The 111395-nt window shown below is 68.3% G+C and carries 114 protein-coding genes (2 of these 114 running past the window's edge); 66 read left to right on the forward strand and 48 right to left on the reverse strand.

Translation table 11 applies throughout. The annotated features are described in order from the left end of the window. Window positions 1-2552, forward strand: the 3' portion of a protein-coding gene (gene gyrA / locus L8H00_RS03330) for a DNA gyrase subunit A (protein ID WP_242095788.1). The gene continues 217 nt to the left of window position 1, outside the view; 2552 of the gene's 2769 nt are visible here — the last part of the coding sequence; its start codon lies off the left edge, out of view; its stop codon occupies window positions 2550-2552. Then, entirely contained in the window at window positions 2549-2905 is a 357-nt protein-coding gene (locus L8H00_RS03335; RefSeq protein WP_242095789.1) for a DUF952 domain-containing protein, read from the forward strand. Before gyrA ends, L8H00_RS03335 begins: the two co-directional genes overlap by 4 nt. A 10-nt stretch (window positions 2906-2915) precedes the next feature. On the opposite strand, the gene L8H00_RS03340 is transcribed toward L8H00_RS03335, so the two are convergent. Continuing rightward, window positions 2916-3347 carry a DUF488 domain-containing protein gene (locus L8H00_RS03340; RefSeq protein WP_242095790.1) on the reverse strand — a complete coding sequence of 144 codons (432 nt, stop codon included), beginning with the start codon at window positions 3345-3347 and terminating at the stop codon, window positions 2916-2918. A gap of 59 nt (window positions 3348-3406) precedes the next feature. On the opposite strand from L8H00_RS03340, the gene trmFO reads away from it, so the two are divergent. After that, entirely contained in the window at window positions 3407-4720 is a 1314-nt protein-coding gene (trmFO, locus tag L8H00_RS03345) for a methylenetetrahydrofolate--tRNA-(uracil(54)-C(5))-methyltransferase (FADH(2)-oxidizing) TrmFO (protein ID WP_242095791.1), read from the forward strand. 135 nt (window positions 4721-4855) lie between these two features. Here trmFO and L8H00_RS03350 read toward each other — a convergent pair whose 3' ends face one another. The 4 genes from L8H00_RS03350 to pdhA form a co-directional block, all read right to left on the reverse strand. Then, window positions 4856-5335, reverse strand: coding sequence for an EF-hand domain-containing protein (locus L8H00_RS03350; protein WP_242095792.1), 480 nt, complete (start codon window positions 5333-5335; stop codon window positions 4856-4858). A gap of 75 nt (window positions 5336-5410) precedes the next feature. Continuing rightward, entirely contained in the window at window positions 5411-6073 is a 663-nt protein-coding gene (locus L8H00_RS03355) for a squalene/phytoene synthase family protein (protein ID WP_242095793.1), read from the reverse strand. An 8-nt stretch (window positions 6074-6081) separates the two neighbouring features. Further along, on the reverse strand, window positions 6082-7503 hold the full coding sequence (locus tag L8H00_RS03360; protein WP_242095794.1) for a pyruvate dehydrogenase complex E1 component subunit beta: 1422 nt from the start codon (window positions 7501-7503) through the stop codon (window positions 6082-6084). Next, on the reverse strand, window positions 7503-8549 hold the full coding sequence (gene pdhA / locus L8H00_RS03365) for a pyruvate dehydrogenase (acetyl-transferring) E1 component subunit alpha (RefSeq protein ID WP_242095795.1): 1047 nt from the start codon (window positions 8547-8549) through the stop codon (window positions 7503-7505). Before pdhA ends, L8H00_RS03360 begins: the two co-directional genes overlap by 1 nt. Before the next feature lie 148 nt (window positions 8550-8697). Between pdhA and L8H00_RS03370 the strand changes: the two genes are divergently transcribed. Genes L8H00_RS03370 through L8H00_RS03380 form a run of 3 tightly spaced genes read left to right on the forward strand, consistent with a single transcriptional unit; the run spans window position 8698 to window position 12124 of the window. Further along, window positions 8698-9990, forward strand: coding sequence for an MFS transporter (locus L8H00_RS03370; RefSeq protein ID WP_242095932.1), 1293 nt, complete (start codon window positions 8698-8700; stop codon window positions 9988-9990). Next, a complete protein-coding gene (gene cysK / locus L8H00_RS03375; RefSeq protein WP_242095796.1) occupies window positions 9987-10907 on the forward strand; it encodes a cysteine synthase A in 921 nt (306 codons plus the stop codon). The genes L8H00_RS03370 and cysK overlap by 4 nt, the downstream gene beginning before the upstream one ends. After that, the gene (locus tag L8H00_RS03380) at window positions 10907-12124 is read left to right on the forward strand and encodes a cell wall hydrolase (RefSeq protein WP_242095797.1); all 1218 of its coding nucleotides are present in this window, start codon (window positions 10907-10909) and stop codon (window positions 12122-12124) included. Before cysK ends, L8H00_RS03380 begins: the two co-directional genes overlap by 1 nt. A gap of 124 nt (window positions 12125-12248) precedes the next feature. Here L8H00_RS03380 and L8H00_RS03385 read toward each other — a convergent pair whose 3' ends face one another. The 4 genes from L8H00_RS03385 to hisI are packed head-to-tail and all read right to left on the reverse strand — an operon-like array spanning window position 12249 to window position 15358. Further along, window positions 12249-14051, reverse strand: a complete 1803-nt coding sequence (locus tag L8H00_RS03385) for an acyl-CoA dehydrogenase C-terminal domain-containing protein (RefSeq protein ID WP_242095798.1) — start codon at window positions 14049-14051, stop codon at window positions 12249-12251. Window positions 14052-14055: 4 nt separating this feature from the next. Next, window positions 14056-14484 (reverse strand): MerR family DNA-binding transcriptional regulator, encoded by a 429-nt coding sequence (locus tag L8H00_RS03390; RefSeq protein ID WP_242095799.1) that lies wholly within the window; start codon window positions 14482-14484, stop codon window positions 14056-14058. A gap of 32 nt (window positions 14485-14516) precedes the next feature. After that, complete coding sequence (locus L8H00_RS03395; RefSeq protein ID WP_242095800.1) at window positions 14517-15005, reverse strand: hypothetical protein; 489 nt, start codon at window positions 15003-15005, stop codon at window positions 14517-14519. Continuing rightward, window positions 15002-15358, reverse strand: a complete 357-nt coding sequence (gene hisI, locus L8H00_RS03400; RefSeq protein ID WP_242095801.1) for a phosphoribosyl-AMP cyclohydrolase — start codon at window positions 15356-15358, stop codon at window positions 15002-15004. The genes L8H00_RS03395 and hisI overlap by 4 nt, the downstream gene beginning before the upstream one ends. A 104-nt stretch (window positions 15359-15462) precedes the next feature. On the opposite strand from hisI, the gene purF reads away from it, so the two are divergent. Together purF and L8H00_RS03410 are read left to right on the forward strand one after the other, a co-directional pair. Next, window positions 15463-16920 carry an amidophosphoribosyltransferase gene (gene purF / locus L8H00_RS03405; RefSeq protein ID WP_242095802.1) on the forward strand — a complete coding sequence of 486 codons (1458 nt, stop codon included), beginning with the start codon at window positions 15463-15465 and terminating at the stop codon, window positions 16918-16920. A 16-nt stretch (window positions 16921-16936) separates the two neighbouring features. Beyond that, window positions 16937-17647: an SDR family NAD(P)-dependent oxidoreductase gene (locus tag L8H00_RS03410; RefSeq protein ID WP_242095803.1), complete on the forward strand. Its 711-nt coding sequence runs from the start codon at window positions 16937-16939 to the stop codon at window positions 17645-17647. On the opposite strand, the gene L8H00_RS03415 is transcribed toward L8H00_RS03410, so the two are convergent. Genes L8H00_RS03415 through L8H00_RS03425 form a run of 3 tightly spaced genes read right to left on the reverse strand, consistent with a single transcriptional unit; the run spans window position 17644 to window position 21207 of the window. Further along, window positions 17644-18858 (reverse strand): cyclopropane-fatty-acyl-phospholipid synthase family protein, encoded by a 1215-nt coding sequence (locus tag L8H00_RS03415; RefSeq protein ID WP_242095804.1) that lies wholly within the window; start codon window positions 18856-18858, stop codon window positions 17644-17646. The two genes, L8H00_RS03410 and L8H00_RS03415, sit on opposite strands and share 4 nt — an antisense overlap. A 41-nt stretch (window positions 18859-18899) precedes the next feature. Next, window positions 18900-20264: a deoxyribodipyrimidine photo-lyase gene (locus L8H00_RS03420; protein ID WP_242095805.1), complete on the reverse strand. Its 1365-nt coding sequence runs from the start codon at window positions 20262-20264 to the stop codon at window positions 18900-18902. A gap of 43 nt (window positions 20265-20307) precedes the next feature. Next, complete coding sequence (locus tag L8H00_RS03425; RefSeq protein ID WP_242095806.1) at window positions 20308-21207, reverse strand: histone deacetylase; 900 nt, start codon at window positions 21205-21207, stop codon at window positions 20308-20310. A 68-nt stretch (window positions 21208-21275) separates the two neighbouring features. Here L8H00_RS03425 and L8H00_RS03430 point away from each other — a divergent pair, with 68 nt between their 5' ends. From L8H00_RS03430 to L8H00_RS03475, 10 genes are all read left to right on the forward strand, one after another. Continuing rightward, window positions 21276-22253, forward strand: coding sequence for an alpha/beta hydrolase (locus tag L8H00_RS03430; protein ID WP_242095807.1), 978 nt, complete (start codon window positions 21276-21278; stop codon window positions 22251-22253). A 22-nt stretch (window positions 22254-22275) separates the two neighbouring features. After that, on the forward strand, window positions 22276-22773 hold the full coding sequence (locus L8H00_RS03435; protein ID WP_242095808.1) for an RNA pyrophosphohydrolase: 498 nt from the start codon (window positions 22276-22278) through the stop codon (window positions 22771-22773). Between the two features lie 49 nt (window positions 22774-22822). Next, window positions 22823-23725 (forward strand): DUF481 domain-containing protein, encoded by a 903-nt coding sequence (locus L8H00_RS03440; RefSeq protein ID WP_242095933.1) that lies wholly within the window; start codon window positions 22823-22825, stop codon window positions 23723-23725. Window positions 23726-23763: 38 nt separating this feature from the next. Next, window positions 23764-24963 (forward strand): hydrolase, encoded by a 1200-nt coding sequence (locus L8H00_RS03445; RefSeq protein ID WP_242095809.1) that lies wholly within the window; start codon window positions 23764-23766, stop codon window positions 24961-24963. After that, the gene (locus L8H00_RS03450; protein ID WP_242095810.1) at window positions 24960-25979 is read left to right on the forward strand and encodes an arginine N-succinyltransferase; all 1020 of its coding nucleotides are present in this window, start codon (window positions 24960-24962) and stop codon (window positions 25977-25979) included. The genes L8H00_RS03445 and L8H00_RS03450 overlap by 4 nt, the downstream gene beginning before the upstream one ends. Then, on the forward strand, window positions 25976-27265 hold the full coding sequence (locus tag L8H00_RS03455) for an N-succinylarginine dihydrolase (RefSeq protein ID WP_242095811.1): 1290 nt from the start codon (window positions 25976-25978) through the stop codon (window positions 27263-27265). Before L8H00_RS03450 ends, L8H00_RS03455 begins: the two co-directional genes overlap by 4 nt. Before the next feature lie 66 nt (window positions 27266-27331). Continuing rightward, window positions 27332-27550, forward strand: coding sequence for a hypothetical protein (locus L8H00_RS03460; RefSeq protein ID WP_242095812.1), 219 nt, complete (start codon window positions 27332-27334; stop codon window positions 27548-27550). A 39-nt stretch (window positions 27551-27589) separates the two neighbouring features. After that, window positions 27590-28327: a 3'(2'),5'-bisphosphate nucleotidase CysQ gene (locus tag L8H00_RS03465; protein ID WP_242095813.1), complete on the forward strand. Its 738-nt coding sequence runs from the start codon at window positions 27590-27592 to the stop codon at window positions 28325-28327. A 40-nt stretch (window positions 28328-28367) separates the two neighbouring features. Beyond that, entirely contained in the window at window positions 28368-29438 is a 1071-nt protein-coding gene (locus L8H00_RS03470; protein WP_242095814.1) for a PA0069 family radical SAM protein, read from the forward strand. Between the two features lie 53 nt (window positions 29439-29491). Beyond that, window positions 29492-29635, forward strand: coding sequence for a hypothetical protein (locus L8H00_RS03475; RefSeq protein WP_242095815.1), 144 nt, complete (start codon window positions 29492-29494; stop codon window positions 29633-29635). A gap of 3 nt (window positions 29636-29638) precedes the next feature. Here L8H00_RS03475 and L8H00_RS03480 read toward each other — a convergent pair whose 3' ends face one another. Then, window positions 29639-31228, reverse strand: coding sequence for a long-chain fatty acid--CoA ligase (locus L8H00_RS03480; RefSeq protein WP_242095934.1), 1590 nt, complete (start codon window positions 31226-31228; stop codon window positions 29639-29641). Between the two features lie 31 nt (window positions 31229-31259). Next, window positions 31260-34748, reverse strand: coding sequence for a DNA polymerase III subunit alpha (dnaE, locus tag L8H00_RS03485; protein ID WP_242095816.1), 3489 nt, complete (start codon window positions 34746-34748; stop codon window positions 31260-31262). 88 nt (window positions 34749-34836) lie between these two features. Here dnaE and L8H00_RS03490 point away from each other — a divergent pair, with 88 nt between their 5' ends. Further along, on the forward strand, window positions 34837-35424 hold the full coding sequence (locus L8H00_RS03490; protein WP_242095817.1) for an HdeD family acid-resistance protein: 588 nt from the start codon (window positions 34837-34839) through the stop codon (window positions 35422-35424). A gap of 3 nt (window positions 35425-35427) precedes the next feature. Here the strand turns inward: L8H00_RS03490 and L8H00_RS03495 are convergent, their stop codons facing one another. The 7 genes from L8H00_RS03495 to secG form a co-directional block, all read right to left on the reverse strand. After that, a complete protein-coding gene (locus L8H00_RS03495; RefSeq protein ID WP_242095818.1) occupies window positions 35428-35907 on the reverse strand; it encodes a glutathione peroxidase in 480 nt (159 codons plus the stop codon). After that, window positions 35904-36494, reverse strand: a complete 591-nt coding sequence (locus L8H00_RS03500; RefSeq protein ID WP_242095819.1) for a GNAT family protein — start codon at window positions 36492-36494, stop codon at window positions 35904-35906. The genes L8H00_RS03495 and L8H00_RS03500 overlap by 4 nt, the downstream gene beginning before the upstream one ends. Then, window positions 36491-37174 carry an ABC transporter ATP-binding protein gene (locus tag L8H00_RS03505; RefSeq protein ID WP_242095820.1) on the reverse strand — a complete coding sequence of 228 codons (684 nt, stop codon included), beginning with the start codon at window positions 37172-37174 and terminating at the stop codon, window positions 36491-36493. The genes L8H00_RS03500 and L8H00_RS03505 overlap by 4 nt, the downstream gene beginning before the upstream one ends. Then, entirely contained in the window at window positions 37167-38417 is a 1251-nt protein-coding gene (locus L8H00_RS03510; protein ID WP_242095821.1) for a lipoprotein-releasing ABC transporter permease subunit, read from the reverse strand. The genes L8H00_RS03505 and L8H00_RS03510 overlap by 8 nt, the downstream gene beginning before the upstream one ends. 382 nt (window positions 38418-38799) lie before the next feature. Further along, window positions 38800-41259: a TonB-dependent receptor gene (locus L8H00_RS03515; RefSeq protein WP_242095822.1), complete on the reverse strand. Its 2460-nt coding sequence runs from the start codon at window positions 41257-41259 to the stop codon at window positions 38800-38802. A 129-nt stretch (window positions 41260-41388) separates the two neighbouring features. Further along, window positions 41389-43023, reverse strand: coding sequence for a CTP synthase (locus L8H00_RS03520; protein ID WP_242095823.1), 1635 nt, complete (start codon window positions 43021-43023; stop codon window positions 41389-41391). Window positions 43024-43107: 84 nt separating this feature from the next. Next, on the reverse strand, window positions 43108-43455 hold the full coding sequence (gene secG, locus L8H00_RS03525; RefSeq protein ID WP_242095824.1) for a preprotein translocase subunit SecG: 348 nt from the start codon (window positions 43453-43455) through the stop codon (window positions 43108-43110). A gap of 249 nt (window positions 43456-43704) precedes the next feature. On the opposite strand from secG, the gene L8H00_RS03530 reads away from it, so the two are divergent. The 8 genes from L8H00_RS03530 (at window position 43705) to eda (ending at window position 51031) form a co-directional block, all read left to right on the forward strand. Next, on the forward strand, window positions 43705-44025 hold the full coding sequence (locus L8H00_RS03530; protein WP_242095935.1) for a MarR family winged helix-turn-helix transcriptional regulator: 321 nt from the start codon (window positions 43705-43707) through the stop codon (window positions 44023-44025). A gap of 28 nt (window positions 44026-44053) precedes the next feature. Next, the gene (locus L8H00_RS03535; RefSeq protein WP_242095825.1) at window positions 44054-44338 is read left to right on the forward strand and encodes an SH3 domain-containing protein; all 285 of its coding nucleotides are present in this window, start codon (window positions 44054-44056) and stop codon (window positions 44336-44338) included. Further along, entirely contained in the window at window positions 44335-45267 is a 933-nt protein-coding gene (gene argC / locus L8H00_RS03540) for an N-acetyl-gamma-glutamyl-phosphate reductase (RefSeq protein ID WP_242095826.1), read from the forward strand. Before L8H00_RS03535 ends, argC begins: the two co-directional genes overlap by 4 nt. Window positions 45268-45308: 41 nt before the next feature. After that, entirely contained in the window at window positions 45309-46772 is a 1464-nt protein-coding gene (gene zwf, locus L8H00_RS03545) for a glucose-6-phosphate dehydrogenase (RefSeq protein WP_242095827.1), read from the forward strand. A 37-nt stretch (window positions 46773-46809) separates the two neighbouring features. Next, complete coding sequence (gene pgl, locus L8H00_RS03550; protein ID WP_242095828.1) at window positions 46810-47514, forward strand: 6-phosphogluconolactonase; 705 nt, start codon at window positions 46810-46812, stop codon at window positions 47512-47514. A gap of 102 nt (window positions 47515-47616) precedes the next feature. Beyond that, window positions 47617-49428, forward strand: a complete 1812-nt coding sequence (edd, locus tag L8H00_RS03555; protein ID WP_242095829.1) for a phosphogluconate dehydratase — start codon at window positions 47617-47619, stop codon at window positions 49426-49428. Window positions 49429-49460: 32 nt separating this feature from the next. Further along, window positions 49461-50429 (forward strand): glucokinase, encoded by a 969-nt coding sequence (glk, locus tag L8H00_RS03560; protein ID WP_242095830.1) that lies wholly within the window; start codon window positions 49461-49463, stop codon window positions 50427-50429. Continuing rightward, window positions 50426-51031, forward strand: a complete 606-nt coding sequence (gene eda / locus L8H00_RS03565; protein ID WP_242095831.1) for a bifunctional 4-hydroxy-2-oxoglutarate aldolase/2-dehydro-3-deoxy-phosphogluconate aldolase — start codon at window positions 50426-50428, stop codon at window positions 51029-51031. The genes glk and eda overlap by 4 nt, the downstream gene beginning before the upstream one ends. Before the next feature lie 19 nt (window positions 51032-51050). Here the strand turns inward: eda and mltG are convergent, their stop codons facing one another. From mltG to fabD, 6 genes are all read right to left on the reverse strand, one after another. Beyond that, window positions 51051-52019: an endolytic transglycosylase MltG gene (gene mltG, locus L8H00_RS03570; RefSeq protein WP_242095832.1), complete on the reverse strand. Its 969-nt coding sequence runs from the start codon at window positions 52017-52019 to the stop codon at window positions 51051-51053. Window positions 52020-52023: 4 nt separating this feature from the next. Continuing rightward, on the reverse strand, window positions 52024-53280 hold the full coding sequence (fabF, locus tag L8H00_RS03575) for a beta-ketoacyl-ACP synthase II (RefSeq protein WP_242095833.1): 1257 nt from the start codon (window positions 53278-53280) through the stop codon (window positions 52024-52026). Between the two features lie 119 nt (window positions 53281-53399). Next, window positions 53400-53636, reverse strand: a complete 237-nt coding sequence (locus L8H00_RS03580) for an acyl carrier protein (RefSeq protein ID WP_055843503.1) — start codon at window positions 53634-53636, stop codon at window positions 53400-53402. A gap of 89 nt (window positions 53637-53725) precedes the next feature. Continuing rightward, a complete protein-coding gene (fabG, locus tag L8H00_RS03585; protein ID WP_242095834.1) occupies window positions 53726-54463 on the reverse strand; it encodes a 3-oxoacyl-[acyl-carrier-protein] reductase in 738 nt (245 codons plus the stop codon). A 2-nt stretch (window positions 54464-54465) separates the two neighbouring features. Continuing rightward, a complete protein-coding gene (locus L8H00_RS03590) occupies window positions 54466-54894 on the reverse strand; it encodes a GxxExxY protein (RefSeq protein ID WP_242095835.1) in 429 nt (142 codons plus the stop codon). A 29-nt stretch (window positions 54895-54923) separates the two neighbouring features. Further along, entirely contained in the window at window positions 54924-55859 is a 936-nt protein-coding gene (fabD, locus tag L8H00_RS03595) for an ACP S-malonyltransferase (RefSeq protein WP_242095836.1), read from the reverse strand. 194 nt (window positions 55860-56053) lie between these two features. On the opposite strand from fabD, the gene rpsF reads away from it, so the two are divergent. From rpsF to L8H00_RS03645, 10 genes are all read left to right on the forward strand, one after another. Further along, window positions 56054-56503 (forward strand): 30S ribosomal protein S6, encoded by a 450-nt coding sequence (gene rpsF / locus L8H00_RS03600; RefSeq protein ID WP_242095837.1) that lies wholly within the window; start codon window positions 56054-56056, stop codon window positions 56501-56503. Continuing rightward, a complete protein-coding gene (rpsR, locus tag L8H00_RS03605) occupies window positions 56503-56727 on the forward strand; it encodes a 30S ribosomal protein S18 (protein ID WP_010543816.1) in 225 nt (74 codons plus the stop codon). Before rpsF ends, rpsR begins: the two co-directional genes overlap by 1 nt. 12 nt (window positions 56728-56739) lie before the next feature. Next, window positions 56740-57327 (forward strand): 50S ribosomal protein L9, encoded by a 588-nt coding sequence (gene rplI, locus L8H00_RS03610; RefSeq protein WP_242095838.1) that lies wholly within the window; start codon window positions 56740-56742, stop codon window positions 57325-57327. A gap of 183 nt (window positions 57328-57510) precedes the next feature. Then, window positions 57511-58218: a guanitoxin biosynthesis heme-dependent pre-guanitoxin N-hydroxylase GntA gene (gene gntA / locus L8H00_RS03615; protein WP_242095839.1), complete on the forward strand. Its 708-nt coding sequence runs from the start codon at window positions 57511-57513 to the stop codon at window positions 58216-58218. Beyond that, on the forward strand, window positions 58215-58817 hold the full coding sequence (locus L8H00_RS03620) for an urea carboxylase-associated family protein (RefSeq protein WP_242095840.1): 603 nt from the start codon (window positions 58215-58217) through the stop codon (window positions 58815-58817). Before gntA ends, L8H00_RS03620 begins: the two co-directional genes overlap by 4 nt. A gap of 82 nt (window positions 58818-58899) precedes the next feature. After that, the gene (locus L8H00_RS03625; protein ID WP_242095841.1) at window positions 58900-59478 is read left to right on the forward strand and encodes an SRPBCC family protein; all 579 of its coding nucleotides are present in this window, start codon (window positions 58900-58902) and stop codon (window positions 59476-59478) included. Continuing rightward, window positions 59478-60680 (forward strand): zinc-dependent alcohol dehydrogenase, encoded by a 1203-nt coding sequence (locus L8H00_RS03630; protein ID WP_242095842.1) that lies wholly within the window; start codon window positions 59478-59480, stop codon window positions 60678-60680. Before L8H00_RS03625 ends, L8H00_RS03630 begins: the two co-directional genes overlap by 1 nt. An 11-nt stretch (window positions 60681-60691) precedes the next feature. Continuing rightward, complete coding sequence (locus tag L8H00_RS03635) at window positions 60692-61477, forward strand: SDR family NAD(P)-dependent oxidoreductase (RefSeq protein ID WP_242095843.1); 786 nt, start codon at window positions 60692-60694, stop codon at window positions 61475-61477. Window positions 61478-61518: 41 nt separating this feature from the next. Beyond that, complete coding sequence (locus tag L8H00_RS03640) at window positions 61519-61992, forward strand: DUF4142 domain-containing protein (protein WP_242095936.1); 474 nt, start codon at window positions 61519-61521, stop codon at window positions 61990-61992. 86 nt (window positions 61993-62078) lie between these two features. Further along, window positions 62079-64166: a catalase gene (locus L8H00_RS03645; protein WP_242095844.1), complete on the forward strand. Its 2088-nt coding sequence runs from the start codon at window positions 62079-62081 to the stop codon at window positions 64164-64166. 116 nt (window positions 64167-64282) lie between these two features. Here the strand turns inward: L8H00_RS03645 and L8H00_RS18930 are convergent, their stop codons facing one another. Continuing rightward, window positions 64283-64759 (reverse strand): hypothetical protein, encoded by a 477-nt coding sequence (locus tag L8H00_RS18930; RefSeq protein ID WP_242095845.1) that lies wholly within the window; start codon window positions 64757-64759, stop codon window positions 64283-64285. On the opposite strand from L8H00_RS18930, the gene cysD reads away from it, so the two are divergent. From cysD to L8H00_RS03665, 3 genes are read left to right on the forward strand one after another with little or no spacing between them, the layout of a single operon-like run. Further along, window positions 64718-65761, forward strand: a complete 1044-nt coding sequence (cysD, locus tag L8H00_RS03655; RefSeq protein WP_347340706.1) for a sulfate adenylyltransferase subunit CysD — start codon at window positions 64718-64720, stop codon at window positions 65759-65761. The two genes, L8H00_RS18930 and cysD, sit on opposite strands and share 42 nt — an antisense overlap. Continuing rightward, a complete protein-coding gene (cysN, locus tag L8H00_RS03660; RefSeq protein ID WP_242095847.1) occupies window positions 65761-67662 on the forward strand; it encodes a sulfate adenylyltransferase subunit CysN in 1902 nt (633 codons plus the stop codon). The genes cysD and cysN overlap by 1 nt, the downstream gene beginning before the upstream one ends. 17 nt (window positions 67663-67679) lie before the next feature. Then, window positions 67680-68843, forward strand: coding sequence for a CaiB/BaiF CoA-transferase family protein (locus L8H00_RS03665; RefSeq protein ID WP_242095848.1), 1164 nt, complete (start codon window positions 67680-67682; stop codon window positions 68841-68843). Between the two features lie 165 nt (window positions 68844-69008). On the opposite strand, the gene L8H00_RS03670 is transcribed toward L8H00_RS03665, so the two are convergent. Continuing rightward, complete coding sequence (locus L8H00_RS03670) at window positions 69009-70067, reverse strand: acyl-CoA dehydrogenase family protein (RefSeq protein ID WP_242095849.1); 1059 nt, start codon at window positions 70065-70067, stop codon at window positions 69009-69011. An 82-nt stretch (window positions 70068-70149) separates the two neighbouring features. Next, window positions 70150-71370 (reverse strand): acyl-CoA dehydrogenase family protein, encoded by a 1221-nt coding sequence (locus L8H00_RS03675; protein WP_242095850.1) that lies wholly within the window; start codon window positions 71368-71370, stop codon window positions 70150-70152. 152 nt (window positions 71371-71522) lie between these two features. Here L8H00_RS03675 and L8H00_RS03680 point away from each other — a divergent pair, with 152 nt between their 5' ends. The 7 genes from L8H00_RS03680 (at window position 71523) to L8H00_RS03710 (ending at window position 79019) form a co-directional block, all read left to right on the forward strand. Continuing rightward, window positions 71523-72206: a glutathione binding-like protein gene (locus L8H00_RS03680; protein ID WP_242095851.1), complete on the forward strand. Its 684-nt coding sequence runs from the start codon at window positions 71523-71525 to the stop codon at window positions 72204-72206. A gap of 74 nt (window positions 72207-72280) precedes the next feature. After that, window positions 72281-73798 (forward strand): class I adenylate-forming enzyme family protein, encoded by a 1518-nt coding sequence (locus tag L8H00_RS03685; RefSeq protein ID WP_242095852.1) that lies wholly within the window; start codon window positions 72281-72283, stop codon window positions 73796-73798. Beyond that, window positions 73795-74568, forward strand: a complete 774-nt coding sequence (locus tag L8H00_RS03690; protein WP_242095853.1) for a thioesterase family protein — start codon at window positions 73795-73797, stop codon at window positions 74566-74568. Before L8H00_RS03685 ends, L8H00_RS03690 begins: the two co-directional genes overlap by 4 nt. 97 nt (window positions 74569-74665) lie before the next feature. Beyond that, entirely contained in the window at window positions 74666-75208 is a 543-nt protein-coding gene (locus L8H00_RS03695; protein WP_242095854.1) for a hypothetical protein, read from the forward strand. Between the two features lie 52 nt (window positions 75209-75260). After that, a complete protein-coding gene (locus L8H00_RS03700) occupies window positions 75261-75980 on the forward strand; it encodes a response regulator (protein ID WP_242095855.1) in 720 nt (239 codons plus the stop codon). Window positions 75981-76004: 24 nt separating this feature from the next. Next, a complete protein-coding gene (locus L8H00_RS03705; RefSeq protein WP_242095856.1) occupies window positions 76005-77345 on the forward strand; it encodes a HAMP domain-containing sensor histidine kinase in 1341 nt (446 codons plus the stop codon). Window positions 77346-77402: 57 nt separating this feature from the next. Next, entirely contained in the window at window positions 77403-79019 is a 1617-nt protein-coding gene (locus tag L8H00_RS03710; RefSeq protein WP_242095857.1) for an alpha-glucosidase, read from the forward strand. A gap of 3 nt (window positions 79020-79022) precedes the next feature. Here the strand turns inward: L8H00_RS03710 and L8H00_RS03715 are convergent, their stop codons facing one another. From L8H00_RS03715 to L8H00_RS03725, 3 genes are read right to left on the reverse strand one after another with little or no spacing between them, the layout of a single operon-like run. After that, complete coding sequence (locus L8H00_RS03715) at window positions 79023-80300, reverse strand: MFS transporter (RefSeq protein ID WP_242095858.1); 1278 nt, start codon at window positions 80298-80300, stop codon at window positions 79023-79025. Window positions 80301-80329: 29 nt separating this feature from the next. Further along, complete coding sequence (locus tag L8H00_RS03720; protein ID WP_242095859.1) at window positions 80330-80539, reverse strand: hypothetical protein; 210 nt, start codon at window positions 80537-80539, stop codon at window positions 80330-80332. A gap of 6 nt (window positions 80540-80545) precedes the next feature. Continuing rightward, window positions 80546-81271 carry a Crp/Fnr family transcriptional regulator gene (locus tag L8H00_RS03725; protein ID WP_242095860.1) on the reverse strand — a complete coding sequence of 242 codons (726 nt, stop codon included), beginning with the start codon at window positions 81269-81271 and terminating at the stop codon, window positions 80546-80548. Window positions 81272-81592: 321 nt separating this feature from the next. On the opposite strand from L8H00_RS03725, the gene L8H00_RS03730 reads away from it, so the two are divergent. The 10 genes from L8H00_RS03730 (at window position 81593) to L8H00_RS03775 (ending at window position 87453) form a co-directional block, all read left to right on the forward strand. Further along, window positions 81593-81889 carry a RebB family R body protein gene (locus L8H00_RS03730; RefSeq protein ID WP_242095861.1) on the forward strand — a complete coding sequence of 99 codons (297 nt, stop codon included), beginning with the start codon at window positions 81593-81595 and terminating at the stop codon, window positions 81887-81889. 41 nt (window positions 81890-81930) lie between these two features. Continuing rightward, window positions 81931-82200 (forward strand): RebB family R body protein, encoded by a 270-nt coding sequence (locus tag L8H00_RS03735; RefSeq protein ID WP_242095862.1) that lies wholly within the window; start codon window positions 81931-81933, stop codon window positions 82198-82200. Between the two features lie 38 nt (window positions 82201-82238). After that, window positions 82239-82505 (forward strand): RebB family R body protein, encoded by a 267-nt coding sequence (locus L8H00_RS03740; RefSeq protein ID WP_242095863.1) that lies wholly within the window; start codon window positions 82239-82241, stop codon window positions 82503-82505. A 45-nt stretch (window positions 82506-82550) separates the two neighbouring features. Beyond that, window positions 82551-82865, forward strand: coding sequence for a RebB family R body protein (locus tag L8H00_RS03745; RefSeq protein ID WP_242095864.1), 315 nt, complete (start codon window positions 82551-82553; stop codon window positions 82863-82865). Between the two features lie 47 nt (window positions 82866-82912). Continuing rightward, window positions 82913-83119, forward strand: a complete 207-nt coding sequence (locus tag L8H00_RS03750) for a RebB family R body protein (protein ID WP_242095865.1) — start codon at window positions 82913-82915, stop codon at window positions 83117-83119. Continuing rightward, window positions 83119-83772 carry a RebB family R body protein gene (locus L8H00_RS03755; RefSeq protein ID WP_242095866.1) on the forward strand — a complete coding sequence of 218 codons (654 nt, stop codon included), beginning with the start codon at window positions 83119-83121 and terminating at the stop codon, window positions 83770-83772. Before L8H00_RS03750 ends, L8H00_RS03755 begins: the two co-directional genes overlap by 1 nt. A gap of 27 nt (window positions 83773-83799) precedes the next feature. Beyond that, a complete protein-coding gene (locus tag L8H00_RS03760) occupies window positions 83800-84150 on the forward strand; it encodes a hypothetical protein (protein WP_242095867.1) in 351 nt (116 codons plus the stop codon). 16 nt (window positions 84151-84166) lie between these two features. Beyond that, window positions 84167-85237 carry a hypothetical protein gene (locus tag L8H00_RS03765; protein ID WP_242095868.1) on the forward strand — a complete coding sequence of 357 codons (1071 nt, stop codon included), beginning with the start codon at window positions 84167-84169 and terminating at the stop codon, window positions 85235-85237. After that, window positions 85234-85689, forward strand: a complete 456-nt coding sequence (locus L8H00_RS03770; RefSeq protein ID WP_242095869.1) for a hypothetical protein — start codon at window positions 85234-85236, stop codon at window positions 85687-85689. Before L8H00_RS03765 ends, L8H00_RS03770 begins: the two co-directional genes overlap by 4 nt. Window positions 85690-85845: 156 nt before the next feature. After that, window positions 85846-87453: an AraC family transcriptional regulator gene (locus L8H00_RS03775; RefSeq protein WP_242095870.1), complete on the forward strand. Its 1608-nt coding sequence runs from the start codon at window positions 85846-85848 to the stop codon at window positions 87451-87453. On the opposite strand, the gene L8H00_RS03780 is transcribed toward L8H00_RS03775, so the two are convergent. From L8H00_RS03780 to L8H00_RS03790, 3 genes are read right to left on the reverse strand one after another with little or no spacing between them, the layout of a single operon-like run. Beyond that, window positions 87450-88484: a copper resistance protein B gene (locus tag L8H00_RS03780; RefSeq protein ID WP_242095871.1), complete on the reverse strand. Its 1035-nt coding sequence runs from the start codon at window positions 88482-88484 to the stop codon at window positions 87450-87452. The genes L8H00_RS03775 and L8H00_RS03780 overlap by 4 nt on opposite strands. Further along, complete coding sequence (locus L8H00_RS03785; protein WP_242095872.1) at window positions 88481-90217, reverse strand: copper resistance system multicopper oxidase; 1737 nt, start codon at window positions 90215-90217, stop codon at window positions 88481-88483. The genes L8H00_RS03780 and L8H00_RS03785 overlap by 4 nt, the downstream gene beginning before the upstream one ends. Next, window positions 90214-91632, reverse strand: coding sequence for a phospholipase D-like domain-containing protein (locus L8H00_RS03790; RefSeq protein ID WP_242095873.1), 1419 nt, complete (start codon window positions 91630-91632; stop codon window positions 90214-90216). The genes L8H00_RS03785 and L8H00_RS03790 overlap by 4 nt, the downstream gene beginning before the upstream one ends. 153 nt (window positions 91633-91785) lie before the next feature. On the opposite strand from L8H00_RS03790, the gene dinB reads away from it, so the two are divergent. Together dinB and L8H00_RS03800 are read left to right on the forward strand one after the other, a co-directional pair. After that, complete coding sequence (gene dinB / locus L8H00_RS03795) at window positions 91786-92868, forward strand: DNA polymerase IV (protein WP_242095874.1); 1083 nt, start codon at window positions 91786-91788, stop codon at window positions 92866-92868. 69 nt (window positions 92869-92937) lie between these two features. Continuing rightward, entirely contained in the window at window positions 92938-94065 is a 1128-nt protein-coding gene (locus L8H00_RS03800; protein ID WP_242095875.1) for an SET domain-containing protein-lysine N-methyltransferase, read from the forward strand. A gap of 177 nt (window positions 94066-94242) precedes the next feature. Here the strand turns inward: L8H00_RS03800 and L8H00_RS03805 are convergent, their stop codons facing one another. From L8H00_RS03805 to glmU, 7 genes are all read right to left on the reverse strand, one after another. Further along, window positions 94243-96099 (reverse strand): CHASE4 domain-containing protein, encoded by a 1857-nt coding sequence (locus L8H00_RS03805; RefSeq protein WP_242095876.1) that lies wholly within the window; start codon window positions 96097-96099, stop codon window positions 94243-94245. Then, complete coding sequence (locus L8H00_RS03810; protein WP_242095877.1) at window positions 96099-97976, reverse strand: EAL domain-containing protein; 1878 nt, start codon at window positions 97974-97976, stop codon at window positions 96099-96101. The genes L8H00_RS03805 and L8H00_RS03810 overlap by 1 nt, the downstream gene beginning before the upstream one ends. 65 nt (window positions 97977-98041) lie before the next feature. Continuing rightward, window positions 98042-98959, reverse strand: a complete 918-nt coding sequence (locus tag L8H00_RS03815; protein ID WP_242095878.1) for an ROK family protein — start codon at window positions 98957-98959, stop codon at window positions 98042-98044. After that, window positions 98956-100779 carry a glutamine--fructose-6-phosphate transaminase (isomerizing) gene (gene glmS, locus L8H00_RS03820; protein ID WP_242095879.1) on the reverse strand — a complete coding sequence of 608 codons (1824 nt, stop codon included), beginning with the start codon at window positions 100777-100779 and terminating at the stop codon, window positions 98956-98958. Before glmS ends, L8H00_RS03815 begins: the two co-directional genes overlap by 4 nt. 15 nt (window positions 100780-100794) lie before the next feature. Beyond that, a complete protein-coding gene (locus tag L8H00_RS03825) occupies window positions 100795-101160 on the reverse strand; it encodes a type II toxin-antitoxin system VapC family toxin (protein WP_242095880.1) in 366 nt (121 codons plus the stop codon). A 4-nt stretch (window positions 101161-101164) separates the two neighbouring features. Further along, window positions 101165-101395, reverse strand: coding sequence for a CopG family transcriptional regulator (locus tag L8H00_RS03830; protein ID WP_242095881.1), 231 nt, complete (start codon window positions 101393-101395; stop codon window positions 101165-101167). Between the two features lie 25 nt (window positions 101396-101420). Next, a complete protein-coding gene (glmU, locus tag L8H00_RS03835; protein WP_242095882.1) occupies window positions 101421-102776 on the reverse strand; it encodes a bifunctional UDP-N-acetylglucosamine diphosphorylase/glucosamine-1-phosphate N-acetyltransferase GlmU in 1356 nt (451 codons plus the stop codon). A gap of 62 nt (window positions 102777-102838) precedes the next feature. On the opposite strand from glmU, the gene L8H00_RS03840 reads away from it, so the two are divergent. Beyond that, complete coding sequence (locus L8H00_RS03840; RefSeq protein WP_242095883.1) at window positions 102839-103507, forward strand: HAD-IA family hydrolase; 669 nt, start codon at window positions 102839-102841, stop codon at window positions 103505-103507. Then, window positions 103504-103857, forward strand: coding sequence for a hypothetical protein (locus tag L8H00_RS03845; RefSeq protein WP_242095884.1), 354 nt, complete (start codon window positions 103504-103506; stop codon window positions 103855-103857). The genes L8H00_RS03840 and L8H00_RS03845 overlap by 4 nt, the downstream gene beginning before the upstream one ends. Here L8H00_RS03845 and L8H00_RS03850 read toward each other — a convergent pair. Genes L8H00_RS03850 through L8H00_RS03865 form a run of 4 tightly spaced genes read right to left on the reverse strand, consistent with a single transcriptional unit; the run spans window position 103854 to window position 106372 of the window. Next, window positions 103854-104852 carry a nucleotidyltransferase family protein gene (locus L8H00_RS03850; protein WP_242095885.1) on the reverse strand — a complete coding sequence of 333 codons (999 nt, stop codon included), beginning with the start codon at window positions 104850-104852 and terminating at the stop codon, window positions 103854-103856. The two genes, L8H00_RS03845 and L8H00_RS03850, sit on opposite strands and share 4 nt — an antisense overlap. Then, window positions 104837-105697: an HprK-related kinase A gene (locus tag L8H00_RS03855; protein ID WP_242095886.1), complete on the reverse strand. Its 861-nt coding sequence runs from the start codon at window positions 105695-105697 to the stop codon at window positions 104837-104839. Before L8H00_RS03855 ends, L8H00_RS03850 begins: the two co-directional genes overlap by 16 nt. Further along, on the reverse strand, window positions 105694-105960 hold the full coding sequence (locus L8H00_RS03860) for an HPr-rel-A system PqqD family peptide chaperone (protein WP_242095887.1): 267 nt from the start codon (window positions 105958-105960) through the stop codon (window positions 105694-105696). Before L8H00_RS03860 ends, L8H00_RS03855 begins: the two co-directional genes overlap by 4 nt. 1 nt (window position 105961) lies before the next feature. Further along, window positions 105962-106372 (reverse strand): hypothetical protein, encoded by a 411-nt coding sequence (locus L8H00_RS03865; protein ID WP_242095888.1) that lies wholly within the window; start codon window positions 106370-106372, stop codon window positions 105962-105964. A gap of 133 nt (window positions 106373-106505) precedes the next feature. Here L8H00_RS03865 and L8H00_RS03870 point away from each other — a divergent pair, with 133 nt between their 5' ends. The 5 genes from L8H00_RS03870 to L8H00_RS03890 all read left to right on the forward strand — a co-directional run bounded on the left by L8H00_RS03870 (window position 106506) and on the right by L8H00_RS03890 (window position 111023). Then, entirely contained in the window at window positions 106506-107702 is a 1197-nt protein-coding gene (locus tag L8H00_RS03870; RefSeq protein WP_242095889.1) for an ATP-binding protein, read from the forward strand. Between the two features lie 45 nt (window positions 107703-107747). Beyond that, entirely contained in the window at window positions 107748-108440 is a 693-nt protein-coding gene (phoB, locus tag L8H00_RS03875; protein WP_242095890.1) for a phosphate regulon transcriptional regulator PhoB, read from the forward strand. 107 nt (window positions 108441-108547) lie between these two features. Beyond that, window positions 108548-108943, forward strand: a complete 396-nt coding sequence (locus L8H00_RS03880) for a hypothetical protein (protein ID WP_242095891.1) — start codon at window positions 108548-108550, stop codon at window positions 108941-108943. A 102-nt stretch (window positions 108944-109045) separates the two neighbouring features. Beyond that, a complete protein-coding gene (locus tag L8H00_RS03885) occupies window positions 109046-109945 on the forward strand; it encodes an SDR family NAD(P)-dependent oxidoreductase (RefSeq protein WP_242095892.1) in 900 nt (299 codons plus the stop codon). A 64-nt stretch (window positions 109946-110009) separates the two neighbouring features. Further along, a complete protein-coding gene (locus tag L8H00_RS03890; protein ID WP_242095893.1) occupies window positions 110010-111023 on the forward strand; it encodes a hypothetical protein in 1014 nt (337 codons plus the stop codon). Here the strand turns inward: L8H00_RS03890 and L8H00_RS03895 are convergent. Continuing rightward, a protein-coding gene (locus L8H00_RS03895; protein WP_242095894.1) for a S1 family peptidase crosses the window boundary here: on the reverse strand, window positions 111015-111395 show its 3' portion. 828 nt of this gene lie beyond the right edge of the window; 381 of the gene's 1209 nt are visible here — the last part of the coding sequence; its start codon lies off the right edge, out of view — the gene reads right to left on this strand; its stop codon occupies window positions 111015-111017. The two genes, L8H00_RS03890 and L8H00_RS03895, sit on opposite strands and share 9 nt — an antisense overlap.

Raw genomic sequence — 111395 nt, forward strand, 5'->3', positions numbered from 1 at the left:
GCATCGTCGGCGACGTGATGGGTAAATATCATCCGCACGGCGACAGCTCGATCTACGACGCCTTGGCGCGCATGAGCCAGGACTGGTCGATGCGCGTGCCGCTGATCGACGGCCAGGGCAATTTCGGATCGATGGATCCCGATCCCCCGGCGGCGATGCGCTATACCGAGGCGCGGCTCGCGCGGGTGGCGAATGCGCTGCTCGGCGATCTCGACAAGGACACGGTCGATTTCGTCCCCAATTACGACGGCTCGGAACGCGAGCCCTCGGTGCTGCCGGCGCGCTTCCCCAACCTGCTGGTGAACGGCGCGGGCGGGATCGCGGTCGGCATGGCGACCAACATCCCGCCGCACAATCTGGGCGAAGTGCTGGACGCCTGCCTCGCCTGGCTCGACCGGTCGGTGGAGGGCGGTGCGCCGCTCACCACCGAAGAGCTGATGGAGATCGTCCCCGGCCCCGATTTCCCGACGGGTGCGATCATCCTCGGCCGGACCGGCGCGCGCAACGCCTATGAGACCGGGCGCGGCTCGATCCTCGTGCGCTCGCGCTACGTGCTCGAGGAAAGCCGCGGCGAGAAGCGCGCGATCGTGCTCACCGAAATTCCGTATCAGACCGGCAAGAACGGCCTGGTCGAAAAGATCGCCGAAGCCGCCAAGGACAAGCGGATCGAGGGCATCAGCGACATCCGCGACGAATCGAACCGCGAAGGCGTGCGCATCGTCATCGAGCTGAAGCGCGACGCGACGCCCGACGTAGTGCTGAACCAATTGTGGCGGCACACCCCGGCGCAATCGAGCTTCCCCGCCAACATGCTGGCGATCCGCGGCGGCCGGCCCGAACTGCTCAACCTGCGCGACATCATCGCGGCGTTCGTCACCTTTCGCGAACAGGTCATCACGCGCCGCTCCAAGTTCGAACTGGGCAAGGCCCGCGAGCGTGCGCACATCTTGCTGGGGCTGGTGATCGCGGTCACCAATCTGGACGAGGTGGTGCGGATCATCCGCGGTTCCGCCAACGCCGCGGCGGCCCGCAACGCGTTGCTGATGCGCGACTGGCCGATCGCCGAGATCGCGGAGTATCTCACCCTCGTCGAAGCGGTCGAGACGGAACAGACCGGCGACACCTATCGGCTGTCCGACGTCCAGGTTCGCGCGATCCTCGATCTGCGTCTTCACCGCCTCACCGCTCTCGGCCGTGACGAGATCGGCGACGAGCTGAAGGCGCTGGCCGTCACCATCACCGATCTGCTCGCGATCCTCGCCGATCGCGCGAAGCTCTACCAGGTGATGCGCGAGGAATTCGCCGCGATCCGCACCGAATTCGCGACGCCGCGCAAATCCGAGATCGCCGCCGCCGCGGACGGGATCGAGGACGAAGACCTGATCGAGCGCGAGGACATGGTCGTCACCGTGACCATGCAGGGCTATATCAAGCGCACGACGCTCGACAGCTTCCGGACGCAGGCCAAGGGCGGCAAGGGCCGCAGCGGCATGGCGACCAAGGACGAAGACGTCGTTACCGAATTGTTCGTGACGAGCACGCACACGCCGGTGCTGTTCTTCTCGACCCACGGCAAGGTCTATCGCAAGAAGGTGTGGCGCCTGCCCGAGGGCGGCCCCGCCACGCGCGGGCGTCCGATGGTGAACCTGCTGCCGCTGGCGGAGGGGGAGACGATCTCGACCGTGCTGCCGCTTCCCGAGGACGAAGCGGAATGGGGCAAGCTCCACGTCATGTTCGCCACCGCCAAGGGCAGCGTGCGCCGCAATTCGATGGACGCGTTCACCAACGTGCCCACCAACGGCAAGATCGCGATGCGCTTCGAAGACGACAGCGACGACCGCCTGATCGGCGTGGCGCTGCTGAGCGAGGACGACGACGTGCTGCTCGCGACGCGCGAGGGCAAGGCGATCCGCTTCGCCGGCGACGACGTGCGCGAGTTCCAGAGCCGCACCGCGACCGGCGTACGCGGCATCGCGCTGAAGGGCGACGATGCGGTCATCTCGCTCTCCGTGCTTCACGGCGTCGGCGCAACGCCGGAGGAGCGCGAATCCTATCTCCGCTTCGCTCCCTGGAAGGGCGAGAAGGAGGGTGAGCCCGAACTCCGCCCGGACCGGTTCGAGGAACTGCGCAGCCACGAGCAGTTCATCCTGACGGTGTGCGCCAACGGCTATGGCAAGCTGTCGAGCGCCTATGACTATCGCCGCACCGGGCGCGGTGGCCAAGGCATCACCAATATCGACAATATCGCGCGCAACGGGCCCGTGGTCGCCAGCTTCCCGGCGTCCAAGGGCCACCAGTTGATGATGGTGACCGATCAGGCGAAGCTCATCCGCACCACGCTTGGCAGCCTGCGGGTCATCAGCCGCAATTCGGCGGGCGTGAGGCTGTTCGACGTGGCGAAGAACGAACATGTCGTGTCCGCGGCGCGCGTCGAGGAGACGGTGGAGGAGGCCGAGGTAAACCTGACCGACGAGAAGACGATCGATCCCGTGCCCGACACCGGCGCGACGATCGGCGAAGACGAGGCCGCCGGCCCGGCGGACGGCGAATGAGCGCCGCATCCGAGACCACCGCGTATAAGGTGCTGACGGCCGAACAGATGGCGACGCTGGAGAGGGACGGCAATTTCGCGGGTGCGCCGGTGGATCTGGCGGATGGCTATATCCACCTTTCCACCGCCGCGCAGTTGACCGAAACGGTCGACAAGCATTTCGCCGGCCAGACCGACCTCCATGTCGCCGCGGTCGATCTGGGCGCGTTCGGCGAGACGCTGAAATGGGAGGAAAGCCGCGGCGGGCAGCTCTTCCCGCATCTCTACGGCCCGCTGCCGCTGGAGACGGTGATCGCCTACGGTCCGCTGAAGCGCGACGACGATGGACGCGTGAAGCTGCCGATCGCGGGGTGAGATCCGGGCATCAGGCGTAGAGGTCCACCACCTCTGCGCCCTCGCCCACCGCCGCCAGCAGCAGCGTGCGGTGGCAGTGGCACGGGTCGCGCTCGTAGCAGAGCAGCGCGCTCGGCATCTCCGCGGCGAGGCCCAGCATGATCGCGGCCTGCGCCTGCGCTTCGGGCAGTTCGAGCTGTTCGGCATAGACCGCTTCGAGCGTCGTGACGTCGCCCTTCTTGGCGGCATCGCGTCCGCGCTTGGGCGTGCCGAGCGCCTTCAGATGGTGATAGCCGATCCCCGCTTCCTTGAGCGAGGCCGCGAGCGACGATTTGGAGAAGCCCGGCCGGCGCGAAAGCGGGAGGGCGCGGACGTCGATCACGCGCTTCACCCCGGCCTTCTCCAGCGCGGTGAGGAAGTCGGCCATCGTCGTGGCCTCATAACCGATGGTATAGATGATCATGGCATGGAAGTGGGATTGCCCGCCTGACAGCGCAACGCGCGCGCGCTATCGCGGCGCGCATGACTCATGATATCCACATCATCGGCGGCGGCCTCGCCGGATCCGAAGCCGCCTGGCAATTGGCGGAAGCCGGCTTCAAGGTCCGGCTGTCCGAGATGCGCGGCAGCGGGGAGGCCACGCCGGCCCATCAGAGCGACGATCTGGCCGAACTCGTCTGCTCGAACAGCTTCCGATCGGACGATGCGGAGGCGAACGCGGTGGGGCTGCTCCACCAGGAGATGCGCGCGCTCGGCTCGCTGATCCTGCGCGAGGCGGACAAGCACCGCGTACCGGCGGGCTCCGCGCTCGCGGTCGATCGCGAGGGCTATGCGGCGGGCGTGACCGCGGCGCTCGACTCGCACCCGAACGTCAATTTGGTGCGCGAGCGGGTCGATGCGCTGCCCGACGGCCCCGCGATCGTCGCGACCGGGCCGCTGACCGCCACCGCGCTCGCGCAGGGCATCGGGGCGGCGACCGGCGCCGAGGCGCTCGCCTTTTTCGACGCGCTGGCGCCGATCGTCCACCGCGACAGCATCGACATGGACATCGCCTGGTTCGCCAGCCGCTGGGACAAGGGCGAGACCAAGGATTACATCAACTGCCCGATGACGAAGGACGAATATCTCGCCTTTCATACCGGGCTGGTGACGGGCGAGACGACACCGTTCAAGGATTGGGAAAAGGACACGCCCTATTTCGAGGGCTGCATGCCGATCGAGGTGATGGCCGAGCGCGGGGTGGACACGCTGCGCTACGGCCCGATGAAGCCGGTGGGGCTGGACGATCCCAGGACCGGTCGCTGGCCGCACGCGGTGGTGCAGTTGCGGCAGGACAATGCGAGCGGCACCTTGTGGAACATCGTCGGCTTTCAGACGAAGCTGAAACATGCCGAGCAGGTGCGGCTGTTCCGGACCATTCCGGGCTTGCAGAATGCCGAGTTCGCTCGGCTGGGCGGGCTTCATCGCAACACCTTCATCCGCTCGCCCGAACTGCTCGATCCGACCCTGCGGCTGAAGTCGCGACCGAACCTCCGCTTCGCCGGACAGATCACCGGATGCGAGGGCTATATCGAAAGCGCGGGCATCGGGCTGATGGCGGGGCGCTTCGCCGCCGCGGAACTCGCGGGGCGCACGCTCTCCCCACCGCCTGTGGAGACGGCGCTCGGCGCGCTGCTGGGCCATATCACCGGCGGCGCGGAGGTGGAGACCTATCAGCCGATGAACGTCAATTTCGGCCTGTTCCCGCCGATCCCCGGCCGCACCAAGAAGGCGGATCGCAAGCGGATGTACACCGATCGCGGGCGTGCGGCGCTGGCGGCGTGGATGGCGGCCTAGAACATTATCTTGATCCGTTTGCCCCGGGCTTGTCGAAGGGCGTGCTCCACGTGCGAAGGGGCGACTGCGGAGAACGTGCTTCGACCAAGCTCAGCACGAACGGTGGAGAGATGGGATCAGCCCGATGCAAGGCGGCTAGCTGTCGTCAGCGGCGGCGGCCGGGGCCGCAGCGGGCGCGCATTTCACCCGCGCGCGGTTGCTGCGCTTGGCGGCGGTCGCGGCGAATTCGGCGGGGGTCATGGCACCCGAATGGTCCGCATCGGCGCCGGCGAACTTCGCCTCCGCCTTCACCGCCCATTCGTCGAACGAGAGCTGGCCGTCATGATTGGCATCGAGCTTGGCGAAGGCTTTGCGCCGGGCCGCCAGATATTCCTCGCGAGTCACCTTGCCGTCGCGATCCTTGTCATACCGGTCGAACCGCTTCTGCTCGCGGGTGCGCTCGGTCGCCTCGGGCGCGCGATCGGGCAGCGGATCGTTCGCGCCGGCACCGGCTTGCGGCGACGACGCCGCGAGCGCCGGCAACACCGCGCCCGGCCGCGCATCGCCGCGAAAGAACAGCAGCCCGGCGCCCGCCAGCGCCAACGCCGCCACCGCGCCGATCAGGTAACGCCACATCGCCCCACTCCCCGCCTGCCCTCGCGCGACAGGCTAACGCGCCACATGGAGGCGGCAACCGCGAAAGGGTCGATTTCAAGTCCCATTCCAGCGATGCCGCAACAGGCGCAGCACGCGGCGTGGACCAGCCTTGGGCGGGGGCTCAGCCATCAGGTCGAAACGGGCGAGCAGCGCCAATCCGCCGAGCGCTCGCGTCGACTGCGCCCAGCGCTGCCGGAACGCGACGTCGATCCGCTCGCCGGCCATCGCCTTCGCGCGCGCGCCCTCTTCCGGGTCGCGCAGATGGATGGCGAGGTCAGCCAGCGCCCAACCCTCGCCCGCCGATCGCGGCTGCGCCGCGTCCGCACCGCAGATACGGGCTGCCGCCGCGAAGAGCGTGCCGCCCCGCGCGGCGCCATAGGCCGACAGCGCTTCGGCATCGAGCGGTTCGCCGTCGATCAGCAGCTCCCAGCCGTCGATCATCTCCGCGAGCATCCGCCCCGAGACACCGCCTGGCAGGAGGGCGGCATGCAGCGCGCTGAGGACGGGTTCGGCCGGCGGCGTGGTCGAATCCAGCGCTATCAGCGCCTCGTACCACCAGGTGAGCCGCATCTGCCCGACCATCGGATCTCGCGCGGCCCGCACGATCGCGGCCAGCCGGTCGTCCAGCGCGAACAGCGCCTCCAGCGCGCCCCGCACCCCGGCCGCCGCATAGGAGAGAGCGAGGGCGCGCTCGGCCTGAGCCGCCCCCTCCCCCATGGCGGCGTTCACTTGCGGTAGCACACCGCCTTCACCGCCTCGGTCACCTTTGCCGCGGTGACGAGCGCCAGCTTTTCGAGATTGGCCGCATAGGGCAGCGGCACGTCCTCGTCGGTCACGCGCATCACCGGGGCGTCGAGGTCGTCGAACCCCTCCTCCATGGCGATGCTGATGATCTCGGACGAAATCGAGCAGGTCGGCCAGCCCTCTTCGACGACAACCATCCGATTGGTCTTCTTCAGGCTCTCGAGCACCGCCGCCTTGTCGAGCGGACGCAGCGTGCGCAGGTCGATCACCTCGGCATCGATCCCCTCGCCCGCCAGCGTCTCGGCGGCTTCGAGCGCGAGCCCGACACCGATCGAATAGCTGACGATCGTCACGTCCTTGCCCGCGCGCATGATCCGCGCCTTGCCGATCGGCAGGACATGGTCGTCGAGCTTGGGCACCTCGAAGGTGCGGCCATAGAGCAGCTCGTTTTCAAGGAACACGACCGGATCCTCGGTGCGGATCGCCGCCTTCAACAGGCCCTTCGCATCGGCGGCATCATAGGGCGCGATCACGATCAGGCCGGGCACGCTCGCATACCAGGGCGCATAATTCTGCGAATGCTGCGCGCCGACGCGGCTGGCGGCACCGTTGGGCCCGCGGAACACAATCGGGCAGCGCATCTGCCCGCCCGACATATAGTTCGTCTTGGCGGCCGAATTGACGATGTGGTCGATCGCCTGCATCGCGAAGTTGAACGTCATGAACTCGACGATCGGGCGAAGCCCCCCCATCGCCGCGCCCGTGCCGACGCCCGCAAAGCCATATTCGGTGATCGGCGTATCGATCACGCGGCGCTCGCCGAATTCGTCCAGCAGGCCCTGCGTCACCTTGTACGCGCCCTGATATTGCGCGACTTCCTCGCCGATCACGAACACGCGATCGTCGCGGCGCATCTCCTCGGCCATCGCATCGCGCAGCGCCTCGCGCAGCGTGATCTTCACCATCTCGGTGCCCGCCGGGATCGCCGGATCGCTCACATCGGCATCGTGCCGCGCGGCGTCGAACATCTGGCGCGCGCCGGTTTCCACCTTGTGCGGCGTGTTGCTCTCGGGTGCGGTGGGCGCCGCATCGGCGGGCTGCTCTTCCTTGGGGCTCGCGTTCGCGGCGTCGCCGGCGCGCTCGCCGGTGCCGGCCGATTCGTCGTCGCCGGCCAGCTCCATGATGACAGTGCCGACCTTCACATTGTCGGTGCCCTCGGCGACGAGGATCCGCGCGACGGTGCCTTCATCAACCGCCTCGAACTCCATAGTCGCCTTGTCCGTCTCGATCTCGGCCATGATGTCGCCGGACTTGACGGTGTCGCCCTCCTTCACCAGCCATTTGGCGAGCGTGCCCTCCTCCATCGTGGGAGAAAGCGCGGGCATCTTGATCGCGATCGCCATCAGTAACGCTCCACCAGCACGTCGGTATAGAGTTCGGCATGCTCGGGTTCGGGCGTGCTTTCGGCGAAATCGGCGGCTTCGTTCACGGTCTTGCGGATCTCCTGTTCGAGCGTCTTCAGCTCGGCCTCGGTCACGCCCTGTTCGTCGAGCAGCTTCTTGACGTGCTCGATCGGGTCGGACTTGTCGCGCACCGCCTGCACCTCTTCGCGGCTGCGATATTTGGCGGGGTCGCTCATCGAATGGCCGCGGTAGCGATAGGTCTTCATTTCGAGGATGATCGGTCCCTTGCCCGCGCGCACCCAGGCGAGCGCCTCTTCGGCCGCGCCGCGGCACGCCAGCACGTCCATCCCGTCGACCTGGATGCCGGGAATGCGGAAGCTTTCGCCGCGGCGATAGAGCTGGTCCTCGGCCGACGCGCGGTTGACGCTGGTGCCCATGGCATATTGGTTGTTCTCGATCACATAGATGATCGGCAGCTTCCACAGCTCGGCCATGTTGAAGCTCTCATAGACCTGGCCCTGGTTGGCCGCGCCGTCGCCGAAATAGGCGAGGCAGACGCCGCCATCGTCGCTGTACTTGTGCTTGAACGCGAGGCCGGTGCCGAGCGACACCTGCGCACCGACGATGCCGTGGCCGCCGTAGAAGCGCTTTTCGGTCGAGAACATGTGCATCGACCCGCCCTTGCCCTTGGATATGCCTGCGGCACGCCCCGTCAGCTCGGCCATGATGACCTTGGGATCGATGCCGTAAGCGAGCATGTGGCCATGATCGCGGTAACCGGTGATGACCGAGTCCTTGTCGCCGTCGAGCGCCGACTGCAGCCCCACCGCGACCGCTTCCTGCCCGATATAAAGATGGCAGAAACCGCCGATGAAGCCGAGGCCGTACAACTGACCCGCCTTTTCCTCGAACCGGCGGATCAGCAGCATCTCCTTGTAGAACTGAAGAAGCTCGTCCCTGGTCGCCGCATAGGGCGCAGGGTCCGCGGGGCGTTCGCGGTTGGGAATGGGCGGCTCGCTGAGCGCGCGGACGGGGGCTTTGGCCACGTTGGGGAAACCTCGGTTCCGGGGAGGACGAATGAGCGCCTATAGGCGCGGATGACGCCCCGTATCAATTGCCCGCTTTCGCGAGAGCCCAGCGCACGAGCGGTTGCCCTTTCTACGGGGAGCGGCCAAAGCGCGCCGGACGATGGACATGATCGCAACGCCCGCCCGGCCCATCCACCCGTTTCGGCTCGCGAACTTCCGCGCCTACTGGCTGTCGCGCTTCACCGGCACGATCGCGCTGAGTTCCATGTCGATCGTGATCGGCTGGCAGGTGTACAACATCGCGCGCGAGACGATGCCGATCAAGGAAGCCGCGTTCCTGCTCGGCATGATCGGCTTCGCCCAGTTCGTCCCGCTGTTCCTCCTGACGCCGATCGTCGGGCTGGTGGCCGATACGGTGGATCGCCGCTGGATCGTGCGCGCCACCACCTTGCTGTTGCTGGCGACGGCGGGAACTCTTGGCCTGCTGACGCTCTCCGGCAGCCTGTCGCTGGTCGCGCTGTTCGGGGCAGCGGTGGCGTTCGGGATCGCGCGGGCGTTTTCGGGGCCGGCCTATTCGGCGCTCGCCCCCAATCTCGTGCCGCGCGAGAGCCTGCCGACCGCGATCGCGGTCAGCTCCATCGCATGGCAGGTGGGCACGATCGCCGGGCCGAGCGTCGGCGGCATCCTCTACGCGATCCACCCCGATGTGGCGTACGGCACGGCGACCCTGCTCTTCGCGGTCGCGCTGCTGATGATCTTTCTGATCGGCCCCGTGCCGCAGCCGCCGGTCGAGAAGGATCACCGTCCGCTCGCCCGGATCGTCGAGGGCTTCGCCTATGTCCGCCACAACCGGCTGGTGCTGGCGACGATCACGCTCGATCTCTTCGCGGTGCTGCTGGCCGGATCGAGTGCGCTGCTGCCGGTGTTCGCGCGCGACATCCTGCACGTCGGCTCGCGCGGGCTTGGCATCCTGGCCGCCGGCATGGGGATCGGCGCGGCGACGACGGCGATCTGGTTCTCGGTGCGGCCAATGACGGTCGATGTCGGCCGCAAGATGCTGGCCGCGGTGATCGTGTTCGGCGCGGCCATCCTCACCTTCGGTCTGTCGCGCTCGTTCGGGCTGAGCCTTGCCGCGCTGATCGTGGCGGGCTGTGCGGACATGGTGTCGGTCTATGTCCGCCAGTCGCTGATCCAGCTTCACACCCCCGACGCGATGCGCGGGCGGGTGAGCGCGGTGTCGCAGCTCACCATCTCGGCGTCGAACGAGCTGGGCGAGGCCGAAAGCGGCCTCCTCGCCAGCCTGCTCGGCCCGGTGGGGGCGGTGGTGTTCGGCGGTGTCGGCGCGATCGTGGTGACGCTCGCCTGGTCCCGCCTGTTCCCGGAACTGAAGGCGGCGCGGAGCTTTGATCCGCCAGCGGAACCCGAATTTCCTGCCCAGAACGGAGTCTCGGTGCCATGAAGGCCAACACCATCCTGGAGACGATCGGCAACACGCCGCACGTCCGCCTGTCCAAGCTGTTCCCGGACTCGGAGGTTTGGATCAAGTCCGAACGCTCCAATCCCGGTGGATCGATCAAGGACCGGATCGCGCTGGCGATGATCGAGGCGGCGGAAGCCGATGGCCGTTTGAAGCCCGGCGGCACGATCATCGAACCGACCAGCGGCAACACCGGGGTGGGCCTCGCCATGGTCGCCGCGGTGAAGGGCTATAAGCTCGTCCTCGTCATGCCCGAAAGCATGAGCATCGAGCGCCGCCGCCTGATGCTGGCTTATGGCGCACGCTTCGACCTGACTCCGCGCGAAAAGGGCATGAAGGGCGCGATCGAACGCGCGCTTCAGCTGGTGGAGGAAACCCCCAGGGCCTGGATGCCGCAGCAGTTCGAGAATCCGGCGAACATCGACGTTCACGTCCACACCACGGCGCGGGAAATCCTTGCCGATTTCGCCGATACGCCGATCGACGTGCTCATCACGGGCGTCGGCACGGGCGGCCACATCACCGGCGTCGCCGAGACCCTGAAGAAGAGCTGGCCGGGGCTGAAGGTGTTCGCGGTCGAGCCCGCCGCCTCCCCGGTGATCGCCGGCGGCCAGCCGGGGCCCCACCCGATTCAGGGCATCGGTGCGGGCTTCATCCCGGCCAATCTCCACACCCAGGCGCTCGACGGCGTGATCGAGGTGGACGCCGCGGTCGCCAAGGACATGGCACGCCGCTCCGCCACCGAGGAAGGCATGCTGGTCGGCATCTCGTCGGGCGCGACGCTGGCCGCGATCCTGCAGAAGCTGCCCGACCTGCCCGACGACGTCCGCGTCCTGGGCTTCAACTACGATACCGGGGAGCGGTATCTGTCGGTGCCCGACTTCCTGCCCGAAAGTTGATGCGTCGCATCGATGCGGTGCCCGTCGCGATCGCTGCGCTGGCGGTGATCGCGCCGACCATCGTCGTCACCCATCCGCCGGCGATACCCGATCGCATCGTCCGGCCGGCCGCGCTGCCGAAGCGCCGGATCGTGCCGATGGCCGAGGTGCCGCCGGTCGAGCCGGTGGCGTTCATCGACATGTCGCCCGACGAAGCGCGCGCGTATAATGCGGACGTGCCCTTCTCGACCGAGCCGAACCCCGCCGCGCGCCCTTTCCGGATGAGCGGGCCGCCCGAGGCGCAAGCGCGCGCGACCGACTGCCTCGCGGCGGCGGTGGTCTATGAGGCGGGGGACGATGCGGAGGGCGAGCGCGCGGTGGCACAGGTGGTGCTCAACCGGCTGCGCCACCCGGCCTTTCCAAAGACCGTGTGCGGCGTGGTGTTCCAGGGGCAGGAGCGCAGCACCGGTTGCCAGTTCACTTTCGCCTGCGATGGCGCGCTCGATCGCTGGCATCCGTCGGATGCGGCATGGCGCCGGGCGCGCGAGGTGGCGCACGCGGCGCTGGCCGGATCGGTCGACCGGCCGGTGGGCTATGCCACGCATTACCATACCGATTGGGTGGTGCCCTATTGGCAGTCCAGCCTCGACAAGATCGCGGCGGTCCACACGCATCTGTTCTTTCGCTGGGCCGGCTGGTGGGGCACGCCGCCCGCGTTCAACCGTCAGGTCAGCAGCGACGAGCCGGTGATCGCGCATCTGGCCGCCCTATCCGAGGCGCACCGCACCGCCACCGAGATCGCCGGCGCGGACGACCTGCCCGTGAGCGGCGACGGCGAGGCGGTGCTGCCGACCGACTCCGATCCCGACGCCTTCCTGCTGCTGCTGCCGGCTGGCCAGCCCGCCGATTCGTACAAGGCGATGGCACTGCGCCTGTGCGGCATCCGCGCGCATTGCCAGGTGATGGGCTGGACCGATCCCGCGCTCGTTGCGACCGCGCTGCCGCTGACGGCGGAACAGGTCTCGACGCTCGCCTTCAGCTATCTCCACGATCGGCCGAGCGGGTATGACAAGGCGCTGTGGAACTGCCAGACGGTGCGCCGCGCCAACCCCGCCGAATGCATGAAGCGCCAGACGGTGCTGCCGAACGCCGCCGCCACACCGGCTCCGGATCTGGGCGGGGTCCGGCGCAAATCCACGATCGAGCCTCCGCCGACGAATAGCCAGGCGCCCGAATAGATCGGGATGCCGCTACGTCGATCCTCGAGCGCGATCGGTTCGTGCTTCGACAAGCTCAGCCTGAACGGAGCAAGGCTTCGACCGTCACGGCCCTCGTCCGCCATCGGACGAGGGCCGCGAGGCGTCAGGCCGCCATGAACATCTCGGGCGGCAGCGCCATCAGTGCCTCCGCGCCGCCCTCGATCTGGCGGCGCAGCGAACCCGCCTGCGGCATGATCCGCTCCGCGAAATAGCGCGCGGTGACGAGCTTGGCGTCGAGGAACGCGGCATCGCCCTCGCCCGCCGCCTTCAGCCTGGCCGCCGCCGTCGCCATGCGCAGCCACATCACGCCCACCGCGACGATCCCCATCAGGTGCATGTACGGCACCGCACCCGCACCCACATTGTCGGGATTCTTCATGCCGTTGGCCATGAACCACATCGTCGCCGCCTGAAGCTGGCCATTGGCCTTTTCCAGTGCCGCGGCGAAGTCGGCGGTCGCCGGCTCGGCCTTGCCGGCCGCGACGTCGTCCGCCACCACCTTGAAGAACGCCTGCACCGCGCGACCGCCATTCTGTGCCAGCTTGCGACCGACCAGATCCATCGCCTGCACGCCGTTGGTGCCTTCGTAGATCATCGCGATCCGCGCATCGCGGACATATTGCTCCATGCCCCATTCGGCGATGTAGCCATGGCCGCCATAGACCTGCTGCGCGTTGGTCGCGACCTCATAGCCCTTGTCGGTGCCGACGCCCTTGATGACCGGCGTCAGCAGACCGATCAGGTCGGACGCCATCTGGCGATCCTCCTCGCTCGATGCGGCATGTTCGAGATCGACCTGGAGCGCACCCCACAGGCAAAGCGCGCGCAGCCCCTCCGTCCAGGCCTTCGCGTCCATCAGCATGCGGCGGATATCGGGATGGACGAACAGCGTGTCGGCCTTTTCGCCCGGCTCCTTGGGGCCGGTGAGCGCGCGACCCTGGCGGCGGTCCTGCGCATATTGCACCGCATTCTGGTACGCGGTCTCGGCGACGCCCAGGCCCTGCAGCCCGACGCCCAGCCGCGCTGCGTTCATCATGATGAACATCGCGGCGAGGCCCTTCATCTCCTCGCCGACCAGCCAGCCGGTGGCGCCGTCATAGTTCATCACGCAGGTGGAATTGGCGTGAATGCCCATCTTGTGCTCGATCGAGCCGCACGACACGCCGTTGCGCGCGCCGGGATTGCCGTCGGCATCGACGAGGAACTTGGGCACGACGAAGAGCGAGATGCCCTTCGAACTGTCCGGCGCGCCCGGCGTCTTGGCGAGGACGAGATGGATGATGTTGCTCGTAAGGTCGTGCTCGCCCGACGAAATGAAGATCTTGGTGCCGGTGATCGCATAGGAGCCGTCCGCCTGCGGCTCGGCCTTGGTGCGGATCAGGCCCAGATCGGTGCCGCATTGCGGCTCGGTCAGGTTCATCGTGCCGCCCCATTCGCCCGACACCATCTTGGGCACGTACATCGCCTGCTGCTCGGGCGTGCCTTTCGCGATCAGCGCGGCGATCGCGCCGTGCGTCAGGCCCGGATACATGGCGAAAGCCATGTTGGCCGAGATCATATATTCCTGGAACGCGGTCGAGACGACGTGCGGCATGCCCTGGCCGCCGAGCGCCTCGGGCGCGCTGAGCGTGCCCCAGCCCGATTCGATGAACTGCGCATAGGCGGCCTTGAAGCCCTCGGGCGTGGTCACGCTGCCGTCGTCGTGGCGCGTGCAGCCCTGCTGGTCGCCCGACTGGTTGAGCGGGAACAGCACTTCGGCGACGAAGCGGCCGCCTTCCTCCAGCACCGCATCGACCACGTCGGGCGTGGCGGCGGCGAATCCCTCCAAGTTCGAATGCTGCGCGAGCCCGACGACATGTTCTAGGATGAAACGCGTGTCGCGGATGGGGGGCGTATATTGGGGCATGCGATCAATGTCCTTGGATGTCGTGGCTGCGGCCGGCTTCGAGCACGGCGATGAACCCGGTGAGTTCGGCGATGGCGGCGTCGATGTCGTGCTTCTGCGATTCGAGCAGCGCAACGCGGTCGCGGCACCGGTCGATCGCGGCCTGACGCTGCGTCCGGCGACCGTCGCCGAGATCGTAGAGATCGATCATCGCGCGGATGTCGCCGAGCGAGAATCCGACGCGCTTGCCGCGCAGGATCCAGGCGAGGCGCGCGCGGTCGCGGTGCGAATAGATCCGCGCGGTGCCGCGCCGCTCGGGCGCGATCAGCCCCTCGTCCTCATAGAAGCGAAGCGCGCGTGCGGTGATGCCGAATTCCGCCGAGAGATCGGATATGGTGAAATTCGCGCGATCGGGCCGCGGCGGAACGACAGCATGGGCGACAGCGACAGCCATGAGCCGCTCTCTACCTACCCTTTACGTCAACGTCAACCGCCGCAAAGCGCGCGACCGGCACCATCGTGCAGCGTCGCCGCCTCGGCGAGCGACGCGCTCACCCGATCGACCGCCATCGCCGCGAGCGACGCGCGGCCTCCGCACAGCGCGTCGCATTCGGGCGGAACCTCGGGCGGAAGGACGATCCGTTCGCCATCGAAGGTCGCACGGATCCGGCAGTCGCCGAAGACCATGTCGAGCCGCGATCCCGAGCGGCGCAGCGTGCCCGATGCGGCGCAACTCTGCCCCTCGCCATAATCGACCAGCGCACCGACTCGCGTGGCGGTGGCGCCAGAGCCCATCACGCAGAGCCGATCGGTGCCGCGTGCCCAAGACCCCGCGATCGAGCCCGCCGGATCGGCGACCAGCCCCGCCGAAACCGCCGCCGCCTCCAGTCGTGCGCCGGGCGAATCGGATGCGGCGGGCGCTGCCGGCTTCGCGCAGCCCGCGAGCAGCAGCCCCAGCGCCAGCGCACGTCTCATATCGGCGCGAGGCCGTCGCCGTCGATCCGCCGGTAGAAGCAGCTCGCCGCCCCGGTGTGGCAGGCGGGGCCCGCGGGTTCGACGATCACCCACAGCGCATCCTGGTCGCAATCGATCCGCATCTCGATCACGCGCATGACATGGCCCGACGTTTCGCCCTTCTTCCAGAGCCGCCCGCGGCTGCGCGACCAGAAGACCGCCTCGCCGCTCGCACGGGTAGCGGCGAACGCTTCGGCGTTCATGTGCGCCACCATCAGCAGGGCGCCGGCCGCATCCGTCAAAACGGCGGTGATGAGCCCGGCCGCGTCATAGCGGGGATCGAGGACGAGGCCGGTGTCGCGCGGATCGGTCATGCCGCCTCCTAGCAGCCAAGCCGATGTTGCGTAACCATGACAAGGTAGCGACAAACCCGCATCGCCCCCCTATATGGCGCTCGCACGCTGCGGACGGGTTATCCATGCTGACCACACATCCTTTCGATGACGACAAGCTCCGCGAGGAGTGCGGGATATTCGGCGTTTCCGCCACCGAAGGCGCCGCGGCGCTGGTGGCGCTGGGGCTTCACGCGCTGCAGCACCGGGGCCAGGAGGCCGCGGGCATCACCACCTTCGACGGCGCGCACTTCCACACGCACCGCGCGATGGGGCATGTGGCGGGCAATTTCGACCGCGACGACGTGATCCGCGCGCTGCCGGGCACGGTCGCTTGCGGCCATGTCCGCTATTCGACCACGGGCGAGACGGCGCTGCGCAACGTGCAACCGCTCTACGCCGACCTTGCCACCGGCGGCTTCGCGATCGCGCACAATGGCAACATCTCGAATGCCATGCGGCTGCGGCGCGAACTGGTGCGGCGCGGATCGATCTTTCAGTCGACCAGCGATACCGAGACGATCATCCATCTCGTCGCCACCAGCAACTACCGCACGCTGATGGACCGCTTCATCGACGCGCTGAAGCAGATCGAGGGTGCCTATTCGCTGATCGTGATGACGCCCGAAGGCATGATCGCCTGCCGCGATCCGCTCGGCATCCGTCCGCTCGTGATGGGCCGGTTGGACGATGCGGTGATCTTCGCCAGCGAGACGGTCGCGCTCGACGTGGTCGGCGCGACGTTCGAGCGTTCGGTCGAACCCGGCGAACTCATCATCGTGCAGGGCAGCGAGATCCGCTCGATCCGCCCGTTCGCGCCGATGGCGCCGCGGCCGTGCATCTTCGAATGGGTCTACTTCTCGCGCCCCGATTCGATCGACAGCGATCGCTCGGTGTACGACGTGCGCAAGGCGATCGGCGCGCAGCTCGCGATCGAGTCGCCGGTCGAGGCGGACCTCACCATCCCCGTTCCCGATTCGGGCGTGCCCGCAGCGATCGGCTATGCGCAGCAATCGGGCATCCCGTTCGAACTCGGCATCATCCGCTCGCATTATGTCGGGCGTACGTTCATCTCGCCCGGCGACAAGGTCCGCCATCTGGGCGTCAAGCTGAAGCACAATGCCAACCGTGCGCTCATCAAAGGCAAGCGGATCGTGCTGATCGACGATTCGATCGTCCGCGGCACCACCAGCCTGAAGATCGTGCAGATGATGCGCGATGCCGGCGCGGCCGAGGTGCATATGCGGATCGCCAGCCCGCCGACGCGGCATAGCTGCTTCTACGGCGTCGACACGCCCGAGCGCGCCAAGCTGCTGGCGGCCAAACTCGATCTCGGCGGCATGACCGACTTCATCCATGCCGACAGCCTGTCCTTCGTGTCGATCGACGGGCTCTACAAGGCGCTGGGCGAGGCCAAGCGCGCCGATATCCGCCCGAAATATTGCGATGCCTGCTTCACCGGCGACTATCCGACCACGCTGACGGATCAGGACGAGAGCGCCGATGTCGACCAGTTCGCGATGCTCGAAGAGCGCGTGATCTGAACAAAGGGCAAAGCGCATGACCGAAAATCCTCTCGCCGGCCGCCTCGCGCTCGTCACCGGCGCCAGCCGCGGCATCGGCGCCGCGACCGCACGCGCGCTGGGCGCGATGGGCGCGCATGTCGTGCTCACCGCGCGCACCGCGGGCGGGCTGGAGGAGGTGGAGGAGGCGATCCACGCCGCGGGCGGCTCCGCCACGATCGCCCCGCTCGACCTGACCGAGCCCGAGAGCATCGCCCGGCTCGCCACCGCGATCGAGGATCGTTGGCAGGCGCTGGACGTGCTGGTGCTGAACGCCGCGCAACTCGGCTCGCTATCGGCGGTGCCCGCCATCGATCCCAAGGAAATGGCGCGCGTGCTGACGCTCAACGTGAGCGCGCAGGCGGCAATGATCGCGGCATTCGACCCACTGCTCCGTCGGTCCACCCTGGCCCGCGTGATCGGCGTGACGTCGAGCGTCGGCCGCAAGCCGCGCGCGTTTTGGGGCTCATACGGCGCATCCAAGGCGGCGTTCGAGGCGCTGCTGCTCGCTTACGGCGATGAGATGGCCGAAATCAGCGCGATCCGGGTCGCGCTCGTCGATCCCGGCGCGACGCGCACCGCGATGCGTGCGCGCGCCTATCCGGGCGAGGAGCCGCGTTCGGTCAAGCCGCCCGAAGTGGTGGGCGACCGGATCGCGGCGCTGGCGATCGAAGGCTATGCCGACGGCCATTTCGAGCGCGTCGGTTAGGCCTTCACCAGCGTGACCTGCGCGACGTCGATCCCGCCGCCGCGAAAACCGCCCTCGCAATACATCAGGTAATAGCGCCACAGCGCCACGAACCGCGCGTCGAACCGGGCGGGCAGCCGCCCCTGGTCGACGGCCGCATCGAAGCGCCGACGCCATTCCAGCAGCGTCTCGGCATAATCGAGGCCGAAGCCGTGCCGGTCCGTCCAGGTGAGGCCACGCGCCTCGGCGAGCGCGTGGAAGCGGCTTTCGGACAGCAGCATGCCACCCGGAAACACATAGCGCTGGATGAAGTCGACCCCGTCCGCATAGGCCGGGAAAACGTCGTCGGCGATCGCGATATACTGGATGGCGGCCCGGCCGCCGGGCTTCAGCACGCGCGCGATGGTGTCGAGATAGGCCCCCCAATAGGCCTGCCCCACCGCCTCGACCATCTCGATGCTGGCCACCGCGTCGTAGATGCCGTCCGCGTCGCGATAGTCGGTGAGGCCGATCGTGACGCCCGGCAGCGCGAGCGCCTCGACCTGCGCCTTCTGCTCGGTCGAGAGCGTCAGCCCGTGGACGTGGCGGCCGCTCTGCGACGCCAGCGCCGCGAACGAACCCCAGCCGCAGCCGATCTCGAGGATCCGTTCGCCAGCGCGCGTGGCGGTGCGATCGAGGATCGCCTGGAGCTTGCGGCGCTGCGCGGCCTCGAGCGTCTCGCCGGGCGCGAAGAGCGCGCTTGAATAAGTGAGGCTCGGATCCAGCCATTCGCGGTAGAAATCATTGCCGAGGTCGTAATGCGCGGCGATGTTGCGCCGCGCGCCGCGGCGATGGTTGCGGCGCAGATGGTGCCAGCCGCGCGCCGCCAGCCGGACGAACCCGCCCGCACGCGCCGCGCCGCCCAGCGACACGCGGTTGCGCATGAACAGGTCGAACAGCGGCACCGGATCGGGGCTCGACCAGTCGCCCGCCGCCCAGCCCTCGTACCAGCCGACCGATCCGCCGCTCGCCAGCCGGACGAGCGCGCGCCAGCGATGGACGTGCACCACCGGGATCGGCCCCGCGCGGCGCCCGCCCAGCAGCCGCTGCGTGCCGTCGGGCAGGCTCGCCTCGATCCCGCCTTCGGCCAGCCCGGCGTCGATCCGGTCGAGCAACCGGTGGAAGACGGGCGCCACCGCGCGCGCGACGGCACTGCCCCGGTCATCCGGCGTGATGGTGGAAGGCGCGTTCATCGCGGGCGCTCATGCAACAGAGCCCGGCGGTAGGAAAGTGGCTAACGCACCGCGCGGCCCGCCTCCAGCGCGCGCTCGCGGCCTTCGCGGTGGCCGATGATCTTGGCCGGATAGGCGGGCGGCCGGCATCCGGCGGCATCGGGATCGTGGATCGCGTCGCCGCGCACCGCCTTCAGCTCGGGCAACCATTCGCGGACATAGTCGCCCGCATCGAATTTCTCCGACTGGACCAGCGGCGCCATGATCCGCCCGAACATGTTGGAGTCGACGCCGGTGCCCGCGACCCATTGCCAGTTGACGCTGTTGTTGCCGTAGTCGGCGTCGATCAGGCAATCCCAGAACCAGCGTTCGCCCTCGCGCCAGTCGATCAGCAGATGCTTCACCAGGAAGCTCGCGGTAATCATCCGCACCCGGTTGTGCATCCAGCCGGTGGCCCAGAGCTGGCGCATCCCGGCATCGACGATCGGATAGCCGGTTCGCCCCCGCTGCCACGCCTTCAGATCGGCCTTGGCGGCCGCGTCGTCGCGCCAGGGCAGCCGATCGAATTTGGGCCGGCCGTTCGCGTCCGCATAATCGGGCATCGCCATCACCACGCCGTCGGTGAAGTCGCGCCATGCCAGTTCCTTGCGGAACGTCGCCGCGCCTTGGCTGCGGCTGTCGATCGCATGCCACACGGTGCGCGGGCTCACCTCGCCGAAATGGAGATGCGGCGAGAGGCGCGACGTGCCTTCCTCGGCCGGCATGTTGCGCGCCTCGTCATACGCGTCGATCCGCCCGGCGAGATCGCGGAGCGCCGCATCCGCCGCGGCCTCGCCCGCGGTCCATTCGGCAAAGCCCTTCGCCCAATCGGGCCTGGTCGGCAGCAGCCGCCATGACGTCAGCCGCTCGCTCGTCGGCCAATGTTTCGGGCCCGGAACATGGTCGGGCGCGGGCAGCGGCGCATCGGGCGGCATGTGCGTGGAGAGCGCCTTCCAGAAGGAGGAATAGATCTTGAACGGCGCCCCCGATCCGGTGACGATATCCTCGATCCGCGTAAGATGATTGCCGTCATGGCGGATCAACGCGTCGCCCAGCGCATCCTCGGCCTTGCGCCACCAGGGCTCGTAATGGCGGATGGCGTGGATGCGGGTGGCTCCCGTCTCGGCCATCAACGCGCGCAGCGTCTCGGCCGCATCGCCGCGCCGCAGGATCAGCTTCGCGCCTTTGTCCTCGAATGCTCCGGCAAGAGCCTCCAGCGCGTGATGGAGATACCAGCGTTGCGCCCCGCCCATACGCCACGCGCCCGGTGCCGCATCGTCGAGGATAAAGACCGGGATCACCGGCCCGTCATGAATTGCGGCGGCGAGGGCAGGCTGATCGTGAAGGCGCAGATCCTGGCGGAGCCAGAGCAGGGACGGTTCGGTCATCCCGCCACTACCCCCGCCCCGGCTCACTTGTTCCGGCGGCGGATTACAGGCCGAACGCCTCGCCGAGCGTCAGGATCGCGGTGACATGGCGGCGGGCGATCGCGAGCGCGTCGTCGCCGTAACCGCCGCCGACGGTGCTCGCGAGCGGAATGCGCCGCGCGCGCGCAAGCCCCGCGACCAGCCGTTCGCGGCGGACGAGCCCGTCGAGCGAGAGCGACAGGCGCCCGAGCCGGTCCTCGGCGAAGGGATCGACGCCTGCCTGATAGAGGATCAGATCGGGCCGCATTGCGTCGACCATCGGCGTGAGCGTCGCCGCCAGGGCTGCCAGATAGGCCTCGTCGCCGATCCCGTCCGCCAGCGGCACGTCGCAGGTCGAGCGCGCCTTCCGCGCAGGGAAATTCTTTTCGGCATGGATGGAATAGGTCGCGATACCCGGCCGACCGGCGAGCAGCGCCGCGGTGCCGTCGCCCTGATGCACGTCGCAATCCACCACCAGCACGCTGGCGGCGTCGCCTTCCTCCACCAGCCGCACCGCCGCGATCGCCAGATCGTTGAAGACGCAATAGCCCGCCCCCGTATCCGCCAGCGCGTGATGGCTGCCGCCCGCGCTGTTCGCGGCGAAACCGTGTTCGAGCGCGAGCCGCGCCGCCGCCCAGGTGCCGCCGGGCACCGCCCGCGCGCGCTCGGCCACCGCCGCCGTCACCGCAAAGCCGATCCGCCGTTCCTTGTCGGGTGGCACGATGGCGGACAGGACCTGCGCGACATAATCGGGATCGTGCACCGCCTCCAGCCAGCGCTGCGGCATCGGCGCGGGCACCGTCCACGCGATCCGATCGCCCTCGCCCAGCAGCAGATCGCGGATCAGCCCGTTCTTGCTCCATTTGTAGGTGCTGCGCGGCGGAGCCGGCGAGACATAGGCGGGATGGTGGACGACGGGGATCACGTCGGACTAGGTAGGCGTTCGACGCCCGAACCCAATGGGCCAACCCGTTGGATGAACTGGAGAGCCCGATGAACGCCACGCCTTACGTCCGCCCCGATGTCGCGGGGTTCCTGGCCTATCTGAACGCCGTGCCCGGGCCCAAGATGCACGAGATGGACGCACCCTCGGCCCGCGCGGTGTACACGGCGATGAAGGACGTGGCGGATCTGCCGCTCGGGGAACTCGCCACCATCGTCGATCTCACGATCCCGGGAAGCGCTGGCGCCATCCCGGCCCGGCTGTTCGACGTGGCGGCGTCGCGCGCGCCGGGGCCGGTGATGCTGTTCTTCCACGGCGGCGGTTTCGTGATCGGCAATATTGAGACCCATGCCAGCCTGTGCGCGGCGATCTCGCGCGCGCTCGACATTCCCGTCGTGTCGGTCGAATATCGGCTCGCGCCCGAAGATCCCTGGCCTGCCGCGCCCGAGGATTGCGAGGCGGCAACGCGCTGGGTGGCGGGCGCACCGGCCGAGCTGGGGCGTGGCGTCACCGGCCTCGTGCTCTGCGGCGACAGCGCGGGTGGCGCGCTGGCGATCACCACGGCGATGGCGCTGCGCGACGAGCCCGCCGCCCTGCCCGTGCTGGTTCAGGCGCTACTCTATCCGGCGGCCGACGCGACGAAGGAATATCCCTCCTACGCGCAGTTCGCCGAGGGCCATCTGCTGACGCGCGAAGGCATGGAATGGTTCATGGCCGCCTATCGCCCCGACGTCACGCACCCGCGCGCTTCGCCCTTGGCGGGTGATCTGTCCGGCCTGCCCGCCGCGGTGGTGATGACCGCGAGCCTCGATCCGATCCGCGACCAGGGCCGCGCCTATGCCGCCGCGCTGATCCAGGCGGGCGTGCCGACGGTGTTTCGCGAGGCGGTGGGCAATGTCCATGGCTTCGCCAATCTGCGTCAGGCGGTGCCGTCGAGCGTGGGCGATACCACCGCGTTCCTCACCGCGCTAAAGGCGGTGATCGTGGAGACCGAGGGCGATCGCACGATGCGCCAGGCGGCGGGCTGACGGCATTGCACGGAGTGAGAGAATGACGATCGATCCGACCAGCCTTCCCTATCGCCCCTGCGCGGGCGTCATGCTGCTGAACCGCGAGGGCCAGGTGTTCGTCGGGCAACGCTGCGACTCGACGCTGGAGGCGTGGCAGATGCCGCAGGGCGGGATCGATCCCGGCGAGGATCCGCTCGACACCGCGATCCGCGAACTGGGCGAGGAGACCGGCATCGCGCCCGACCGGATCGAGCTGATCGCCCAGGCGCCCGGCGAGTTCACCTATGACCTGCCCCCCGAACTCGTCGGCAAGGTGTGGAAGGGCAAGTGGCGCGGCCAGCGTCAGCGCTGGTTCCTCTTCCGCTTCAACGGCACCGACAGCGACGTGAACATCGCGACCAAGCATCCCGAATTCCGCGCCTGGCGGTGGATCGACCCGGCGGAGTTGCCCATGCTCATCGTGCCGTTCAAGCGCGCGCTCTACGAGGACGTGCTCGCCGCTTTCGCACCACATCTCACCGCATCGCCGCATCGCTGACCGGTTTGCACGCCACGATGCCGACGTTAGACAGGCTGGCGTGACTCGTATGTTCGCCGCCCTGCTCATCCTGCCCGTCGCGATGGCGAACGCACCCGCGTCGGATCCGGCGAACGTACCGATCCCCGAGACGATCCGGGCGATGCTCGATGCGGCGCTGGCCAGCGGGAACGAGAGCGACATCGCGACGATCGTCAAATATGCGCGCGCCGCCGATCCGCTGAGCGGCGATGCGGTGCTGGCGGTCGCCGATGCCTGGCGCCACGCGCGCGACGACCAGCGCACCGAGCATATCCGCCAGGCCAATTTCCTCGATCTCTGGTCGGGCAAGGCCGAACTGGGCGGATTCCTGACGACGGGCAGCAGCGAGACCGAGGGCGTGACCGGCGCCGTCTCCGCCACGCGCGAGGGCATTCGCTGGCGCCAGAAATTCCATGGCCAGATCGATTATCAGGAAAGCCTGGGCGTCACGACGCGGCGCCATTTCCTCGCCAGCTACGAGCCCAACTACAAGATCGACGACCGCGCCTATGTCTATGGCGCGACGCAATATGAAAGCGACCGGACGCTGGGTTTCCTCGATCGCTATTCGGCGTCGGTGGGCCTTGGCTACAGCGCGATCAAGCGGCCGGGCATGGCGCTCGATCTCGAACTCGGGCCGGCGTTTCGCGATACGAGCTTCACCGACCAGACCGAACAGGCGAGCCCCGCCGCGCGCGGCACGCTGAACTTCAAATGGCAGTTGACGCCGGGGCTGACCTTCACCCAGGCCGCGTCCGCCTATCTCCAGCGCTATGACAGTTCGCTCGGCGGCACCAGCGCGGTCAGCGCAAAGCTGATCGGCCCCCTGTCGGCGCAGCTGTCGTACAACATTCAGTATGAAAGCGAGCCGCCGATCGGATCGGTGCGCACCAACACCACCAGCCGCGCCGGTCTGGTCTACACCTTCTAGCCGTTCACCTCCATCCGCCGATGCTCTAGGGTCGAGGGATGACGCTCACTCACGCCCACGCGCTCGACCATGCCCGTGCCGCCCCGATGCTCGCGCAGGTGGAGGCCTGGGCGGCGATCAACAGCGGCACGCGCAATCTGGCGGGGCTGGCGACGATGGTGGGTGTGCTGGCGGATGCGTTCGCCGTCCTGCCGGGCGATCTCGCGCTGGTCGATCCCGCTGCGGCCGAACAGGTGGGCGCCGATGGTACGGTCGCGGCGATCGATCATGGGAGGCACCTGCATCTGGTCGTCCGCCCGCAGGCACCGGTGCAAGTGCTGCTGACCGGGCATATGGACACGGTGTATCCCGCGGATCACCCTTTCCAGTCACTCGCCTACACGCCCGAGGGCCATCTGAACGGCCCGGGGGTCGCGGACATGAAGGGCGGCCTCGCGGTGATGCTCGCCGCGCTGTGGGCGCTGGAGACCAGCCCGCTCGCCGAGCGGATCGGCTATGCGGTGGTGATCGGATCGGACGAGGAGACGGGCTCCTTCGCCTCGGCGGGGCTGATCGCCAAGGCCGCCCGCGGCAAGATGGCGGCGCTCACCTACGAACCCGCGCTTGCCGACGGAACGCTGGCGGGCGCACGCGGCGGCACGGGCAATTTCTCGATCGTGGTGCGCGGGCGCAGCGCGCATGCCGGCCGCAACCCGGAGGAGGGCCGCAACGCGATCGTCGCGGCCGCCGATCTCGCGGTGCGGCTCGCCGCGGCCACGTCGCCCGGCCTGTCCGTCAACCCGGCGCGGATCGAGGGCGGCGGCCCCAACAATGTCGTGCCCGATCTGGCGGTGCTGCGCATCAATTTCCGGCCCGCCGATCATGCCGCGATCGTGCGTGCGCAGGCGCATCTGGATGCCGCCACCGCCGCGGTCGCCGCGGCGCACGGCGTAGACATACGCGTCCATGGCAGCTTCAACCGACCACCCAAGCCAATCGACGCGGGCGCCGCGCGGCTGTTCGCGCTGGTGCGCGAAAGCGGCGCCGAGCTGGGCCTCGCCATCGCCTGGCGTGACACCGGCGGGGTGTGCGACGGCAATCTGATCGCCGCGGCGGGCGTGCCGGTGGTCGACACGATGGGCGTGCGCGGCGGCGCGATCCACTCGCCGGACGAGTATCTGATCCCGGAAAGCCTTGCCGAGCGTGCCGCGCTGTCGACCCGCATTCTCCTCCACATCGCCGAAAGGGGCCGGGTTTGACCTTCCGCATCCGGGCCGCGCGCGACGAGGATCTCGCGCACCTCTATGAAATGGCCAAGCTGACGGGTGGCGGCTTCACCAACCTGCCGCCTGATCGCGTAGCGCTGAAGGCCAAGCTCGATCGTAGCCATGCGGCGTTCGCCAGCGACGTCGACAGCATCGCCGACGAACTGTTCGTGCTGGTGCTGGAGAATGCGCAGACCGGCGAGGTGCGCGGCACCTGCCAGATCTTCACGCATGTCGGGCAGTTGCATCCGTTCTACAGCTATCGGCTGGGCACCCTGACGCAGCACAGCCGCGCGCTGTCGCGCACCTTCCGCGCCGAGATGCTGAGCCTCACCACCGATCTCGAGGGATCGAGCGAGGTCGGCGGCCTGTTCCTTCATCCGGGTGAGCGCGCCGGCGGCCTGGGCCTGCTGCTCGCCCGCGCTCGCTATCTGTTCATTCGGGCACACCGCGCGCGGTTCGCCGATCGCGTGCTCGCCGAACTGCGCGGCATCATCGACGAGGCCGGCGGGTCGCCCTTCTGGGACGGGCTGGCAGGGCGGTTCTTCGGCATGAACTTCCAGGACGCGGACCGCTTCAATGCGGTCAACGGCCATCAGTTCATCGCCGACCTGATGCCCAAGCACCCGATCTACACCGCCATGCTGTCCGAGGCGGCGCGGGCCGCGATCGGCCTGCCGCACCCCTCGGGCCGCGCCGCCATGCGGATGCTGGAAAACGAGGGGTTCCGCTTCGAGAATTATATCGACATCTTCGACGGCGGCCCGACGATGACCGCGCGCACCGACCAGGTGAAGGCGATCCGCGATGCTCGGACGGACCGGATCGTGGCGATCGACGACGAGGGCGGCGGCATGGAAGCGCTGGTGGCGACGGGGCGGCTCGCGGCATTCCGCTGCGCCTATGGCCATGTGCGCGCGGCGGACGGGGGCATCATGCTGTCCCGCGCATGCGCCGAGACGCTGGGCGTGGCGGAGGACGAAGCCGTCAGCCATGTGGCGCGGCTATGAGCCTCGTCGAGATCAACTTCGACGGGATCGTCGGCCCGACGCACAATTATGCTGGGCTGAGCCCCGGCAATCTGGCCGCCACCGCGCATGCCGGCGCCGTCTCCCACCCCCGCGCCGCCGCGCTTCAGGGCGTCGCCAAGATGCGCGCGGCGCTCGACCTGGGGCTGGTGCAGGGCGTTCTGCTTCCCCACCGACGGCCCGATACGGCGTGGCTCGCGCGCCTCGGCGCCGCCCCGGATCGCGCCGCCGGGTTCTGGGCGATGGCGAGTTCGGCCTCGGCGATGTGGGCCGCCAACGCCGCCACCGTCTCCCCCGCGCCCGATACCGGCGACGGCCTCTGCCATCTGAGCGTCGCCAATCTCGTCACCATGCCGCACCGCTCGCACGAATGGCCCGAGACGCTCGCCCAGCTCCGGCTCGCCTTCGCCGACGATCGCCACTTCGCGGTTCACGCGCCGGTGCCGCCCTGTTTCGGCGACGAGGGCGCGGCCAACCATATGCGGCTGGCGCCCGCGCACGGCGCACCGGGCGTCGAGATCTTCGTGCACGGCATCCCCGGCGGACGCTTTCCCGCCCGCCAGCACCGCGAAGCCGGCGCGGCGATCGCACGCCGCCACGGGCTCGATCCCGCGCGAACGCTCCATGTGGCGCAGGCGCCCGAGGCGATCGCCGCCGGCGCGTTCCACAACGACGTCGTCGCGGTCGCCAACGAACAGGTGCTGTTCACGCACGAACAGGCCTTTGCCGATCGCCATCACCTGTACGACGCGCTGCGAGACCGGCTGCCCTCGGTCGCGATCGTCGAGGTGCCCGCGGCGGCGATCAGCCTGGCCGACGCGATCGGCAGCTATCTGTTCAACGCCCAGCTCGTCACGCGGCGAGAAGGCGGCATGGCGCTGGTGCTGCCCACTGAAGCGCGCGACCGGCCGCATGTCTGGCGCTGGCTCGAAACGCTCGTGGCGGGCAACGGCCCGATCCGCGAACTCGTCGCCGTGGACGTGCGCGAGTCGATGGCGAATGGCGGCGGCCCCGCCTGCCTGCGGCTGCGCGTGGTGTGCGATCCCGCCACCGTCGATCCGCGCTTTCTGGTCGATCATGCCAAGCTCGACCGGATCGCCACCGTGATCGCCGCGCATTGGCCCGAGCGGGTGGATGCCGACGACCATGCCCGGCTGGGCGCCTGGCCCGCCGCGAAGCGAGCCCGCCTCGCGCTGCTGGAGGAGCTGGGGATCGATCCGGCGTCGCTCGACGCCTCCATCAAGGGTGTCGGGTTAATTGACGGGTAACCTTGTTCGTCAACGCGGAACCGGCCCGAAACCGTGGGTGGCACGGTGTGTGCTTAACCAGTTGGCATGGGAATTCGTCTGGCACGCCTGTTCGTCATCAAGACCAAGTTCGAGGCGTTCCTCGTCATCTACGGCCTTGGCGCGGGATCGATCGAGCGCGGGATGCACTATCTGCAGCAATATCCCGGCTATGGCGGCTGGGCACTGTTCGCCTGCTGCCCCGTCGCCGTCTTCATGGCCGGCGCGCGCATCCTCGACTCGGTAGAGCGCGCGGCGCTGGATTGAGCACTCGCCCGCCGCAGCGGCGCGTGGCATGATCGCGCCATGACGATCTCCGACGCCGCTCTCGCCCGAAGTGTCGCAGAGGAAGCCGGCCGGCTGCTCTGCGCGATCCGTCTGCGCGGCGATCTGGAGGGCAAGGCGCTCGGCGCGGCTGGCGACGCGGAAGCCAATGCGGCGATCCTCGCGCGGCTCCGTGCCGAGCGGCCGGGCGACCATATCCTGTCCGAAGAAGCGGGCGACGATCGGCGGCGTTGCGCGCACAGCCGGGTGTGGATCGTCGATCCGCTGGACGGCACGCGCGAATATGCGGAGGGCCGCGCGGACTGGGCGGTCCATGTGGCGCTGGCGATCGACGGTGCGGCCCAGATCGGCGCGGTGGCGCTGCCCGCGACCGGGACGGTCTTCGCGACGGACGATGCGCGCGTGCCGCATGGTCCCCTTCCCGCCCGCCCGCGGATGGTCGTCAGCCGCTCGCGCCCGCCCGAGATTGCGTTGCGGGTGGCCGAGGCGATCGGGGCGGAGACGATCGCGATGGGCTCGGCGGGGGCAAAGGCGATGGCGGTCGTGGCGGGTGATGCCGAGATCTATCTCCACGATGGCGGTCAGTTCGAATGGGACAATTGCGCGCCGGTGGCGGTCGCGCTGGCGGCGGGGTTCCACGCGTCGCGGATCGACGGCCGCCCGCTCGTGTACAATTGCGCCGACCCGCTGCTGCCCGATCTGCTGATCTGCCGCCCGGAGCTTGCGGCGCAGGTGCTGGCGGCGATCGCCGCCGGCTGATCGTTCTTGCTATGTTCCGGCGGAGTGCTATTCTCGCCGCATGGCCAGAATTCGTCCCGTCCGCGGCGCGACGCTCAACCACGCGAGCGCGCGGTTCGCCTTGCCGCGCACCGAACCGGATGGCGACTGGGCCGATGCGCGTGAGGATCTGGACGGCGCGCCGCCGCCGGTGCGCACCATGGTCACCGTGGAGCATCCGCGGACGATCATCAGCCGCAACGCCTCGCCCGACATCGGCTTCGATCGTTCGATCAATCCGTACCGTGGCTGCGAACATGGCTGCATCTATTGCTTCGCCCGCCCGACACATGCCTATCTCGACCTGTCGCCGGGCGTGGACTTCGAAAGCCGCCTGTTCGCGAAGCCGGATGCGCCCGATCTCCTGCGCGCCGAACTTGCCAAGCCCGGCTATGCGGTCGCGCCGATCGCGCTGGGCACGAACACCGATCCCTATCAGCCGATCGAGGCGGAGTGGCGCATCACGCGGGCGCTGATCGCGATCCTCGCCGAGACGAACCACCCGCTGACCATCACCACCAAATCGGATCGGGTGGTGCGCGATCTCGATCTTCTGGTGCCGATGGCGGAAAAGGGCCTCGTCTCGGTCGCGATCTCGGTGACCTCGCTCGACCGCCAGCTCGCCGCCACGCTCGAGCCGCGCGCGCCGACGCCCGAACGCCGGCTGGCGGCGGTGCGGCGCCTCGTCGATGGGGGCATCCCGACGCATGTCGCGATCGCGCCCGTGATCCCCGCCATCACCGATCACGAGATCGAGCATCTGGTCGAGCGTGCCGCGCAGGCCGGCGCACGTGGCTGTTTCTTCATTCCCGTCCGCCTGCCGCACGAGGTCGCACCGCTGTTCCGTGCGTGGCTCGACACGCATTTTCCCGATCGCGCCGCCAAGGTGATGGCGACGATCGCGGCGATGCGTGGCGGGCGGGACAATGATCCGGCCTTCTTCACGCGGATGCGCGGGAGCGGGCCCTGGGCCGAGCTGCTGCAGACGCGGTTCCGCATCGCCTGCCGCCGCCATGGGCTCAACCGCGAACGGCTGAGTCTCCGCACCGACCTGTTCCGACCGCCCACAGGGCCGCAAGGCGAACTGTTCTGAGGAACGCAGCGGGCCGACCGCTCGTTCGAGGCAGGCAGCAAGGAGTGGACATGATGACCGACCCGAACACCGCGCCGACCCCCGATCAGGATGATGAGTCCGTTACCGAGGAATCGGGTGCAGGCTACGGAAACAACGCCGAAAATGGCGGAACGGAAAAGCCTGGCGAGAACGGCATGAACAGCGACCAGCGCTGACGGTCACGCCGCGACGGGGAAGTCCTTATACTGCTCGCGCAGTGCCAGTTTCAGCAACTTCCCCGTCGCGGTATGCGGCAAGGATTCCACGAAGACCACCGCATCGGGCAGCCACCATCGCGCGACATGCCCGGCCAGATGCGCGAGCACATCGGCGTCGGTGACGGTGGCACCCGGCTTTCGCACGACCAGCAGCAGCGGGCGCTCGTCCCATTTGGGATGCGGCAACCCGATCGCGGCGGCTTCCGCCACGCCCGGACAGCCCATCGCGGCATTTTCCAGCTCGACCGAGCTGATCCACTCCCCGCCCGACTTGATGACGTCCTTGGAACGGTCGGTGATCTGCATCGACCCGTCGGGGTGCAGCACCGCCACATCGCCCGTGTCGAACCATCCGTCCGCATCGACCGCGTCGCGCTCAGCCCGGAAATAGCGCTTCACCACCCAGGGCCCGCGCACCTGCAACCGTCCCGAAGCGACGCCGTCGCGCGGCAGCGAGACGCCCGAGTCATCCACGATCCGCAGCTCGATGCCGAACGGGATCTGTCCCTGTTTGCACACCAGGTCGATCTGCGCGGTGGGCGTCATCATATCCCATTCGGGCGGCGGCGATCCGGCGGTCCCGATCGGCGAGGTCTCGGTCATGCCCCAGAGATGCGCCACGCGAACGCCCATGTTCATGATCCGCTCGATCATCGCGCGCGGTGCCGCCGAACCGCCGATCGTCACCTGCTCCAGATAGCGTGGCGCCTCGCCGGTGGCATCGATATGGCCGAACAGCGCGAGCCAGACCGTCGGCACGCCGGCCGAATGCGTCACTCGCTCGGCATTCATCAGCGCACACAGCACCGCGGCATCGTTCACCGCGGACAACACGAACGTGACGCCCGCCAGCGCGCCGGCGAACGGCAGCCCCCAGGCCGCGGCATGGAACATCGGCACCACGGGCAACGCCACCGAGCGCGACGACAGGTTCATGACCGCGGGCGCCACCTCCGCCATCGCATGAAGCAGGGTCGAGCGATGCTCGTAAAGCACGCCCTTGGGATCGCCCGTCGTCCCGCTCGTATAGCAGAGCATGCACGGATCGCGCTCGTCGCCCTCCACCCAAGCGTAATCGCCATCATGGGGCGCGAGGAACGCGTCATACCCATCGGGACCGTCACCATCGAACATCACGAAATGCTCGATCGTCGTCCAGCGGGCGCGGAGCCGTTCGACCAGCGGCGCGAAGGCGCGGTCGTACAGCAGCACGCGGTCTTCGGCATGGTTGGCGATATAGACGAGCTGCTCGTCGAACAGGCGCGGGTTGATCGTGTGCACGATCCCGCCCATCCCGATCACGCCGTACCACGCGGCCAGATGATGCGCATGGTTCATGCCCAGCGTCGCGATCCGGTCGCCCGGCTTCATGCCGAGCGTTTCGAGCGCCTGGGCCAGCCTTCTGGCGTCGTGCGCGATGCCGGCCCAGTTCGTCCGCGTCTCGCGTCCGTCGGCCCAGCGCGTGACGATCGCGCGGCTGCCATGTTCCCGCGCGGCATGATCGATCAGCCGGGGCACCCTGAGTTCGAAATCCTGCATCGCGCCAAGCATCACCATCTCCCGAGCCCGGCCGGAACCGCACCTATCCGACGAGCGCCAGCCTCGTCTGCGAGGTCTCGAGCGTCACGCCGCCGACACCGTGCAACGACTCGATATGGCCTGCAAGCTCCTCGTCGAGCCGGACGTCGCGGGCGAGCAACAGCGTGACCGTGCGGCCATCGCCAAGCGGCAGCCTTGCCCGCACCTCGCCCCGCGCCCCACGATGATCGGCGAACAGCGCCGACAGCCTCTCCAGCGCCGCCATGTCGGTCACGGTCACGGTCGCCACGAAGCGGGCGGTGTTGGCCAATCCCTCGAACGGCTGGAGCCGCTTGACCGTCACACGCGGCGTATCCTCGCCCGGCCGCCGGTCCAGCTCGACCGTGGCCAGCCCGCAGCCCCCGGCCCGCGCCGCCTCCTCCAGATCCTTGGCCACCGCATCGTCGAAACAGGTCGCGACGAACTGGCCGCTCGCATCCGACAGCTGCGCCATCATGTAGCGCTTGCCGCGCGCCGAGGTTCGCCAGCGCGCATCCTCGACCAGCACCGCCATCGTCGCGCCCGCCCGGCTGCCGTCGTCGGGGATGGCGAGTTCGGCCAGCGCGCTGAAGGCGCGGGCGCCATGCGCACGGGCGATATGCGCGTGCCGATCGACCGGATGCGCCGAGAAATAAAAGCCGAAGGCTTCCTTTTCCTGCTCCATCCGCTCGCTGAGCGTCCACCGCGCACCCGGCGGCAGCCGGATCGCGTCGCCGGCCGGCTCGCTCTCGCCGAACAACCCGCCCTGGCCGCTGACCTTCTGATCGTGGATGCGCGCCGCGATCGCCAGGATCGTCTCGGCCACGGCGTGGATGCCGGCGCGGTTCGGCTCCAGCGCGTCGAAGGCGCCCGCCGCCGCCAGCGTCTCGAGCTGGCGCTTGTTCAGCAGGCGGGGATCGACGCGCTTGGCCAGATCGTCCAGCCCGGCAAAGGGCCCATTGCTGCGTTCGACAACGAGCTTTTCCATCGCGCCCTCGCCGACCGATTTCAGCGCGCCGAGCGCGAAGCGGACGCCCAGCCCGTCGCTGGTGGGCTGCACGTCGAAATCGGCCGCGCTGGCGTTGATGCACGGTGGCAGCATGGTGACCCCCATGCGCCGCGCGTCGTCGACGAAGATGGCGAGCTTGTCGGTCTGCGCCATATCGTAGCACATCGATGCGGCGTAGAAATCGTGCGGATGGTGCGCCTTCAGCCAGGCCGTCTGATAGGCGAGCAACGCATAGGCAGCGGCGTGGCTCTTGTTGAAGCCATAGCCGGCGAATTTGTCGATCAGGTCGAACAGCGCATTGGCCTCGGCCGCCTTGATCCCGTTCACCTTCAGGCAGCCTTCGACGAAGCCCGCGCGCTGCGCGTCCATCTCCGCCTTGATCTTCTTGCCCATCGCGCGCCGCAGCATGTCCGCGCCGCCGAGGCTGTAACCCGCCAGCACCTGGGCGGCCTGCATTACCTGTTCCTGATAGACGAAGATGCCGTAGGTTTCCGACAGGATCGGCTCCAGCAGTTTGTGCGGGTAGACGATCGGCTCGGTGCCCTGTTTGCGGCGGCCGAAGCTCGGGATGTTGTCCATCGGCCCCGGCCGGTACAGCGACACGAGCGCGATGATGTCGCCGAAATTGGACGGGCGCACCGCCGACAGCGTCCGCCGCATGCCCTCGGATTCGAGCTGGAACACCCCCACGGTGTCGCCCTTCTGCAGCAGCGCGTAGACGACGGCATCGTCCCATTCGAGCGCGTCCAGATCGATCGTCACGCCGCGTTTGGCGAGAAGCTGCACGGCCTTCTGCAGCACCGACAGCGTCTTGAGCCCGAGAAAGTCGAACTTCACCAGCCCGGCACCCTCGACATATTTCATGTCGAACTGGGTGACGGGCATGTCGGAGCGCGGATCGCGATAGAGCGGGACGAGTTGCGCAAGCGGGCGGTCGCCGATCACCACGCCCGCCGCGTGAGTCGAGCTGTGCCGAGGCAGTCCCTCCAGCTTCATCGCCAGATCGATCAGGCGGCGAACCTGATTGTCGTTCGCATATTCCTTCGCGAACTCGCCCACGCCGTTCAGCGTGCGCTCCAGCGTCCAGGGATCGGTCGGATGGTTGGGGATCAGCTTGGCGAGCCGATCGACCTGGCCATAGCTCATCTGGAGCACGCGGCCGGTGTCCTTGAGCACCGCGCGCGCCTTCAGCTTTCCGAAGGTGATGATCTGCGCGACCTGATCGCGGCCGTATTTTTCCTGGACGTAGCGGATGACTTCGCCGCGCCGCGTTTCGCAGAAATCGATGTCGAAGTCGGGCATCGACACGCGTTCCGGATTGAGGAACCGTTCGAACAACAGCCCGAGCTTGATCGGATCGAGATCGGTGATCGTCAGCGCCCAGGCCACCACCGAGCCCGCGCCCGAGCCACGACCCGGACCCACCGGGATATCGTGATCCTTGGCCCATTTGATAAAATCGGCGACGATCAGGAAATAGCCGGGAAACCCCATCTGGACGATGACGTCGACTTCGAATTTCAGCCGTTCGCGATACACGTCGCGCCACCCGGCCTCGCCCTCGCCGTGAAGCGCCGCGATACGATCCAGCCGCGCCTCCAGCCCGGCGGCGGCATCGTCGCGCAGCATCTGCGCCTCGCCCGCGAGATCGCCCGCAAGCGTCGGCAGGATCGGCTTGCGATAGGGCGCCATCACCGCGCAGCGCTGCGCGACGACCAGCGTGTTCGCCACGGCTTCGGGCAGGTCCGAGAAGAGCGCCTTCATCGTGTCGGCCGGCTTCAGCCAGGCCTCGGGGCAGCTCCGCGGACGATCCTCGGTTTCGACATAGCTCGAGCTTGCGATGCACAGCATCACGTCGTGCGCATCGCCGAACGCCGTTTCGGTGAAACAACAGGGATTGGTCGCGACGAGCGGCAGGCCGCGGGCGTAGGCCAGTTCGATCAGCGCCGCCTCGGACGCCTGTTCGGTGGCATCGCCGCGCCGTGCGATCTCGACGAAGAGCCGGTCGCCGAACAGCGCCTGCAACCGATCCGCATAGGCTTCGGCACGCGCCGGCTGGCCATCCGCGAAGAGCCGCGCGAGTCCCCCCTCGCCGCCTGCCGTCAGCGCGATCAACCCGTCGCTACGCCCCTCCAGCGCCGCCAAGGAGACGTGCGCCGCCTGCTCGATCGGCCGGTCGAGATGCGCGGCCGAGACGAGCGCACACAGATTGTCATAGCCGCGCGCGTCCTGTGCGTAGAGCGCGATCCAGTCGATCGGCGCCTCGACGCCGTCGGGCATGTCGGGCCGCGACACCGACAGCATCGTGCCGATGATGGGCTGGACGCCATCCTTCTTGGCGGCGTCGGAAAACGCCATCGCGGCATAGAGCCCGTTGCGATCGGTGAGCGCCGCCGCGGGGAAACCGAGGCTCCGCGCCTGTTTCGCGATCGCCTTGGGTTCGATGGCCCCGTCGAGCATCGTGTAGGACGAAAAAATCCGAAGCGGAACGAAGCCTGCATGCATCGCTCGACCCTAGGCGCTCGCCCGCGATTCGACCAGCGTCGGAACCGGCGACCGGGCGGCCCGTTCGACGATCGACTGGAGGATGAACATGACCGAGCCACGCGACATCGCCGGACATAACGCTACCTATGCCGATGCCACCCACCCGATCGGCGCGGGTTGGGGATGGGTGCTGGCATCGGGTATCGTCTCGGCCATCGTCGGGCTGATGGCGTTCGCATGGCCCTTCTCCGCGACGATCGCGGCCACGCTCATCATCGGAGCGTTCCTGCTCGCCGCCGGGGCGGTCTCGATCGGCGCGGGAATTTTCGGGCGTGGGCATGAGGGACGGGTCTATGCCACGCTGCTCGGGATCGTGGCGCTCGTGATCGGGCTCGTCATGATCTTCGAGCCCGCGACGGGTGCGCTGTCGCTCACGTTGCTGGTGGCGATCTGGCTTGGCGCACGCGGCGCGCTGGAGCTTTATTGGGGCACGAAGTCGCGGCGTCACCGCGGCATGCTGATCGCCCTCGGGCTGGTCAATATCCTGCTTGCGCTGTTCGTGCTCGGCACGATGCCCTGGTCGGCGCTGACGCTGCCGGGATATATCCTGGGGATCAGCTTCCTGTTCGGCGGGATCACGTCGATCATCTCGGCGCTGGCACACCGCAAGGGCGCCGTGGCCTTCGCGGTCTAAAGGCTACAGCAACGCGGCGATGTCCGCTTCGATATCGGCCGGCTTGGTGGTGGGCGCGTAGCGTTTCACCACCCGCCCGTCGCGATCGACCAGGAACTTGGTGAAGTTCCACTTGATCGCTTTCGAACCCAGCAGGCCCGGCGCCGCATCCTTGAGCGCGGCGAACAGCGGGTCGACCGCCGGTCCGTTGACGTCGATCCTGGCGAAGAGCGGGAACGTCACGTCATAGGTGAGCGAGCAGAAGCTGGCGATCTCCGCCGCATCGCCCGGCTCCTGCGCGCCGAACTGGTTGCAGGGAAAACCAAGTACGGTGAAGCCTTGGGGTGCATATCTGCGGTGCAGTTCCTCCAGCCCGGCATATTGCGGCGTGAACCCGCATTTGGACGCGGTGTTGACGATCAGCAGCACCTTGCCCGCGTGGGCCTGAAGGCTCACTGGATCGCCACGCGCGCCTTTCACCGTGAATGCGGTAACTGCCGTCATTCGTGCCTCCGCAGCAACCCCTCCAGATTGCGCCGCACCTGCGGCCATTCGTGGGCGAGGATGGAATAAACCACACTGTCGCGCGAGGCGCCGTCGGGCGTCACCATATGGCCGCGCAGCACGCCGTCCATTCGAGCGCCCAGTCGCTCGATCGCGGCACGGGACGACCGGTTGAGGAAATTGGTTCGCAGCTGCACGCAGCGGCAGCCAAGAGCATCGAAGGCGTGGCCGAGCAGCAACCGCTTGGCGTCGGTGTTGACGCCGGTGCGCTGCACGGCGCGCGCATAGACGGTGCCACCGATCTCGAGCCGGCAATGCGCCTCGGCCATCCGCATGAAGCGGGTGACGCCCACCACGCGACCGTCACGATCCACCACCGTGAACGGCAGCGCCCGTCCAGCCCGCCGTTCGCTTTCCAGCCGATCGTACCAGTCTTCGATCGTCGCCGCGTCGGGAACGATTGTCGCGAACACGTCTTCGAGCCCGACCGCGAAGGCCGACACGATCGCATCCCGGTCCGCTCGCTCAAGAGGCCGCAGCGTGACGTGGCGGCCGATCAGCGTCGGCGTTTCGCGCCAGTCGCTCATGCCAGCACCCCCTCGTGCAGGCGCACCACCCGGTCCATCTTCGCCGCCAGCCGTTCGTTGTGCGTCGCCACCAGCGCGGCGGAGCCTTCCTCGCGGACGAGGCGCAGGAACTCGGCCAGCACGAGATCGGCGGTGTGTTCGTCGAGATTGCCGGTCGGCTCGTCCGCCAGCACCAGCGCGGGGCGGTTGGCGAGCGCGCGGGCCACCGCCACGCGCTGCTGCTCGCCACCCGAGAGCTGGCTCGGCCGATGCGTGAGCCGGTGGCCCAACCCCAATTGCGTCAGCAGGTCGCGGGCGCGCGCATCGGCCTCCCCGCGATCCACGCCCTTGACCATCTGCGGCAGGACCACATTCTCGGTCGCGTTGAAGTCGGGGAGCAGATGGTGGAACTGATAGACGAAGCCGAGCGAGTCCCGGCGCACCACGGTGCGGCCATGCGCATCGAGCTTCGCCGCCTCGGCGCCAGCGATCCGGATCGATCCCTCGAAGCCGCCCTCGAGCAGGCCGACCGCCTGGAGCAGCGTCGATTTGCCCGAGCCCGACGGGCCGAGCAGCGCCACGATCTCGCCCGCGCCGACCGACAGATCGACACCGCGCAGCACGTCGATCCGCTCGCCACCCTGAACGAAATGCCGCGCGAGACCGGCGGTCTGCAGGACGGACGCTCTCGCTTCATTCATAACGCAGCACCTGAACGGGATCGGTGCTCGCCGCCTTCCACGCCGGATAAAGCGTGGCCAGAAAGCTGAACCCCAGCGCCATCAGCGTGATGACCAGCACCTCGACCGGGTCGGTCTTCGACGGCAGCTCGGTAAGATAGCGGATCGAGGGATCCCACAAATTCTGGCCGGTGACGAACTGGACGAAATTCACCACGCCCTGCCGGTAGAAGAGGAACACAAAGCCGAGCCCCAGCCCCGCCACCGTGCCGAGCGCACCGATCGTGGTGCCCACCACCATGAAGATCCGCATCAGTCCGCCGCGCGTCGCGCCCATCGTGCGCAGGATGGCGATGTCGCGCGTCTTGGCGCGCACCAGCATGATGAGCGACGACAGGATGTTGAACACCGCGACCAGAATGATGATCGACAGCACGGTGAACATCGCCACCCGCTCGACCGCCAGCGCCTCGAACAGTTGCGCGTTCATCGCCCGCCAATCCTGGATCACCGCACGACCGCCGAGCTTGGGCGCGAGCGGCGCGAGGATCGCACCCACGCGATCGGGATCGACCGTGTTCACCTCGACCATGCCGGCAGCATCGCCCATCAGGAGCAGCGTCTGCGCATCCTCGATCGGCATCACCACATAGGCTTTGTCGTAATCGTACACGCCGATCTCGAAGATCGCGCCAACGGTATAGGTGATGATCCGCGGCACCGTGCCGAAGGGCGTCGTCTGGCCTTGCGGGCTGATGAGCGAGATTTCGCTGCCGACTTCGGCGCCCAGGGACTCGGCGAGGCGGGATCCGATCGCGATCCGGCCGCTGCCCGGCGTGATGCTGGCGAGGCTGCCCATCACCACCTTGCTCTGAATCGTCGAATTGTGGCGGATGTCGTCGACGCGCATGCCGCGCACCAGCACCGCCTCGACGCGGCCGTTATAGGTCGTCATCAGCGGCTGCTCGATCAGCGGCACCGCCGAGGTGACGCCCGGCGTCGCCTTGGCCTGCGCCATGATCTCGCGCCAGTCGGGCAGACGACCGCCCACACCCTGGATCACCGCATGGCCGTTCAGGCCGACGATCTTGTCGAACAGTTCGGCGCGAAAGCCGTTCATCACGCTCATGACGATGACGAGCGCGGCGACGCCGAGCATCACCGCGACGAGGCTGATCGAGGCGACGAGGAAGATGAACGCCTCGCCCTTGCCCGGCAGCAGATAGCGCCGGGCGATCATCCGTTCGTAGGAGGAGAGGATCATGCGCATGGCCCTAGGGGGTGGCGCCGGTGCTGGCAACCATGGCGCCATGTTGCCGAATCGTCACAGCCTTGTCGCAATCGTTCCCCGGATGTCACAAGGCCGATGACAAGCGGATCGGCCTGACCTAGCACGATGTCACTGACACACAGGCAACGGCCGTGGTTCGGGGAAAGCCTTCAGCGCCGCTCGAAGAAGCGTGCTGCGGAGGTGGAACTAAGGGGGCTGACGAGCGATCGTCACGCAGGCGCCCGGATCGGAAACGGTCCGGGCGTTTGCTTTTGCGTTGCTTGCGCCGCGACCGGCTATGCCTCCCGACATTTGATTGGGACAAGACGCGCGCAGCGTGCCGTTTGCCGGGTTCCGCGCGTGTAGGACAACCTCGTCAGAACGACCGCGAGATCGTCATTCCATAGGTGCGCGGATCGCCGGGCTGGCCGACCACCAGGCCGGTGCTGCCAGATTGGAGCGCGAGCACGTCGTAATAATTCCGGTCGAACGCGTTGCGCACCCAGCCGAAGACGTTCCAACTCTCGCGCGCCTTAAAGCCCAGGCGGAAGTTGCTGAGCGCATAACCGCGAACATCGGTGTAGAGCGACTCGGACGGGTTGGACGAGAAGCCCGACCGGTAATTGCCGTCGTAACCGACATAGAATTGCCCATCGAGCCCCGCGACGCGTGCCGGCAGGTCGTATTCCGCACCATAGGAGAACGCCCATTTGGAGACGCCGGGCAGCCGCTGGCCCGAGATGTCGCAATTCTGCGGGCTGATCCCGCCGGGGGTGCCGGGTGCGCTCGCCGCCTGCCCCGCCGCCGCGATCGTGCCGCCGCTCAGCTCGGGCGGGCAAGGCGCATCGACGAACTTGACGTATTTCGCATCGGTGAAGGCGCCATTGGCATAGATGTTGAGCCGCGAATTGATCCGGAACGCCGAGTCGGCCTCGATCCCCCGCGTGCGCACCTTGCCCGCATTGGCGAGATAGCCGCGCAGCACGCCCAGCTGGCCGTTGGTGACGGTCGCCTGATAATCGGTGATCTCCGTCCAGAAGCCGGCGAGGTTCACGGTCGCGCGGCGATCCAACACCTGGGTCTTCAGCCCCAGCTCGTAATGGTTGACCTTTTCGGGCTTCACCGTCGCCGCCGTCAGGATCGGCGCGTTGTTGGCGTCGAGCGGCAGGCCCGACAGGTTGATCCCGCCCGATTTGTAGCTGCGCGCATAGGTCGCATAGGCATGGATGTCGGGTGTCACCGTATAGGCCGCGGTGATGTCGCCCGAGACGTTCCAGTTATGGAAGCGCGGATCGTAATTCTGCGGGGAGAGCACGCCGCACTGGTCCTTCACCACCGCGCTCGCCGCCTGCGCGGCGGCGGAGCAACTGAGCGTCGCCCCCGTCCCCGTCGTCACGACGGAGAGATACTGGCCGGTCTTCTCGTCGTAATTGAACCGCAGGCCGGGCGCGATCTGGAACCGGTCGGTAACGTGCCAGGTGAGCTTGCCGAACAAGGCCGCGCTGGTGTTCCGGAAACCGATCGCGTTGCGAGCGGTCAACCCGTTCAGTACCGCCGGGTTGCGTCCGTCCGCGCTCGTCGGGTTGAGCAGGAAGGCGCTGGCCGCGGGGCCCTGAACCTGAAGCCCCTGCGTGTCGATCGTCTGATAGAAATAGAAGGCGCCGAGCGTGTAATCGAGCCGGTGCTTGCCGTTTGACCCGATGCGCAACTCCTGGCTGAACTGTTCCTGCTGCGACGGATTGGCGGATACGGTGGTGATCGGCAGGCCGATGAAGTCGCGGTCGTTGGAAGGATCCCAGTTCCAGAACCGCCATGCGCTCACCGAGGTGATCGTCGCCCCGCCCAGATCCCAATTGGCCACCAGCGACGTGCCGCCGAGCGACTGTTTCGCGCGCAGCGGCGTGTCGACGTCGGTCAGCCGATCGAACGCGTCGGTGGAGGGGACGGCATAGCCCTGCGCCGCCGCCAGCGCGGCATATTGCCGGTTGAGCGGGCGCTGCGTGGCCCCCGTGCGGACATAATATTGGACGCAGCAATTGGGGTTTTGCCGGTTGTAATCGCCATAGAGCGTCAGATCGAGATTGGGCGCGGCCTGCCACAGCAATTGGCCGCGAAAGCCCAGATTGTCCTGGCTGTTCAGATGCTGATCGGTGCGGACATTGTCGATGGTCCCCTCGCGCGTGGTGACCGAGGTGGACAGGCGGATGGCCAGCTTGTCGTCGATCAGCGGCCCCGAGACCGAGGCCTTGCCCTGGAAGAAAATATAATTGCCGCCGCTCAGCTCGATCCGCGCCTCAGGCTCGAAACTGGGCTTGCGCGTCGTGATGTTGATCGCGCCCGCCGTCGTGTTCTTGCCGTACAGCGTGCCCTGCGGCCCGCGCAGGATCTCGATCCGCTCGGTATCGGTGAAGTCGAACGTCGCCGAGGCGATCCGGCTGTAATAGACCTGATCGACATAGATGCCGACGCCCTGTTCGATCCCGTCATTGGTGAGGCCGAAGGGCGATCCGAGGCCACGGATGTTGGCGGAGGAGTTGCGCGGGTTGGTCGAATAGAATTGCAGCGTGGGCTGTAGCTGCGTGATGCGCGCGACATTGTACGCGCCGGTCTCGGCCAGCGCCTGGCCGCCGATCACCGAGATCGCGATCGGCACGCTCTGCACCGTTTCCGCGCGGCGCCGCGCGGTGACCACGACGTCCCCGCCTCCGCCCTGCTGCGCGGTGCCGAGCCGGCCGGCCTCGTCGGGGGTGGTCTGCCCGGCGGGCGGAACGGGCGCATCTATAGCGGCGGGCGCGACCGCCTGTCCGGCGAGCAACAGGGCGAGCGTAAGCGACATCGACTTCTCCGGGAATCTCGCCCGAAACTCCATCAAATCGCTAGGCGATCAACCTGCGTGAATCTTGTTGCCGGTCAAGGCCAGCTTCATCGCCTTGAAAGCGCGTGCTTAACCGCCGCGCCGGCAGCGTCAGACCAGCCGGCTCTGCTTCACCGCCGCGGCGACGAAGCTGGCGAACAGCGGATGCGGATCGAACGGCTTCGACTTCAGCTCGGGGTGGAACTGCACGCCGACGAACCAGGGATGGTCGGGCCGCTCGACGATTTCAGGCAGCGTGCCGTCGGGCGACATGCCGGAAAAGACGAGCCCGCCCTGCTCCAGCGCCTCGCGATAATGGGTGTTCACCTCGTAACGGTGACGGTGGCGTTCGGAGATGGCGGTGTCGCCATAGATCGACGCCACGACGCTGTTGCCCGCCAGCCGCGCGTCATAGGCGCCGAGCCGCATGGTGCCGCCCAAATCGCCTTCCTCGGCGCGCTTCTCGAGGCCGGTGCGGCCCATCCATTCGGTGATGAGGCCGATCACCGGCTCGCTCGTCGGGCCGAATTCCGTGGACGAGGCGTCCGCGATGCCGGCCAGATCGCGCGCGCCCTCCACGCATGCCATCTGCATGCCGAAGCAGATGCCGAAATACGGGATCTCGCGTTCGCGCGCGAAACGGACGCTGGCGATCTTGCCCTCCGCGCCGCGCTCGCCAAAGGCGCCGGGCACCAGAATCGCGTCGCACGGCTCCAACTGGGCGGCGATGTCGTTGCCCGCCGCCTCGAACAGCTCGGCGTCGATCCAGCGGATATTGACCTTCACCTTGTTGGCGATGCCGCCATGCACGAGCGCTTCGTTGAGCGACTTATAGGCGTCCTGCAATCCGACATATTTGCCGACGACGCCGATCGTCACCTCGCCCTCGGGGTTGGTCAGCCGATCGACGATGTCGGACCAGCGCGACAGATCAGGGGCACCCTGCGGCTCGATCCCGAAGGCGCGCAGCACCTCCGAATCGAGGCCCTCGGCGTGATATTGCAGCGGCACCGCATAGATGCTCTTCGCATCGAGCGCGGGGATGACCGCGCTTTCGCGCACGTTGCAGAACAGCGCGATCTTGGCGCGTTCGGAGGCCGGCAGCGGATGTTCGCAGCGGCACACCAGCACGTCGGGCTGAACGCCCAATGCGGCGAGCTCACGCACCGAATGCTGTGTCGGCTTGGTCTTCAGCTCGCCCGCCGCGGCGATATAGGGAACGAGCGTGACGTGGATGCTGATGGCGTTGCCGCGCCCCTCCTCGTTCTTCAACTGGCGGATCGCCTCGATGAAGGGGAGCGATTCGATGTCGCCGACGGTGCCGCCGATCTCGCACAGCACGAAATCCAGATCGTCCGTCTCAGCGCGGGCAAAGGCCTTGATCGCATCGGTGACGTGCGGGATCACCTGGACGGTCGCGCCCAGATAGTCGCCGCGCCGCTCGCGTTGGATGATCTGCTGGTAGATGCGGCCCGAGGTCACGTTGTCGCTCTGGCGCGAGGGCACGCCGGTGAAGCGCTCGTAATGGCCGAGATCGAGATCGGTCTCCGCGCCGTCGTCGGTGACGTACACCTCGCCATGCTGATACGGACTCATCGTGCCCGGATCGACGTTCAGATAGGGATCGAACTTGCGGATCCGGACGCGGTAGCCGCGTGCCTGGAGAAGCGCGGCGAGCGATGCCGCCATGAGTCCTTTGCCGAGCGACGAAACCACGCCGCCGGTGATGAAGATGTACCGGGCCATGGGAGGAGTCTCGTAGCGTGTGTTGGGGACGAACGACAAGCGCCCGCGGATCGCACGGGCGGCTTTATCGGCGAATGGGTGGGTTTAACGGGCGAGCGGGACCGCGGAATTGTCGGCGGGCGCCGTCGTCGGAGCCGCGCCGGGCGCCGTCTGCTGCACCGCCGGACGGGTGCGGGCAAGCGACGTGTCGATCGTGTTGATGCTGCCGCGGTGAGTCGCCGCTAGCATGGCGAGCAGGATGGAGAGGCCGATGAACAAGGCCGCCAGCACCGTCGTCGCGCGCGTCAGGAAATCCGCCGCACCGCGTGCCGACATCAGCCCCGACGGGCTGCCGCCCATGCCAAGTCCACCACCCTCCGAACGCTGCATGAGGATCACCGTGACGAGGCCTGCGGCGATCAGGGCATGGACGACGAGAAGGAAGGGGAACAAGCGGCACATCCCAATTGGCGCGGGGGTCTCCCGCGGCGACGAAGGCCGGCACATAGGCCAGCGCGCCGCGACGATCAACCGCGCTCGCCCGCACACGCCGATCGCAATTGACCGGCGGCGCCACGAAACTCGCGGGACGGGCGGGCGTTATGACCGCGTAATGACGCCCATATCTCTCACAGCCAACGGCGGATCGAATTAGTGGCATCCACCATCGCCTCCACCGCTGCCGGTGCGCTATCGACCTGGATGACGGCGCTGGTCGACTATGTCCGGTCGGGCGAGCCCGATCTCACCAATCGCCAGATGGCGCTGTTGATGGTCGTGTATCTCGATCCCGGCCCGCATACGGTGCGCGGCCTCGCCCGCGCGCTGAACGTCTCGAAACCCGTGGTGACGCGTGCCTTGAACAGACTGGGTGCGCTCGGCTATCTGCGCCGCCAGCGCGACGACCGCGACAAGCGCAACATCTTCGTCGCGCGCACCGAAGAAGGGGCAGATTTTCTTGAAGAGTTCGGGCATTTCATCGGCGAAGGCGATGCCCCCGTCGCCCGAACCGCCCGCGCGTAGGCGGTTCGCGCTGACGGGGCGTTCGGCCGTGCTCGATCCCCTCACCCATGCGGTGCGCCCCGATATCGCCGACGTGCGGCTGGCGGAACGCGTGTTCGCGCCGCATTATGCTGAGGCGATGGCGCGGCCCGTCGTCTGCGATTGCCCGTTGCGTGCCACGCCTGAGACTGATTCGGCGACGCTGGCGGTGCTGGCCAAGGGAGACATGATCGACGTGCTCGACATTTCGGGATCGCACGCCTGGGGCATAGCCACCGCATCGGGGCTGGTCGGCTATGTCGACCTGACCGCGCTCGATCGGATCGCATCATGAGTGCCAGCGTGTTCATCGACGGCGCCGCGGGCACCACGGGCCTGGAGATCCGCGAGCGGCTTGCTGGGCGCGCGGGCGTCGCGCTCATCACCATCCCCGACGATCGCCGCAAGGATGCCGCGGCGCGGCGCGAGGCGCTGAACGACGCCGATTTCGTGATCCTCTGCCTGCCCGACGACGCCGCGCGTGAGGCGGTGGCGCTGATCGACAATGGCCGCACCCGCGTGATCGACGCATCGAGCGCGCACCGCGTTGCGCCAGGCTGGACCTATGGCTTTCCCGAACTCGAGGCCGATCAGGCCGAGCGCATCGCTGGATCGGCGCGGGTCACCAATCCGGGCTGCTGGCCCAGCGGCTTCCTCGCACTCGTCCGCCCGCTGGTGCGTGCGGGGCTGGTGCCCGCGGACTGGCCGCTCGTCTATTCGGGCGCGTCGGGCTATTCGGGCGGCGGCAAGGCGATGATCGCCGAATTCGAGGGCGGCGAGGCGGCCACCGGCTTTCGCGCCTATGGCCTTGGCCTAACGCACAAGCATCTGCCCGAGATGCGCGACCATGCCGGCCTCGCGCACCCGCCTATCTTCCTCCCCGCCGTCGCCGCCGCCTATCGCGGCATGCTGGGCGAGGTGGGGCTCGCGCTCCACGGCCTGCCCGGCGCGCCGACGATCGGGGCGATCGACGCAGCGCTGCGCACGGCCTATGCCGATGGGGGCGTCGTCCGAGTGGCGGAGGCGGGTGACACGGCTGCGGTGCGGCTGGAAGAGGATGCGGGCACCGATCGGATGACGTTGCGCGTGTTCGGCAATCCGGGCAGCGGCCAGGCGCGGCTGATCGCCACCTACGACAATCTCGGCAAGGGCGCCGGTGGCGCCGCGGTGCAGAATCTCAACATCATGGCCGGGCTCGATCCACTGGCCGGCCTCGTCCTCTGATTCCCCGTCCACCGATTCCGGTCCAGACCCAAGGAAGCCTTATGCCACGCAATACCGTAGCCAAGCTGCTCCTGTTCGGCGCGACCGGCGATCTCGCGCAGCGCATGCTGCTGCCGTCGCTCTATGGCCTCCATGCCGACGGCCTGCTGCCCGACGCGCTGACGATCACCGGATCGGCGCGCTCGGATTATGACGACGCCAGCTACAAGGAGTTCGCCAAGAAGGCGCTCGACCAGTTCCTGCCCGACGATCGCAAGGACGAGAGCGCGCTCGGCACCTTTCTCGACCGGCTGCAGTTCCAGCCGATCGACCTGTCCGACCCGAACGGCTTCCAGCCGCTCGCCGACAAGCTGGGCGACATCTCCGGCGGGCTCGCCATCTATCTCTCCACCGCGCCGTCTCTGTTCGAATCGGCCGTCGAGGGGCTGGAAAAGGTCGGCCTTGCCGGCGACACGGTGCGGATCGCGCTTGAAAAGCCCTTGGGCTACGATCTGCCGTCGAGCCAGGAGATCAACGACACCGTCGCCACCGCCTTCACCGAAGACCGGATCTTCCGCCTGGACCATTATCTCGGCAAAGAGACGGTGCAGAACATCCTCGCGATCCGTTTCGGCAACAGCTTCTTCGAGCCGGTGTGGAACGCGCGCGGGATCGACAACGTCCAGATCACGATTGCCGAGACCGTCGGCCTGGAAGAGCGCGCCGGTTATTACGACACGGCGGGCGCGCTGCGCGACATGGTGGCGAACCACATGCTCCAGTTGCTGGCGCTGGTGGCGATGGAGCCGCCCGCGAGCTTCGACGGCACCGCCATCCGTGACGAGAAGGCCAAGGTGTTCCGCTCGCTCCGGCAGATGACGTCCGAAGAGGTGCCGCACTGCACGGTGACGGGCCAATATGCCGAGGGCGCGTCCGGCGGGAAGATCGTCAAGGGCTATGTCGCCGAACTCGGCAAGCCGTCCTCCACAGAGACGTTCGTCGCCATCAAGGCGCATGTCGACAATTGGCGCTGGCAGGGCGTTCCCTTCTATCTGCGCACCGGCAAGCGCATGCCCGCGCGCCGCAGCGAGATCGCGATCCAGTTCAAGCCGGTGCCGCATTCGATGTTCTCGAACCGCGGCGGCATGCTTCAGCCCAACGTGCTCGTCATCCGCCTCCAGCCCGAGGAATATATCCAGATGCTGGTGATGGCCAAGGAGCCGGGGCTCGACCGCGACGGTATCCGCCTGAAGGAGGTGCCGCTCAACCTCAGCCTCGACAGCGAGTTCAAGGGCACGCGCCGCCGCATCGCGTACGAGCGGCTGCTGCTCGATCTGATCGAGGGCGACCAGACGCTGTTCGTCCGCCGCGACGAGGTGGAGGCGCAGTGGACGTGGATCGATTCGATTCGCGCCGGCTGGGACGCGAACGGCACCAAGCCCAAAAGCTATGCCTCGGGAAGCTGGGGCCCATCCGCCGCGATCGCGCTGACCGAGCGCGACGGGGTGACGTGGCAGGACGACTGATCCCGTTTTCGGGAACGACGAGATTGAAGGAACGCACATGACCGAGATCGAATGGTGGGATTATGACGACGCCGCCGAAATGGCCGCGGCGGTGGCGGGCGACATCCAGTTCATCATCGAGAGCGCGATCGACGCGCGCGGCTCGGCGGTGATCGCGCTGGCGGGCGGCAAGACCCCCTTCCCCGCCTATGAAAAGCTGAGCGCGGCGAAGCTCGACTGGAAGAAGGTGACGATCATCCCCGGCGACGAGCGGATCGTGCCGCTGGGCGACGCGCTGTCGAACGTCACGCAGCTCGCCAAGATCTTCCTGCCCAAGGGGGCGCGGGTGATGCCGATCGTCCCCAAGGCCGTGCCCGACTACAAGGCGGCGGGGCGTTCGGCGGACGCGCTGATGCAGGATCTCCACTGGCCGCTCGATTTTTGCCTGCTCGGCATGGGCGGCGACGGGCATACCGCGTCGATCTTCCCCGGCCCCGATTACGACGAGGCGCTGAACGGCCCCAAGGAGCGCCGTGCCTTGGGCGTGATGCCCGAGCCGCTGCCGCCCGAGGCCCCCGTCCCGCGCGTCACGCTGTCGCGCGCGGCGATCGCCTCGTCGCGGGCGCTGATGATCGCGCTGACCGGACAGGACAAACGCACCTTGCTCGAACAGGCGATCGAACAGGGCCCGTCGTCGCCCTATCCGATCGGCCGCGTTCTTTCCGAGGTGGAACTGCCGGTCGACATCCACTGGGCGGCGTGATCCACTTTCCCGTTCGCCCCGAGCTTGTCGAAGGGCTGTCCCGCCCGTAGCCAAGAAGAACGGTGCTTCGACAAGCTCAGCACGAACGGTAAGAGTGACGGCATGAATTCCGAAGTCCTGGCGGTCACCGACCGCATCATCGAACGCTCGCGGCCGAGCCGCGCGGCCTATCTCGCGCTGATCGAGCGCGAGCGCGAAAACGGCATCCGCCGCCCCAGTCTGGGCTGCGCCAACCTCGCCCATGCCTATGCCGGCACCGACGAGGACCGCGACGCCATGAAGGCGGATACGGGCATGAACATCGGCATCGTCACCGCCTATAACGACATGCTCTCCGCCCATGCGGTCTATTACCGTTATCCCGAGCTGATGAAAGTCTGGGCGCGCGAGGCCGGCGCTACCGCGCAGGTGGCGGGCGGCGTACCGGCGATGTGCGACGGCGTGACCCAAGGCTATCCGGGCATGGAGCTGTCGCTCTTCAGCCGCGACACGATCGCGCTGTCGACCGCGATCGCGCTCAGCCACGGCACGTTCGAGGGCGCAGCCCTGCTCGGCATCTGCGACAAGATCGTGCCGGGGCTGCTGATGGGGGCGCTGCGCTTCGGTCACCTGCCGATGATCCTCATCCCCGGCGGCCCGATGCCGACCGGACTGCCCAACAAGGCGAAGGCCGCGGTGCGCGAGAAGTTCGCCGAGGGGCTGGTCGGCCGCGAGGAACTGCTCGATGCGGAGATCGGCGCCTATCATTCCAAGGGCACCTGCACCTTCTACGGCACCGCCAACACCAACCAGATGATGATGGAGGTAATGGGCCTGCACATGCCCGGCGCCGCCTTCGTCAATCCGGGCACCAAGCTTCGCCAGGAACTCACCCGCGCCGCCGTCCACCGGCTGGCGCGGATCGGCGTGCGCGGCGACGATTACCGACCGATCGGTGCCTGCGTCGACGAACGCGCGATCGTGAACGCGGCAGTCGGCCTGCTCGCGACGGGCGGATCGACCAACCATCTGCTCCACGTGCCCGCGATCGCGCGCGCGGCGGGGATCGTGATCGACTGGGAGGATTTCGATCGGCTCTCGCGCGCGGTGCCGCTGATCGCGCGCGTCTATCCCAACGGATCGGCCGATGTGAACGGCTTCGAGGCGGCGGGCGGCATGCCCTATGTGATCCGCGAGCTGCTCGGCAGCGGCCATCTGCACGGCGACATCCTGACCGTCGCCGGCGACGGGCTGCCGGCCTATGCCAAGACCGCAGTGATCGACGGCGACACGCTCGGCTGGCGCGATACACCCGACAGCGGCGACGAGACCATCCTGCGCCCCGCCGCGGCGCCGTTCTCGGCGGATGGTGGGATGCGCATCCTGGCAGGCAATATCGGCCGCGCCTGCATCAAGGTCTCCGCGGTCGAGCGCGAACGCTGGGTGATCGAAGCGCCGGCTGCGGTCTTCGACGATCAGCTCGATGTGCTGGAGGCGTTCAAGGCGGGCAAGCTCGAACGCGATGTCGTGGTGGTCGTCCGCTTCCAGGGGCCGCGCGCGAACGGCATGCCCGAGCTTCACAAGCTGACGCCGGCACTCGGCGTGTTGCAGAATCGCGGCTTCAAGGTGGCGCTGGTCACCGACGGGCGGATGTCGGGCGCCAGCGGCAAGGTGCCGTGCGCGATCCATTGTTCGCCCGAGGCGCTGCTGGACGGCGCGATCGGCCGGATCCGCGACGGCGATCTCATCCGCGTCGATGCGGAGAACGGCACGCTGGAGGCGCTCGTCGACCCGGCCGAATGGGCGGCGCGCGTGCCGGATGCGGCACCGGGGGCCGCCGAGGGCATGGGCCGCGAGCTGTTCGGCCTGTTCCGCGGACTTGCCGACGAGGCCGAGAAGGGCGCATCGGCGGTGCTGGCTGCCGCTGGGCTCTGAACCGCACGCCCAAGGGAACGAAGGGAACGCAGATGGACGTCGTCGCAGCGGATATCGGGGGCACGCACGCACGCTTCGCCATTGCCGAGGTGGAGAATGGCAAGGTCGTCCATCTGGGCGAACCGGTGACGCTGAAAACCGCGGATCATGCGAGTTTGCAGACCGCGTGGGAGGCATTCCATTCTACACAAGGCGGCCGACTGCCGCGCGCGGCGGCGATCGCGGTCGCCTCGCCGATCACCGGCGACGTGATCCGGCTGACCAACAACCCGTGGATCATCCGCCAGTCGCTGATCCACGAGCGGCTTCACGCCGACACCTATGTCGTCGTCAACGATTTCGGCGCGATCGCCCATGCCGTCGCGCAATTGCCCGAAGGGGATTTCGAGCATCTCTGCGGCCCCGATACGCCGCTGCCGTCCAAGGGCGTGACCACCGTCTGCGGCCCTGGCACCGGGCTTGGCGTCGCGCAGGTGCTGCGGCGGCACGACCGCTACGAAGTGCTGGAAACCGAGGGCGGGCATATCGACTATGCCGCGCTGGACGGCATCGAGGATGCGATCCTTACGCGACTGCGCAAGACCTTCACGCGCGTGTCGGCCGAGCGAATCGTGTCGGGGCCGGGCATCGTCGCGATCTACGAGACGCTCGCCGAGATGGAGGGCCGCCCGGTCCACAGCCGCGACGACAAGACGATCTGGACCGAGGCGCTGGAGGGCACCGATTCGATCGCGCTCGCAGCGCTCGACCGCTTCTGCCTCGCGCTCGGCGCGGTGGCGGGCGATCTCGCGCTGGCGCATGGCGCGCGTGGCGTCGTGATCGCGGGCGGGCTCGGGCTGCGCATCAAGGACCGGCTGATCCGTTCGGGCTTCGACCAGCGGTTCCAGGCCAAAGGCCGCTTCCAGACGCTGATGGCGGCAATCCCCGTCAAGCTCATCACGCATCCGCAGCCCGGCCTGTTCGGCGCGGCCGCCGCCTTCGCCCAGGAGCATACGCAATGACCGACATCGCCGACATCATGCGCACCAGCGCCGTCATCCCCGTGCTGGTGATCGACGACGCCGCCACCGCGCGACCGCTCGCCGAGGCGCTGGTCGCCGGCGGGCTGCGCGTGCTGGAGGTGACGATGCGCACGCCCTGCGCGCTGGAAGCGATCGCCGAGATGAAAAAGGTGGAGGGCGCGATCGTCGGCGCAGGCACCGTGGTGAACCCGGAGCAATTCCGCACCGTGCATGACGCAGGCGCCGAATTCATCGTCTCGCCCGGCCTCACCGAGCGGCTGGCCGCGCCGATCCTCGAAAGCGGCATTCCCTATCTGCCGGGCATCGCCAATGCCGGCGACATCATGCGCGGGCTGGATCTGGGCCTTACCAACTTCAAATTCTTTCCGGCCGAGGCCAGCGGCGGGCTGAAGGCGCTGAAGGCGCTCGCCGCGCCCTTCTATCAGTGCAGCTTCTGCCCGACGGGCGGGATCACCGAAGCCTCGGCGCCCGAATGGCTGGCGTTCAAGCCGGTGCGCTGCGTCGGTGGAAGCTGGGTGACGGGCGGCACCATGGCCGAGGTGGAGATGAAGGCGCGCGCGGCGAACGCCCTGCGGGGCTGATCGCCGGGCATCGCTCCGGTCACATCTCGCCGCGGGCGTGGCGGATCGCGTACCATTTCTTCACATTGGCATTATGCTCGGCCAGCGTGTCGGCAAAGACATGGCCGCCGGTGCCATCCGCGACGAAGTACAGCGCCTTGGACGTGCCCGGATCGAGCACCGCGTCGATCGACGCGCGGCCGGGATTGGCGATCGGCCCCACCGGCAGCCCGGCGCTGGCATAGGTGTTATAGCCGTTCTTGGCCTGCAATTCGGAGCGCAGGATGCGGCGGCCGAGCGGACGGCCCTTGGTGATCGGATAGATGACGGTCGGGTCGGCCTGAAGCGGCATGCCGATGCGCAGCCGATTGCCATAGACGGCGGCCACCATGCGGCGTTCGGCGGGCTTACCCGTTTCCTTTTCCACGATCGAGGCGAGGATGATCGCCTGGCGCGGCGTCGTCACCGCGATGCCCGGCTTGCGCCTCGCCCAGGCGGCCTTGAGATAGACGTCCATCGCGCGCTGCATCCGCGTCACCACCGACGCACGCGTGTCGACGCGCGCGAAGGCATAGCTGTCGGGCAGGATCGATCCCTCGGCGGGCACCGCCACCGGCCCGACCAGGCCATCGGCCTTCATCAGCGCGTCATGGACCAGCACAGAGGGGTAGCCCTCGGGCACCACCACCAAGCGCTGCACCGTTTTGCCGCCCTGAAGCAGGCTGAGGATGTCCGATTGGCTCAGATGCGCCGGGATGCGGTATTCGCCCGCCTTGATCGGCGCGCCCGATCCGAACACGCGGGCGAGCAGGCGGAAGCGCGTGGCGGAGCGGATCGCGCCCGCGCGTTCGAGGTCGCGCGCGGCCCCGGCCAGCGTCGCGCCCTCGGGCACGCTGACGGTCAGGGTGCGCGGTGCCGGGCCCGCGCCGCCCCAGCCGTGAATCATCAGGAACGCCGCCACGAGGACGGCGATCGCCGCGATCAGGCCGAAACAGCCGAGCCTGCGCACCGGCCTAGAGCGCCCGCATCACCAAAGAGGCGTTGGTGCCGCCGAAGCCGAACGAGTTGTTCAGCACCGCACGGACCTCGCGCTTCCTGGCGACGTGCGGCACCAGATCGATGCCTTCGGCGCCCTCCGATGGATTGTCGAGGTTGAGCGTCGGCGGCACGATCTGGTCGCGCATCGCCAGGATGCAGAAGATGCTCTCGACCGCACCGGCCCCGCCGAGGAGATGGCCGATCGCCGACTTGGTCGAGCTCATCGACAGGCCGCCGACCGCATCCCCGAACAGCCGCTTGACCGCGCCGAGCTCGATCATGTCGGCCATCGTCGACGTGCCATGCGCGTTGATGTAGTCGATGTCGGATAGCGCCAATCCCGATTTGCGCATCGCCATCTGCATCGACCGGTACGCACCCGAACCCTCGGGCTCGGGTGCGGTGACGTGATAGGCGTCGCCGGACAGGCCGTAGCCGACCACCTCGCAATAGATCTTGGCGCCACGGGCCTTGGCGCGCTCATATTCTTCCAGCACCACCACGCCCGCGCCCTCGCCCATCACGAACCCGTCGCGGTCGCGGTCATAGGGGCGGCTGGCCTGTTCGGGCCGATCGTTGAAGCTGGTGTTGAGTGCGCGCGCCGCCGCGAAACCGGCGATGCCGAGCGGGCACACCGTGCCCTCCGCGCCGCCCGCCAGCATGACGTCGGCATCGTCCATCGCGATCATCCGCGCGGCATCGCCGATCGAATGCGCTCCGGTCGAGCAGGCCGTGACCACCGCGTGGTTCGGCCCCATCAGCCCGTATTTGATCGAGACCTGACCCGAGATCAGGTTGATGAGACGGCCATGGACGAAGTGCGGGCTGACGCGCTTGGGCCCCTTTTCCGCCAGGACGAGCGATTCGCTCTCGATGCCCGGCAGGCCGCCGATGCCCGATCCGATCGAGCAGCCGGCGCGGAAGCGCTCGGCCTCGGTCATCTCGGTCAGGCCCGCATCCTCCAACGCCTGGCCGGCGGCGTCGATGCCGTAGATGATGAACGGATCGACCTGCCGCTGGATCTTATGATCGACGCGCTTGTCGGGATCGAAGCCGTAAGGATGATCCGCCGGCTTGACCTCGCACGCGATGGTGCATTTCTGGTCCGACGCGTCGAAACGGGTGATGGGCCCGGCGCCCGATTTGCCGGCGATGATGTTCGCCCATGCCGTCTCGACGTCCGCGCCGAGCGGAGTCACGAGGCCCAATCCGGTTACGACAACGCGCCGCATCTCACTCTCCAGTTTCCATAAACGAAACGGCTCCCCGCACCGGTAGACCCGGACGGGAAGCCGTTCGATCCAGCCCGATAGGCAGGATCACCCTGTTGGGTTTGGCCGTGCGCCAGGTCTTACGACTTGTGCTCGTCGATATAGGTGATCGCGTCCTTCACGGTCGTGATCTTCTCGGCGGCATCGTCGGGAATCTCGACGCCGAATTCCTCCTCGAACGCCATGACGAGCTCGACGATGTCGAGGCTGTCGGCACCCAGATCGTCGATGAAGCTCGCATCCTCGGTCACCTTGTCGGCTTCGACGCCGAGATGCTCGACGACGATCTTCTTCACGCGGTCGGCGGTCTCGCTCATGGTCATTCCCTCTTCACGTATGGGGTGTTTCTTCGATTACCTGAACGCCCGTAGAACGGGGCCAAGGCGCGCGCAAGTATCCGCGCGCCTCAGATCATCGCCATCCCGCCGTTCACATGGAGCGTCTGCCCGGTGACGTAGCCTGCCTCGCGGCTGGCCAGATAGACGACCGCCGCGCCGATATCCTTCCCGCCGCCGAGATCGGCCGCCGGAATGCGCGCCAGTAGCGCGGCTTTCTGCGCGTCGGGCAACGCATCGGTCATGGCGGAGCGGATGAAGCCGGGCGCGACGCAGTTGACGGTGATATGGCGGCTGGCGAGTTCCTGCGCCATCGCCTTGCTCATGCCGACCAGCCCCGCCTTGGACGCGGCATAGTTCGCCTGACCCGGATTTCCCGTGGTGCCGACGACCGAGGTGATCGAGATCATCCGCCCGAAACGCGCCTTCATCATCGGCTTGGCGGCGGCGCGCATCAGCCGGAACGCGGCCTCGAGGTTGACGCGGATCACCTGGTCCCATTCGTCGTCCTTCATCCGCATCGCCAGATTGTCGCGCGTGACGCCGGCATTGTTGACGAGGATGTCGAGCCGCCCGAGCGCCGCCGCCGCGGCCGGCACCAGCGCATCGACCGCGCCGCCGTCCGACAGGTCGCACGGCAGCGCGACGTGATCCGCACCGAGCGACGCCCGAAACGCCTCCAGCTTGCCGGCATTGGACCCCGAAACCGCGAGCCGCGCGCCCTGCCCCGCCAGCGCCTGCGCGATCGCCGACCCGATCCCCCCGGACGCGCCGGTGACGAGTGCGGTCATGCCTGTAAGGTCGAACATGTCTATTCTCCGATGATCCTGTTCGCGCAAAGACGCGAAGACGCTAAGGGGTGGTATCCGTTGACGAGGCGGCGGATCCCTTCCTCGAGCGTCGCGCCGCCGAAGGTGATGAGCAAGCCCAGCGGCTGTCTGGTGAGCCTGAGATAGGTCAGAAGCTGTTTGGCATGCACAGCGCTCAACCGCACCATCGATTTGATCTCGACGAGCCGGGTTCCGCCGACGACCAGATCGGCCTCGAACACGCCGTCGAAACGCAGCCCCTCGAACTCGATCGCGATCGATCGTTGGCGCTCGACCCGATAGCCCATGCCCCGCAGCTTAGCTGCAAGCACGGCCTCATGGACGCTTTCGAGGAGACCGGGGCCGAGATCCCGATGCAGCCGCGGCGACACATCGATGACGTCCGCTGCCGCTGCCTCCAGGTCAAACATCTTGGCGTCTTCGCGTCTTTGCGCGAAAACTACAACCGAGCGATCAGTGCCTCGATGTCGTCCATCGTCACCACGCTCGTCGTCTCCACCTCGGGCGCCGTGCGCTTGACCATCGGGGCGAGCACCTTGCCGCCGAATTCGACGAAGCGCTCGACGCCGGCCGCCTGCATCGCCAGCACCGACTCGCGCCAGCGGACCATGCCCGTCACCTGCTCCACCAGCAGCCGGCGGATCGTGTCCGGGTCCGACACCGCCGCTGCGGTAACGTTGGCGAAGACGGGCACCAGCGGCGCGTTGATCCGCGCGTCGGCCAGCGCCGTCGCCATCGCATCGGCCGCGGGCTGCATCAAGGGACAGTGGAACGGCGCGGAGACGGGCAGCAGCAGCGCCCGCTTGGCGCCGTGATCCTTGGCGCTGGCGACCGCGCGGTCGATTGCGGCCTTGGCGCCCGAGATCACCACCTGGCCGGGATCGTTATCGTTGGCGACGGTGCACACCTCGCCCTCGGCGCCCGCATCCGCGATCGCCTGCGCCTTGGCGAGATCGACGCCGAGGAGCGCCGCCATCGCGCCGACGCCCACCGGCACCGCCGCCTGCATCGCCTGCCCGCGATGCTTCAGCAGCCGCGCGGTGGTCGAGAGGTCGATCGCCCCCGCCGCACAGAGCGCGGTATATTCGCCCAGGCTGTGGCCGGCGACGAAATCGGCCTTGTCGGCAAGGCGCACGCCGCCCTCGCGCTCCAGCACGCGCAGCGTCGCGATGGCGTTGGCCATGATCGCGGGCTGGGCGTTCTCGGTTAGTTGCAGCGTCTCGGCGGGACCCTCGCGCATCAGCCGCGAGAGATGCTGGCCGAGCGCCTCGTCCACCTCCTCGAACACCGCGCGCGCCACCGCGCTGGCGTCCGCGAGCGCGGCGCCCATGCCGACCGCCTGGCTGCCCTGCCCCGGGAAAACGAATGCGCGCATGACCTCTCCTGCATTGTCGTGGCGTTGCGGTTAGAGGCAATCCGCCGCGCGGGGCAATGGTTGCTTTTGCGGCCGTTCGCGTTATAGGCGCCGCTTCGGACGTGGCAGTGGCCCGTCCGTCACACGAGACGACAGCCGGAGGGGCGTGGCGCATGGGGCGTCCGTCAGCGATCGGCCAAGATATGAGGACGGGCATGGCTCTCTACGAGCACGTGTTCCTTGCGCGCCAGGATCTGGCACAGGCGCAGGTGGACACGCTGGCGGAAAACGCCGCGAAGATCATCACCGACAACAAGGGCAAGGTCGTCAAGACCGAGAGCTGGGGCCTGCGTTCGCTCGCCTACAAGATCGCCAAGAACCGCAAGGCGCATTACGTCATGCTCGAGATCGACGCACCGGGTGCGGTGGTCGCCGAGCTGGAGCGCCAGACCCAGATCAACGAGGACGTGATCCGCTACATGACCGTCAAGGTCGACGAGCTGGAGACCGGCCCGACCGTGATGATGCGCAAGCAGGAGCGCGATCGCGAGCGTCGTGGCGACCGTGAAGGTGGCCGTGACGGTGGACGCGATGGCGGCCCGCGCGGCGATCGTCCGGATCGTGGCGACCGCCCCCGTCGTGACCGTGAAGAGGAAGCCGCATAATGGCCCGTCCGTTTTTCCGCCGTCGCAAGAGCTGCCCCTTCTCCGCGAAGGACGCGCCCCGGATCGACTATAAGGACGTCCGGCTGCTCCAGGGCTTCGTGTCCGAGCGTGGCAAGATCGTTCCCTCGCGCATCACCTCGGTGAGCGCGAAGAAGCAGCGCGAGCTGGCCCAAGCCATCAAGCGCGCGCGTCATCTGGGCCTGCTGCCCTACATCGTTAAGTAAGGAGCGCCCGATATGGACGTCATTCTGCTGGAGCGCGTCGAGAAGCTCGGCGCCATCGGCGACGTGGTGAAGGTCAAGGACGGGTTCGCCCGCAACTATCTTCTCCCCAACAAGAAGGCGCTTCGTTCCAACGAAGCCAACCGCAAGGTGTTCGAGGCCAACCGCGCCCGGATCGAATCGGACAACGCCACGCGCCGCGCCGATGCCGAGAAGGAAGCCAAGGGTTTCGAGAACGCCTCCGTCACGCTGATCCGTCAGGCGTCGAACACCGGCCAGCTTTACGGCTCGGTCGCGGTGCGCGATCTGATCGAGGCGCTCGAGGCGGACGGCCACAAGGTCGCCCGTTCCGCGATCGCGCTCGACAAGCCGATCAAGGCGATCGGCGTTTACACCGTGAAGGTGGCGCTGCATCCCGAGGTCGCCGTGAACGTCAAGGTCAACGTCGCACGCTCGCCCGAAGAGGCCGAGATGCAGGCGTCGGGCGTCAACGTCATGGAAGCGATGTTCGAGAAGGACGAGGCCGGCTTCGTCGAGGATTACGATCCCAACGCCGAGCCCGGCGCGACCGCCGAAGTCTCCGGAGACGAAGCGCAGGGCTGAGCCCTTCGCCGCGTCGGACAGACATCGTCGCACACAGGGGCCGTCCGGAGCAATCCGGGCGGTCTCTTTGCGTCTGGGCCTCCGCGCATCCCGTCTCGCGGTGGGACAAAGCCGTACTCGTTGACTTCGATCAACACGATCGTTCGGAACAGGGCCGTGCGACGCTTCGTAGTGTCCGGACCCATGACCAAATCCATCACACCCTTATTCCCGTGGCGCCACGATGCGCAGGACGAACTCGAACGGATGATGCACCGGTTCGTCGATGATCGGGCCTTCCCCTGCGTCGGCGCGAAGGCGGCGCTCGCCAAGGGCACGCTCCACGTGCTCGCCTGCAACGCGATCGACAGCGCCTGGGACGATCTGCGCATCCATGACGGCCTCCTGCGCTTCGCCGAGGCGTATCGCGAGCAGCCCGCGCTCTTCCGCAGCTTCGCGGTGGTGTTCGAAGGGCCCGACGATCTGAACGAGGCCGCGTTCGAGGCCGCATTGTGGCGTCGCGTCCAGTCGCTGTCCGACAAGGATGTGTGGCGCGGGCAACCCTATGACGGCACGGTTGCGACCGATCCGGAGAGCCCGCATTTCTCGCTGAGCTTCGGCGGCGAGGCGTTCTTCATCGTCGGCCTTCACCCCAAGGCCAGCCGCCCGGCGCGACGCTTCGCGCGGCCCACGCTCGTCTTCAACTTGCACGACCAGTTCGAGACGCTGCGCGCGCAGGGGCGTTACGAGGGTATGCGCGAGAAGATCATGGTGCGCGACGAGGCGATCGCCGGCACGCGCAACCCCATGCTGGCGCGCCACGGCGAGGCGAGCGAAGCGCGGCAATATAGCGGCCGCATGGTCGGCGAAGGCTGGCGCTGCCCCTTTTCCTATTCGGGCGAGCCCTCTTGAGCGACACGGTCGAGATCCCGGAACGCAGCGGGGCGGCGTTCACGCTCGCCAAGGGCGATCTGCTGAGCGTGATCGATCCGCGCGGCGAACAGGTGTCCGACCTCCTCGCCTTCAACGCGCACGACATCGACGAGGCGATCTCGTCGGGCCGCACGCTCGATTATGCCGAAACGATCCGGCTCACGGCCGGGCATCGGCTCTATTCCAACCGCTCGTCGGTGATGCTGGAGATCGTTGCGGACGATGTCGGCCGGCATGATTTCCTGCTCACGCCCTGTTCCTACGACACGTTCCACCATTTCTATCCCGACCTGCCGCCGCATCGCGGCTGTTTCGGCAATCTGGCCGAGGCGCTGGAGCCCTACGGGATCGTGCCGGACCGAATCCCGATCGCGTTCAACTGCTTCATGAACGTACCGGTCGATGCCGAAACGGGCAAGATTTCGGTCCTGCCCCCCACCAGCAAGGCGGGTGACCGCATCGTGTTCCGCGCCGCGATGGATCTCGTGATCGGCCTCACGGCGTGCTCGGCGCCGGCCTCGAACGGCGGCAGCTTCAAGCCGATCCACTACCGCATCGATCGTGCTGATCCTGGTTAACTCTTGGTGATTAGGCCGAAAGCGGGGGGAACATCGCGTGTCGTGAAGCGCTTGAAATCAGCGACGAACACAGGAGCGACGCATGTCTCACACCCACCCCGACGATGCGCCGTTGACCGCATCCAAGGACAGCGACGCGGTCGAACGCGCCGGAGTGCTGTTTCCCGATGCGCAAGGCGACTCGATCGTCGGCCGCGCGGTGACGATCAACCGCCCCGCGGCTGAACTCTTCGCCTTCTGGCGCGACTTTTCCAATCTGGCGCGGGTGATGGAGAATGTGGAGCGGATCGACACGCTCGACGCCACGCGCTCGCATTGGGTGGTGAAGGCCCCCGGCGGCCACACCGTCGAGTGGAACGCACGCGTGACTGACGAGGCGCAGGACCGTTTCATCGCATGGACCGCCGAGGAGGGCGCCGACATCGCGAACAGCGGCCGGGTCGACTTCCGCGACGCGGGCGCCCGCGGCACCGTTGTGACCGCCACGATCCTCTACGACCCGCCCGCCGGACTGATCGGCAAGGTGATCGCCAAGATGTTTCAGCGTGAACCCGCGATCCAGGCACGCCGCGACTTGCGTCGCTTCAAGCAACTGATGGAAACCGGCGAGATCGCGACGTCTGCGCGCACCGTCGCCGAACATGAAGAGGAACTGGGCTGATGCGCGCACTTGCCTGGCATGGCCGCCATGACGTTCGCGTCGATACGGTGGACGATCCCGAGATCGTCAACCCGCGCGACTGCATCATCAAGGTGACCTCGACCGCGATCTGCGGCTCGGACCTCCACCTTTACGACGGTTATATCCCCACCATGAAGGCGGGCGACATTCTCGGCCACGAGTTCATGGGCGAGGTGGTCGAGACCGGCTCCAAATCGACGTTGAAGAAGGGCCAACGCGTCGTCGTGCCGTTCACGATCGCATGCGGAAGCTGCTATCATTGCGGCAAGCACCAATATTCGGCGTGCGACAACGGCCTGCCCGCCGACAATCAGGACATCGCGCAGGAGCTGTACGGCCAGCCGATGAGCGGCCTGTTCGGTTATAGCCACATGACCGGCGGCTATGCCGGCGGCCAGGCCGAATATGTTCGCGTGCCGTTCAGCGATGTCGGCCCGATCGTCATCCCCGATGGAATTGAGGACGACAAGGTGCTGTTCCTTTCCGACATCCTGCCCACGGGCTGGCAGGCGGCGGAATATGCGCAGATCGAGCCCGGCGACACCGTGGCGGTATGGGGTTGCGGCCCGGTTGGCCTGTTCGCGGTACAGTCGGCGTTCCTGATGGGTGCCGAGCGCGTCATCGCGATCGACCATTTCCCGCACCGGCTCGAGCTCGCCAAAGGCTTCGGCGCCGAAACGATCAACTTCAAGGAAAGCGCGGTCTATGAGGCGCTGATGGAGATGACGGGCGGAATCGGCCCCGATGCGGTGATCGATGCCGTCGGCCTGGAGGCGCACGGCCTGTTCGTCGACAATGTGATCGACCAGATCAAGGCATCGATGTTCCTCGGCACCGATCGCCCGCATTCGATCCGCCAGGCGATCATCGCCTGCCGCAAGGGTGGCCGCGTGTCGATGCCTGCGGTCTATGGCGGCTTCGTCGACAAGTTCCCGCTCGGCGCCTTCATGGAGAAGGGGCTGACGCTCAAGACCGGGCAGACGCACGTCCAGCATTATCTGCCGGGCCTGTTGAACGCGATCATGGAAGGGAAGATCGATACGACCTTCCTGATCTCGCATCGGTTGCCGCTGGAGAACGCGGCGGATGGCTACAAGCTGTTCCACGACCATCAGGATGTCGCGACCAAGATCGTGCTGAAGCCTGGTCTGGCGAAGACCAAAGTCGAAATGCCCGCTTGAGGAGAATGGATATGGCTAACAAATTCGCGATCATCACCGGGGCCTCGACGGGCATCGGCTTCGAACTGGCGACGCTCGCCGCCAAGAACGGTTGCGACATTCTCGTGGTGGCGAACGAGCCGCTGATCGATGCCGCGGCCGAGGACTTCAAGCAATTCGGCACGACCGTCACGTCGGTGAACGCCGATCTGTCGACCGTGGAAGGCGTCGACAGCCTGCTGGCCGCCACGAACGGGCGTCAGGTCGATCTGCTCTGCGCCAATGCCGGACATGGCCTCGGCCATGCGTTCCTGGACCAGAAGTTTGCCGACTGGCGTCATGTCGTCGACACCAATATCGTCGGCACGCTCTATCTGCTCCAGAAGGTGCTGCCGCCAATGGTCGCGCGCAACGAGGGCAAGGTGCTCGTCACCGGCTCGATCGCGGGCTACATTCCCGGTGCGTTCCAGGCGGTGTACAACGGCACCAAGGCCTTCGTGGACAGCTTCGTCGCCGCCATCCAGAACGAGCTGAAGGATTCCGACGGCGTCACCATCACCAATCTGATGCCGGGTCCGGTCGAGACCGAGTTCTTCGCGCGCGGTGACATGCTCGACACCTCGGTCGGCGCGTCGGACAGCAAGAGCGATCCGGCCGATGTCGCCAAGGATGGCTGGGACGCGCTGATGGCGGGCAAGGCCGCGGTCGCCTCGGGCTGGAAGAACAAGATCCAGTCGGCGATCGCGAACGTCACGCCCAACGCCATTCTGGCCGAGCAGCATCGCAAGATGGCCGAGCCCGGAACCGCGAACGACTGATACGCGTAACGTTCGAACAACAGAGGAGAAATGCCGTGAAGATGATTTTGGGCGCGATCGCGCTGATGGCGATGCCGACGATGGCCAGTGCGCAGGCGATGACCGGTACGACCTATGTGATGAAGGCGGGTGCTGGCGACCTGTTCGAGATCGAGTCCGCCAAGGTCGAGATGGCCTCCACCAAGAACGCCGATCTGAAGACTTTCGCCAATCAGATGGTGACCGATCACACGACCAGCACCAACGACGTGAAGGCCGCCGCGATGCAGGCCGGCATGAAAGTGGCGCCGCCGCATCTGAACGCGATGCAGAGCAGCGATTTGGCCAAGCTGCGCGCCGCCAAGGGCACCGCGCGTGATCGGCTGTACGTGACCCAGCAGAAGGCCGCGCATCAGCAGGCGCTGACGCTGCATCAGACCTATGCGGACAACGGCACGATCGATCCACTCAAGATGGCCGCATCGAAGATCGTGCCCGTCGTGCAGGGCCACATCGCGATGCTCCAGTCCATGTAAGGATCGGGCGGCCGATGGTCGCCCGTTCATGACGTTCCACGCGGCCGGGAAACCGGCCGCGTCCTTTATATCCGGAGACTGCCGCCATGACCGATTTCACCCCCGCTTCGCTCAACCCCGGCAATGGCGGCGAGACGCACCAGCGCAACGACGACGAGCATCCCGTGCTGACGACCAACCACGGCACGCCGATCGCCGACAATCAGAACCAGCTGAAGGCCGGCGACCGCGGCCCCGTCCTGCTCGAGGACGAGATCTACCGCGAGAAGATCAACCATTTCGATCACGAGCGTATCCCCGAGCGTATCGTCCACGCGCGCGGTTCGGCCGCGCACGGCTATTTCGAATGTACCGAGAGCCTTGCCGACATCACCTGCGCGGACCTGTTCCAGAAGAAGGGGCAGCGCACCGAGGTGTTCACGCGCTTCTCGACGGTGGCGGGCGGCGCCGGATCGATCGACACCCCGCGCGACGTGCGCGGCTTCGCCGTGAAATTCTACACCCGCGAGGGCAATTGGGATTTGGTCGGCAACAACATCCCTGTGTTTTTCATCCAGGACGCGATCAAATTCCCGGACCTGATCCACGCCGCCAAGATGGAGGCGGATCGCGGCTATCCGCAGGCGGCGACCGCGCATGATACCTTCTGGGACTTCATCTCGCTGATGCCCGAATCGACGCACATGATCATGTGGGCGATGTCGGACCGCACGCTGCCGCGCACCTTCGCGAACATGGAAGGTTTCGGCGTCCATACCTTCCGCCTCGTCAACAAGGCGGGCAAGTCGACCTTCGTGAAGTTTCATTGGAAACCCAAGGCGGGCCTGGCCTCGACGATCTGGGACGAGACAGTAAAGATCGCCGGTGCCGATCCCGATTTCCAGCGCCGCGACCTGTTCGAGCGGATCGAGCGTGGTGACTATCCCGAGTGGGAGCTGGGCCTGCAGCTCTTCGACGAGGATTTCGCCAACAGCCAGCCTTATGACGTGCTCGACGCCACGAAGATCATCCCCGAAGAGGTGCTGCCCGTCCGCATCGTCGGCAAGATGGTGCTCGATCGGTATCCCGACAACTTCTTCGCCGAGACCGAGCAGGCCGCGTTCGTGCCGAGCCATGTCGTGCCCGGTATCGGCTTCTCCAACGATCCGCTGCTGCAGGGCCGCCTGTTCAGCTATACCGACACGCAGCTTTCGCGGCTCGGCTCGGTGAACTTCCACCAGTTGCCGATCAACGCCGCCAAGGCCACCGCGAGCGGCAGCCCCTATTCTAACCAGCAGCGCGACGGCCATATGCAAATGGGCGTGCCCAAGGGCCGCGCCAATTACGAGCCGAACAGCCTGGCCAAGGCGGGCGAGCCCGGCGGGTTCCGCGAGGATCCGGACAACGGCTACAAGACCTTCCCGTCCGAGGAACAGGGTCAGAAGCTGCGCATCCGCCCCGAGAGCTTCGCCGACCATTACAGCCAGGCGCGGCTGTTCTTCCGCTCGATGGACCCGGCCGAGCAGGCGCATATCGCGTCGGCGCTTGTGTTCGAGCTGAGCAAGGTGTCGCTCGATCATGTCCGTCTGCAGATGATGGCCAATCTGCGCAACGTGGACGAAGGTCTCGCCACCCGCGTCGCCGATGGTCTGGCGATGGACCTGCCCGAGGCGTCGCCGACCGCGGCGCCGGTGATCGACATGGATCCCTCGCCTGCGCTGCGCATCATCCGCGGCCCGCTCGAGATGCACAGCCTGGAGGGCAAGACGGTCGGCATCCTGATCGCCGACGGTACCGATGCGGCGGCGTTGAACGCGGTGACGAGCGCGATCGCGGCGGCCAAGGGCCATGCCAAGATCATCGCGCCCAAGGTCGGCAAGGTGCCGCTGTCGGACGGCAGCGCGGTCGCCGCGGATGCCCAGCTCTTCGGCCAGCCCTCGCCCACTGTCGATGCCTGCGCGGTCATCCTGTCGGCCGAGGCGTGCGCGAAGCTCGTCAAGGAAGGCGCGGCGGTACAGTGGGTGATGGATGGCTTCGGCCACCTGAAGGCGATCGGCGCCAATGCCGACGCCCAGCCGCTGCTCGATAAGGCAGGCGTGGAGCCCGACGAAGGCGTCACCGATCTCGATGGCTTCGTGGAGGCGGCCAAGAAGCGTTACTGGGACCGCGAGCCGAAGGTCCGCACGCTGGCGTAAAAGCCACCTGTTCCCCGGCGGAGGCCGGGGCCCAGGTGTGGGGCGCTGATGGCGGGATACGCTCCGCCACCCCGGCCTTCTCGACTGGGCCCCGGCTCCGCTGGGGAACGACTATGTCAGGCCTCCAGCTTGCCCTGTTCCGCCATCGCCATCGCGGTGCGGTAGCAATCGTCGATATGACGGTTGCCGATCAGCTTCATCGCGCCGAAGCCGATACCCGCCGCCAGCGCCGATCCCAGCAGCGGCACATATTTCGCCGCCGAACCGGCCGCCAGCCGGATACCGACCCGCTTCAGCAGCCGGACCACGATCTCGCGCGAAATCGTCTTTCCGATCACGCTGTTGCCGAGTGTCGAGGCGAACACGAGAACCTTCTGCGCGTTCTGCGGATCGAGCTTCGCCACATGGGCGTGATCGAGTCCGAAACGCTCGCTGATCTTGGGCAGCAAGGTCGTCAGGATGCCGATATCGGCGACCATGTCCGCGCCCGGCACCGGCACCACCGACGCGCCCGCTGCCATCAGCGCACGGCGCGTGACCATACGGCGGCAATCGTCGCGGATGCGGTTCAGTCTCTCGGTCGGGGTTTCCATGCGTCTCTCCATTGCGGTGGGTCGGTCTATGCGGCTTGGCGGCGAAAAAGAAATGCTGCTCCCCATCGGCCGCCGCATCATGGCAAGACGCGCGGCATGCCCACCGCGATCCTCACCCATCTTCAGCGCCTCGAAGCCGAATCAATCCACATCCTGCGCGAGGTCGTCGCCGAGGCGGAACGACCGGTGATGCTCTATTCGGTGGGCAAGGATTCGGCGGTGATGCTGCATCTCGCGCGCAAGGCCTTCTACCCCGCGCCGCCGCCCTTCCCACTGCTTCATGTCGATACGACGTGGAAGTTCCGCGCGATGTACGATCTGCGCGACCGGATGGCGGCGGATGCCGGGATGGAGCTGCTCGTCCACCGCAATCCCGATGCGCTCGCTCGCGGGATCAACCCGTTCGACCATGGCGCGCTCCACACCGATCTGTGGAAGACCGAGGGGCTGAAACAGGCGCTCGACCTGCACGGCTTCGATGCGGCGTTCGGCGGCGCGCGACGCGACGAGGAGAAGGCCCGCGCCAAGGAACGGATCTTCTCGTTCCGCTCGGCCAACCACCGTTGGGATCCCAAAAACCAGCGTCCCGAGCTCTGGCATCTCTACAATGCGCGCAAGGCGAAGGGCGAGAGCATCCGCGTCTTCCCGATCTCGAACTGGACGGAGCTGGACGTCTGGCAATATATCCAGGCCGAGGCGATCCCGATCGTCCCGCTCTATTTCGCCGCCCCCCGCCCGACCGTCGAACGCGACGGCATGCTACTGATGGTAGACGACGACCGCTTCCGCCTCGAACCCGGCGAGGTGCCCGTCGAACGTTCGATCCGCTTCCGCACGCTCGGCTGCTATCCGCTGACCGGTGCGGTGGAGAGCGAGGCGACGACGCTGTCGCAGGTGATCCAGGAAATGCTGCTGACCACCACGTCCGAGCGCCAGGGCCGCGCCATCGACCGGGATCAGGCGGCGAGCATGGAGAAGAAGAAGCAGGAGGGGTATTTCTGATGGACCAGGATTACCGCCCCGACGCGCAGATCGCGTCCGACATCGACGGCTATCTCGCCGCGCACCGCGACAAGGCGCTACTCCGCTTCATAACCTGCGGATCGGTGGACGACGGCAAGTCCACGCTGATCGGCCGGCTGCTCTACGATTCCAAGACGATCTTCGCCGATCAGCTCGCCGATCTGGAGCGCGATAGCCGCCGGATGGGGACGCAGGGGCAGGCGATCGACTTCGCCTTGCTGGTCGACGGGCTAGCGGCCGAGCGCGAACAGGGCATCACGATCGACGTGGCGTACCGATTCTTCGCGACGCCCGCGCGCAAGTTCATCATCGCCGACACGCCGGGCCACGAACAATATACCCGCAACATGGTGACCGCGGCCTCTACCGCCGATCTGGCGGTGATCCTGGTGGATGCGCGCAAGGGCGTGCTGACCCAGACGCGGCGGCATGGCTATCTCGCGCATCTGCTCGGCATCCGGCGCTTCGTGCTCACGGTGAACAAGATGGACCTGATCGGCTACGACCAGGTTCGCTATGACGCGATCGTGGCCGAGTTCGCCGCCTTTGCCGAAAGCGTGGGGCTCGCCGGCTTCACCCCTATCCCGATCTCGGGCTTCGCGGGCGACAACATCGCCGCGCCGAGCGCGAACACGCCGTGGTATGCCGGCCCCGCGCTGCTGGCGCATCTGGAGACGGTGACGCTGGAGGACGAGACCGAGGGGCGGCCGTTCCGCATGCCCGTCCAATGGGTGTCGCGCCCCGATCTCGACTTCCGCGGGTTCGCCGGGCTCGTCGCCGAAGGGCGGATCGCGCCGGGCGACTCCATTCGCGTGCTGCCATCGGGCAAGACGTCGCAGGTCGCGCGGATCGTGACGATGGACGGCGATCTGCCGCACGCGGTTGCCGGCCAGTCGGTGACGCTGACGCTCGCCGACGAAATCGATTGCTCGCGCGGCGACGTGATCGCGGCCGCTGGCGATCCGCCGCAGGTGGCCGACCAGTTCGAAGCGACGATCGTCTGGATGGCGGACGAGCCGCTGCTGCCCGGGCGCGCCTATGCGATGAAGCTGGCGACGCAGACCGTCTCCGCGACGCTTCAGCCGCCCAAATACCAGGTCAACGTCAACACGCTCGAACATCTGGCGACGAAGACGCTCGACCTGAACGCGATCGGCGTGGCGACGCTCAGCACCGATCGCCCGATCGTGTTCGCGCCCTATGGCGAAAGCCGCGCGCTGGGCGGCTTCATTCTCATCGACCGCATCACCAACGCGACGGTGGCGGCGGGGATGCTCAACTTCTCGCTGCGCCGCGCGCAGAACGTCCATTGGCAGGCGACCGACATCGGCCGTGCGCACCATGCCGCGCTGAAGAACCAGCGCCCCGCGGTGCTGTGGCTGACCGGCCTGTCGGGTGCGGGCAAGTCGACCATCGCGAACCTGGTCGAGAAGCGCCTCGCGCTGATGAACCGCCACACCTTCCTGCTCGACGGCGACAATGTTCGGCACGGCCTCAACCGCGATCTGGGCTTCACCGACGCCGACCGGATCGAGAATATCCGTCGCGTCGGCGAGGTCGCACGGCTGATGACCGATGCCGGGCTGATCGTCGTCACCGCCTTCATCTCGCCGTTCCGCGCCGAACGGCAGATGGTGCGCGAGATGATGGCGCCGGGCGAGTTTCTCGAGATTTTCATCGACACGCCGCTGGAAGATGCCGAGGCGCGCGACGTGAAGGGCCTCTATGCGAAGGCGCGCGCCGGGCGACTGCGCAACTTCACGGGGATCGACAGCCCCTATGAGGTGCCCGAAGCGCCCGAGCTGCGGATCGACACGCGAACGACCAGCCCGGAGGCCGCGGCGCAGCAGATCGTGGAGGCGCTGCTCGGGCTCGGCTGATGTGCTAGGCGCAACGAATGACCGCTCCCCTTCCCCTCGCCGGCCTCCGCGTCCTCGAACTCGCGCGCATCCTGGCCGGACCCTGGGCGGGGCAGTTGCTCGCCGATCTGGGGGCCGACGTCGTCAAGGTCGAGCGCCCCGGCGAGGGCGACGACACCCGCCATTGGGGTCCGCCCTTCCTGAGCGCCGCGGACGGGACCGATCTGGGCGCGGCATATTATCATAGCTGCAACCGCGGCAAGCGATCCGTCGCGATCGATCTGGCGACCGACGCGGGGCAGGCTGAGGTGCGCGCGCTGGCCGACGAAGCGGATGTGGTGATCGAGAATTACAAGGTCGGCGGCCTTGTCAAATACGGCCTAGACGCCGCGGCGCTCACCGCGCGCAACTCGCGGCTGGTCTATTGTTCGGTCACGGGATTTGGCCAGACCGGCCCCTATGCGCCGCGCGCCGGCTACGACTTTATCGTGCAGGGCATGGGCGGGATGATGTCGATCACGGGCGAGCCCGACGGGCCGCCGCAGAAGACCGGCGTCGCCTATGCCGATCTGTTCACCGGCGTCTATGCGGTCGTCGCGATCATGGCGGCGATCGAGCGGCGCCACGCGACCGGCCGGGGCGGCATTATCGACATGGCGCTGCTCGACACGCAGGTGGGCGCGCTCGGCAACCAAGCGCTGAACTGGATGGCAAGCGGCGTGGTGCCGGGCCGGATGGGCAACGGTCATGCGAACCTCGCGCCCTATCAGAGCTTCCCGACCGCGGACGGCGACCTGATCGTGGCGGTGGGCAACGACCGCCAGTTCGCCAGGCTATGCGACGTGCTGGGCATACCCGACCTCGCCGCCGACCCGCGCTTCGCCACCAACCCCGCGCGCGTGACGAACCGCGCGACGCTGCTGCCGCTGGTGACCGCGCGCACCGTGCTGGCGACCAGCGCCGCCCTGCTCGCCGCGCTGGAGGCGGCGGGGGTGCCGGTGGGGCCGGTCAACCGGATCGATCAGGTGTTCGCCGATCCGCAGGTCCGCGCGCGGGCGATGGCGCTCTCCCTGCCCGAAAAGGCCGGCGGCACGCTGCCCGGGCTCGCGCCGCCGATCGTGATCGACGGCGAACGGATGGGATCGGGCCGCCCCTCGCCACGCCTGGGCGAGCATGCCGGCGCGGTCTGGCTGCCGCGCTAGGGATCTTTCAGGCCGAATTACCCCTCGCCATTCGCCCTGAGCTTGTCGAAGCGCCTGCGCCGCGAGCAACGGTGCGACTGCAGCGCGCGTGCTTCGACAAGCTCGGCACGAACGAAACTGGGGGAAACTCGCCGGCGTCATCCTGTGCGAGGTGCCCGCGCCCGATCAATAACCGTTGAGGCGCGCGAAGCGTTCGCGGTGATAGGCGGCGTTGCCCCACATCGTCTCCAGCACCGCCGCGCGCTTCATGTAAAGGCCGGCGTCATGCTCGTCGGTCATGCCGATGCCGCCGTGAAGCTGCACCATCTCGCGGCTGACGAGCTTCAGCGTGTCGCCCGCCACGGCCTTGGCGAGGCTCACCGCCTGATCGAGATCGGAACAGCGGGCGTCGATCGCCTCCAGCGCACCCTCCACCACCGATCGCATCAGCTCGAGTTCGGTGAACATCTTCGCCATCCGGTGCTGCAGCGCCTGGAAGCTGGCGAGCGGCTGGCCGAACTGAACGCGCGTTTTGAGATAGTCGTTGGTGGTCGCGAACGCCTGTTCCGCCATGCCCAGCATCTCGGCGGCGAGCACCGCCGTCGCGCGATCGACAATAGCGGCGGTGAGTTCGGGACCACCCAGCCGGATCGCGGGCGCAGCGTCGAAGCGCAGTTCGGCATGATCGCGCGAATCCGCCATGTGCCGCGGCGAACGGGCGACTCCTTCGCCGTCCGCCACGAGGTAGAGCCCGTCGGCCGCCGAAACCACGAACAGCGCGGCCGAATCGCCTTCCGCCACGAACGCCTTCGTGCCCGTCAGCCGACCTCCCTCGACCGTCGTCGCGAGCCGGGCCGGATCGTGGAACGGCCCCTCGTCGATCGCAAGCGTCGCGATGACATCGCCGGCCGCGATCTTCGGCAGCCATTCGGCCTTGGCGCCCGCATCGTCGCCCATCACGATCGCCGTCGCGGCCGGGCCGGTGGAGGCGAGCGGCGTGACGGAGAGATTGCGGCCAAGCTGTTCGAGCACGAGCCCCAGCGACAGATAGCCGAACGCCGATCCACCATGTTCTTCGGGAACGACGATCCCCGCCCAGCCCATCTGGCCGATCTCGCCCCAGCTGGCACTCGCGGTGTCGCCGACGTCGCGCATCCGGCGCAGCGCGGTGACGGGCGCTTCGTTGTCCGCCCATTCGCGCGCCATGTCGCGGAGCATCGTCTGTTCGTCGTTCAGAACGGCCATGTGCCTCTACCCTGTTGCGGAGTGGCGGCGGGGGGTCCGGCCAAAGCCGGCCCCCCGCCTCTCCCCTCTCCAAACCGTGAATTTACTGGTGATCGAGCATGCCGAGGATGCGCTTGGCGATCACGTTGTTCTGGATCTCGCTGGAGCCGCCATAGATCGACACCGCCTTGCCCCACAGCCAGGTGCGCGTCTGCTGGATCTCGGCGGGCGCGAAGCCCTCGCCTTCCCAGCCAAGGCCGTTCATGCCCATGATCTCGACGCCCAGTTCGGCCTTGTCCTGGATGATCCGCGCGCCGACATTCTTCATGATCGACGTGGCGGCGGACGGGCCCTGGTTCGACTTGGCCTCCAGCGCGGCGCGGCGCAGCGTCAGCATGAAGGCGCGCGTGTCCATCTCGTGGCGCACGATCCGCATGCGCAGATCGGCGTCCGCCAGCCGCCCCTGTTCGTCGGTGCCGCGATAATCCTTGGCGAGTTCGCTCACCGTCTTGCCGGTGAGCATCCGCCCGGCCGAGCCGCCGCCGCCCGACAGGCTGGAGCGTTCGTGCTGGAGCAGCCGCTTGCCGATCGTCCACCCCTCGCCCTCGCGGCCGACCAGATTGGCCTTGGGCACGCGGACATCGGTGAAGAAGGTCTCGCAAAAGGGCGACGAGCCCGAGATCAGCCGGATCGGCTTCACCTCGACGCCCGGCGCATCCATGTCGATCAGCAGGAAGCTGATGCCTTCATGCTTCTTCGTCCGATCGGTGCGGACCAGCGCGAAGCATTTGTCGGCCCATTGGCCGCCGCTCGTCCAGGTCTTCTGCCCGTTGACGACATAATGATCGCCCTGGTCTTCGGCGAACATCTGAAGCGCGGCGAGATCCGATCCGGCGCCCGGCTCCGAATAGCCCTGGCACCAGCGAACCTTGCCGGTGGCGATGCCGGGGATATGCTCCAGCTTTTGCGCCTCGCTGCCATATTCCAGGAGCGTGGGGCCGAACATCATCACGCCCATGCCGCCGATAGGGTTCCACGCGCCGATCCGCGCCATCTCCTCGGCCAGCACGCGCGCCTGCGCCCGGTCGAGCCCGCCGCCGCCATAGGCCGCAGGCCAGGTGGGGACGCCCCAGCCCTTTTCGCCCATCGCCTTGGTCCATGCCGCTTCGTCGGCGCTCGGCTCGGCCGGGCCGTCGATCGCGGACATCGCATTGTCCTTGCCCTTCAGCGCGGGCGGGAAGTTCGCGGCCAGCCACCCGCGCGCCTCTTCACGGAAAGCGTCGGTCGCGTTTGCGGGTCGGTCGAGCTCGGCGGCGGTCGCCATGGCATGTCTCCTGGGGCCGAATCCGAAGATCGGGTATGGCCGCCCATGCCACGGATCGGCGCGGATCGCCAGCGCTTTGCTGAGGGCCGCGCTTGCCGGGCCGAGCAGGCACACCATCTTCGTCCCGCAACCCACACTCCAGGAGCGCGCGCATGATCGAACTTCATTATTGGCCCACCCCCAACGGCCACAAGATCGCGCTGTTTCTCGAAGAGGCCGGGCTCGATTACGCGATCCACCCGGTGAACATCGGCAAGGGCGAGCAATTCGCGCCCGAGTTCCTCGCCTTCTCGCCCAACAACCGCATGCCCGCGATCGTCGATCGAGCGCCCGCCGATGGCGGCGAACCCGTCACCGTCTTCGAATCGGGCGCGATCCTGCTGTACCTCGCCGACAAGACCGGCCGCTTCATCGCGCCGGACCTCCGCGGCCGCACGGCGACGACCGAATGGCTGATGTGGCAGATGGGCGGCCTCGGCCCGATGCTCGGGCAGAACCATCATTTCAATCGCTACGCGCCCGAGAAGATCCCCTACGCCATCGACCGCTATGTGAACGAGACGCGGCGGCTCTACGGCGTCCTCGATCGCCGGCTGGAGGGCCGGGCGTTCGTCGCCGGCGACTATTCGATCGCGGACATGGCCTGCTATCCTTGGATCGTGCCGCACGAAGCGCAGGGCCAGTCGCTGGACGACTTTCCGAACGTGAAGCGCTGGTTCGAGGCGATCGCCGAACGACCCGCCACCGCGGCTGCCTATGCCAAGGGCGCCGCGATCCAGGCGAGCCCGCCCGAGATGACCGACGAACAGCGCAAGGTGCTTTTCGGCCAGCGCTGAGGCTTTACCCCGGCGCGTCGCGTTTTAGAAGATCGCGTATGGCGTTCGCCGGTCGGTTCGCCTAGCGATACGGCATGACGACGGCACCCGACATGCTCGCCTCCGGCTTCGCCACGCTGCCGGATCTGATCCGAGCCCACGCGCTGGAGCGCCCCGAGCGGATCGCGGTGGCGGACGATGCCGGGACCCTGACCTATGCCGCGCTGGACGCCATGATGGACCGCGTGGCCGCGGCGCTTCAGCGCGACTTCGTGGCGAACGGGCAGGCGGTGGCGATCCTCGCCGCACCCTCCACCGCTTATGCCGCGCTGTTCCTGGGCGCGGTGCGCGCGGGCTGCGTCGCCACCCCGATCGCGCCCTCGGCCACCCCCGACGCGATTGCCGCGATGGTCGCGGATAGCGGCGCGCCGATCCTCTTCGCCGATGCCGCCAACCGCACGGCATTGGGCGATCGGCTGATCCCGGCGCGGCTGGTGTCGCTGCCCGAGGGGCTGGACGACTGGCTGGCGCCGGAGGGCGCCAGCCCCCGGCCTGTCGCGGTCGCGCCGGAGGACGGGTTCAACATCATCTATTCGTCGGGCACCACGGGCACGCCCAAGGGCATCGTGCAGAGCCACGCGATGCGCTGGCAGCATATCTCGCGCAACGCCGCGGCGGGGTTCGACAGTGCGGTGACGATGATCGCCACGCCGCTCTATTCGAACACCACGCTCGTCAGCTTTCTGCCGACGCTCGGCTGGGGCGGCACGGTGGTGCTGATGGCGAAGTTCGACGCGCGCCGCTATCTCGAACTCGCCGAGCGGCACCGCGCCACGCACACGATGCTGGTGCCGGTGCAATATCAGCGGATCATGGCGCTGCCCGATTTCGACGCGTTCGATCTGGCGAGCTTCCGTTTCAAGACGAGCACCAGCGCGCCCTTTTCCGCGGCGCTGAAGGCGGACGTGGTCGCGCGCTGGCCGGGGCTGCTGGTCGAATATTACGGCATGACCGAGGGCGGCGCGTCGTGCGGGCTGAACGCCACCGCCTTTCCCGACAAGCTCAACACCGTCGGCCAGCCGATGCCCGGTCACGAGATCCGCCTGATCGACGATGACGGACGCGAGGTGCCCCCCGGCGCGATGGGCGAGGTGGTCGGCCGCAGCCCGGCAATGATGAACGGCTATCACGGCCGCGACGCTGCCACGCACGACGCCGAATGGCACGATGCGGCGGGCAACCGCTATATCCGCCACGGCGATGTCGGCCGGTTCGACGAGGACGGGTTCCTGATCCTGATGGACCGCAAGAAGGATCTGGTGATCTCGGGCGGGTTCAACATCTACCCGACCGACCTCGAGGCGGTGCTCGCGACGCATCCCGACGTGGTGGAATGCGCGGTGATCGGCATGCCGAGCGAGGCCTGGGGCGAAACGCCCGTCGGCGTCTATGTCGGGCGCGCGAGCGGCGCGGCGACGGACGACATCCTCGGCTGGACCAACGCGCGCCTCGGCCGCACCCAGCGGCTCTCCGCGCTGCACCGCGTCAATGAACTGCCCCGCAGCGCGATTGGCAAGGTGCTGAAGCGCGAACTCCGCGACTCGCTTGCATGACAGCCATCGCCGCGATCCTGGCGGGCGCCGAGCCGATCGCCGGCGGGTTTCGCACCACGATCCCGGCCGATTGGCTGCAGGGCCGCACCGCCTATGGCGGGCTGTCGAGCGCGCTGGCGATCCACGCCGCCCGTGGCGCGGACGAGGATCTGCCGCCGCTCCGCAGCGCGCTCGTCGCGTTCATCGGGCCGCTGGCGGGCATGGTGAGCGTCACCGCGCAGGTGCTGCGGCGCGGGCGCAACGCCGCCTTCGTTCAGGCCGACATCGTGTCGGAGGCGGGGCTCGGCTACCGCGCGACCTACACCTTCATGGCGGAACGCGACTCCGCGATCGCGCACGACGCGCGCGTGGCGGCGCCCGACGGACCGCCCGAACCGGGTGCGGCGCTTTACGTCGGGCCGGCCGATTTCTTTACCGGCAATTTCGAGTTCCTCGATCGCAAGCGCGCGCATTCGCCGGCCGAATGGCAGCGCTGGGTGCGGCTGCGCGCGCGGGACGGTCTCGATCCGATGGTCGAGCTGATGGCGATCGCGGACGCGCTGCCGCCCGCGGCGCTGAAGCTGCTGGGTGGCGGCCCCGCCCCGGTGAGTTCGCTCACCTGGATCGTCAACCTGCTCACTGCCACGCCCGCCACCAGCGATGGCTGGTGGCTGTTGTCGGCGCAGGCGGATCATGCGCGGGCGGGCGGATCGAGCCAGACGATGCGGATGTGGAACGCCGCCGGCGAACTGGTTGCCGAAGGAATGCAGAGCGTGGCGATCTTCGCCTGACGCGGATACATGTTGCGACACTTGGGTCGATCGCGCGACACAGCGCGGCGACATCGGCCGCCTATCCCGGTGCCAGCCAAACAGAAAAGGTGAACCCATGAAGACCGCTCTTCTCGCGCTCGCGATCGCCGGCGGCAGCATCGCCGCCGCAGCCGGTGCCCAGACGCCGCCGCCGGGTCCGGCACCCATGGGGCCGCCGGGCATGAACGTCATGGCGGCGGACGCCAATCACGACGGCGTCGTCACGCGCGAGGAATATCTGGCCGATGCCGCACAGCGGTTCGCGCAGATGGATGCCGATCACGACGGCCACGTCACCGCCGGGGAGCGCGAGGCCTATCGTCAGGCGATGCGCGATCGCCGGATCGCCGATGGCGCCAGCCCGCCGCCCCCGCCTTCACCCCCGTCGGGCGAAATGCGGCACGACGGTCGCGGGCCCGGCGGCGGTCCCCGTGGCGGCCGCGACATGACTCGCGACGATTATATGGCGCACGCCGCCGAGCGGTTCGACCGGATGGACGCCAACCACGACGGCCGCATCGACCGCACCGAGATCGCCAACATGCGCGAGATGCGGCACGAGCGCCGCGACGGCGACACACCGCCGCCGCCCGCGCCCGGCACCCCCGGCGCGCAGTGAAGCGCCCCGCCACCGGCCGACGCCCTCTTCGGCCGTTGGCATGCCGACCGCGATGAGCGAACCGCCCCACCTCCTGCTAGTCGACGACGAGCGCTCGATCCGCGAGCCGCTCGCTGCCTACCTTGCCAAGCAGGGGTTTCGCGTGACCCAGGCGGCGGACGCCGCTGCCGCGCGGACGCGGATCGCGGCCTATGCCATCGATCTGGTGATCCTCGACATCATGATGCCCGGCGAGGACGGCTTGAGCCTCTGCCGCCACATCGCCGCCACCAGCGATCTGCCCGTCATCCTGCTCACCGCGCGCGCCGAGGAAACCGAGCGGATCGTCGGGCTGGAGATGGGCGCGGACGATTATGTCGTGAAGCCCTTCTCGCCGCGCGAGCTGGCGGCGCGGATCAAGGTGGTGCTGCGCCGCCGCATCGCGGGCGGCACGCGGCAGCATGCGCCCGAAAGCGGCGCCTATGGCTTTGCCGGCTGGCTGTTGCGATCGGGCGAGCGCGTGCTGATTGACCGCGAGGGCGTCTCGGTGCCGCTGTCGACGGGCGAATACAATCTCCTGCTGGCGCTCGTCACCCGCCCGCGCCAGGTGTTGACGCGCGACCAGTTGCTCGACTTGACGCAAGGCCGCGAGGCGGCGGCGTTCGACCGGGCGATCGACAACCAGATCAGCCGCCTGCGCCGCAAGATCGAGGCGGACGGCAAGGCGCCCGAGATCATCAAGACGGTGTGGGGCGGCGGTTACATGCTCGCCACCGAGGTCACGCGCCTGTGACGCGCCGCCGATGATCGGCGTTTCGTGAGGCGGCTCTGGCCCGGGCGGCTGGCGGGGCAGCTCGCCCTGCTGGTCGGCATCGCGCTGTTCGTGGCGCAGGCGATCAACTTCGCGCTGATCCTGCACGAGCGGCGCACGCTGCGCTACGAACAGGTGGCGGGCCCGGTCGCGGCGCGCGTGGCCGACGCGATCGACCGCGCCGCGCAGGGCCGCGCGCCCGATGGCGATCACGGCCGCGTGCGGCGGCTCGATGCCGATCCGATCGATCCGCGCTTGCCGCGCGAGGCGCGCGTCGAATCCGATCTGCGCCGCGAACTGGCGGAAGACGGCGTCCGCGTCGGCCGGATCGCCACCGGCATCCGCCCGGCGCAACCCGGCGTGCCGCCCGACCTGCCGGCGCCGCGCCACCATCATGCCCGTCCGCGATGGACCGATTACGAGCTGCTGGTCGCGGTCGAGCAGCCCGGGCGGGGATGGTTCGTGCAGCGTGTGCCGTGGCCCGGCAGCGACGGCTGGTTGATCTGGCGGCTCGTCGCGCAGACGCTGCTCCTCTACGGCATGGTGCTGGTGCCGCTGTTGTGGATCGGCCGGCACATCTCGCGCCCGCTCGAGGGACTGGCGCTGGCGGCGAGCCGCTTCCGCCCGGGCGACGGCGCCGCGCCGCTGCCGCTCAGCGGGCCGCATGACGTCGCGGCGGTGATTGCCGCCTTCAACGCGCTGCGCTCGCGCGTCGATGCGATGCTGGACGAGAAGGACCGGATGCTGGGCGCGATCGGCCATGATCTGCGCACCCCGCTGGCGGCGCTTCGCGTGCGCATCGAATCGGTGGAGGACGATACCGACCGGGCACGCATGATCGACACGGTCGCCGAGATGAACCGCACCCTGGACGACATCCTGTCGCTCGCGCGCCTCGGCCGTCCGAGCGAAGCGCCGACCGAGGTGGATCTGGCCGCGCTCGTCGATGCCGTGGTCGAGGATTTCCGCGATCTCGGCGCCGACGTCACCTTCCTCGAGGCGGACCGGCTGACGCTGCGGCTGCGGCCGTCGCTGATCCGCCGCGCGGTGCGCAACCTCATCGAGAATGCCGTCAAATATGGCGGCTCCGCGACGGTGGGCGTCGCCCGCCACGCGGATGCGGTGACCATCGCGGTCGCCGACCAAGGGCCGGGCATTCCCGAAGACCGGCTGGGCGATGTGTTCGATGCCTTCACCCGGCTGGAGACGTCGCGCAACCGCGAGACCGGCGGGATTGGCCTGGGCCTCGCGCTGGCCCGCGCGATCGTGCGCGAGGCGGGCGGCGATATCGTGCTCGCCAATCGCCCGAACGGAGGCCTGCTGGCCACGATCCACTTGCCGCGCTGATCGGGGATCGGCAAAGGCGCAACGACGTTGCCCTGCCGAACGACCGGGAGCCCTGCCATGACCGATGCCCCATCCTCGCCCGCGGCCGATCCCTGGTGGAAGGGCGCGGTGATCTACCAGATCTATCCGCGCAGCTTCGCCGATTCCAACGGCGACGGCGTGGGCGATCTCGTCGGGATCACGCGGCACCTCGATTATGTCGCGGCGCTGGGCGTGGACGGCATCTGGCTGTCTCCGTTCTTCACCTCGCCGATGGCCGATTTCGGCTATGACGTGGCGGATTACGAGGATGTCGATCCGATCTTCGGCACGCTCGCCGATTTCGACGCGCTGATCGCCCGCGCGCATGCGCTGGGGCTGAAGGTCGTCATCGATCAGGTCTATGCGCACACCTCGGACCAGCACGCCTGGTTTGCCGACAGCCGCGCCGACCGCACCAACCCGCGCGCCGACTGGTATGTGTGGGCCGATGCCAAGCCCGAGGGATCGCCGCCCAACAACTGGCAATCGGTGTTCGGGGGCGCCGCCTGGACATGGGACGCGCGCCGCCGCCAGTATTACATGCACAATTTCCTGAAGGAGCAGCCGCAGCTCAACGTGCATCTGGAAGCGGTGCAGAGCGCGCTGTGCGACACCGCGCGATTCTGGCTCGATCGCGGCGTCGACGGTTTCCGGCTCGATGCGATCAATTTCGCGATGCACGATCCGGCCCTGGCCGACAATCCGCCCGCACCCGACGACGGAACGCCCCGCACCCGGCCGTTCGATTTCCAGCTCCATGTCCACAACCAGGGCCATGCCGACATCCCGCGCTTTCTCGAGCGGCTGCGCGCGGTGCTCGACACCTATCCGGGCGAGCGCTTCACCGTCGCCGAGGTGGGCGGCGCCGACAGCGACCGCGAGATGAAGCTCTTCACCCGCGGCGACGATCGGCTGAACAGCGCCTATGGCTTCGAACTGCTCTACACGCCCGCGCTCACGCCGCGCGCCGTGGCGGATGCGATCGGACGCTGGCCGGGGCATGCCGGCGAAGGCTGGCCGAGCTGGGCATTCGAGAATCACGACGTGCCCCGCGCGCCGACACGCTGGAGCGACGCCGCCGATCACGACGCGTTCGTGCGCATGAAGATGCTCCTGCTGCTCTGCCTGCGCGGCAACGCCTTCCTCTATTATGGCGAGGAGCTGGGGCTGCCGCAGGTGACCATCGCCTATGAGGATCTGCAGGATCCCGAAGCGATCGCCAACTGGCCGCTGACGCTGTCGCGCGACGGCGCGCGCACGCCGATGCCGTGGCGCGCGGACGAGCGCTACGCGGGCTTCTCCACCGCCAAGCCGTGGCTGCCCGTCGGACACGACCATCCCGCGCTCGCGGTCGACCGGCAGGAGGGCGACGAGCATTCGCTGCTCCATCTCACCCGCCATCTGCTCCATATCCGCAAGGACAGCGTGGCATTGACTCGCGGCGACCTGCGCGTGGTGGAGGCGAGCGACACCATCCTAGCGATCGAGCGCACCGCGCCCGGCGAGCGGCTGCTCTGCGTGTTCAACATGCGCCGCGAACCGACACACTGGGCGCCGGCCGATGCCGAGCGGTGGCGCATCGCCGAGCGGGTCAACCAGGTGGGCGACTGGACCTTCGGCGGCTTCGGCGCGTGCATCGCGGAGGCCGATTGAGGCTCAATCCTCGACGATCCGGCTGGTCGTGCGCGTATCCGCCATGCGCAGATACACGACCAGCGACACGCCGATCATCGCGGTGACATAGACGTAGAAGCCGCGCTCGAGTCCGGCATTCTTCAGCCATAGCGCGACATATTCCGCGGTGCCGCCGAACAGCGTGTTGGCGAGCGCATAGGGCAATGCCACGCCCAACGTGCGGATATGCGCCGGGAAGAGTTCGGCCTTCACCACCGCGTTGATCGCGGTATAGCCGGTGACGATCACCAGCGCGGCGCAGACCAGCGCCAGTGCGGCGAGCGGGCTTCGCACCCGTTCGAGCGCGAGGAAGATCGGGATGGTGAACGCCACCCCCGCACCGCCGAAGCCGACCATCAGCGGCTTGCGCCCGATCCGATCCGAGAGGGCGCCCGCCACCGGCTGGAGCAGCATGTAGAGCGTCAGCGCCACCGCCATCACCCCGGTCGCGCTCTGCCGCGTTAGCCCTGAGGTGTTCACCAGGAATTTCTGGAGATAGATCGTATAGGCGTAGAAGGCGAGCGTGCCGCCGGCGGTGAGCAGCATCACCGTGAGCGCCTCGCGCGGATGATCGCGCAGCAGCGCCATCCCGCTCGATCGCGCCCCGTCGCCGCGCTGAACGTTGCGGAACGAGGGCGTCTCGATCAGCCCCCGCCGGATCCGATAAACCGCGATCGCGAGCAGCCCGCCAATCGCGAACGGAATCCGCCAACCCCAAGCGTCGAGCGCAGCCTCGGGAAGCCAGGCCTGGAGGATCAGCAGCACGCACAAAGCGACCTGCTGCCCGGCGATCAGCGTGACATATTGGAAGCTTGAATAGAAACCCCGCCGCGACCGCTCCGCCATCTCGGACAGATACACCGCGCTCGCACCATATTCGCCGCCGACGCTCAATCCTTGCAGCAACCGCGCGAAGACTAGCACCGCGGGCGCCCCCCAGCCAATCGTCCGGTACGATGGGCACAGCGCGATCAGGAAGGCGCCCGCGCACATCAGCGTGACCGACAGCGTCAGCGCCGCCTTGCGCCCGTGGCGATCAGCATAGACGCCCATCGCCCATGCCCCCACCGGCCGCATCAGAAACCCGACCGCGAAGACGGCGGCGGTGTTCAGCAATTGCGCGGTGCGGTTGCCGGCGGGGAAGAATGCGGGCGCGAAATACAGCGCGAACGCCGAATAGGCATACCAGTCGAACCATTCGACCAGATTGCCGGCCGACCCGCCCAGGATCGACCGCAGCCGGACGCCGCGGCCCGGCACCGACGATCCGGCCGGGGCCGCGTCGCCGCTCAGGCCAGCAACCCGTCGACCGGTTCGCCAGCGTCGCGATCGCTCCCGGTCGCCTGCTCGGCGGCCGCGATCAGCCGGCGCCCGGTCTCGGCCGCGGCCGCCGCGGTCATCGCCACCGCGACGCCATCCGGCCCGTCGAGGATGATCTGGCCCTGCTCCACGCTCACGACGCCCGGCTCGGTCTGGGGACTGTTCTGCTTGATCGGCATGTGAACCTACTCCTTCCGCTCTGCGGCGGTCCCATAGAGGTAACCGGGATCGAACTCTCCGATCGTGCATAACGCCGCGACGTCGCCGATCGTCGCCTGCCCCTGGCGAAAGGTCAGCAGTCCGCGCTCCCGCAAGGTCCGCAGCACGCGGTTGACGTGAACGCCGGTGATCCCGCACGCCTCGGCCAGGTCGGTCTGCGTCACCGGCAGCGCGAAGCGGCCGCCGCTCGCGAGCCCGACCATGTCCAACCGCGCGTTCACCTCGCAAAAGAAATGCGCGACGCGGCCCTCCGCGCCCAGCCGCCCGAGGCGGAAGATCCATTCGCGGTGCATCGCGGCATCCAGCAGCGTGCTGAACCACAGCATCCGCGCGAGATGGGGCATGCGCTCGGTCAGTTCGGTCAAGGTGCGATGATCATAGACTGCGATCGTGCAGGGCGTGATCGTCGCTACGTCGTGATCGAGCCGGTGCATCGGAAAGGCGTGGAGATCGACGAAATCGCCGGGGACGTGGATCGCCACGAGCTGCCGCTCGCCATCGCGATCGTCCATGTAGCGGCACATGAACCCGTCCAGCAGCAACGTGCTCGTCTCGACGCGTTCGCCGGCGCGTACCAATTGCATGCGCGGGCGGAGTTCACGCACCACCGAGATCGAATCCTCGATCGCGCGCAGCTCGTCCCCGTCGAGCTGATCGCGCCCTCGCCCCAGAAGCCAGCGGGCGGTCAGCATATCCTTATCCAACTTCAGGTCCCCAGTCCCATGCCCGCCCGGATCCCGATCGTGCGTGCGCGGGGAATAACGCGGCAGGGGGCGCAGAGGCAATCGGCAAACCGGCACGCACCCGTCCGCCGCCGGGACGACCGATCGTCGAAATGCCACGGAGCTTTGCGCGATTGTGCCGGGTTGCGGCGGATCGGCGCATCGCAGGGCATCGATTCCGCGACCGGCGCTGCAAGTTTGCGCGGTTCGCCCAATCGCGCGGCACCGCGCCCACCTAAGATCGCCCCGTACCGACGATCCATCCGCCGGATCGCAGCCGAGGAGGACATGATGGCTTTTCCAACCGCCGTAAACGACCAGATCACCGATTCGGTCACGCAGGCCAACACCAAAGTGCTGGGCGACGCCCCCGCCATCGCGATGGGCAATCTGTATCAGGCGACCGCCCAGGCGCTCGCCAACGCCGCGCACAATGCGACGGGCGCCCAGCAGCAGAGCTATGTGACGGCGCAGGCCGCGACGACGATGGGCGTCGCCACCCTCTATGCCGTCGACACCGCGTCGACGGGCGTCGCCACCAAGGACATCCTCGACAGCATCCCGCGCCCGCCGCGCGGCCTTGGCTGATCGACCGCCCCCAGGATTTCTCAACCGAGTAGGACCGCACCATGGCCTTTCCCACCGCCGTCAACAGCCAGATCACCGATTCCGTCACCCAGGCCAACACCAAGGTGCTGGGCGACGCCCCCGCCATCGCGATGGGCAATCTGTACCAGGCGACCGCCCAGGCGCTCGCCAACGCCGCGCACAATGCGACGAACGCGCAGCAGCAGAGCTATGTGACGGCGCAGGCCGCGACGACGATGGGCGTCGCCACGCTCTACTCGCTCGACACGGCGTCGACCGGCATCGCCACCAAGACGATCCTGACCGCCTGACCGCGGTTTCCCGTTCCCGCGCCTGAGGACCTTGCCGCATGGCCTATCCTACCGCCGTCAACGACCAGATCACCGATACGGTGACGCAGGCGAACACGCAGGTGCTCGCCGTCTCTCCGGCGGTCGCGATGGGCAATCTGTACCAGGCGACCGCCCAGGCGCTCGCCAACGCCGCGCACAACGCCACGATGGCGCAGCAGCAGATGTACGTGACCGCGCAGGCGGCGACCACGACGGGCGTCGCGTTGCTCTATTCGCTCGGCACCGCGTCGGACGGCGTCGCCACCAAGAAGATCCTTGGCTGAACCGGGCGCCCGCCCGAGCCGCCGCTTTCATGAGGAGGAACCATCATGGCATTCCCGACCGCCATCAACGATCAGATCACCGACTCCGTCGCGCAGGCCAACACCGAAGTGCTGGGCGGGGCGCCCGCCGTTGCGATGGGCAATCTGTTCGTCGCGACCGGCCAGGCGCTCTCCAACGCCGCCCACAACGCGACCAACAACCAGCAGCAAAGCTATGTGACGATGCAGGCCTCGACCACGCAGGCGGTCTCCACGCTGCTGTCGATCGACACCGCGTCCGATGGCTCGGCGACGAGCGACATCGACGGCAGCGGCACCAAGACGACACGGACGCGCGGAGTGGCGGGGCTGCATTACTGATCGCAGTCGGTCGCCGGGGCGCATGAGCGATCCCGAAGCGGCGCCGCATGGCCGATACGCCCTCCACCGCCGACTTCCTCTCGGTCGCCGATGCGCCCGCCATCGCCATGGGCATGGTCTATGTTGCCGGGGCGGACAGTATCGGCCTGGCGATGGCCAATGCGGTCGCCGCCCAGCAGCGCGGGCAAGTGCTGGGTGGCGCGGCGCTCGCACAGATACTCGTCCTCATCGTCGCCAAGGGAGGCGCAAGCTGATGTCCGAAGGAACCGTCAACAGCCAGATCGTCGATTCGGTCTCGAACGTCGTCACGCTGACCGGGGGACAGGCCCCGGCCCAGGCGTTCGCGATGCTCGATACGGTGATGATCGAGACGCTGGGCATGGCGATGTACAACGCCGTCTCGCGCCAGCAGGGCGCCAGCATGATCGGCTCCGCGGCGGTGACGGCGGCCTGCGCCAAGATGCTCGGCACGCCGTTCGGCGTGGCCGCGCCGCCGCCGGTGCCGCCCATCCCCGATCCGCTGCCGCCGCACGGCGTCCAGCCGCTCGAACCGGTGCCCAAATCGCCCGCCACGATCATCGCCGAGGCCACCGCCGACATGGCCGATGCGGTGGCCCGCCTGCGCGACGAGGAGGCCGCCGCCGAGCGCAATGTCGCCGCGGCGCGGGCGGCGACGGAGGGGCTCGTGCCGCCGGCCGTCGCCCCATCGGCCGCTGCTGCGAAGACCCCAGGCTATTTCGCGCCGGGCATGCGCCCAACGGCGGCCGCTACGGATCCAACGCCCAGCGTGGACCCGGCCGCCGTCGCCAAAGCCACCACGACGGCCATCTCGATCACGTCGCAGACGGTGCCCGTCAACCTCGCGGACAAGGCCACCGAGCCGCCCGTGCCACCCCCGCTCCGTTAAGTCGCCACCCCAATCCGAGGACGCGTCATGCCCGATCCCGTCGAGGTCAATCCCCAGGTGATCGACGTCATCACCCAGTCGCAAAAGGCGACGATGGCGCATCAGGTCGTGCTGACCAGCGGCGCCGGCAAGGCGTACCAGTCGGTCGCCCAATCCAGCGCCATCGCGGTGCAGGACGCGGCCGATGCGCTGCGCAACATCTCGACGATTGCCACCACCGCGGCCGGCGTCGCGATCGCGCAGTTCCTGGCGACGGGCGAGCCGAAATACGCCACCGCGCTCACCTACGCCCAGGATCTGGTCAAGAGCGCCACCGACGATTTCAGCCTGATCGGCGCCGCCGCGGCGAAGATCCTCAGCGACTTCCCGGCGGGCTGAGAGAGGAAATGGCGCCATGACCGTCTCCGTCGCAAGCCGGCTGTACCGGCCGTCCGGGCTGTCCGATCTAGGGCGGCTGGTGCTGGCCTTCATCGATGGCGGCCGCCAATGGATCGACTGGGCGATGGCGGACCAGCACGCCCGCTATCAGTTCGCGGACGAGGTCGCGCTGGTCTGCGCGGTCCAGTCCGGGCTGCACGGCGCACCGTTCGTGCTGCTGGCGAAGACCGGCGTCCTCGTCAGCCCGGCGAAGCTGATGGCGACGGGCATCGCCGATCTGCGCATCCTGGCACAGGCCGAAGCCAGCACGGGCACGCCGCCCTCCGCGGTGGAGCTGACGCGCGTGTTGACGACGCACGGTCTGGTCACCGCGGCGCAGCTTGCGGACGGCACCGCGCTGCTGTCGCAGATGGGCCTGGGCGATCGCCCCGTGTTCCAGGTGCTGACGCTGGAAGACCGGCTGGCGCTGCGCACGCTCGACCTCGACGCGCGCGCCACGCCGCCGCCTGTAGGGATGATGGCGGAGGCGGCCGCGTTCGGCGTCGCGCAGGCGCGCACCCCGCTCGAGTTCATCGATTACACGCGTGCCTATCTCGCCTTCGCGATGCGGCCCGGCGCGCCCGTTACCGCGGCGGACCGGGCGTCGGCGATGCAGCGCGCGCTCGACACGCTGCTCCCGCTCAGCTTCGCCGCGCTCGATTCCCCAAGCGTGCCAGGACTGGTGGCGCCGTGGGAGGTGAGCGCGGCTATCGCCGAATGGCTGCTGATGGGCCGGCAGGTCGGCTTCGCGCGCGCATCGCTGGCCGTGCAGCAGATCGTGGCGCATGCCGGCTATACCGATCAGACCGGCACCGCCGCGCAGGATCTGGTGCGCGATTATCTGGCGCGCGGACGCGTGCTGCTGGGCGATCCGGACCTCGGCCGTGGGCGGCTGGGCCAGGACGGCGCCTCCTGCACCTTCGACATCGCATCGCACACCGACGAGGCGATCGTCGAGCTCGGCGCGACGGGCATCATCACGCTCGCGCGCCTCGCCCGTGCACCGCAGACCCCGTCAACACCCCCGGCCGAGGAGCCCTATCGATGACCGACGTTCGATCGCTGACGCAGAATTACAATGATCTGCAGGCGGAAATGGCAAAGCTCATGACCGCCTATCATCCGGGCAACATGGCCGCCCCGTATAGCGACGGCAGCGTCGCCGCGAGCGAGACGGACGTGCAGGCCGCGGAGAACGAGCCGGGCCTCGGCGACGGCAGCGCCGATCCGGTGCGCGAGGCCGAACAGAGCCCCGGCCTCGCGGCGTCGCGCCCACAGCCTGCGCCGTTCCCCGGCCCCATCCCCGGCGCGTCGGCCGCGCCGCCCTCGTCGTCCGACGCGGCCGCGATGGCGATGAACGCCGCCCTGCGCGCGACGCGCGCGGCGCTGGTGCAGAACGTCGCAATGATCGACCAGTCGCTGGCCGCCGCGGATACCGCGGTGAGGCAGGCGATGGCGGCGATGGCGCTCCAGCCGGGTAGCGGCACCTGGCGCGGCTAAGCCATCGGCCGGACGCCGCACAAGCCACCACGCCGGAGCAATCGATGGTCCGCATCGGATGCGCCGGCTGTTGCTCCGCCGGGCCGATCGCCTTCTAACCCATGGCAGGCATTGGCGGCGTCGCGCATGCCGGAGTGGCGGGGGGGGATCGATCCTTTGGCTTTTTCGAGCGATCCGAAGGTCGACGCCCTCCTGCACGGCCTGGGGGATGCACACCGCACCCTGCCCGATCTCCTGGAAGCGGTCATGCGGGCGGTGGCCGCGCAGGTGGCGCCGCGCGGCGGGTCGATCCGGCTGCGCGGACACGGCACGCTGGTGATCGGCCATCATGGCGGACAGACGGTGTCGGACTGGCTGAGCGAATCGCCCGAACCAGCAGCGCAGTCGATCGATGCGCTGGTCGCGACGCAGATTGCCGGGATCCATCCCACCGAATCGGCGTCCACCGCGGGCGAGCAGGCCTATGCGATCGCCTATGCCGGGCAGCCGCTCGGAGAATTGCGGCTCGATCTGCCTTCGCCACCGCCGCCGGGCGGCGCGGTCGACGGCCTGATCCGCCAGGTCGCCGCCAATCTCGGGCCGCTGGTGAAGCGCTACGAGGTGCGACGCTGGAGCGAGGCGCGGCTCGGCTGCCCGATGATGCTCGTCGGCATGAGCCGGCCGCTGCGCACGCTCGAACGCTTTCTCGAGATCGCGACGCGGGGCGACCTGCCGGTGCTGCTGCGCGGCGAGTTCGGCACCGAAAAGGCGCAGCTCGCCGCCACGCTCCATTGCTGCGGCGCGCGGGGCGACGGGCCGTTCGTCCAGATCAACTGCGCCGAGCCCGACGGCGGCCCCGGCGCCTGGGTCGATCGCGCGGCGGGCGGCACGCTCTATCTCGACGACATCGACGCGCTCGACCCCAAGCTGCAACGCCAATTGCCGCAATATCTTCCGTCGCGGCTCGGCCAGTGGCTCGATCGGCGGGGCGACCGGTCGGTGCGCGTGATCGCCTCCACCACCGCCGATCTTCACGCGCGCGCGGCGGAGGGGCGGTTCTCGCGCGCGCTGCTGGCGGAGCTCGACTATCTGTCCGCCACCATTCCACCCTTGCGCGAACGCGCCGCCGACATCGCCGCGCTGATCGGCCATGTCCTCGAACGCAACGGCTATCGCGCGGAGGACAAGCGCACCGACGCGCTGGTCAGCCTGTGCCAGGCGCATGACTGGCCCGAAAACCTGTTCGAGCTCGACCGGACGATCGCGCGGCTCGCAGTGATGACCGAGGGCAGGCCGATCGACCGCCGCGCGGTGCGCGACCATGCCCCCGGACTCGTGGCCGACGACGATCCCGATCCGCCACGATATGGGGACGATGGCGACGACGAAGCGCCCGCCGCCGACGCTGCGCGCTGGGTGCGTGCGGCGCTCGGCGACGGCAGCGGTACGCAGGGCCTGCACGATGCGCTGGCCCGCGCGCTCTCGCATCTCGGCCGCCATTTCGCCGATCCGCTGAGCATCGGCCAGCTCGCCTGGGCGGCGGGGGTCAGTCCCTCGCATCTGAGCTTTCTATTTCGCAGCGGGATCGGCATGCCATTCAAGACGCTGCTCGCGCATATCCGCATCCACAAGGCGTGCGAATTGCTCGGCGGCGATCACCGCCGCCCCGTCACCGACGTGGCGCTAAGCGTCGGGTTCGCCGATCTCAGCCACTTCGAACGCAGCTTCCGCCGCATCGTCGGCCAGCCGCCACGCGCCTTCCGCCGCGCACAGGTGGGCGGCTAGAACCAGAAGCGCACCCCGGCGACGAGGCTCGCCTGCGAATGATCCTCGCCATCGGCCCGTGCGTAGCGCGCGGTGGCGCCGAGCCGTCGGTCCCAGGACACCCCGACATAGGGGGCGAATTCGCGCGCGATCTCGTAGCGCAGCCGCAGGCCCAGTTCGGCGTTCGACAGGCCCGCGCCGATGCGGCTGCGCGCCACGTCCTGCGCGGCGAGGTTCAGCTCGACACGCGGCTGGAGCACGAGGCGCTGGTTGAGGCGTTCGTCGTACCAGCCCTCGATCCGCCCAAGCAGGTCGCCGCGATCGGACAGGAACAACGCGGCTTCGGTCTCGACCATATAGGGGGCCAGTCCCTCGATCCCGAGCGTCGCATAGCTGCGCGGCGCGGGCGCGACATCGTGGCGAAGTCCGGCCTGAAGATCGAAATAGGGCCCGATCGCGCGCGAATACAGCGCCTCGAGCTCGGCGGCATCGACGCCGTGGCGGCCGCCATCCCCCTCGCTCTTCAACACCAGCCCATCGCGGTCGCCGCCGATCCACGCCTCGCCGTTCCAGCGATAGCCGACCCGCCCATCGCGCACCTGCAACTCGGCCAGGTTGAAGAGCAGTTGGTAAAAGACCTGCCCCCCCTGCTCGGCCATCATCCGCCGCCGCGCCGCCGCCATCGCGGCGACGGGCCAGTCGCGATCGGCATAATGGTCGCGCGGTGGCGGCGGCGCGGGTGCGTCGCCGGCTGGCAGCGCGGTTCCGGCCAAGGCCTGCGCAGCCGGCGGCATGGTCATCCCCGGCATCGCCGTCATGTCCATGGCCGGCATGGCATCCGGCTTCGCCTCGGTCGCCGGGGATTCAGCGTGCGCGGGGACGGCGGGATGCCGGTCTGCGTGCATGGGAGGATGATGCGCCGGGTGCTTGGCGGTCGGCCTGACGGGCGCCGAGGGCCTGACGGGCATCGGCATCGGCATCGTCATGCCCGGCATCGCCTGCGCCGCCGCCATGCCGGGCAGCAGCGCGACCAGCCCGAGCGGCCATCTCATGCCGCCTCGCCCGCGGGCCTGACGCTCACGACGCGCATCATCCCCGCATGCATGTGATAGAGCATGTGGCAGTGGAACGCCCAGTCGCCCACCGCATCCGCGGTCAGGTCGAAGCTGGCGGTGCCGCCCGGCTGGACGATAACGGTATGCTTGCGCGGCGCATGGTCGCCCTGTCCCGTCACCAGCTCGAAGAAATGGCCGTGAAGATGGATCGGATGCGCCATCATCGTATCGTTGACGAGCCGGACGCGGACGCGTTCGCCCAGCACGAACGGCAGCGGCTCCATCGCGTCCGACATCTTCATGCCGTCGAACGACCACATATAGCGTTCCATATTGCCCGTCAGATGGACGTCGATCGTCCGCCCCGGCGCGCGCACATCGGGGTTGCGCGCCGCCGCGACGAGGTCGCGATAGGTGAGCACGCGGTGTCCTGCATCGGCCAGCCCCTGCCCGGGATCGCCGGTGCGGTCGGCCGGCATCGGCGCGATCGTCTGCACGCCGGAATCGCGCGCGACCTGCGGCGCGCGCGCGAAGTCACGCATCGACATCGCACCCATCGCCATCGGTGCGGGCGTGGCCGCTGCCGGCATCGCCATGCCCGTCATGGCATGCCCTTCCGCCATCCCCGCCATGCCCATATCCGCCATGGTCGCGACCGGGCGGCGGCGCAGCGGCGGCACCGCCCCGACCATCCCGGCGCGTGGCGCGAGCGTCGCGCGCGCTATGCCCGACCGGTCGACGCTCTCGCTCACCAGCGTATAGGCGCGATCGTCCGGCGGAATGACGATCGCGTCATAGGTCTCGGCCACGCCGATCTGGAACTCGTCCACGGTGACGGGTTTCACGTCCATCCCGTCGGCCTGCACGATCGTCATCGGCAGGCCCGGGATACGCACGTTGAACGTCGTCATCGACGAGGCGTTGACGATCCGCAGCCGCACGCGCTCGCCGCGCGCGAACAGACCCGTCCAATTGTCGCGCGGGCCATGGCCGTTGACGAGATAGGTATAGGCCGCGCCGGTCACGTCGGCGATGTCGGTCGGGTCCATCCGCATCCGCCCCCAGCGCAACCGTTCCGCAAGCGGCTGGTCGCGCCCGGCGATCAGCCCGTGGAGCGTCTGCTGCTGATAGTCGTAATAGCCCGGCTGCAGCTTCAGCCGGCGCAGGATCGCCTCGGGCGACTGCGCGCTATGGTCCGACAGGACGATGACGTGCTCGCGATCATAGGGCGCGGCGTCGGGGGCTGCGGGATCGATCACGATCGGGCCATAGACGCCCAGCTGCTCCTGCAATCCCGAATGGCTGTGATACCAATAGGTGCCCGCTTGCTTCACCGGAAACGCATAGGTGAAGCGGGTGTGCGGCGCGATGCCGGGAAACGAGATGCCCGGCACCCCGTCATAGCGCGCCGGCACGAGCAGCCCGTGCCAATGGAGCGAACTGTCCTCGTCCAGCCCGTTCGTGACGTGGAGCCGCACGTCCTGCCCCTCGCGCAGCCGGATGAGCGGCCCGGGCACCGTGCCGTTGATCCCGATCGCGCGCGTCGCCCGGCCGTCCATCACCAGCGTCTGCCGCGCGATCGTCAGCGCGATGTCGGTGCCCGACACCACCGGCAGCGGCGCCGCGATCCCCGCCGACACCGGCTGCGCCCAGGCCGGCAGCCACGCCGCCAGCGCCGCCGTGCCCGCAACGCCGCGCAGCACGCTCCGCCGATCGACGGCGCGGCTCACGCCCGGCGCCAGCGCCGGAACAACCCCCGTTTCGACAACGCTTCGAACATTTCCTCGGGGCCTTCCGGATCGAGCACCTCATTGTCGGCCAGCCAGGTCTCGACGCTGCTCAGGTCCGGAATATGGTAGGAGCCGAGCGTCTTGCCGGTGCCGCGCAGATGCTCGATCGCGCCGATCAGCGAGCCGCGCTCCGCGATCGCGGCGGCGACGGTTGCGCGGTCGGTGCCCAGATGCTCGGCGATCAGGCCGTCGCGGATCGCGGTGACGCAGGCGCGCTGCTCGGGCGCCTCGACCGCGATCGCCAGATCGCATTCGGTGTCGAGCGCGAGCGAGCGGTTGTTCACGTTAGAGGAGCCGAGCCGCAGCACGCGATCGTCGGCGATCAGGATCTTGGCGTGGCAATAGATCGGCGCGCCGCCCGCGGTATAGGGATGATACATCCGCAATCGCCCATGCCGGTCGCGCCGGCGCAGCGCCTCCATCAGCCGCGCGCGCGCGGTGTCCATCGCCACCGGCTCCAGCCACCCTTGCGCATGTTCGGGATTGATGACGACAATCTCGGGCCCGTCCGCCTCGTCCAGCCGCCGCGCCACCGCCTCGGCCACGCGGCGCGAGGCGAAATACTGGCTCTCGATATACAGATGCCGCTTCGCGCCCGCGATCTGCGCGAGAAACAGCGCTTCGTTCTCGCGCACCTCGGTCTGGTCCTTCATCCGCGGCACGGTGCGCGCGATCGCCACGTCCACCCCGGTGAAGTCCTTCGCCAGCCCCTCGGGCCAGCAAGGGCCTGCCGTCGTGACGGCCTCGAGCGTGCCCCCCTTCGCAACGCGCCACCGGTCGCGCGCCAGTTCGCCGAGCGCGGCGGCCACCGGCCCGTTCACCGCGCTGATCGCGTCGTGCCAGGGCTTGTAGGGCTTGCCGCGCGGCGTCATCCGGCCGGGATCGCCGTCGCGGTGCTCGCGCGTATCCCACCGGTCGCTGGTCATGTCGATGCCGCCGCAAAAGGCAAGGCAATCGTCGACGATCACGATCTTCTGGTGATGCGACCCACCCGTCGGGTGATGCCCGTCGAGCCGGGTGTGGATCCGTGGATGGCGCATCCATTTCAGCACCGTCAGCACGGTCGTGCCGCGCAGCACGGCCTTCAGCGCCCCGACGTCCCAGCGCAGCAGGAACACTTCGAGATCGGGATTGCGCTCCACCAGCCAATAGACGAACTCGCCGATCGTCGCCGGCCCTCCGGACGCCTCGCTGTCGAGCACGATCCGCGCGTCGAAATCCCAGCCGACCATCATGATCCGGCGCTTGGCGCCCAGCATCGCGCGGCGGGCGTAGCGGAAATAATCCGCGGCATCGACGATCACCGACATGGCGTCGGCCCGTTCGATCCGCCAGCAATCGCGACCCGGCTGCATGTTCCCTCCTCGGCTGTCGGCCGGCCCATGTCGGCTTGCGCGGGCAAAGGCAAACCGATTGCCGCCCGCGCCGCCCCGCCGGCCGCACGGCGCGCACGAACGAAAGCGGAACACTTTCCCTTTGCCCGGTATTTCTTTAAGGCTGTCAGCCGGATGGCCGACGATGCCCCTTTCCCGCCGCGCAAGATCATCCATGTCGACATGGACGCCTTCTACGCGAGCGTGGAGCAGCGCGACGATCCGGGCCTGCGCGGTCGCCCGGTCGCGGTGGGCGGATCGCGCGCGCGGGGCGTGGTGGCGGCCGCGAGCTACGAGGCGCGTGCCTTCGGCGTGCGATCGGCGATGCCCTCGGTCACCGCGATCCGGCGCTGCCCCGATCTCGTCTTCGTCTCGCCGCGCTTTGACGTGTATCGCGGCATCTCGCAACAGATCCGCGCCATCTTCGCCGACTATACCGCGCTGATCGAGCCACTGTCGCTCGACGAGGCCTATCTCGACGTGAGCGAGGACGTGCGCGGCCTGGGCTCGGCGCGCGCCATCGCCGACGAGATCCGCGCGCGCATCAAGGGCGATACGGGGCTCACCGCTTCCGCCGGGGTCAGCTACAACAAGTTCATCGCCAAGCTCGCCTCGGACCAGAACAAGCCCGACGGCATCTGCGTCATCCCGCCCGCCAAGGGTGCCGCCTTCGTCGCCTCGCTGCCGGTGAAACGCTTCCACGGCGTCGGCCCGGTCACCGCCAAGCGCATGGAGACGCTCGGCATCCTGACCGGCGCGGACCTGCGCGATCGTCCGCTCGCCTTTCTCCAGGCGCATTTCGGCAGCTATGCCGATTATCTGTACGGCGCGGCGCGCGGGCAGGACGATCGCCCGGTGCGCGCCGACCGGCCGAGCAAATCGGTGGGCGCCGAGCGCACCTTCGAGACCAACCTCACCGATCCCGCCGATCTCGACGCGGGGCTCGCGCGCGTGGCGGAGGCGGCATGGGTGCGGATCGCGCGGGCGGGCACGCTCGGGCGCACCGTCACGCTGAAGCTGCGCCACGCCGATTTCCGCACGATCACGCGTGCGCGGTCGCTGGCCGAGCCGGTCTGCGATCAGGCCCGGTTCCTGGCCATCGGCCGCGCGCTGCTGGCCGCGCAACTGCCCGTGGCGGACGGCGTCCGGCTGCTCGGCCTCACCCTGTCGGGGATCGTCGACGAGGCACCGGAGGTGCAGCCCAGCCTGCCGCTTTGATCCGCGCATCGCCATGGACGGATTTTAACCTTTGGTTTACCACGTTCCCGGGCATTCAACGGGCGGGGCATGACGATCGAACCCTGGTTCATCGCAGCGATGGTGGCAAGTCTTGCAGGGTACGGCGTCTATATCGTCGGGCTGACGCGGCATCTCGTCGAGCCGAACCGCGCCTCCTGGCTGATCTGGAGCGCGGCGACGGGCGTCGAGGCCGCGACCTATGCCGCGGTCAACCCCGGCGCGCCGCAGGCCTGGGTGTTCGGCCTGTCAGCGCTCGCCTGCGTGACGGTCACGCTGTCGATGTGGGGGCGCTCGCGCTGGCGCCGGCCGACGCCGGTCGAGGGGCTGTGCATGACGGCCGCCCTGTCGGCGATCCTGCTGTGGCTCGTCTTTCGCGAGGCGTTCTGGGCGCATATGCTCGTCGTCGCGGCGGTGCCGATCAGTTTCTGGCCGACCTGGGAAAGCGTGTGGGCGGATCGCGCGCGCGAACGCTCGCCCGCTTGGGGGCTGTGGACGCTGGGCGATCTGGCCACCCTGCTCGTGGCGACTCACGGCCATGGGTCTGGCCTTGGCGAATATAGCTATATCCTGGTCGAGCTGCTCTGCCATGCGAGCGTGTGGCTGATGGTGGGCCTCGGCACCCTCAACCCGGTGCGCGCCTTCGGCTATCGCGACGGGCGGCTGCGCGTGCTCGACGCGATGGAGCGTGGCAATCCCTTCGCGGTGCGCGAGACGCATCTCGGCAAGGCCGTCTACGCGGTGCAGGGGCTGGCCGAGGGCGAGACGATCGTCCGCTTCGGTGGCCGGCAGGTGGCGGCCGCGCGGCTGCCGGGCGGGGTCAGCGGCGCGGACGACCGCTTCGTCCAGGTCGCGCCCGATCGCTATCTAGGGCCATCGGGCCGGATCGACGATCTCATCAACCATAGCTGCGCACCCAATGCCGGTGTGCGCTTCACGCCGGCGGGCGTGGTGCTGGTCGCGATCCGCGCGATCCCGGCCGGCGAGGAGATCGTCTGGGATTATTCGACGACGCTGCAGAATTCGCACTGGCAGATGGAATGCCGCTGCGGCGCGCCCGAATGCCGCGGCACGATCGGCGACTTCGCCACGCTTCCGCCCGAACGCCAGGCCTGGTTCCGCGAGCGCGACCTGGTGGCGCCCTATCTGCGTGAACCGGCGCGGGAGAAGGCTGCCTAGCCTATCGTTTCCTTGCTCCGTTCGCCCTGAGCTTGTCGAAGCCTGTCCTGAGCTCCGCCGAAGGGGGCCTGTGCCGCATGGCGACGGCTCGACTGGGGAGAGCGTGCTTCGACAAGCTCGGCACGAACGGAGTGGGACACTGGAACGAACGTCATCCGCTCCGGACGTCACGTCCGGCTATGCCGCGACCGCCAGCTCTGCGGGCCGCTTCAGCGTCAGGATCGCCACCGCACCACAGCCGCGGCCCTCGCTTTCGAGGCGCAGCGATCCCTCCATCGCGTTCATGGCATTGGCGCACCAGTGGAGCCCCAGCCCGCCCGATTTGTGCGCCCGCGTGGAAAAGCCGCGCTGGAACAAGGTCGCCCCCGTTTCCGCATCGAAGCCCTCGCCGTCGTCCCGAATCGCGATCGTCACATGCTCGGCCGTCTCGGTGACGGAGACGGCGATCGATCCGCTGCCCGTGCCGCGTGCGGCGATCGCCTCGGCGGCATTGCCGAACAGATTGCCGATCACCTGGCTGAGAATCACGCGCGCGGCGAGCGCGCGGTGGAAGCCGGAGGGGAAGCTGAACGCGATCGAGGCCTGCGGGGCATAGCGCGCGATCGTGGCGTTGCGCGCGACGATCTCGGTCACGTCGCACACTTCCAGCGCGGGGCGTTCGTGCGCGTGTGCCTGTTGCTGGCCGATGATCTCGAGCACATGCGCCATCGCCTCGCGCCCCACCCGAAGCTCGCTGCGCGTCGCCTCGCGGCTGCTGTCGTCGGCTTCGAACGCGGCGGCGACGAAGGCGACGAGCTTCTGCCGGCGCGGCGCGGGCAGATCGTCGCGCGCCAGTTCGCCGATCGCGCGCGCGATCGTGGCGCGGTCGATCGGCGGCGCCTGGCCGACGCCCTGGCTCAGGATGGTGCTGATCGGGTTCAGCGCGTTGCGGACGTTGTGCATCACCGCAACCGCGCTTTCGCTGCGGCCGAGCGCGAAGGATTGCACCTCCACCTGCTCGCGCAGATCCTTCAACTGGCGCAGCATCGCGTTGAAGCTGCGGCCGAGCGAGCCGATCTCGTCGCGACGATCCTCCTCCTCCAGCATGCTCATCGAGCCCGAGGCGCGCACCCGCTGCATATGGCTCTCGACGCGGTGGAGCGGGCGCAGCACCAGCCGGCCGATCATCCGCCGCAGCACGATCAGCACGATCAGCAGCAGCAGCGTCGATCCCGCGACCGCGAGCATCAGCATGCGCCGCCCGAGCAGCGAGATGTCGCGCGGCACGCTGAAACGCGCGCTGGCCACCGCATGGCCGTCGGCACCACGGATCGGCACCGCGATGCCCATCGTCACGTGGCCAGGCGTGGTCACCTCCCGGTCGGCGATCGCGGGATCGATCCGCGCGCCCAGCTGGAGCAGTTCGGACAGGCGCCGCGACGTGATCGTGCGCGCCATCAGCACATAGCCGCGCGGGATTCCGGTGCCGTCGGACCGGCGCACCTGCGCCACGCCGATCGCCGCCACCTCGGGCCCCAGCCGCGCATAGAAGCGCCCGGAATTGCTGTGCCCGATCGCGCGTGCGAGCGAGACGCGGCGGGTGACCGCGATGAGCGCATCGCGCATCGCCGGCTGGCCCGCACCGCCCTGCCCCAGCCAGCGCGCGATCACCACGCGGCCGTCGGGCGCGACATAGGCCATGCCCTGCACGCCCAGATTGGTCATCGCGAGCGGGGAGAAGCTGTCGCGTTCGAACTTGGCGGTCGGATGCGCCATGTAGAGATAGCTGTCGTTCCAGTCGCCATAGTCGCGCACCGCGCTCTCGGCCTTGGAGGCATATTCGGCGAGCGCCGCGCGCGTGCGCTCGACATGGCCCGCGATCGCCTTGGCCTCCAGCTGGTCGAAGCTGGGCGTGATGACGGCGGCGAGCATCAGCGTGATGCCCACCGCGCCGGCGATGCCGACGCCGGTCATGAACAGGACGAGCTTCGCGCCGAGCGAAGCCGGGCTGCGAATCAGGCGGCCCGCGCGCGCCGACCGGCCGGGCATCCGCATCAACCCAGCGTTCCGGTGCCCGGTTCGTCGCCGCGATCGTCCGCGCCGCCGAGGAAGCGCTGGAGCGCGAGTTCGCACGCGATGTCGGGTGCCACCGGCCGCGAGAAGAAATAGCCCTGGAGATGGCTGGCACCCGCAATCCGCAGCGCCTGGACCTGCGCCTCGGTCTCCACGCCCTCGGCGATCACCTCCAGCCCCAGCGCGCGGCCGAGATGAATGATCGAATGGACGATCGCCGCGCTTTCGCGCTCGCGGCCCATGCCGTCGATGAAGCTGCGATCGATCTTGAGCGAATCGAGCGCGAACTTGCGGATATTGTAGAGCGAGGAATAGCCGGTGCCGAAATCGTCGAGCGCGATGCGGAAGCCCATCTGGCGCAGCTTGTAGAGCGTCTCGGCAGCGCGTTCGGCATCGTCGAAGATCGCCGTCTCGGTGATCTCGATCTGAACGCGCGATGGCACGGCGCCGGCGCGCTGCACGCTTTCCATGATATGGCCGACGAAATTGTGGCGGCGGAACTGGCGCGGCGAGAAGTTCACCGAGACATATTGATCGGGCCAGCGCTTCAGCACCGCCAGCGCCTCGTCGAGGATCCAGTCGCCGAGTTCGTGGATGACGTTCGATTCCTCGGCGATCGGGATGAACGTCGCCGGGCTGATCGGGCCATATTCGGGGGTGTTCCAGCGCACGAGCGCCTCGAAACCCATGACCTGGATCGCGTCGCGCGAGACGATCGGCTGATAGACGAGGCTCAGCTCGCCCCGTGCGATCGCCTGGCCCAGCCCGTGCTCGACGCGGCGGCGAAAGCGGATGCCCTCGTCCATGCTTTCGTCGAACAGGCGGGTGACGCCGCGCCCGGCGCGCTTGGCATCGTTGAGCGCGAGATCCGCGCGGCGCATCGCGTCGATCGGGTCGCACCCCGCGCCGTCGATCACGACGAGGCCGGCGGACGCGCCGCTCTGCACCGAATTGCCGAACACCTGATGCGTGCCGGTGCAGGCCAACACGATCCGGTCGCACGCCATCACCGCGGCCTCTTCGCCCGGCGTGTCGAACAGGATGCCGAATTCGTCGCCGCCGAGCCGCGCGACGATCGCGCCCTCGGGCGCCGACGCCTGCAGGATCGCGCACACGTCGCGGATCAGCGCATCGCCGGCCAGATGGCCGAGCGTGTCGTTCACGAGCTTGAACCGGTCGAGATCGACCATCGCAGTCGCATAGGGGCCGTCGCGCTTCACCCGATCGCCGAGCGCGCGGAGAAAGGCGAGGCGGTTGGGCGCGTCGGTCAGCGAATCATGCGTCGCCATATGGATCGCGCGGCTCTCGTTCGCGGCGAGTTCGAGGCTTTGCTCCTCCAGCAGCGCGACCTGCGCGCCGAGCATGCGGCGTGCGGTCGCCAGTTCGCGATCGACCTCCCACCTTTTGCCGAGCGCGGTCGCGGTCTGCACGATCTCGGCCACTTCGAAGGGCTTGGCGATATAGAAGATCTTGTCGGGCGGCCCGGCCACCTTGCTGATCTCGATCGGCGAGAAATCGGAATAGCCGGTGACGATCACCAGGTTTATCTCGGGATCGAGCGCGCGGATGCGGCGCGCAGTCTCGCGGCCGTCGATGCCGGGGGGCATGCGCACGTCGATGAACGCCACGGGATAGGGCGTGCCGGCCGCCAGCGCCGCCTCCACCGCGGCGATCGCGTCCAGGCCCTGGTGGCAGTGGGTCAGATCGAATTCCGGCCCGTCCGGCTCGGCATCGTCGTCGTCCCCGAACAATTCGGCCGCCATCGCCGACAGCGCGGCGCCCTCTGCGGCGCGCGGCGCGAGGCTGCGCGCATAGCTGTCATGCATCGCGGGTTCGTCGTCGACGATCAGAATGCGCATGCGGTCATCGTCCTTCCGCAGCCGGGATCGCTGCGCCTTGGTCGGACGGTGGTAGCCAGGCGCGGTTAAGGCGCCGTAAACGAACTCTGCAGCTGTTCGCCGAGCGCCTGGGCGCCGAGCACGATCGCTCCCAGCGGGCCGGCCCTTCCCCCGAGCGCGGGCGGAACGACATAGCTGTCCGCCAGCGCCACCTCGGGCAGGGTGATATAACCGCCCAGGCTGCGCGTCATCGCAGCACGCACGCTCGGGAACAGGTGGCTGGTGCCGACCATCACGCCGCCGCCCATCACCACCCGCCGCGGGATGCCCGTCAGCACCAGCGTGTGGAGCAACTGCCCGATCGCCTGCGCGACCGTCTCCCAGGCAGGATGCGCGGCGGGCAGGTCTTCGGCGGCGATGCCGGTGCGCGCGGCGATCGCCGGGCCCGACACCAGTCCTTCGAGGCAGGCGCCGTGGAAGGGGCAGACCCCGAGCCAGTCGTCGCCAGGCACGCGCACCGGGCGGATATGGCCGAGCTCGGAATGGGTGAGCCCGTCCACCGGCCGCCCACCCGCGATCATCCCCGCGCCGACGCCCGTGCCGATCGTCACATAGGCGATGTCGGCCAGCCCCTTCGCCGCACCCCAGCGCGCCTCGGCGAGCGCCGCGCCCACCACATCGGTGTGGAAGCCGACGGGCACGTTGTACCGGCTGCGGATGCGCCCGACGATGTCGGTGCCCGCCCAGCCGGGCTTGGGCGTCGAGGTGATGTGGCCGTAATCGCTCGCATGCCGGTCGATCGAGATCGGGCCGAAGCTCGCGATGCCGATCGCCACGAACCCGCTCCAGCGATCGAGCACCGCCTCCACCGCGGCGAGTGTCTCCTCGGGCCGGGTGGTGGGGATGCGCACCTCGTCCTCGATCGTGTCGGGGCCGCTGGCGAGGATGCAGTTGATCTTGGTGCCGCCGAGTTCGATGCCGGCGACGAGTGGGGCCTCGCTCATTCGACCGTCACCGACTTGGCGAGGTTGCGCGGCTGGTCGACATCGGTCCCCTTGGCCACCGCCACGTGATAGGCGAGCAACTGCACGGGCACCGCATAGACGATCGGCGCGATCAGCGGATGCACCTTCGGCATGGTGATCGTCGCCACACAGCCTTCGCCCGCCGCCTGAATGCCGTCATAATCCGAAATCAGGATCACCTTGCCGCCGCGTGCCTGCACCTCCTGCATGTTGCTCACCGTCTTCTCGAACAGCGGCCCGGAGGGCGCGATGACGATCACCGGCACATTCTCGTCGATCAGCGCGATCGGCCCGTGCTTCATCTCGCCCGCGGCATAGCCCTCGGCGTGGATGTAACTGATTTCCTTCAGTTTCAGCGCACCCTCCAGCGCCAGCGGATAATCGGTGCCGCGCCCGAGATACAGCACGTCGCGCGCCACCGCGACCACGCCGGACATCGCCTGGATCGCATCGTCATAGGCCAGCGCGCCGTTGATCGAGGCGGGCGCTTCGGCCAGATGCCGCACGAGCTGGCGTTCGTCGGCTTCGGACAGCCGCCCTTTGGCCTTCGCCAGATTGGCGGCAAGCGCGGCGAGCACCGCAAGCTGGCAGGTGAACGCCTTGGTGGACGCGACGCCGATTTCGGGCCCGGCATGCGTCGGGAGCAGCAGATCCGCCTCCCGCGCCATGCTGCTGGTCGGCACGTTGACGACCGCGGCGATCGTCTGGCCCTCCGACTTGGCGTGACGCAGCGCCGCGAGCGTATCGGCGGTCTCGCCCGACTGGCTGATGACGATCATCAACCCGCCCGGCTCCATCACCGGCGCGCGGTAGCGGAACTCGCTCGCGACATCGAGATCGACCGGCACGCGCGCGAACTGCTCGAACCAGTATTTGGCGACCATGCCCGCATAGAAGCTCGTCCCGCATGCGACGATCGTCACGCGCTTGATTCCCGACAGGTCGAAGTCCGGGATCGGCAGCACCACCTTGCCCTCAAGCCGCTGGAGATAGGATCGCAGCGTCTGCGCGACGACGATCGGCTGCTCGTAGATCTCCTTCAGCATGTAATGCCGGTGGTTGCCCTTGGAGACGAGCTCCCCCGTCACGCCCGAGATCGTGATCGGCCGCTCGACGGGCGCGTTCGCCTGGTCATAGACCTGAACGCCGTCGCGCGTCAGCACCGCCCAGTCGCCCTCGTCCAGATAGGCGATCCGCTGCGTCAGCGGGGCGAGCGCCAGCGCATCGGATCCCAGATACATCTCGCCATCGCCGTGCCCGATCACCAGTGGCGATCCGAGCCGCGCGCCAATCAGCAGATCGGGATGCCGGCGGAACAGGATCGCGAGCGCGAACGCGCCATGGAGGCGTGGCAGCACCTCGCGGACCGCGTCGACCGGCTCCATGCCCGCCTCCACCTTTTCGCTGACGAGATGCGCGACGACTTCGGTGTCGGTCTCGCTGGTGAAGGTGCGGCCCCGCGCGATCAGTTCGTCGCGCAGCGCCTTGAAATTCTCGATGATGCCGTTGTGCACCACCGCGACCTCGCCCGTCGCGTGCGGGTGGGCGTTGTTGGTGGTGGGGCCACCATGCGTCGCCCAGCGGGTGTGCGCGATGCCGGTCTTGCCCGGCAGCGGGTTGGCCGCGAGTTCCTTGGCCAGGTTGACGAGCTTGCCCGAGGCACGGCGGCGATCGATCGCGCCATCATGGTCGGTCGCGATCCCGGCGGAATCATAGCCGCGATATTCGAGCCGCTTCAGCCCGTCGAGCAGCCGGTCGGCCACGTCCTCGGTGCTCAGGATACCTACGATTCCACACATGGGGCTGCTCTTGGACTAGAGGGTATAGGGAATGCGGATTCCCGGCATGGTCGCCGGAAAATCCTTGGTGTTGCGGGTGACGAGTACGGACCCGTTTACCCGCGCGGTGGCGAGGATCAATGCGTCGAACAGTTTCATTCGGTGTTGATGACGGATGTCTGCCGCGGCTAGCGCGATCGGGCCGTCCACCTCGACCAGCTCGAACGAAGCGAGAAGGTCGCGGACACGGTGCCGCGTCTCCGGCGCCTCTCCGGCGAGCACCTCGGTCCACACGATCCGGCTGATCCGGTGCCGCGGGAAACGCTCCAGTTCGTCGACCGCCTGCGGACGACCGATCAGCCAGTCGATCAGGATGCTGGTATCGAAGAACGGTTCCTCCATCGGGCTAGTCGACGGTCCGATCCTCGCGCACCGCGCGCTGATAGTCCACGGTGTCGCCGATGTCGGTGCGCCCCTTCCAATAGCCCGCACCCCGGCGGATCCAGTCCTTGTTGGTCTCGGCACGAAAGGCCGCGACCGCTTCGCGCACCAGCGCGGCGCGCGACGTCTTCACCTCGCCGGCCCGCGCATCGAGCCAGCGGATATCGTCTTCGGGAAGATCGACCAGGGTTCTCATGACCATATGATATCGGGGCACGATATCACTTGCCAGCCTTCTTCGCGGCCATGCGTTCGCGGAAGCGGCTGGCCCAGCCAGGCTTGGCCTCCTGCGGCGGCCGCACCAGCGCCAGCGCGTCGGCCTCGACATCGGCGGTGACGACCGATCCCGCGCCCACGATCGCGCCGGCGCCGATGGTGACCGGCGCCACCAGCGCGGAGTTCGAACCGACGAACGCGCCCGCGCCGATCACGGTGCGGTATTTGAAGAAGCCGTCATAGTTGCAGGTGATCGTTCCCGCGCCGATGTTCGCCGCCGGCCCCACATCGGCATCGCCGATATAGCTCAGGTGATTGACCTTGGCGCCGTCGCCCAGCACCGCCTTCTTCATCTCGACGAAATTGCCGACCTTGGATTTGGCACCCAGCACCGCGCCCGGACGAAGCCGCGCAAAGGGGCCGACCTCCGCGCCCGCGCCGACGGTCGCGCCCTCGATATGGCTGAACGCGTGGATCGTCGCGCCGTCCGCGACCGCCACGCCGGGGCCGAAAACGGTGTTCGGGCCGATCGTCACGTCGCGTCCCAGCACCGTGTCGTGCGCGAACCACACCGTATCCGGCGCCACGAGCGTCGCGCCCTCGGCCATCGCGCGGCTTCGGCGCGCCGCCTGCCATTGCCCCTCGACCGCGGCCAGCTCCTCGCGACTGTTGACGCCGGCGACCTCGGCCGCGCCCGTCTCGATCACGGCGGAGGCGCGCCCGTCCGCCGCCGCCAGCATCACGATGTCGGGCAGATAATATTCGCCCGCGGCATTGTCGTTGCCGACCCGCGCGAGCAGCGCGAACAGATCGTCGGCGCGCACCGCCATCAGCCCCGAATTGCACAGGGTCTCCGCGCGTTCGTCGGTGCTCGCGTCCTTATATTCGACCATTCGGTCGATCCGCCCGGCGGCGTCCGCGATCACGCGGCCATAGGCGCCGGGATCGGCGGGGCGGAACCCCAGCACGACGGTGCCGGGCGCGTCGCCCCCGTGAAGCCGTTCGATCATCCGCCGCATCGTGGCGCTGCTGACGAGCGGCACGTCGCCATAGAGGATCAGCACGTCGCCCGAAAAACCCGCCAGCGCGGCCTCGGCCTGCGCCACCGCATGGCCGGTGCCGAGCTGTTCGGCCTGGAGCGCGGTCGCGATACCGTGCGGTGCGACCGCGGCCTCCACCTGCTCGCGGCCGGCGCCGGTCACGACGACGGTGCGTTCGGGCGCGAGTTCGGCGATGCTGGCGATCAGGTGGAGCAGCATCGGCCGCCCCGCGATCGCATGCAGCACCTTGTGGCGATCGGACTTCATCCGCGTGCCCTTGCCGGCAGCGAGGACGATGGCGGCGAGCGGAGGCATGGTCATGGGAAACGCTGCTGCCATGATCCGCTTGCCAATTCCAGAGCGGGCGGGCACGCGGCGCGGCGATGACGCGATTTCCCTTCGACCTGATCGGGTTCGACCTCGATGGCACCCTGCTCGACACCAGCGGCGACCTTGCCGCCGCGGTGAACCATGCGCTCGGCACGATCGGCCGCGCACCGCTCGCCGTCGCGGAGATCACGCCGATGATCGGCGGTGGCGCCCGCCACATGCTGGCCCAGGGAATGGAGCGCACGGGCGGCTGCGACGAAGCGACGCTCGACACGCTGCACCAGCGCCTGCTCGCCTATTACGAGGCGCATATCTGCGTGCTGACCAAGCCCTATCCGCATTGCCTCGACGCGCTCGACACGCTGGCGGCCCGCGGCGTGCGGGTGGCGGTGATGACCAACAAGATCGAGCGGTTCGCGCGCACGATCCTCGGCGAACTGGGCCTGACCGAACGATTCGCCTGCATCGTCGGCGGCGACACGATGGGTGTCGGCAAACCCTCGCCCGTACCGATCCAGGCGATGATCGAACGCGCGGGCGGCGGGCGGACGGCGTTCGTCGGCGATTCGATCTACGACGTGAAGGGTGCGCACGCCGCCGGGCTGCCGGTGGTCGCGTGCAGCTTCGGCTTCATGACGCAGCCGGTGGAGACGCTCGGCGCGGATGCGGTGATCGACGGCTTCGACGAACTCGTGCCCGCGCTGGAACGGCTGGACGCATGAGCCGCATCCTGATCTTCTGGCGCGGCGCGCTGTTCCTGGCGATCATCGTCGCGCTCACCATGGCCTTCCTGCCGCATCCGCCGGCGCTGCCGATCGATCATTACGGCGACAAGTTCGAGCATGTGCTCGCCTTCTCGACGATCGCGCTGCTGGCGGCCTTCGCCTATCCGCGGACGCCGCTGCTGCGGCTCACCGAGCATCTGTCGTTCCTGGGCGCGCTGATCGAGGTGGGGCAGTCGATGCCGATCCTCGGCCGCGACTGCGACATCCGCGACTGGATCGCGGACACGGTGGCGGTCATCGTCGTGCTGCTGCTGGTAAAGGCGTTCCGCAAGGCGCGGGCGCGCTAGCGCCGCCATTTCGTCCAGAGATGCCGGGCGAGCATGGCCGGCGGCATCCGCAGCCAGTGCGAGCGGACATAGAAGGCGAGCCGCGTCACCCGCCGGATCGGGCGCCCCCAGCCATCGCGCGCGAGCAACCGGCGCCGGTACGGCCGGTCGCGCAGGCGAACTGCCGTTGCGCCATCGCCGTAGAGCGCGGCGGCCATCCGCACCGCACGCGCAGTCTCGCGCGCCAGTCCGTGGTGCGCCGCGCGTGCCGCCAGCGCTTCGGTGCCAAATTCCACGATCAGGCAGCGTATGTCCCACAGGTTGCGCAGGCCGCCCGCCAGATCACCGTCCGCGAACAGGTGCGCGGCGGCATGGACGATCATGTCGTCGGGTGCGAGCACGCGCAGGCCGTTCTCGAGCACCACGCTGCACGCGATCAGCCCGTCCGCATCGGGGCGGATGCGCGCGGTGAGCGGCAGGATCGTGTGGTGCACGTCGATCATCCGGTCGCGCTCGCGGTGGATGAGCGGCGGCAGTTCGTGCATCCAGCGGCGGTAATAGGCGTCGTCATAAGGGTCGGGCTTCACCCATTCCCAGCCCTGCGCGATCAGCGCCGCCTCCACCTCGGCGATCCGGCCCCGGGACACGAGGATGTCGAGATCGCCGATCGAACGCCCCTGCCCGGCGATCAGACCGGCGGCGACATAGGCCGTGCCCTTCAGCAGCACGACCGGGCAGCCGAGCGCCGCCAAGGCGCGCCGCGCCATCTCCGCTTCCCACAACGCGACGCGGCGGCCCTGATCGGCCGATGCCCGCGCGTCCGCCATCAGCCGCGCGACCGTGGGCGGCAACGGCAGGCCGTCGAGCCGCACCGCCAGCGTGCCGATCAGTTGTTCCGCGCGCGCCATGGCGATCAGTGCGGTCCAGCCGGCCGCATCCAGCGTGGCGGCGGCGGCCGCCGGATCGGCGAGCGCGCGGGCGAGCGGCAGCGCGCCGGCGGTCACAGCGCGTCCCACAGCGCCTCCGCCTGCGCCACGCCGCTCGCGCCGTCGGGATAGTCGATCGCCACCGCCGGCACGCTGCGGATCAGCCCGGTCAGCGCGGCGAACCCGCGTTCGGCCAGCGCGACATAGTTGGTGGACGCCTGGGTCAGCCGCACGAACGCCTCGGACGGCGGCACGCCGCGCCGCTCGGCGGGAAAGCCATAGCGCGGGAAGAGCAGCAGCGCCGGCCGGGCGGGCACATCCATCGCCGCGATCGCGCGCGCATCGGGCACCATGTGGCGGATATCGCCCTTGGGCGTGCCCCGCAGCAACGGGCCGAACCGCGCGCCGGGCCAGGCCGCCCGCGCCGCGGCGGCGCTTTCGTTCTTGAGGCTCACCAGCCGGGGAAAGGCATGCACCGCCCCGCTCGTCAGCGACAGCAGCGCGAACTCGTCACCCATGAAGCGCCAGCCCCGCGCCGCCAGCAGCGTGGCCAGCGTCGATTTGCCCGCGCCAGACACGCCCGTCATCAGAAGCGCCCGCCCGTCGCGCTCGACCGCGGAAGCATGGAGCAGCAGATGCCCCCGCCCGCCCAGCGCCAGTTGCAGGTTCATCGCCATTTCCGCCGCGAGCAACCCTTGCGCAAGCGGCAGCGGCGCCGCTTCGGGCAGCGTGTAGTCGCCGCCAATCGCCACCGATGGCCGGACGAACCGCCGCCACGGCCGCGTTGCCGACAGCCGCACGGTGAAATCCGGGATGCCGTCGTCCGGCGCGGGATAGTCGCGATAGAGGTCGGCGAGTGCCGCGATCGGCGAGCGCCAGTCGGCGCCGATGCGGAACCCCACCGGCCCGATCCGTACCGCGAAGCGGTGCCTCATCGGGTCGCGACGAGCCCGGCGGCGACCAGCTCGTCGAGCCGCACCGCCAGCGCCTCCGCGCCACCCTCCACGTCGTAATCGTCCGCCAGCCGCGCGAGCAGCGCCGCGCGTGTCATCGGCGCCGGGGCGAGCGCCGCCAGTATCTCGGGCGCAGGCGCGGTCAGCAGATGCGTGATGCCCGACGGGCGATGGAACAAGGCCGTGAATTCATCCAGCGGCACGGCGATCAGCGCACCCGCCGGCGGCGCACGGTAGAGCGCCACTTCAGGCGCGCGGCATCTGCAGCGATGCGAAACAGGTAAAACCGCCCTGACCGCGCTGCAGCCGGCGGATATAGTTCACATAAGCGCGGCTCCGCTCGGAATCGACACCGGGCAGCGAGGATCCGTCGGCGAGCGCGCGTTTCACCTCCTCGCCCTTGAACGGCCGGCTGGAGGCGGGAAACGCGCCCTTCGTTCCCGAGGGCACGATCTTGCCCTCGGCGTCGATATAGCCGCCGGCATGGCCCGGATCGGGCACCGGGATCTCGCAATTGAGCACCGATCCCGTGCTCTGCGCGAGCGCCGGACGGATCGACACCACCGCGGACGCGCCCACCGCGCCGAGCACCAGCACGCGGCGGCGCGTGGGCACGCGCTCGGGGGCCGATGGCGGGGCGGGAAGATCGTCGTCCATGCGCCCGGTTACTACACCGCCGTTGCGCAATCGTGAAGCTGGCGTGACGCTCGGCCGCAAAAGTCATTGGTATCGTTACGGGATCATGACGCGGGTGGGTGACCGACGGCGTTCGGCTGGCTAGACTTCGCCGATGCGCCCCGGACTCGCCCTGCCCCCGCTCGCCCTCGTCATCATCGGGGGCACCGCGTTGCTCGTGCTCGCGGTCGGCGGCCTTGCGGCGTTTCTCGTCGCGCTGGTGGGCGGGGTGGCGGCGCTGGCCCTCGGCGCGCCGGCGATCGCCGAAGCCGCGCTGCCGGCGATTCCCGCGCAGAGCACCGCGCTGCCCGAACTCGACGCGCTGCTCGAAGGCATCGACCAGCCGATGCTGCTGGTGGAGGGGCGGCGCATCGCCAGCGCCAACCGCGCCGCGCTCGCGCTGCTCGGCCGGCATATCGTCGGCGACGACGTGCGGCTCGCGATCCGCCACCCCGCCGCGGCAGCCCGGTTCGGCGGCACCGATCCCGTGGAGAGCAGCGCGGTCGACCTGATCGGCCTGGGCTCAGCGGAGCAGCGTTGGGAAATGCGGATCGGCGATGCCGGGCGCGGCCGGCGTGTGGTGACGCTCACCGACCAGACGCTGAACGACGCCGCCGAGCGGATGCGCGTCGATTTCGTCGCCAATGCCAGCCACGAGCTGCGCACGCCGCTCGCCTCGATCCTCGGCTATATCGAGACGCTCGGCGACGAGGCGGGCGAAGTGCCCGCGGTCCGCGCGCGTTTCCTGAAGATCATGTTCGACGAGGCACGGCGGATGCAGCGGCTGATCGAGGATCTGATCTCGCTTTCGCGCATCGAGGCGGAGAAATACCGGCCGCCGAGCGAACGGATCGACCTGCCCGCGCTCGTCGCGCAGCTCTGCACCGAGATCAAGGCCTCGGGCAGCGCGCGCGCCGCCGACCTGACCTGCGCGGTGGGCGAGGTGCCCGCCATCACCGGGGACCGCGCGCAGTTGCTCCAGATGCTCCACAATCTGGTCGGCAACGCGATGAAATATGGGCGCGCCGCCACCCCCGTCACGATCACGCTGGATACCGCGCCCGGCGGTCAGGCCCGCATCGCCGTCGCCGACCAGGGCGAAGGGATCGCGGCCGAGCATCTGCCGCGGCTCACCCAGCGTTTCTACCGCGTCGATCCCGGCCGCAGCCGGTCGATCGGCGGTACGGGCCTCGGCCTAGCGATCGTCAAGCACATCGTGGAGCGGCACCGCGGCCGGCTCGATCTCGTCAGCACGCCGGGGATCGGCACGACGGTGACCGTTACGCTGCCAGTCGCTGTCATGAAACCGTAAGACGTGCGTCACATAGCGCCAGCGAAGCTCCATGGAGGGATCGGAATGGCGCGCGCGAACATGCTGCTGGTGGAAGACGATGCAGCGCTGGCCGAATTGCTCGTCTGGCATTTCGAACGCGAGGCCTTCGCGGTCGCCCATACGGTGGACGGCGAGGAGGCGCTGCTGCTCGCCCGCGAGCGCACGCCCGACATCGTGCTGCTCGACTGGATGGTCGAGGGGCTGTCCGGCATCGAGGTCTGCCGCCGCCTGCGCCGCACGCCCGAGACCGCCAACGTGCCGATCATCATGCTCACCGCACGCGGCGAGGAAGAGGACCGCGTGCGCGGCCTCGAAACCGGCGCGGACGATTATGTCACCAAGCCCTTCTCGCCCCGCGAGCTGGTCGCGCGCGTCGGCGCGGTGCTGCGCCGCGTACGGCCGGGCTTGGCGGGCGAGACGCTCGCTTATGGCGATCTGGAAATGGACACCGTCGGCCACAAGGTGCGCCGTGGCGGAACCGCGGTGCCACTGGGGCCGACCGAATTCCGGCTGCTGAAGCATTTCCTCGAACATCCCGGCTGGGTGTTCTCGCGCGAGCGGCTGCTCGATGCGGTGTGGGGGCATGACAGCGACATCGAGTCGCGCACCGTCGACGTGCATATCCGGCGGCTGCGCAAGGCGATCAATCTGGCGGGGATGCCCGACGTGATTCGCACCGTCCGTTCGGCCGGTTACGCGCTGGATTCGGAAGGATAGGGCCGGATCGATTGGAATCGGCTGCGAAACGAAGGAGCCATCCGGGCGATCGCGCGTTGGGGGTTCACGCCTGCTCGTTTCAGGCGTCCAAATCCTAGGAGATTTCCATGAAGCATCTTCTGCTCGCCGCCGCCGCGCTGATCGCGGCGCCTGCCCTGGCCCAGACGACCCCCGCGGGCGACCCTGCAATGCCCACGCAGCAGACGACGCCGCCGACCGATCCTGCCGCGCAGCCGACGCCGCCCGCGGGCGATCCGGCCACCGCGCCTGCCCCGGCACAGGGCGCCGCGATGCCGGCCGCCCCTGCCGACGGCGCGTCGCCCGCCGGCGGCTATCAGCCCACGGGCAACGGCATGTCCGGCCCGATGCAGCCCGGCGCGCCCGTGACCTTCAAACAGGCCCCCACCCCTGCCGAGGCCTATCCGGCACCGGCGCCGATGGCGAAATACCCGATCTGCAAGAAGGGTCAGTACGACCATTGCATGCAGCGCGGCGGCCGCTAAGCCGTTGACGCTACGGCAAGGCGGCTCCCGGCGAGCCGCCTTGCATGACCTTGCGATCGCATTAGGAAAGGCGCTCCACCAGTCAGCGGGAGCGCCTTTTCCATGTCCATTCGATTCGACGGCAAGGTTGCGATCGTCACCGGCGCAGGCGGCGGCCTCGGCCGCGAATATGCGCTCGAACTCGCCCGGCGGGGCGCGCGCGTGGTGGTCAACGATCTGGGCGTGGGGCGCGATGGCACAGGCCATTCCGATGCCGCGCTGAAGGTGGTCGCCGAGATCGAGGCGGCCGGTGGCACCGCGATGGCGAACGGCGGCAGCGTCACCGAATACGACCAGATGGCCGAGATGGTCGCCAAGGCCAAGGAAGCCTGGGGCGGCGTCCATATCCTCATCAACAATGCCGGCGTCCTGCGCGACAAGAGCTTCGCCAAGATGGAGCCGGCGGATTTCGCCTTCGTCGTCAACGTCCATCTGCTCGGATCGGCCTATGCCGCCAAGGCGGTGTGGGAGACGATGCGCGCGCAGAATTACGGCCGCATCCTGATGACCTCGTCGTCGAGCGGGCTGTTCGGCAATTTCGGCCAGGCCAATTACGGCGCTGCCAAGCTCGGGCTGGCGGGCCTCACCAAAACGCTCGCGATCGAGGGCGCCAAGAACAACATCAAGGTCAACACCATCGCCCCGACCGCGGGCACGCGGATGACCGAAGAGCTGTTCCCCGCCGCCATGTTCGAGGCGTTCTCGCCCGACAAGGTGGCGCCGGGCGCGGTGTTCCTCGTCTCGGAGGACGCGCCTTCCAACGTGATCCTCGGCGCGGGCGCGGGCGTGTTCCAGACGTCGTACGTCACGCTGACGCCGGGCAAGCTGCTCGACGGCGACGATCTGTCCGTCGAGGGCGTGGCGGCACATTGGGACGCGATCGCCGATCGCGCGGGCGAAATCGTGCCGCAATCGGGCGCCGAACAGTCGATGCTGATCGGCCGCGCGCTGCAGGGCGGCTGATCCTCACCCGTATTGCCATGGTAACACACGCGTGCGAAGATCTCTCCGGGGAGACCGCACGACCATGTACAGCGATGCCGATATCGACGAAGCCGTGGCGGCGGGCGCGCTCGACGCGCAGGCCGCCGCCGCGTTCCGCGCGCATATAGGCGCGCGCGCCGCCGCACCGGTGGCGGACGAGGAGCAGTTCCGGCTGCTCACCGGCTTCAACGACATCTTCGTCACCATCGCGATCCTGTTGCTGCTGGGTGCGCTCGCGCAACTGGGCGGCCGGATCGCGGCGCCGCTCGGCGGCGTGTTCGTCGCCGCCGCCGCCTGGGCGCTGGCCGAATATTTCACCGCGCGCCGGCGAATGGCGCTGCCCAGCATCGTGCTGCTGCTCGCCTTCGTCGGCGGCATCGCCGCGGCGGGCTTCGCGCTGTTGCTCGGCAGCGTCCACGGCGACGCGGCGAACGGCCTGCCCGCGGCACTGGTCGCGGCGGCGTCGGCACTGGCGGCATGGCTGCATTGGCGGCGTTTCATGGTGCCGATCACGGTCGCGGCCGGGGCGGTGGCGGTGGTGGGGGCGATCGTCTCGCTCGGCTATGCCGCAGTGCCGCGGCTGGCCGATGCGGTGTGGCCGTTGCTCTTCGTCGGCGGTCTCGGCGTGTTCGCGGTGGCGATGTGGTGGGACATGAGCGATCCGTTGCGGCGGACGCGCCGTGCCGACGTCGCTTTTTGGCTCCACCTCGCCGCTGCACCGATGATCGCGCACCCCGTCTTCCGCCTGCTCGGCGTATTCGGCGGCGAGATCGCGATCGGCACCGCGCTCGTGGTGATCGCGCTCTATCTGCTGTTCGCCTATGTGGCGCTCGCGGTGGACCGGCGGGCGCTGCTCGTCTCCAGCCTCGTCTATGTCCTTTATGCGATGCACGCGCTGTTCAGCACCGTGGGCGCGCTGGGGCTCAGTGCCGCCCTGACCGCGCTCGTCCTCGGATCGGCGCTGCTGTCGCTCTCGGCCTTCTGGCAGGTGGCACGCCGCCCGGTCGTCGCGTCGCTCGGCAGCCTCGCGCGCCGGCTGCCACCCGTCTCAGCGTGAGGCGGTCCGAAGCGACCAGCCGGCGGGCAGATAATCGAGCGACATGTAGTAATAGAACACGCAACTGCCGTCGCTGCGGTACGTCCCGCCCTTGACGAGCCCCAGCGCCGTGCCGCCGTCGAACACCGGCGCGCCGCTGTCGCCGCCCCGACAGGTGGGGCCCTCCACCGCGACCCAGGTGGGCAGGCACGCGCCGCCGCACAGATCGCCCGCGGGCGCGAAATCGACCATCGCGATCTCCGCGCAGCTATAGCCGGTGCGCTCGCCGCGATGACACACGAAATCGCCCGCTCGGGTGCTGGCGCGGATCCGCACCGCGGTGGCGGGGCGCAGCGCGGTCTTGGCGGTATCGGCATAGAAGTCCGCCGCGAG

This window comes from Sphingomonas sp. CROZ-RG-20F-R02-07 (genome assembly GCF_022662335.1).
In the GTDB taxonomy this organism is placed as follows: Bacteria; Pseudomonadota; Alphaproteobacteria; order Sphingomonadales; family Sphingomonadaceae; genus Sphingomonas.

What these genes read in the sequence shown, in the direction of transcription:
- L8H00_RS03625 (WP_242095841.1), top strand. Translation starts at nt 58,900, where the DNA reads ATGTCTCACACCCACCCCGACGATGCGCCGTTGACCGCATCCAAGGAC.
- L8H00_RS03685 (WP_242095852.1), top strand. Translation starts at nt 72,281, where the DNA reads ATGACGACGGCACCCGACATGCTCGCCTCCGGCTTCGCCACGCTGCCG.
- L8H00_RS03880 (WP_242095891.1), top strand. Translation starts at nt 108,548, where the DNA reads ATGAAGCATCTTCTGCTCGCCGCCGCCGCGCTGATCGCGGCGCCTGCC.
- L8H00_RS03800 (WP_242095875.1), top strand. Translation starts at nt 92,938, where the DNA reads ATGACGATCGAACCCTGGTTCATCGCAGCGATGGTGGCAAGTCTTGCA.
- L8H00_RS03410 (WP_242095803.1), top strand. Translation starts at nt 16,937, where the DNA reads ATGACCGAAAATCCTCTCGCCGGCCGCCTCGCGCTCGTCACCGGCGCC.
- L8H00_RS03805 (WP_242095876.1), bottom strand. Translation starts at nt 96,099, where the DNA reads ATGCGGATGCCCGGCCGGTCGGCGCGCGCGGGCCGCCTGATTCGCAGC.
- L8H00_RS03505 (WP_242095820.1), bottom strand. Translation starts at nt 37,174, where the DNA reads ATGAATGAAGCGAGAGCGTCCGTCCTGCAGACCGCCGGTCTCGCGCGG.
- L8H00_RS03645 (WP_242095844.1), top strand. Translation starts at nt 62,079, where the DNA reads ATGACCGATTTCACCCCCGCTTCGCTCAACCCCGGCAATGGCGGCGAG.
- L8H00_RS03390 (WP_242095799.1), bottom strand. Translation starts at nt 14,484, where the DNA reads ATGGCTGTCGCTGTCGCCCATGCTGTCGTTCCGCCGCGGCCCGATCGC.
- L8H00_RS03480 (WP_242095934.1), bottom strand. Translation starts at nt 31,228, where the DNA reads ATGCTTGGCGCGATGCAGGATTTCGAACTCAGGGTGCCCCGGCTGATC.
- L8H00_RS03415 (WP_242095804.1), bottom strand. Translation starts at nt 18,858, where the DNA reads ATGAACGCGCCTTCCACCATCACGCCGGATGACCGGGGCAGTGCCGTC.
- L8H00_RS03460 (WP_242095812.1), top strand. Translation starts at nt 27,332, where the DNA reads ATGGGAATTCGTCTGGCACGCCTGTTCGTCATCAAGACCAAGTTCGAG.
- L8H00_RS03815 (WP_242095878.1), bottom strand. Translation starts at nt 98,959, where the DNA reads ATGAGCGAGGCCCCACTCGTCGCCGGCATCGAACTCGGCGGCACCAAG.
- L8H00_RS03680 (WP_242095851.1), top strand. Translation starts at nt 71,523, where the DNA reads ATGATCGAACTTCATTATTGGCCCACCCCCAACGGCCACAAGATCGCG.
- L8H00_RS03865 (WP_242095888.1), bottom strand. Translation starts at nt 106,372, where the DNA reads ATGGACGACGATCTTCCCGCCCCGCCATCGGCCCCCGAGCGCGTGCCC.
- argC (WP_242095826.1), top strand. Translation starts at nt 44,335, where the DNA reads ATGAGTGCCAGCGTGTTCATCGACGGCGCCGCGGGCACCACGGGCCTG.
- L8H00_RS03640 (WP_242095936.1), top strand. Translation starts at nt 61,519, where the DNA reads ATGATTTTGGGCGCGATCGCGCTGATGGCGATGCCGACGATGGCCAGT.
- L8H00_RS03475 (WP_242095815.1), top strand. Translation starts at nt 29,492, where the DNA reads ATGACCGACCCGAACACCGCGCCGACCCCCGATCAGGATGATGAGTCC.
- glmS (WP_242095879.1), bottom strand. Translation starts at nt 100,779, where the DNA reads ATGTGTGGAATCGTAGGTATCCTGAGCACCGAGGACGTGGCCGACCGG.
- fabD (WP_242095836.1), bottom strand. Translation starts at nt 55,859, where the DNA reads ATGCGCGCATTCGTTTTCCCGGGGCAGGGCAGCCAGGCGGTCGGCATG.
- L8H00_RS03750 (WP_242095865.1), top strand. Translation starts at nt 82,913, where the DNA reads ATGGCCGATACGCCCTCCACCGCCGACTTCCTCTCGGTCGCCGATGCG.
- L8H00_RS03690 (WP_242095853.1), top strand. Translation starts at nt 73,795, where the DNA reads ATGACAGCCATCGCCGCGATCCTGGCGGGCGCCGAGCCGATCGCCGGC.
- eda (WP_242095831.1), top strand. Translation starts at nt 50,426, where the DNA reads ATGACCGACATCGCCGACATCATGCGCACCAGCGCCGTCATCCCCGTG.
- dinB (WP_242095874.1), top strand. Translation starts at nt 91,786, where the DNA reads ATGGCCGACGATGCCCCTTTCCCGCCGCGCAAGATCATCCATGTCGAC.
- L8H00_RS03695 (WP_242095854.1), top strand. Translation starts at nt 74,666, where the DNA reads ATGAAGACCGCTCTTCTCGCGCTCGCGATCGCCGGCGGCAGCATCGCC.
- rpsR (WP_010543816.1), top strand. Translation starts at nt 56,503, where the DNA reads ATGGCCCGTCCGTTTTTCCGCCGTCGCAAGAGCTGCCCCTTCTCCGCG.
- L8H00_RS03580 (WP_055843503.1), bottom strand. Translation starts at nt 53,636, where the DNA reads ATGAGCGAGACCGCCGACCGCGTGAAGAAGATCGTCGTCGAGCATCTC.
- L8H00_RS03885 (WP_242095892.1), top strand. Translation starts at nt 109,046, where the DNA reads ATGTCCATTCGATTCGACGGCAAGGTTGCGATCGTCACCGGCGCAGGC.
- L8H00_RS03735 (WP_242095862.1), top strand. Translation starts at nt 81,931, where the DNA reads ATGGCCTTTCCCACCGCCGTCAACAGCCAGATCACCGATTCCGTCACC.
- fabF (WP_242095833.1), bottom strand. Translation starts at nt 53,280, where the DNA reads ATGCGGCGCGTTGTCGTAACCGGATTGGGCCTCGTGACTCCGCTCGGC.
- cysK (WP_242095796.1), top strand. Translation starts at nt 9,987, where the DNA reads ATGAAGGCCAACACCATCCTGGAGACGATCGGCAACACGCCGCACGTC.
- L8H00_RS03700 (WP_242095855.1), top strand. Translation starts at nt 75,261, where the DNA reads ATGAGCGAACCGCCCCACCTCCTGCTAGTCGACGACGAGCGCTCGATC.
- glk (WP_242095830.1), top strand. Translation starts at nt 49,461, where the DNA reads ATGGACGTCGTCGCAGCGGATATCGGGGGCACGCACGCACGCTTCGCC.
- L8H00_RS03515 (WP_242095822.1), bottom strand. Translation starts at nt 41,259, where the DNA reads ATGTCGCTTACGCTCGCCCTGTTGCTCGCCGGACAGGCGGTCGCGCCC.
- rplI (WP_242095838.1), top strand. Translation starts at nt 56,740, where the DNA reads ATGGACGTCATTCTGCTGGAGCGCGTCGAGAAGCTCGGCGCCATCGGC.
- dnaE (WP_242095816.1), bottom strand. Translation starts at nt 34,748, where the DNA reads ATGCATGCAGGCTTCGTTCCGCTTCGGATTTTTTCGTCCTACACGATG.
- L8H00_RS03635 (WP_242095843.1), top strand. Translation starts at nt 60,692, where the DNA reads ATGGCTAACAAATTCGCGATCATCACCGGGGCCTCGACGGGCATCGGC.
- L8H00_RS03765 (WP_242095868.1), top strand. Translation starts at nt 84,167, where the DNA reads ATGACCGTCTCCGTCGCAAGCCGGCTGTACCGGCCGTCCGGGCTGTCC.
- L8H00_RS03730 (WP_242095861.1), top strand. Translation starts at nt 81,593, where the DNA reads ATGGCTTTTCCAACCGCCGTAAACGACCAGATCACCGATTCGGTCACG.
- glmU (WP_242095882.1), bottom strand. Translation starts at nt 102,776, where the DNA reads ATGACCATGCCTCCGCTCGCCGCCATCGTCCTCGCTGCCGGCAAGGGC.
- pgl (WP_242095828.1), top strand. Translation starts at nt 46,810, where the DNA reads ATGACCGAGATCGAATGGTGGGATTATGACGACGCCGCCGAAATGGCC.
- phoB (WP_242095890.1), top strand. Translation starts at nt 107,748, where the DNA reads ATGGCGCGCGCGAACATGCTGCTGGTGGAAGACGATGCAGCGCTGGCC.
- L8H00_RS03725 (WP_242095860.1), bottom strand. Translation starts at nt 81,271, where the DNA reads ATGCTGACCGCCCGCTGGCTTCTGGGGCGAGGGCGCGATCAGCTCGAC.
- L8H00_RS03720 (WP_242095859.1), bottom strand. Translation starts at nt 80,539, where the DNA reads ATGCCGATCAAGCAGAACAGTCCCCAGACCGAGCCGGGCGTCGTGAGC.
- L8H00_RS03395 (WP_242095800.1), bottom strand. Translation starts at nt 15,005, where the DNA reads ATGAGACGTGCGCTGGCGCTGGGGCTGCTGCTCGCGGGCTGCGCGAAG.
- L8H00_RS03385 (WP_242095798.1), bottom strand. Translation starts at nt 14,051, where the DNA reads ATGCCCCAATATACGCCCCCCATCCGCGACACGCGTTTCATCCTAGAA.
- L8H00_RS03790 (WP_242095873.1), bottom strand. Translation starts at nt 91,632, where the DNA reads ATGCAGCCGGGTCGCGATTGCTGGCGGATCGAACGGGCCGACGCCATG.
- zwf (WP_242095827.1), top strand. Translation starts at nt 45,309, where the DNA reads ATGCCACGCAATACCGTAGCCAAGCTGCTCCTGTTCGGCGCGACCGGC.
- L8H00_RS03520 (WP_242095823.1), bottom strand. Translation starts at nt 43,023, where the DNA reads ATGGCCCGGTACATCTTCATCACCGGCGGCGTGGTTTCGTCGCTCGGC.
- L8H00_RS03350 (WP_242095792.1), bottom strand. Translation starts at nt 5,335, where the DNA reads ATGTGGCGTTACCTGATCGGCGCGGTGGCGGCGTTGGCGCTGGCGGGC.
- rpsF (WP_242095837.1), top strand. Translation starts at nt 56,054, where the DNA reads ATGGCTCTCTACGAGCACGTGTTCCTTGCGCGCCAGGATCTGGCACAG.
- L8H00_RS03455 (WP_242095811.1), top strand. Translation starts at nt 25,976, where the DNA reads ATGAGCCTCGTCGAGATCAACTTCGACGGGATCGTCGGCCCGACGCAC.
- L8H00_RS03630 (WP_242095842.1), top strand. Translation starts at nt 59,478, where the DNA reads ATGCGCGCACTTGCCTGGCATGGCCGCCATGACGTTCGCGTCGATACG.
- L8H00_RS03530 (WP_242095935.1), top strand. Translation starts at nt 43,705, where the DNA reads ATGACGGCGCTGGTCGACTATGTCCGGTCGGGCGAGCCCGATCTCACC.
- L8H00_RS03810 (WP_242095877.1), bottom strand. Translation starts at nt 97,976, where the DNA reads ATGCGCATTCTGATCGTCGACGACGAACCCGCGATGCATGACAGCTAT.
- L8H00_RS03890 (WP_242095893.1), top strand. Translation starts at nt 110,010, where the DNA reads ATGTACAGCGATGCCGATATCGACGAAGCCGTGGCGGCGGGCGCGCTC.
- L8H00_RS03360 (WP_242095794.1), bottom strand. Translation starts at nt 7,503, where the DNA reads ATGGCGATCGCGATCAAGATGCCCGCGCTTTCTCCCACGATGGAGGAG.
- L8H00_RS03490 (WP_242095817.1), top strand. Translation starts at nt 34,837, where the DNA reads ATGACCGAGCCACGCGACATCGCCGGACATAACGCTACCTATGCCGAT.
- L8H00_RS03495 (WP_242095818.1), bottom strand. Translation starts at nt 35,907, where the DNA reads ATGACGGCAGTTACCGCATTCACGGTGAAAGGCGCGCGTGGCGATCCA.
- L8H00_RS03745 (WP_242095864.1), top strand. Translation starts at nt 82,551, where the DNA reads ATGGCATTCCCGACCGCCATCAACGATCAGATCACCGACTCCGTCGCG.
- fabG (WP_242095834.1), bottom strand. Translation starts at nt 54,463, where the DNA reads ATGTTCGACCTTACAGGCATGACCGCACTCGTCACCGGCGCGTCCGGG.
- edd (WP_242095829.1), top strand. Translation starts at nt 47,617, where the DNA reads ATGAATTCCGAAGTCCTGGCGGTCACCGACCGCATCATCGAACGCTCG.
- purF (WP_242095802.1), top strand. Translation starts at nt 15,463, where the DNA reads ATGCTGACCACACATCCTTTCGATGACGACAAGCTCCGCGAGGAGTGC.
- L8H00_RS03440 (WP_242095933.1), top strand. Translation starts at nt 22,823, where the DNA reads ATGTTCGCCGCCCTGCTCATCCTGCCCGTCGCGATGGCGAACGCACCC.
- L8H00_RS03670 (WP_242095849.1), bottom strand. Translation starts at nt 70,067, where the DNA reads ATGGCCGTTCTGAACGACGAACAGACGATGCTCCGCGACATGGCGCGC.
- L8H00_RS03470 (WP_242095814.1), top strand. Translation starts at nt 28,368, where the DNA reads ATGGCCAGAATTCGTCCCGTCCGCGGCGCGACGCTCAACCACGCGAGC.
- L8H00_RS18930 (WP_242095845.1), bottom strand. Translation starts at nt 64,759, where the DNA reads ATGGAAACCCCGACCGAGAGACTGAACCGCATCCGCGACGATTGCCGC.
- L8H00_RS03665 (WP_242095848.1), top strand. Translation starts at nt 67,680, where the DNA reads ATGACCGCTCCCCTTCCCCTCGCCGGCCTCCGCGTCCTCGAACTCGCG.
- L8H00_RS03780 (WP_242095871.1), bottom strand. Translation starts at nt 88,484, where the DNA reads ATGAGATGGCCGCTCGGGCTGGTCGCGCTGCTGCCCGGCATGGCGGCG.
- L8H00_RS03335 (WP_242095789.1), top strand. Translation starts at nt 2,549, where the DNA reads ATGAGCGCCGCATCCGAGACCACCGCGTATAAGGTGCTGACGGCCGAA.
- L8H00_RS03510 (WP_242095821.1), bottom strand. Translation starts at nt 38,417, where the DNA reads ATGATCCTCTCCTCCTACGAACGGATGATCGCCCGGCGCTATCTGCTG.
- L8H00_RS03355 (WP_242095793.1), bottom strand. Translation starts at nt 6,073, where the DNA reads ATGGGGGAGGGGGCGGCTCAGGCCGAGCGCGCCCTCGCTCTCTCCTAT.
- gntA (WP_242095839.1), top strand. Translation starts at nt 57,511, where the DNA reads ATGACCAAATCCATCACACCCTTATTCCCGTGGCGCCACGATGCGCAG.
- L8H00_RS03830 (WP_242095881.1), bottom strand. Translation starts at nt 101,395, where the DNA reads ATGAGAACCCTGGTCGATCTTCCCGAAGACGATATCCGCTGGCTCGAT.
- L8H00_RS03340 (WP_242095790.1), bottom strand. Translation starts at nt 3,347, where the DNA reads ATGATCATCTATACCATCGGTTATGAGGCCACGACGATGGCCGACTTC.
- L8H00_RS03445 (WP_242095809.1), top strand. Translation starts at nt 23,764, where the DNA reads ATGACGCTCACTCACGCCCACGCGCTCGACCATGCCCGTGCCGCCCCG.
- L8H00_RS03755 (WP_242095866.1), top strand. Translation starts at nt 83,119, where the DNA reads ATGTCCGAAGGAACCGTCAACAGCCAGATCGTCGATTCGGTCTCGAAC.
- L8H00_RS03420 (WP_242095805.1), bottom strand. Translation starts at nt 20,264, where the DNA reads ATGACCGAACCGTCCCTGCTCTGGCTCCGCCAGGATCTGCGCCTTCAC.
- L8H00_RS03370 (WP_242095932.1), top strand. Translation starts at nt 8,698, where the DNA reads ATGATCGCAACGCCCGCCCGGCCCATCCACCCGTTTCGGCTCGCGAAC.
- hisI (WP_242095801.1), bottom strand. Translation starts at nt 15,358, where the DNA reads ATGACCGATCCGCGCGACACCGGCCTCGTCCTCGATCCCCGCTATGAC.
- L8H00_RS03770 (WP_242095869.1), top strand. Translation starts at nt 85,234, where the DNA reads ATGACCGACGTTCGATCGCTGACGCAGAATTACAATGATCTGCAGGCG.
- L8H00_RS03465 (WP_242095813.1), top strand. Translation starts at nt 27,590, where the DNA reads ATGACGATCTCCGACGCCGCTCTCGCCCGAAGTGTCGCAGAGGAAGCC.
- L8H00_RS03740 (WP_242095863.1), top strand. Translation starts at nt 82,239, where the DNA reads ATGGCCTATCCTACCGCCGTCAACGACCAGATCACCGATACGGTGACG.
- L8H00_RS03500 (WP_242095819.1), bottom strand. Translation starts at nt 36,494, where the DNA reads ATGAGCGACTGGCGCGAAACGCCGACGCTGATCGGCCGCCACGTCACG.
- L8H00_RS03760 (WP_242095867.1), top strand. Translation starts at nt 83,800, where the DNA reads ATGCCCGATCCCGTCGAGGTCAATCCCCAGGTGATCGACGTCATCACC.
- L8H00_RS03840 (WP_242095883.1), top strand. Translation starts at nt 102,839, where the DNA reads ATGACGCGATTTCCCTTCGACCTGATCGGGTTCGACCTCGATGGCACC.
- L8H00_RS03855 (WP_242095886.1), bottom strand. Translation starts at nt 105,697, where the DNA reads ATGAGGCACCGCTTCGCGGTACGGATCGGGCCGGTGGGGTTCCGCATC.
- cysN (WP_242095847.1), top strand. Translation starts at nt 65,761, where the DNA reads ATGGACCAGGATTACCGCCCCGACGCGCAGATCGCGTCCGACATCGAC.
- L8H00_RS03845 (WP_242095884.1), top strand. Translation starts at nt 103,504, where the DNA reads ATGAGCCGCATCCTGATCTTCTGGCGCGGCGCGCTGTTCCTGGCGATC.
- L8H00_RS03380 (WP_242095797.1), top strand. Translation starts at nt 10,907, where the DNA reads ATGCGTCGCATCGATGCGGTGCCCGTCGCGATCGCTGCGCTGGCGGTG.
- L8H00_RS03870 (WP_242095889.1), top strand. Translation starts at nt 106,506, where the DNA reads ATGCGCCCCGGACTCGCCCTGCCCCCGCTCGCCCTCGTCATCATCGGG.
- L8H00_RS03435 (WP_242095808.1), top strand. Translation starts at nt 22,276, where the DNA reads ATGACGATCGATCCGACCAGCCTTCCCTATCGCCCCTGCGCGGGCGTC.
- L8H00_RS03675 (WP_242095850.1), bottom strand. Translation starts at nt 71,370, where the DNA reads ATGGCGACCGCCGCCGAGCTCGACCGACCCGCAAACGCGACCGACGCT.
- trmFO (WP_242095791.1), top strand. Translation starts at nt 3,407, where the DNA reads ATGACTCATGATATCCACATCATCGGCGGCGGCCTCGCCGGATCCGAA.
- L8H00_RS03430 (WP_242095807.1), top strand. Translation starts at nt 21,276, where the DNA reads ATGAACGCCACGCCTTACGTCCGCCCCGATGTCGCGGGGTTCCTGGCC.
- L8H00_RS03710 (WP_242095857.1), top strand. Translation starts at nt 77,403, where the DNA reads ATGACCGATGCCCCATCCTCGCCCGCGGCCGATCCCTGGTGGAAGGGC.
- L8H00_RS03825 (WP_242095880.1), bottom strand. Translation starts at nt 101,160, where the DNA reads ATGGAGGAACCGTTCTTCGATACCAGCATCCTGATCGACTGGCTGATC.
- L8H00_RS03590 (WP_242095835.1), bottom strand. Translation starts at nt 54,894, where the DNA reads ATGTTTGACCTGGAGGCAGCGGCAGCGGACGTCATCGATGTGTCGCCG.